This window comes from Arthrobacter sp. Y3221087, from assembly GCF_059089905.1.
The window spans coordinates 1,126,100-1,240,146 of the sequence record NZ_JBNHFE010000001.1; the positions used below are offsets into that span (position 1 = coordinate 1,126,100).

General features: G+C 66.3%; 103 protein-coding genes, 2 tRNA genes and 1 riboswitch (2 of these 106 running past the window's edge). Of the genes, 62 read left to right on the forward strand and 43 right to left on the reverse strand.

Features of this window, described 5'->3' with window-relative positions; genetic code table 11:
* Positions 1–643 carry the 5' portion of an adenine-specific methyltransferase EcoRI family protein gene (locus AC5RUO_RS05385; RefSeq protein WP_494102995.1) on the reverse strand. The gene continues 386 nt to the left of window position 1, outside the view, so only the first 643 of its 1,029 coding nucleotides appear in the window; the start codon lies at positions 641–643; the stop codon falls past the left edge of the window.
* A gap of 322 nt (positions 644–965) precedes the next feature.
* Here AC5RUO_RS05385 and AC5RUO_RS05390 point away from each other — a divergent pair, with 322 nt between their 5' ends.
* The 7 genes from AC5RUO_RS05390 to AC5RUO_RS05420 all read left to right on the forward strand — a co-directional run bounded on the left by AC5RUO_RS05390 (position 966) and on the right by AC5RUO_RS05420 (position 9,587).
* Complete coding sequence (locus AC5RUO_RS05390; protein ID WP_494102996.1) at positions 966–1,349, forward strand: Panacea domain-containing protein; 384 nt, start codon at positions 966–968, stop codon at positions 1,347–1,349.
* Between the two features lie 9 nt (positions 1,350–1,358).
* Positions 1,359–1,859: a hypothetical protein gene (locus AC5RUO_RS05395; protein ID WP_494102997.1), complete on the forward strand. Its 501-nt coding sequence runs from the start codon at positions 1,359–1,361 to the stop codon at positions 1,857–1,859.
* A gap of 287 nt (positions 1,860–2,146) precedes the next feature.
* Positions 2,147–3,913 carry an ABC transporter family substrate-binding protein gene (locus tag AC5RUO_RS05400; RefSeq protein ID WP_494008830.1) on the forward strand — a complete coding sequence of 589 codons (1,767 nt, stop codon included), beginning with the start codon at positions 2,147–2,149 and terminating at the stop codon, positions 3,911–3,913.
* A gap of 285 nt (positions 3,914–4,198) precedes the next feature.
* A complete protein-coding gene (locus AC5RUO_RS05405) occupies positions 4,199–5,884 on the forward strand; it encodes a peptide ABC transporter substrate-binding protein (RefSeq protein ID WP_494008829.1) in 1,686 nt (561 codons plus the stop codon).
* Between the two features lie 121 nt (positions 5,885–6,005).
* Positions 6,006–6,935, forward strand: a complete 930-nt coding sequence (locus AC5RUO_RS05410; RefSeq protein WP_354175254.1) for an ABC transporter permease — start codon at positions 6,006–6,008, stop codon at positions 6,933–6,935.
* On the forward strand, positions 6,925–7,869 hold the full coding sequence (locus tag AC5RUO_RS05415) for an ABC transporter permease (RefSeq protein ID WP_494008828.1): 945 nt from the start codon (positions 6,925–6,927) through the stop codon (positions 7,867–7,869). The genes AC5RUO_RS05410 and AC5RUO_RS05415 overlap by 11 nt, the downstream gene beginning before the upstream one ends.
* Before the next feature lie 11 nt (positions 7,870–7,880).
* Positions 7,881–9,587 carry a dipeptide ABC transporter ATP-binding protein gene (locus tag AC5RUO_RS05420; protein ID WP_494008827.1) on the forward strand — a complete coding sequence of 569 codons (1,707 nt, stop codon included), beginning with the start codon at positions 7,881–7,883 and terminating at the stop codon, positions 9,585–9,587.
* Positions 9,588–9,629: 42 nt separating this feature from the next.
* Here AC5RUO_RS05420 and AC5RUO_RS05425 read toward each other — a convergent pair whose 3' ends face one another.
* Complete coding sequence (locus AC5RUO_RS05425; protein WP_494102998.1) at positions 9,630–10,601, reverse strand: SGNH/GDSL hydrolase family protein; 972 nt, start codon at positions 10,599–10,601, stop codon at positions 9,630–9,632.
* A 242-nt stretch (positions 10,602–10,843) separates the two neighbouring features.
* Between AC5RUO_RS05425 and typA the strand changes: the two genes are divergently transcribed.
* On the forward strand, positions 10,844–12,772 hold the full coding sequence (gene typA, locus AC5RUO_RS05430) for a translational GTPase TypA (protein WP_494102999.1): 1,929 nt from the start codon (positions 10,844–10,846) through the stop codon (positions 12,770–12,772).
* Between the two features lie 179 nt (positions 12,773–12,951).
* On the opposite strand, the gene AC5RUO_RS05435 is transcribed toward typA, so the two are convergent.
* A complete protein-coding gene (locus AC5RUO_RS05435) occupies positions 12,952–13,188 on the reverse strand; it encodes a putative acetyltransferase (protein ID WP_494008824.1) in 237 nt (78 codons plus the stop codon).
* A gap of 137 nt (positions 13,189–13,325) precedes the next feature.
* On the opposite strand from AC5RUO_RS05435, the gene fdxA reads away from it, so the two are divergent.
* The 3 genes from fdxA (at position 13,326) to AC5RUO_RS05450 (ending at position 16,341) form a co-directional block, all read left to right on the forward strand.
* Positions 13,326–13,652 carry a ferredoxin gene (gene fdxA / locus AC5RUO_RS05440; RefSeq protein ID WP_009356972.1) on the forward strand — a complete coding sequence of 109 codons (327 nt, stop codon included), beginning with the start codon at positions 13,326–13,328 and terminating at the stop codon, positions 13,650–13,652.
* 13 nt (positions 13,653–13,665) lie between these two features.
* Positions 13,666–14,805 carry a succinyldiaminopimelate transaminase gene (dapC, locus tag AC5RUO_RS05445; RefSeq protein WP_494008823.1) on the forward strand — a complete coding sequence of 380 codons (1,140 nt, stop codon included), beginning with the start codon at positions 13,666–13,668 and terminating at the stop codon, positions 14,803–14,805.
* A 249-nt stretch (positions 14,806–15,054) separates the two neighbouring features.
* The gene (locus tag AC5RUO_RS05450; RefSeq protein ID WP_494008822.1) at positions 15,055–16,341 is read left to right on the forward strand and encodes a citrate synthase; all 1,287 of its coding nucleotides are present in this window, start codon (positions 15,055–15,057) and stop codon (positions 16,339–16,341) included.
* Between the two features lie 131 nt (positions 16,342–16,472).
* On the opposite strand, the gene galE is transcribed toward AC5RUO_RS05450, so the two are convergent.
* The gene (galE, locus tag AC5RUO_RS05455) at positions 16,473–17,486 is read right to left on the reverse strand and encodes a UDP-glucose 4-epimerase GalE (protein WP_494008821.1); all 1,014 of its coding nucleotides are present in this window, start codon (positions 17,484–17,486) and stop codon (positions 16,473–16,475) included.
* 108 nt (positions 17,487–17,594) lie between these two features.
* Here galE and AC5RUO_RS05460 point away from each other — a divergent pair, with 108 nt between their 5' ends.
* Both AC5RUO_RS05460 and AC5RUO_RS05465 read left to right on the forward strand, forming a co-directional pair.
* The gene (locus AC5RUO_RS05460) at positions 17,595–18,212 is read left to right on the forward strand and encodes a TetR/AcrR family transcriptional regulator (RefSeq protein WP_494008820.1); all 618 of its coding nucleotides are present in this window, start codon (positions 17,595–17,597) and stop codon (positions 18,210–18,212) included.
* Between the two features lie 94 nt (positions 18,213–18,306).
* A complete protein-coding gene (locus AC5RUO_RS05465; RefSeq protein WP_494008819.1) occupies positions 18,307–18,918 on the forward strand; it encodes a hypothetical protein in 612 nt (203 codons plus the stop codon).
* Between the two features lie 37 nt (positions 18,919–18,955).
* Here the strand turns inward: AC5RUO_RS05465 and AC5RUO_RS05470 are convergent, their stop codons facing one another.
* Complete coding sequence (locus AC5RUO_RS05470) at positions 18,956–19,807, reverse strand: transglycosylase SLT domain-containing protein (protein ID WP_494008818.1); 852 nt, start codon at positions 19,805–19,807, stop codon at positions 18,956–18,958.
* A gap of 7 nt (positions 19,808–19,814) precedes the next feature.
* Positions 19,815–20,843 carry a 2,3,4,5-tetrahydropyridine-2,6-dicarboxylate N-succinyltransferase gene (dapD, locus tag AC5RUO_RS05475; protein ID WP_494008817.1) on the reverse strand — a complete coding sequence of 343 codons (1,029 nt, stop codon included), beginning with the start codon at positions 20,841–20,843 and terminating at the stop codon, positions 19,815–19,817.
* Positions 20,844–20,894: 51 nt separating this feature from the next.
* Here dapD and dapE point away from each other — a divergent pair, with 51 nt between their 5' ends.
* A complete protein-coding gene (dapE, locus tag AC5RUO_RS05480) occupies positions 20,895–22,082 on the forward strand; it encodes a succinyl-diaminopimelate desuccinylase (RefSeq protein WP_494103000.1) in 1,188 nt (395 codons plus the stop codon).
* Positions 22,083–22,146: 64 nt separating this feature from the next.
* On the opposite strand, the gene AC5RUO_RS05485 is transcribed toward dapE, so the two are convergent.
* The 4 genes from AC5RUO_RS05485 to AC5RUO_RS05500 form a co-directional block, all read right to left on the reverse strand.
* Positions 22,147–22,986, reverse strand: coding sequence for an amino acid ABC transporter permease (locus AC5RUO_RS05485; RefSeq protein ID WP_494008815.1), 840 nt, complete (start codon positions 22,984–22,986; stop codon positions 22,147–22,149).
* Positions 22,983–23,633, reverse strand: coding sequence for an amino acid ABC transporter permease (locus tag AC5RUO_RS05490; protein ID WP_494008814.1), 651 nt, complete (start codon positions 23,631–23,633; stop codon positions 22,983–22,985). The genes AC5RUO_RS05485 and AC5RUO_RS05490 overlap by 4 nt, the downstream gene beginning before the upstream one ends.
* A gap of 86 nt (positions 23,634–23,719) precedes the next feature.
* Positions 23,720–24,607, reverse strand: a complete 888-nt coding sequence (locus AC5RUO_RS05495; RefSeq protein WP_494008813.1) for a glutamate ABC transporter substrate-binding protein — start codon at positions 24,605–24,607, stop codon at positions 23,720–23,722.
* An 86-nt stretch (positions 24,608–24,693) separates the two neighbouring features.
* Positions 24,694–25,449 carry an amino acid ABC transporter ATP-binding protein gene (locus AC5RUO_RS05500; RefSeq protein WP_494008812.1) on the reverse strand — a complete coding sequence of 252 codons (756 nt, stop codon included), beginning with the start codon at positions 25,447–25,449 and terminating at the stop codon, positions 24,694–24,696.
* 103 nt (positions 25,450–25,552) lie between these two features.
* Between AC5RUO_RS05500 and AC5RUO_RS05505 the strand changes: the two genes are divergently transcribed.
* The 4 genes from AC5RUO_RS05505 (at position 25,553) to AC5RUO_RS05520 (ending at position 28,475) form a co-directional block, all read left to right on the forward strand.
* Complete coding sequence (locus AC5RUO_RS05505; protein WP_494008811.1) at positions 25,553–26,335, forward strand: LOG family protein; 783 nt, start codon at positions 25,553–25,555, stop codon at positions 26,333–26,335.
* Between the two features lie 48 nt (positions 26,336–26,383).
* Complete coding sequence (locus AC5RUO_RS05510; RefSeq protein WP_494008810.1) at positions 26,384–26,800, forward strand: DivIVA domain-containing protein; 417 nt, start codon at positions 26,384–26,386, stop codon at positions 26,798–26,800.
* On the forward strand, positions 26,797–28,077 hold the full coding sequence (locus AC5RUO_RS05515) for a hypothetical protein (RefSeq protein ID WP_494008809.1): 1,281 nt from the start codon (positions 26,797–26,799) through the stop codon (positions 28,075–28,077). The genes AC5RUO_RS05510 and AC5RUO_RS05515 overlap by 4 nt, the downstream gene beginning before the upstream one ends.
* 230 nt (positions 28,078–28,307) lie before the next feature.
* Positions 28,308–28,475: a DUF3117 domain-containing protein gene (locus tag AC5RUO_RS05520; RefSeq protein ID WP_009357720.1), complete on the forward strand. Its 168-nt coding sequence runs from the start codon at positions 28,308–28,310 to the stop codon at positions 28,473–28,475.
* A gap of 68 nt (positions 28,476–28,543) precedes the next feature.
* Here the strand turns inward: AC5RUO_RS05520 and AC5RUO_RS05525 are convergent, their stop codons facing one another.
* Positions 28,544–29,176 carry an O-methyltransferase gene (locus AC5RUO_RS05525; RefSeq protein WP_494008808.1) on the reverse strand — a complete coding sequence of 211 codons (633 nt, stop codon included), beginning with the start codon at positions 29,174–29,176 and terminating at the stop codon, positions 28,544–28,546.
* 229 nt (positions 29,177–29,405) lie between these two features.
* On the opposite strand from AC5RUO_RS05525, the gene sigE reads away from it, so the two are divergent.
* From sigE to AC5RUO_RS05540, 3 genes are all read left to right on the forward strand, one after another.
* Complete coding sequence (gene sigE / locus AC5RUO_RS05530) at positions 29,406–30,020, forward strand: RNA polymerase sigma factor SigE (RefSeq protein ID WP_494008807.1); 615 nt, start codon at positions 29,406–29,408, stop codon at positions 30,018–30,020.
* Between the two features lie 88 nt (positions 30,021–30,108).
* Positions 30,109–30,891 carry an anti-sigma factor gene (locus AC5RUO_RS05535; protein ID WP_494103001.1) on the forward strand — a complete coding sequence of 261 codons (783 nt, stop codon included), beginning with the start codon at positions 30,109–30,111 and terminating at the stop codon, positions 30,889–30,891.
* Between the two features lie 69 nt (positions 30,892–30,960).
* Positions 30,961–31,371, forward strand: a complete 411-nt coding sequence (locus AC5RUO_RS05540; RefSeq protein WP_494008805.1) for a twin-arginine translocase TatA/TatE family subunit — start codon at positions 30,961–30,963, stop codon at positions 31,369–31,371.
* A gap of 49 nt (positions 31,372–31,420) precedes the next feature.
* On the opposite strand, the gene AC5RUO_RS05545 is transcribed toward AC5RUO_RS05540, so the two are convergent.
* Genes AC5RUO_RS05545 through AC5RUO_RS05555 form a run of 3 tightly spaced genes read right to left on the reverse strand, consistent with a single transcriptional unit; the run spans position 31,421 to position 34,519 of the window.
* Positions 31,421–32,563 carry an Mrp/NBP35 family ATP-binding protein gene (locus AC5RUO_RS05545; RefSeq protein WP_494008804.1) on the reverse strand — a complete coding sequence of 381 codons (1,143 nt, stop codon included), beginning with the start codon at positions 32,561–32,563 and terminating at the stop codon, positions 31,421–31,423.
* Positions 32,563–33,252 carry a DUF1003 domain-containing protein gene (locus AC5RUO_RS05550; protein ID WP_494103002.1) on the reverse strand — a complete coding sequence of 230 codons (690 nt, stop codon included), beginning with the start codon at positions 33,250–33,252 and terminating at the stop codon, positions 32,563–32,565. The genes AC5RUO_RS05545 and AC5RUO_RS05550 overlap by 1 nt, the downstream gene beginning before the upstream one ends.
* Positions 33,236–34,519: a magnesium transporter MgtE N-terminal domain-containing protein gene (locus AC5RUO_RS05555; protein WP_494008802.1), complete on the reverse strand. Its 1,284-nt coding sequence runs from the start codon at positions 34,517–34,519 to the stop codon at positions 33,236–33,238. The genes AC5RUO_RS05550 and AC5RUO_RS05555 overlap by 17 nt, the downstream gene beginning before the upstream one ends.
* Before the next feature lie 77 nt (positions 34,520–34,596).
* Between AC5RUO_RS05555 and AC5RUO_RS05560 the strand changes: the two genes are divergently transcribed.
* Complete coding sequence (locus AC5RUO_RS05560) at positions 34,597–35,535, forward strand: YflT domain-containing protein (protein ID WP_494103003.1); 939 nt, start codon at positions 34,597–34,599, stop codon at positions 35,533–35,535.
* Positions 35,536–35,623: 88 nt separating this feature from the next.
* Here AC5RUO_RS05560 and AC5RUO_RS05565 read toward each other — a convergent pair whose 3' ends face one another.
* Positions 35,624–37,204, reverse strand: coding sequence for an aminopeptidase P family protein (locus AC5RUO_RS05565; RefSeq protein ID WP_494103004.1), 1,581 nt, complete (start codon positions 37,202–37,204; stop codon positions 35,624–35,626).
* Positions 37,205–37,284: 80 nt separating this feature from the next.
* Between AC5RUO_RS05565 and AC5RUO_RS05570 the strand changes: the two genes are divergently transcribed.
* Entirely contained in the window at positions 37,285–38,133 is an 849-nt protein-coding gene (locus tag AC5RUO_RS05570) for a PHP domain-containing protein (protein WP_494008799.1), read from the forward strand.
* 3 nt (positions 38,134–38,136) lie between these two features.
* Here the strand turns inward: AC5RUO_RS05570 and AC5RUO_RS05575 are convergent, their stop codons facing one another.
* From AC5RUO_RS05575 to thiE, 4 genes are all read right to left on the reverse strand, one after another.
* Positions 38,137–39,009, reverse strand: coding sequence for a DNA-methyltransferase (locus tag AC5RUO_RS05575; protein ID WP_494008798.1), 873 nt, complete (start codon positions 39,007–39,009; stop codon positions 38,137–38,139).
* Positions 39,010–39,017: 8 nt separating this feature from the next.
* Positions 39,018–40,691: a DEAD/DEAH box helicase gene (locus tag AC5RUO_RS05580; protein WP_494008797.1), complete on the reverse strand. Its 1,674-nt coding sequence runs from the start codon at positions 40,689–40,691 to the stop codon at positions 39,018–39,020.
* 299 nt (positions 40,692–40,990) lie between these two features.
* On the reverse strand, positions 40,991–42,502 hold the full coding sequence (locus AC5RUO_RS05585) for an RNB domain-containing ribonuclease (protein ID WP_494103005.1): 1,512 nt from the start codon (positions 42,500–42,502) through the stop codon (positions 40,991–40,993).
* An 82-nt stretch (positions 42,503–42,584) separates the two neighbouring features.
* Complete coding sequence (thiE, locus tag AC5RUO_RS05590; protein WP_494103006.1) at positions 42,585–43,316, reverse strand: thiamine phosphate synthase; 732 nt, start codon at positions 43,314–43,316, stop codon at positions 42,585–42,587.
* Positions 43,317–43,343: 27 nt separating this feature from the next.
* Positions 43,344–43,462, forward strand: a riboswitch (TPP riboswitch).
* Between thiE and thiO the strand changes: the two genes are divergently transcribed.
* From thiO to AC5RUO_RS05610, 4 genes are all read left to right on the forward strand, one after another.
* On the forward strand, positions 43,455–44,777 hold the full coding sequence (thiO, locus tag AC5RUO_RS05595) for a glycine oxidase ThiO (protein ID WP_494103007.1): 1,323 nt from the start codon (positions 43,455–43,457) through the stop codon (positions 44,775–44,777). It overlaps the preceding riboswitch by 8 nt.
* Positions 44,774–45,010: a sulfur carrier protein ThiS gene (gene thiS / locus AC5RUO_RS05600; protein ID WP_494008793.1), complete on the forward strand. Its 237-nt coding sequence runs from the start codon at positions 44,774–44,776 to the stop codon at positions 45,008–45,010. The genes thiO and thiS overlap by 4 nt, the downstream gene beginning before the upstream one ends.
* A 4-nt stretch (positions 45,011–45,014) precedes the next feature.
* Positions 45,015–45,830: a thiazole synthase gene (locus AC5RUO_RS05605; RefSeq protein ID WP_494103008.1), complete on the forward strand. Its 816-nt coding sequence runs from the start codon at positions 45,015–45,017 to the stop codon at positions 45,828–45,830.
* Between the two features lie 43 nt (positions 45,831–45,873).
* Positions 45,874–46,209, forward strand: coding sequence for a 4a-hydroxytetrahydrobiopterin dehydratase (locus AC5RUO_RS05610; protein WP_494103009.1), 336 nt, complete (start codon positions 45,874–45,876; stop codon positions 46,207–46,209).
* A gap of 78 nt (positions 46,210–46,287) precedes the next feature.
* Here the strand turns inward: AC5RUO_RS05610 and AC5RUO_RS05615 are convergent, their stop codons facing one another.
* From AC5RUO_RS05615 to AC5RUO_RS05625, 3 genes are read right to left on the reverse strand one after another with little or no spacing between them, the layout of a single operon-like run.
* Positions 46,288–46,590, reverse strand: a complete 303-nt coding sequence (locus AC5RUO_RS05615) for a hypothetical protein (protein WP_494103010.1) — start codon at positions 46,588–46,590, stop codon at positions 46,288–46,290.
* A 29-nt stretch (positions 46,591–46,619) separates the two neighbouring features.
* Positions 46,620–46,844 carry a DUF3107 domain-containing protein gene (locus AC5RUO_RS05620; protein ID WP_009357701.1) on the reverse strand — a complete coding sequence of 75 codons (225 nt, stop codon included), beginning with the start codon at positions 46,842–46,844 and terminating at the stop codon, positions 46,620–46,622.
* 49 nt (positions 46,845–46,893) lie between these two features.
* On the reverse strand, positions 46,894–47,559 hold the full coding sequence (locus AC5RUO_RS05625) for a TetR/AcrR family transcriptional regulator (protein ID WP_494008789.1): 666 nt from the start codon (positions 47,557–47,559) through the stop codon (positions 46,894–46,896).
* 84 nt (positions 47,560–47,643) lie between these two features.
* Here AC5RUO_RS05625 and moeB point away from each other — a divergent pair, with 84 nt between their 5' ends.
* Entirely contained in the window at positions 47,644–48,843 is a 1,200-nt protein-coding gene (gene moeB, locus AC5RUO_RS05630; RefSeq protein ID WP_494103011.1) for a molybdopterin-synthase adenylyltransferase MoeB, read from the forward strand.
* 70 nt (positions 48,844–48,913) lie between these two features.
* On the opposite strand, the gene AC5RUO_RS05635 is transcribed toward moeB, so the two are convergent.
* On the reverse strand, positions 48,914–50,233 hold the full coding sequence (locus AC5RUO_RS05635) for a glutamyl-tRNA reductase (protein ID WP_494008787.1): 1,320 nt from the start codon (positions 50,231–50,233) through the stop codon (positions 48,914–48,916).
* 159 nt (positions 50,234–50,392) lie between these two features.
* Between AC5RUO_RS05635 and hemE the strand changes: the two genes are divergently transcribed.
* The 10 genes from hemE (at position 50,393) to hemL (ending at position 61,442) form a co-directional block, all read left to right on the forward strand.
* On the forward strand, positions 50,393–51,487 hold the full coding sequence (gene hemE, locus AC5RUO_RS05640) for a uroporphyrinogen decarboxylase (RefSeq protein WP_494008786.1): 1,095 nt from the start codon (positions 50,393–50,395) through the stop codon (positions 51,485–51,487).
* 3 nt (positions 51,488–51,490) lie between these two features.
* A complete protein-coding gene (hemG, locus tag AC5RUO_RS05645; RefSeq protein WP_494103012.1) occupies positions 51,491–52,936 on the forward strand; it encodes a protoporphyrinogen oxidase in 1,446 nt (481 codons plus the stop codon).
* 106 nt (positions 52,937–53,042) lie between these two features.
* A complete protein-coding gene (locus AC5RUO_RS05650) occupies positions 53,043–54,026 on the forward strand; it encodes a hypothetical protein (RefSeq protein WP_494008784.1) in 984 nt (327 codons plus the stop codon).
* 117 nt (positions 54,027–54,143) lie between these two features.
* A complete protein-coding gene (gene hemQ, locus AC5RUO_RS05655; protein ID WP_133346057.1) occupies positions 54,144–54,845 on the forward strand; it encodes a hydrogen peroxide-dependent heme synthase in 702 nt (233 codons plus the stop codon).
* Positions 54,842–56,104 carry a ferrochelatase gene (locus AC5RUO_RS05660; RefSeq protein WP_494008783.1) on the forward strand — a complete coding sequence of 421 codons (1,263 nt, stop codon included), beginning with the start codon at positions 54,842–54,844 and terminating at the stop codon, positions 56,102–56,104. The genes hemQ and AC5RUO_RS05660 overlap by 4 nt, the downstream gene beginning before the upstream one ends.
* Entirely contained in the window at positions 56,101–57,099 is a 999-nt protein-coding gene (hemC, locus tag AC5RUO_RS05665) for a hydroxymethylbilane synthase (protein WP_494008782.1), read from the forward strand. Before AC5RUO_RS05660 ends, hemC begins: the two co-directional genes overlap by 4 nt.
* 14 nt (positions 57,100–57,113) lie before the next feature.
* A complete protein-coding gene (locus tag AC5RUO_RS05670) occupies positions 57,114–58,016 on the forward strand; it encodes a uroporphyrinogen-III synthase (protein ID WP_494008781.1) in 903 nt (300 codons plus the stop codon).
* Positions 58,017–58,027: 11 nt separating this feature from the next.
* A complete protein-coding gene (gene hemB, locus AC5RUO_RS05675; RefSeq protein ID WP_494008780.1) occupies positions 58,028–59,008 on the forward strand; it encodes a porphobilinogen synthase in 981 nt (326 codons plus the stop codon).
* The gene (locus AC5RUO_RS05680) at positions 59,008–60,081 is read left to right on the forward strand and encodes an LLM class flavin-dependent oxidoreductase (protein ID WP_494008779.1); all 1,074 of its coding nucleotides are present in this window, start codon (positions 59,008–59,010) and stop codon (positions 60,079–60,081) included. The genes hemB and AC5RUO_RS05680 overlap by 1 nt, the downstream gene beginning before the upstream one ends.
* A 29-nt stretch (positions 60,082–60,110) precedes the next feature.
* Positions 60,111–61,442: a glutamate-1-semialdehyde 2,1-aminomutase gene (hemL, locus tag AC5RUO_RS05685; RefSeq protein WP_494008778.1), complete on the forward strand. Its 1,332-nt coding sequence runs from the start codon at positions 60,111–60,113 to the stop codon at positions 61,440–61,442.
* Positions 61,443–61,561: 119 nt separating this feature from the next.
* Here the strand turns inward: hemL and AC5RUO_RS05690 are convergent, their stop codons facing one another.
* The 4 genes from AC5RUO_RS05690 to AC5RUO_RS05705 all read right to left on the reverse strand — a co-directional run bounded on the left by AC5RUO_RS05690 (position 61,562) and on the right by AC5RUO_RS05705 (position 65,058).
* Positions 61,562–62,299, reverse strand: coding sequence for an amino acid ABC transporter ATP-binding protein (locus tag AC5RUO_RS05690; RefSeq protein ID WP_494103013.1), 738 nt, complete (start codon positions 62,297–62,299; stop codon positions 61,562–61,564).
* A complete protein-coding gene (locus AC5RUO_RS05695) occupies positions 62,296–63,060 on the reverse strand; it encodes an amino acid ABC transporter permease (RefSeq protein ID WP_494008776.1) in 765 nt (254 codons plus the stop codon). Before AC5RUO_RS05695 ends, AC5RUO_RS05690 begins: the two co-directional genes overlap by 4 nt.
* Positions 63,061–63,076: 16 nt before the next feature.
* On the reverse strand, positions 63,077–64,012 hold the full coding sequence (locus AC5RUO_RS05700) for a substrate-binding periplasmic protein (protein WP_494008775.1): 936 nt from the start codon (positions 64,010–64,012) through the stop codon (positions 63,077–63,079).
* A gap of 335 nt (positions 64,013–64,347) precedes the next feature.
* Positions 64,348–65,058 carry a 3'-5' exonuclease gene (locus tag AC5RUO_RS05705; protein WP_494103014.1) on the reverse strand — a complete coding sequence of 237 codons (711 nt, stop codon included), beginning with the start codon at positions 65,056–65,058 and terminating at the stop codon, positions 64,348–64,350.
* 63 nt (positions 65,059–65,121) lie between these two features.
* On the opposite strand from AC5RUO_RS05705, the gene AC5RUO_RS05710 reads away from it, so the two are divergent.
* From AC5RUO_RS05710 to AC5RUO_RS05720, 3 genes are all read left to right on the forward strand, one after another.
* Complete coding sequence (locus AC5RUO_RS05710) at positions 65,122–65,538, forward strand: MGMT family protein (protein WP_494103015.1); 417 nt, start codon at positions 65,122–65,124, stop codon at positions 65,536–65,538.
* Between the two features lie 134 nt (positions 65,539–65,672).
* Entirely contained in the window at positions 65,673–68,897 is a 3,225-nt protein-coding gene (locus tag AC5RUO_RS05715) for an ATP-dependent helicase (RefSeq protein WP_494103016.1), read from the forward strand.
* Positions 68,894–72,430: an ATP-dependent helicase gene (locus tag AC5RUO_RS05720; RefSeq protein WP_494103017.1), complete on the forward strand. Its 3,537-nt coding sequence runs from the start codon at positions 68,894–68,896 to the stop codon at positions 72,428–72,430. Before AC5RUO_RS05715 ends, AC5RUO_RS05720 begins: the two co-directional genes overlap by 4 nt.
* Positions 72,431–72,467: 37 nt before the next feature.
* On the opposite strand, the gene AC5RUO_RS05725 is transcribed toward AC5RUO_RS05720, so the two are convergent.
* A complete protein-coding gene (locus AC5RUO_RS05725) occupies positions 72,468–73,763 on the reverse strand; it encodes a macrolide 2'-phosphotransferase (protein WP_494103018.1) in 1,296 nt (431 codons plus the stop codon).
* Between the two features lie 144 nt (positions 73,764–73,907).
* On the opposite strand from AC5RUO_RS05725, the gene nudC reads away from it, so the two are divergent.
* Genes nudC through AC5RUO_RS05740 form a run of 3 tightly spaced genes read left to right on the forward strand, consistent with a single transcriptional unit; the run spans position 73,908 to position 77,827 of the window.
* Entirely contained in the window at positions 73,908–74,930 is a 1,023-nt protein-coding gene (gene nudC / locus AC5RUO_RS05730; RefSeq protein ID WP_494008769.1) for an NAD(+) diphosphatase, read from the forward strand.
* Positions 74,931–74,984: 54 nt separating this feature from the next.
* On the forward strand, positions 74,985–77,120 hold the full coding sequence (locus AC5RUO_RS05735; protein WP_494008768.1) for an ATP-dependent DNA helicase UvrD2: 2,136 nt from the start codon (positions 74,985–74,987) through the stop codon (positions 77,118–77,120).
* A 32-nt stretch (positions 77,121–77,152) separates the two neighbouring features.
* A complete protein-coding gene (locus AC5RUO_RS05740; protein WP_494103382.1) occupies positions 77,153–77,827 on the forward strand; it encodes a M48 metallopeptidase family protein in 675 nt (224 codons plus the stop codon).
* Between the two features lie 26 nt (positions 77,828–77,853).
* Here the strand turns inward: AC5RUO_RS05740 and AC5RUO_RS05745 are convergent, their stop codons facing one another.
* Positions 77,854–79,287: a zinc-dependent metalloprotease gene (locus AC5RUO_RS05745; protein ID WP_494103019.1), complete on the reverse strand. Its 1,434-nt coding sequence runs from the start codon at positions 79,285–79,287 to the stop codon at positions 77,854–77,856.
* Between the two features lie 223 nt (positions 79,288–79,510).
* On the opposite strand from AC5RUO_RS05745, the gene AC5RUO_RS05750 reads away from it, so the two are divergent.
* The 5 genes from AC5RUO_RS05750 to AC5RUO_RS05770 all read left to right on the forward strand — a co-directional run bounded on the left by AC5RUO_RS05750 (position 79,511) and on the right by AC5RUO_RS05770 (position 85,216).
* Positions 79,511–80,608 (forward strand): YlbL family protein, encoded by a 1,098-nt coding sequence (locus AC5RUO_RS05750; RefSeq protein WP_494103383.1) that lies wholly within the window; start codon positions 79,511–79,513, stop codon positions 80,606–80,608.
* A 167-nt stretch (positions 80,609–80,775) separates the two neighbouring features.
* Entirely contained in the window at positions 80,776–83,751 is a 2,976-nt protein-coding gene (locus AC5RUO_RS05755) for a UPF0182 family membrane protein (RefSeq protein ID WP_494103020.1), read from the forward strand.
* Positions 83,752–83,874: 123 nt separating this feature from the next.
* Positions 83,875–83,948, forward strand: a tRNA-Met gene (locus AC5RUO_RS05760).
* A 119-nt stretch (positions 83,949–84,067) separates the two neighbouring features.
* A tRNA-Met gene (locus AC5RUO_RS05765) sits at positions 84,068–84,144 on the forward strand.
* A 136-nt stretch (positions 84,145–84,280) separates the two neighbouring features.
* Positions 84,281–85,216 carry a cytochrome b/b6 domain-containing protein gene (locus AC5RUO_RS05770; protein WP_494103021.1) on the forward strand — a complete coding sequence of 312 codons (936 nt, stop codon included), beginning with the start codon at positions 84,281–84,283 and terminating at the stop codon, positions 85,214–85,216.
* Between the two features lie 6 nt (positions 85,217–85,222).
* On the opposite strand, the gene AC5RUO_RS05775 is transcribed toward AC5RUO_RS05770, so the two are convergent.
* From AC5RUO_RS05775 to AC5RUO_RS05785, 3 genes are all read right to left on the reverse strand, one after another.
* On the reverse strand, positions 85,223–86,650 hold the full coding sequence (locus AC5RUO_RS05775; protein WP_494008764.1) for a cryptochrome/photolyase family protein: 1,428 nt from the start codon (positions 86,648–86,650) through the stop codon (positions 85,223–85,225).
* Between the two features lie 96 nt (positions 86,651–86,746).
* The gene (locus AC5RUO_RS05780; protein ID WP_494008763.1) at positions 86,747–87,535 is read right to left on the reverse strand and encodes a PspA/IM30 family protein; all 789 of its coding nucleotides are present in this window, start codon (positions 87,533–87,535) and stop codon (positions 86,747–86,749) included.
* Positions 87,536–87,645: 110 nt separating this feature from the next.
* The gene (locus AC5RUO_RS05785; RefSeq protein ID WP_494008762.1) at positions 87,646–89,685 is read right to left on the reverse strand and encodes a TPM domain-containing protein; all 2,040 of its coding nucleotides are present in this window, start codon (positions 89,683–89,685) and stop codon (positions 87,646–87,648) included.
* 287 nt (positions 89,686–89,972) lie between these two features.
* Between AC5RUO_RS05785 and AC5RUO_RS05790 the strand changes: the two genes are divergently transcribed.
* The 4 genes from AC5RUO_RS05790 to AC5RUO_RS05805 all read left to right on the forward strand — a co-directional run bounded on the left by AC5RUO_RS05790 (position 89,973) and on the right by AC5RUO_RS05805 (position 94,378).
* Positions 89,973–91,601, forward strand: coding sequence for a S1C family serine protease (locus AC5RUO_RS05790; protein WP_494008761.1), 1,629 nt, complete (start codon positions 89,973–89,975; stop codon positions 91,599–91,601).
* A gap of 239 nt (positions 91,602–91,840) precedes the next feature.
* The gene (locus tag AC5RUO_RS05795) at positions 91,841–92,632 is read left to right on the forward strand and encodes an electron transfer flavoprotein subunit beta/FixA family protein (RefSeq protein ID WP_494008997.1); all 792 of its coding nucleotides are present in this window, start codon (positions 91,841–91,843) and stop codon (positions 92,630–92,632) included.
* Positions 92,633–92,646: 14 nt separating this feature from the next.
* Positions 92,647–93,594 (forward strand): electron transfer flavoprotein subunit alpha/FixB family protein, encoded by a 948-nt coding sequence (locus AC5RUO_RS05800; RefSeq protein WP_494008760.1) that lies wholly within the window; start codon positions 92,647–92,649, stop codon positions 93,592–93,594.
* A gap of 4 nt (positions 93,595–93,598) precedes the next feature.
* Complete coding sequence (locus tag AC5RUO_RS05805) at positions 93,599–94,378, forward strand: PIG-L deacetylase family protein (RefSeq protein WP_494103022.1); 780 nt, start codon at positions 93,599–93,601, stop codon at positions 94,376–94,378.
* A gap of 69 nt (positions 94,379–94,447) precedes the next feature.
* On the opposite strand, the gene AC5RUO_RS05810 is transcribed toward AC5RUO_RS05805, so the two are convergent.
* The 4 genes from AC5RUO_RS05810 to AC5RUO_RS05825 all read right to left on the reverse strand — a co-directional run bounded on the left by AC5RUO_RS05810 (position 94,448) and on the right by AC5RUO_RS05825 (position 97,572).
* Positions 94,448–95,314 carry an anti-sigma factor gene (locus AC5RUO_RS05810; protein ID WP_494008758.1) on the reverse strand — a complete coding sequence of 289 codons (867 nt, stop codon included), beginning with the start codon at positions 95,312–95,314 and terminating at the stop codon, positions 94,448–94,450.
* A gap of 1 nt (position 95,315) precedes the next feature.
* Positions 95,316–95,924: a sigma-70 family RNA polymerase sigma factor gene (locus AC5RUO_RS05815; protein ID WP_494103023.1), complete on the reverse strand. Its 609-nt coding sequence runs from the start codon at positions 95,922–95,924 to the stop codon at positions 95,316–95,318.
* A gap of 196 nt (positions 95,925–96,120) precedes the next feature.
* A complete protein-coding gene (locus AC5RUO_RS05820) occupies positions 96,121–96,588 on the reverse strand; it encodes a tRNA (cytidine(34)-2'-O)-methyltransferase (RefSeq protein WP_494008756.1) in 468 nt (155 codons plus the stop codon).
* Positions 96,589–96,624: 36 nt separating this feature from the next.
* Positions 96,625–97,572: a J domain-containing protein gene (locus AC5RUO_RS05825; protein ID WP_494103024.1), complete on the reverse strand. Its 948-nt coding sequence runs from the start codon at positions 97,570–97,572 to the stop codon at positions 96,625–96,627.
* A 183-nt stretch (positions 97,573–97,755) separates the two neighbouring features.
* Between AC5RUO_RS05825 and AC5RUO_RS05830 the strand changes: the two genes are divergently transcribed.
* On the forward strand, positions 97,756–98,445 hold the full coding sequence (locus AC5RUO_RS05830) for a hypothetical protein (protein ID WP_494103384.1): 690 nt from the start codon (positions 97,756–97,758) through the stop codon (positions 98,443–98,445).
* Here AC5RUO_RS05830 and AC5RUO_RS05835 read toward each other — a convergent pair.
* Positions 98,442–98,870 carry a hypothetical protein gene (locus tag AC5RUO_RS05835; protein ID WP_494103025.1) on the reverse strand — a complete coding sequence of 143 codons (429 nt, stop codon included), beginning with the start codon at positions 98,868–98,870 and terminating at the stop codon, positions 98,442–98,444. The two genes, AC5RUO_RS05830 and AC5RUO_RS05835, sit on opposite strands and share 4 nt — an antisense overlap.
* An 84-nt stretch (positions 98,871–98,954) precedes the next feature.
* On the opposite strand from AC5RUO_RS05835, the gene AC5RUO_RS05840 reads away from it, so the two are divergent.
* The 5 genes from AC5RUO_RS05840 to AC5RUO_RS05860 all read left to right on the forward strand — a co-directional run bounded on the left by AC5RUO_RS05840 (position 98,955) and on the right by AC5RUO_RS05860 (position 103,754).
* Complete coding sequence (locus tag AC5RUO_RS05840) at positions 98,955–99,620, forward strand: helix-turn-helix transcriptional regulator (protein ID WP_494103026.1); 666 nt, start codon at positions 98,955–98,957, stop codon at positions 99,618–99,620.
* Positions 99,621–99,683: 63 nt separating this feature from the next.
* Positions 99,684–100,913: a cysteine desulfurase family protein gene (locus tag AC5RUO_RS05845; protein ID WP_494103027.1), complete on the forward strand. Its 1,230-nt coding sequence runs from the start codon at positions 99,684–99,686 to the stop codon at positions 100,911–100,913.
* Between the two features lie 143 nt (positions 100,914–101,056).
* Complete coding sequence (gene mnmA / locus AC5RUO_RS05850) at positions 101,057–102,184, forward strand: tRNA 2-thiouridine(34) synthase MnmA (RefSeq protein ID WP_494103028.1); 1,128 nt, start codon at positions 101,057–101,059, stop codon at positions 102,182–102,184.
* Between the two features lie 101 nt (positions 102,185–102,285).
* Positions 102,286–102,693 (forward strand): chorismate mutase, encoded by a 408-nt coding sequence (locus tag AC5RUO_RS05855; RefSeq protein WP_494008749.1) that lies wholly within the window; start codon positions 102,286–102,288, stop codon positions 102,691–102,693.
* Complete coding sequence (locus AC5RUO_RS05860) at positions 102,690–103,754, forward strand: uroporphyrinogen decarboxylase/cobalamine-independent methonine synthase family protein (RefSeq protein ID WP_494103029.1); 1,065 nt, start codon at positions 102,690–102,692, stop codon at positions 103,752–103,754. Before AC5RUO_RS05855 ends, AC5RUO_RS05860 begins: the two co-directional genes overlap by 4 nt.
* Before the next feature lie 33 nt (positions 103,755–103,787).
* Here AC5RUO_RS05860 and AC5RUO_RS05865 read toward each other — a convergent pair whose 3' ends face one another.
* The 6 genes from AC5RUO_RS05865 to AC5RUO_RS05890 form a co-directional block, all read right to left on the reverse strand.
* Positions 103,788–104,501, reverse strand: a complete 714-nt coding sequence (locus AC5RUO_RS05865) for a DUF4166 domain-containing protein (protein ID WP_494008747.1) — start codon at positions 104,499–104,501, stop codon at positions 103,788–103,790.
* A gap of 33 nt (positions 104,502–104,534) precedes the next feature.
* A complete protein-coding gene (locus AC5RUO_RS05870; protein ID WP_494103030.1) occupies positions 104,535–105,827 on the reverse strand; it encodes a DUF58 domain-containing protein in 1,293 nt (430 codons plus the stop codon).
* A complete protein-coding gene (locus tag AC5RUO_RS05875) occupies positions 105,827–106,822 on the reverse strand; it encodes an AAA family ATPase (RefSeq protein WP_494103031.1) in 996 nt (331 codons plus the stop codon). Before AC5RUO_RS05875 ends, AC5RUO_RS05870 begins: the two co-directional genes overlap by 1 nt.
* Positions 106,819–107,934 (reverse strand): DUF4350 domain-containing protein, encoded by a 1,116-nt coding sequence (locus AC5RUO_RS05880; protein WP_494103032.1) that lies wholly within the window; start codon positions 107,932–107,934, stop codon positions 106,819–106,821. Before AC5RUO_RS05880 ends, AC5RUO_RS05875 begins: the two co-directional genes overlap by 4 nt.
* A gap of 71 nt (positions 107,935–108,005) precedes the next feature.
* The gene (locus AC5RUO_RS05885) at positions 108,006–108,647 is read right to left on the reverse strand and encodes a DUF4129 domain-containing protein (protein WP_494103033.1); all 642 of its coding nucleotides are present in this window, start codon (positions 108,645–108,647) and stop codon (positions 108,006–108,008) included.
* A complete protein-coding gene (locus tag AC5RUO_RS05890) occupies positions 108,637–109,677 on the reverse strand; it encodes a DUF7847 domain-containing protein (RefSeq protein WP_494008742.1) in 1,041 nt (346 codons plus the stop codon). The genes AC5RUO_RS05885 and AC5RUO_RS05890 overlap by 11 nt, the downstream gene beginning before the upstream one ends.
* A gap of 443 nt (positions 109,678–110,120) precedes the next feature.
* Here AC5RUO_RS05890 and mtrA point away from each other — a divergent pair, with 443 nt between their 5' ends.
* The 3 genes from mtrA to AC5RUO_RS05905 all read left to right on the forward strand — a co-directional run.
* A complete protein-coding gene (gene mtrA, locus AC5RUO_RS05895) occupies positions 110,121–110,795 on the forward strand; it encodes an MtrAB system response regulator MtrA (RefSeq protein WP_494008741.1) in 675 nt (224 codons plus the stop codon).
* A 124-nt stretch (positions 110,796–110,919) separates the two neighbouring features.
* Positions 110,920–112,713 carry an MtrAB system histidine kinase MtrB gene (mtrB, locus tag AC5RUO_RS05900; protein ID WP_494103385.1) on the forward strand — a complete coding sequence of 598 codons (1,794 nt, stop codon included), beginning with the start codon at positions 110,920–110,922 and terminating at the stop codon, positions 112,711–112,713.
* Positions 112,713–114,047: the 5' portion of an LpqB family beta-propeller domain-containing protein gene (locus AC5RUO_RS05905; protein ID WP_494008994.1), read on the forward strand. 378 nt of this gene lie beyond the right edge of the window; 1,335 of the gene's 1,713 nt are visible here — the first part of the coding sequence; its start codon is at positions 112,713–112,715; its stop codon lies off the right edge, out of view. The genes mtrB and AC5RUO_RS05905 overlap by 1 nt, the downstream gene beginning before the upstream one ends.

The following is a 114,047-nucleotide window of genomic DNA, read 5'->3' on the forward strand; positions in this document are numbered from 1 at the left end:
CGTTCTCGTCCTCCCAGTAGCGGGTGGCGCGGGGAGCATAGTGGTCCGGGACGCGGAAGGCCATATCCCCGCTTCTCGTGCCAAGCCAGATCTTGTTGGCTTTGAACAGTTCGAAAACTTCTTTGTAGGTGATGGCGTTCTGATTGCCTACAAGGAGGAACTTCTTGTCGTGCTCCACGAGTTGCATCACGTACTCGCGGAAAAGCGAGAAGGGCGGGTTCGTGACCACGATGTCGGCCTGTTTTAGAAGCTCGATACTTTCGTTACTGCGGAAGTCGCCGTCTCCCTTGAGCGGTTTGATGCCGATTTCTTTTGGATCGGGAACCATATTGCCGTTCTTGTCCCCCTCATATTCGAGGTAGACGGCCTCCTCTGCGTCGTTCTGGCTGAACAGGTCTGCCTGCTGGCTTTTGTAGCAGGTGGCGATGAGTTTCTTCAGCCCCAGCTTTTCGAAGTTGTGGGAGAAATAGTGGAAGAAATTGCTTACGCGGGGGTCGTCGCAGTTGCAATAGACGATCTTGCCCTTGAAGTGCCGCTTGTAGTGCTTGAGTTCACGTTCGATGTCGGAGAGTTGCGTATAGAACTCATCTTGCTTCGATTCCTTCGCGTCCTGAAAGCTCCGATTCAGAATCTTCGTCGCCATCTGTTCTCCTCCTGCAATATGCGTACTCCCCGCTTCGGTACGCGCCCTCCTAATCTAGTGGGTTGTACCGGACCAGGTCGCGTACTTCCCCCCCGCCGACACGACCACGCACCCCTACGCACGACCCTGTTGCTCGCCCATGTAAACTTGACCGCAGAACAGCATGTGGAAAACAGCTGAATAAGGCTTGGAATTCTGTGGATAACCTGTGGAATGCCACCTTTGAATCAAGTACCAGCAGCAGGCCAATAGTGGGGAAGCGGTGACATCGATGGCGAGCGTACATGACGTTGCGGCTTACATCCTGAAGAAAAAGGGCCCCATGTCTGCGATGAAACTCCAGAAACTTGCCTACTACTCGCAGGCTTGGAGCCTCGTTTGGGATGAGAAAGCCCTATTCGAGGACGACATCCAGGCCTGGGCCAATGGTCCTGTTATCTATGCTCTCTACGATAAGCACCGTGGTCATTTTCAAGTGTCCAACTGGCGTTGGGGCAATTCGGACGGGCTCTGTGAGGACGAGAAGGAAACCGTTGATGCCGTTCTCGACGCTTACGGTCGATACACGGCTCATGAGCTGAGCGAAATGACTCATCGAGAAGACCCGTGGCGGGATGCCCGCCGGGAACTCCCGGACGGGGCTCGAAGCGCCGCTCACATCACACAAGCTTCCTTGCACGAGTACTACCACGGTCTCTCCAACTGATTCAGCGCCGTGGCGAAAGACAAACCACGCAAGAACGTTCCTGTTCCTAAAGGCGGATGGCAGGTTGCGGCGGGAAAGCATGCGACTCCTCAAGCCCTTCCCGATTTGCAGCAGAAGCGCGCTGTCGTTCTCGATGTCGACCACCACCAGGTACTCAACCGCAAGCTGGTCTGGCGCTTTAACCAGATAGACCGAGACGGCAACTGGTCGCCCGTCAACATCGATCCCGCCCACATCTCCAACCTTTTCGAGAAGATGGCAAGTTTCGAAACCATGACCATCGGGGAGATTTTCGCTCCCGGTAGCGAGCACGGTAAGTCGTATGAGGTAGCGAGCATGCCTGCTCATTCTCAGAAGCGGCTCCAGGAACTTGAGCGTGACGACGAAACCGAGATTGTCCGGCTGCGGTGTGGTGGCGCACCAAGGCTCTACGGCTTCCTCCGCGAGCACGTCTTCCACATCCTGTGGTGGGATCCTCTCCATGAGGTATGGCCATCGTCCAAGAACTGAGTTTCGTGAAGCCTGGACTCCGAGCGGGACCCTTCACGTAGTCCGCAAAAAGTCCGCAGCAGGTCCGCAAAGCTGCATCAACCAACAGCAGCCGACAACAGCGGAAGCCCTAGATTTCAACGTTATCCACTATCCTCAACACAGTGCAGGTATATAAGGCACGTTCCGCTTCAACGTCTGAGCCGGTCCGGCGTCTGCCTGCGCGGACACCTTATCCTGACTATGTAGGGCGTGATCCTGGCAGCTCCAGGTCCACTTCCCCCAGAGGGAAAACACAAGGAGGCGGCATGCCGGTCGGGCGTCTGATGCGTTATGTCACTTCAGCCCTTGCGGCTGTGGTGGTGCTTTCGGGCTGCTCGGGCGGCGGCGGAACCGCCCCTGTGATCGTGGGGGAGGCGAAGCGGGGCGGCATTGCCACGGTGGCCGAAGTCAACGCGTTCTCTTCCTTCAACCCGTACAGCGCCGACGGCAACACGGATATCAATTCCAAGATCGGCTACATCACCCACTCGGGGTTCTACTATCTGGACGACAAGGCCGCGGTGGTGCGCAATGACAAGTTCGGCCGGTTCGAGAAGGTGTCGGACGAGCCCCTCAAGGTGAAGTACACCGTAAACGAGGGCGTCAAATGGTCTGACGGCGAGGCCATCGATGCCGGTGACCTCCTCCTCAGCTGGGCGGCAGGTTCGGGCTATTTCGACGACGCCGACCCCATATCGGGCACCGGCACCAGGTACTTTTCCACTGCATCGGACACCAGCGGGCTGGCCGGCACGGTCTTTCCCGAACTGGGGGGAGACGGGCGGTCGATCACCCTCGAGTACGCCATCCCCTACGCTGACTGGGAAGTAGCCTTCGACGTCGGCCTCCCGGCTCACGTCGTTGCCGCCAAGAGCGGGCTGAACGATGAGGAAGACCTTGTTGAACTGATTCGCGACTCACCGCGGGGGGATCCCGAAAAGCCCGCGGTCAACACGGAACTGAAGGCGGTCAGCGATTTCTGGAACTCGGGCTTCGACACCAAGGCCCTTCCCGAAGATCCCGCCCTGTACCTTTCCAGCGGCCCGTACATCGTGGTCGACATCGTTCCCGAAGTCTCCATGAGGCTTGTCCGCAACCGGGATTACGTCTGGGGATCAGAACCGTGGCTGGATGAGATCAATGTCCGGTTCACCGGTGCCCTCCCGGCGGCGGTCGACGCCCTGCGGAACGGGCAGGTGGACATTATCTCGCCCCAGCCCTCAGCCGGAAACGAGGATGTGTTCGCAGGCCTGGCGGAGCAGGGCAATACCCTCGAACGGTACGACCAGTCCGGCTATGACCACCTGGACCTCAACTTCTCCGGCCCGTTTGCCAGGCGGGACGTCCGTGAGGCGTTCCTCAAGACCGTCCCGCGCCAGGCCATCGTCGAAGCCGTCGTGGGGAACCTGCAGCCGGACGCAAAGCCGCTCGACTCCCATGTCTTCCTGCCGGTGCAGCCCAAGTATGAGGACACCGCCAGGAACAACGGCTCCTCGGAATTCGCCGAAGTGGACATCGAAGCCGCTAAGGAGCTCCTGGACGGGGAAACACCCACGGTTCGGATCCTCTACAACCGGGACAACCCCAACCGTGCCCGGGCATTCGCCTTGATTCGGGACTCGGCGGCGCTTGCAGGATTCCGGGTGGAGGACGGCGGGCAAAGCAGCGCCGACTGGGCCCGGTCCTTGGGCGAAGACGGCCACGACGCCGTACTGCTGGGCTGGATCGGCAGCAGCGCCGGTGTGAGCCGCGTGCCACAGATCTTCCGGACGGGCGCAGGGAGTAACTTCAATGGCTTCTCGGACGCGGACGCGGACAAGGCCATGGAAGAGCTCGCACGGACCACTGACCTCGGCAAGCAGGACGAACTGCTCGCAGAGATCGACAAGCAGATCTGGGAGAACGCCTACGGGCTCCCGCTCTACCAAACCATCGGCACCACCGCCTTCGGCCCCCGAATTACCGGCGTGAAATCAAGCTCCGGCCCGCTGGGCGTCTGGTGGAATGTGTGGGACTGGCGCCTGGCCGGATAGTGGCGGCGAGTGGGATAGGCCTTCCCTCGCCGCCTAATTGTGAGCGCTCACGGAAGCGATTAGCCGGAAGGGCTACTCGCGAGTAGCATGTGACTTGCACAACTTCCGTTTACCGGGCACGCACTGGAGCACCTTGGTCACGGTTTGGCAACGGAGTACCAGCATTTGGACTTCGTGCGGTTCGGCTACTCGAATGTAAGTTACGTCACAGTAATAAGAGCTGTGCGTGCTTACGGGGAAGCACAAGATTTCCCTCGACATCTCCCACAACTCATAGGAGGCGGAATGCGTTTCACGCGCACTTCCAAAGGACTGGGCATCATGGCAATCGCCGCTCTTGCCCTGACCGGGTGCGGCGCTGGAGGCGGCACCACTGAAGGTGGCGGCGACTCAACCGGCGATCCCAACAAGGTGATCACCGCCTACAGCAACGAACCACAGAACCCGTTGCTGCCGGCAAACACCAACGAAGTGTATGGCGGCCGCGTGGTCGAGCTGCTCTTCGAGGGCCTGCGGACCTACGACGCCGAAGGCAAGCCGGTCAACGCCCTGGCGGAATCCATCGAATCCGATGACGCCCAGAACTGGACCATCAAGGTCAAGCAGGGCCAGAAGTTCACCAACGGCGAGGAAATTACGGCCAAGACCTTCGTGGACTCCTGGAACTACGCCGCAAACTCGAAGAACCTGCAGAACAACGGCTTCTTCTTCGAGTCCATCGAGGGCTACGAGGAAGTCTCCGCCGTCACCCAGGAAACCAGTGCGGACGGCAAGACCACCACCACCCCGGCCCCCACCGCCGAGACCATGTCCGGGCTGGTGGCAAAGGACGACTCCACCATCACGGTGAAGCTGGCCCAGCCTGAGGCTGACTGGTCGCTGCGCCTTGGCTACTCGGCATTCTTCCCGCTCCCCTCTGCCGCCCTTGCCGACCCGAAGACTTTTGGTGAAAATCCGGTGGGCAACGGTCCGTACAAGATGGAAAAGGAAGGCGCCTGGGTTCACGACCAGTCCATCTCGCTCGTAAAGAACCCTGACTACAGCGGTCCCCGCGCAGCCAAGAACGGCGGCGTCACCTTCAAGTTCTACACGGATCCGGGCCCGGCCTACACCGACCTGCAGTCCGACAACCTGGATGTCACCGACGTTCTTCCGTCCAACGCGCTGAAGACCTACGTCACCGACTTTCCGGACCGCAACGCCACCAAGCCCGTGGCCACCAACTCCACGCTGAACATCCCGCCGTACAACCCGAACTTCCAGGGTGAAGCCGGCAAGCTCCGCCGCCAGGCACTGTCCTACGCCATCAACCGGGAGGAAATTGCCAAGGTAATCTTCAACGGCACCCGCACCCCGGCCAAGGCTTTTGTTCCGCCGGTGATCGAAGGTTTTGAAGAAGGAATCAAGGGCAGTGAAGTGCTGAAGTTCGACGCCGCCAAGGCCAAGGACCTGTGGGCACAGGCCGAGAAGATCCAGCCGTACGACGATTCCAAGCCGCTCCAGATTGCCTCCAACACCGACGGCGGCAACAAGGAATGGATCGACGCTGTAGCCAACGGCTTCAAGAACAACCTGGGCATCCAGGCTGAAATCCAGCCCTTCGCGAAGTTCGCAGAGGTGCTGAACCTGCGCAAGTCCCAGCAGCTTCCCGGCCTGACCCGCGCCGGCTGGCAGGGCGACTACCCGTCGCTGTACAACTTCCTGGGACCCGTGTGGGCCACGAACGCCTCCTCCAACTACGAGAAGTACTCGAACCCCGAGTTCGACAAGCTGCTCAAGGACGGCCTCGCCGCCAAGACCACGGAAGAAGCAAACGCCAAGTTCAACGAGGCACAGGAGATCCTCTTTGAAGATCTTCCGGGCCTGCCGCTCTGGGACCAGGCACGGCCGATCGTATGGAGCAACAACGTTGTGAAGGCCGAGACCGGCTGGAACGGCGGTATCCGCTACTTCGATATCACGGCTAAGTAGTTCCAGAACTCACTTGCCGCCAGGCAGATGGGGGTCCGGTCACGGCCGGGCCCCCATTGGCTTGCACGGCAGGAAGGCACCCATGAACCTGTTACTTCCCTTCCGGAAGGCTGGTGATCCCGTGGTCCGCTTTATCCTGCGCCGACTGCTCCAGGTGATCCCCGTCTTCCTCGGCACCACACTTCTCGTCTACTACATGGTGTTCGCACTGCCCGGCGACCCCATCGCGGCGCTCTTCGGCGACCGCCAGCCACCGCAGGCAGTCATTGATACGCTGCGCAGCCAGTACCACCTGGACGAACCCTTCTGGGTCCAGTACGGCCTCTTCCTGAAAAACCTCTTCACCTTTAACCTGGGCAACGACTTCACCGGCCAGCCCATTGCGGCAAGCCTCGCCAGGGTCTTTCCTGTCACGGCGATGCTCGCCATCGAGGCCCTTGCGATCCAGGCGATCTTCGGCGTCGCCTTTGGTGTTTTCGCAGGCCTCCGCCGCGGCGGCTGGTTCGATTCCACCGTCCTGGTGGCGTCCCTGGTTGTCATAGCAGTTCCCACCTTCGTGCTGGGCTTCGTCTTCCAGCTCGTTTTCGGTGTCCAGCTGGGCTGGGCCAAACCGACAGTCGGGGCGAATGCGGACTGGGGCAGCCTGCTGCTGCCCGCCGTCGTCCTGGGCCTCGTGTCCTTTGCCTACGTCCTCCGCCTGACCCGCGCCTCCGTCAGTGAAAACATGAACGCGGATTATGTCCGGACCGCGACGGCCAAGGGCCTTTCCCGGCCGCGGGTGGTCATGGCCCATATCCTGCGCAACTCGCTGATCCCTGTCGTCACCTACCTCGGCGCCAACCTGGGCGGCCTAATGGGCGGCGCCATCGTCACTGAAGGCATCTTCAACGTTCCGGGCGTCGGCAACAAGCTCTACCAGGCGGTCCTGCGCAGTGAAGGACCCACCATCGTCTCCATTGTCAGCGTGCTGGTGCTGGTGTTCGTGGTGGCCAACCTGCTCGTCGACCTCCTGTACGCCTGGCTTGACCCGAGGATCCGCTATGACCAGTAACAACAGCCACTTCGTGGCTCCCATCGATGAAACGCCGCTTTTGGCAACGGACGCCGTCAAGACTGACCAGGCGCCGCTCAGCCTGTGGGCGGATGCATGGCGCAAGCTCCGCCGTCGTCCGCTCTTCATCATCTCGGCGCTGCTCATCCTGGCACTGACCGTGGTGGCCCTTTTCCCCGGTCTCTTCACTTCAGTGCCGCCCAACGAGGGTTGTGAACTGGCCAACTCGGAGGGCGGGCCCACCGCCGGGCACCCGTTCGGCTTCACCTTCCAGGGCTGCGACGTCTATTCACGGGTCATCCACGGAACGCAGGCGTCCCTGTCCGTTGGCATCCTTTCAGTGCTGTGCGTGCTGGTCATCGGCGTCACCCTCGGTGCGCTTGCCGGGTACTACGGCGGCTGGCTGGATTCGGTCCTTGCCCGCCTGGGTGACATTTTCTTCGCGCTGCCGCTGATTCTGGGCGCGCTGGTGATCACACAGCTGCCCTTCTTCCGCGAGAACAAGAGCGTCTGGACGGTGGTGTTCGTCATCTCCCTCCTGGCGTGGCCGCAGATGGCCCGCATCACCCGCGGCGCCGTCATCGAAGTGCGCAACGCGGACTTCGTCACCGCCGCCCAGGCGCTGGGGGTCTCCAGGTTCGGAGCGCTGGTGCGGCACGTGCTGCCCAACGCGCTGGCCCCGATCATCGTGCTGGCAACGCTTGAACTGGGTGTCTTCATCGTGGCCGAGGCAACCCTGTCCTTCCTGGGCATCGGCCTGCCGCAGAGCATCATGTCCTGGGGTAATGACATTGCAGGGGCGCAGGCCTCTATCCGGACCAGTCCGGAGATCATGCTGTATCCGGCAGCGGCCTTGTCCATCACGGTGCTCAGCTTCATCATGCTCGGTGACGCCGTCCGTGACGCCCTCGATCCCAAGAGCCGCCAGCGATGAGAGATAAAGAGATGACTACTCCAGATGTCCGCATCGAAGAGGCCGCCACCACCGGCACCAAACCGTTGCTGGAAATCCGCGACCTCGCCATCACGTTCAAGACCAGCGGCGGCGACGTCCAGGCTGTCCGCGACGCGCACCTGACCATCATGCCGGGCGAGACGGTGGCGATCGTGGGGGAGTCCGGCTCCGGCAAGTCGACCACTGCACTGGCCGCCATCGGGCTGTTGCCCAACAACGGCCGGGTCTCCGGCGGCCAGGTCCTGCTCGACGGTGAGGACATTGCCCACGCCAGCGAGCAGCGCATGATCGAACTTCGCGGCAACACCATCGGCATGGTTCCGCAGGACCCCATGTCCAACCTGAACCCCGTGTGGAAGATCGGCTACCAGGTCCGCGAAACGCTCCGTGCCAACGGACGGCCCAGCGGACCGGAGGACATCGCCAAGGTGCTGTCCGAGGCCGGCCTGCCGGACGCCAAGCGGCGTGCGAACCAGTACCCGCACGAGTTCTCCGGCGGCATGCGGCAGCGCGCCCTGATTGCCATCGGTCTGTCGTGCCAGCCGCGCCTGCTGATCGCCGACGAGCCGACGTCCGCCCTGGACGTCACGGTGCAGCGCCAGATCCTGGACCACCTTGAAACCATGACCACCGAACTGGGCACGTCGGTGCTGCTCATCACCCACGACCTGGGTCTGGCGGCAGAACGGGCGGACAAGGTGGTGGTGATGTACCAGGGCCGCGTAGTGGAGGCAGGTCCGTCGCTGGAACTGCTCCGCAACCCGCGGCATCCCTATACCAAGAGACTGGTGGAGTCCGCTCCATCGTTGGCGAGCCGCCGCATCCAGGCGGCGAAGGAACAGGGCGTGGAGGCAGCGGACCTGCTGGCTCCTCCTGCAGAGCCGGCGGCAGCGGACAACGTCCTGCAGATCCAGGACCTGCGCAAGGTCTATAAACTCCGTCAGGGGCTGGGCAAGTCCACGGACTTCGCGGCCGTGGATGGGGTCAGCTTCGACGTCCAGCGTGGAACCACGACGGCGATCGTGGGGGAGTCCGGATCCGGCAAGTCCACGGTGGCCAAAATGGTGCTGCAGCTGGAAAAGCCCACGGATGGGCGGATCCTGTTCGACGGCGTGGACACCTCGAAGCTCAAGGCGGCAGAGCTGTTCAAGTTCCGGCGCCGGGTTCAGCCGATCTTCCAGGACCCCTACGGCTCCCTGGATCCGATGTACAACATCTTCCGTACCATCGAGGAGCCGCTGCGGGTCCACAAGATCGGCACAAGTGCGAGCCGGGAGAAGAAGGTCCGGGAGTTGCTGGACCAGGTGGCGCTGCCACAGTCAGCCATGCAGCGGTATCCGAACGAACTCTCGGGCGGGCAGCGGCAGCGTGTCGCCATTGCCCGCGCCCTGGCGCTGGACCCTGACGTCATCATCTGTGACGAAGCGGTGTCCGCCCTGGACGTGCTGGTCCAGGCGCAGGTCCTGAACCTGCTCGCGGACCTCCAGTCGAACCTCGGGCTGACCTATCTCTTTATCACCCACGACCTCGCCGTGGTCCGCCAGATCGCGGACCATGTGTGCGTCATGGAAAAGGGACGCCTGGTGGAGACCGGTTCCACCGACGAGGTCTTCGAATCGCCGCGGGAGGACTACACCAAGGCCCTCCTCAATGCCATCCCGGGCGCGAAGTTGATGCTGCCGCCTGAAGTGGCGTAGCGGTTGGATTGACTGGGCTGATGCCGCCGTTTCCAGGCGGCATCAGCCCATCGTTTCTTGGTCGCCCGAACGGGCGGACATGGTGCCCTTGGTTGCCGCAAGGTCCCGGATTTCCAGTTCCCTCAGCCGCTGCGCCAGGAGGACTCCAAGGGCGTTGTGTCCCTCGACGTTCATGTGCACTGCATCTGCCAGGCGACTGGTCAACTTGTACCTGCTCACCCAGTCGCCCACACTGACAAATGTGAGGCCGTGCTGGGCAGCAATGGTTCCCAGCAGCGCATCGACCTGGGTACGCCGCCCGCCGCCGTTGCCCGCTCCGCGCCCCAGCGTCCCTATTACGACGATTTGCGTGGCCGGATACCTGGACTTCAAGGCGTGAAGAAGCCTGTTGGCGTTGCCGGTAATCTGGGCGTCCGTTGCCCCGCTCCCGGCATCGTTCCCGCCGCCTTGGACAACCACCAGGGCCGGCGTGCCCACCGGGAGCAGCCAGTCACCACGCTCGAGGGCGTCGATATAGTTGCCGACGCCGCCATTTGCCTTGACGTAACCCGTCCCGCCTAATCCGGCAAAGTGGACCTGGTAGCCCAACGCCGCGAGTGCCTGCCTTGGCCATCCGTGCGCCGGCGCCGACTGGGAGTCGCCTATGAGCACAGCAGTCCTGCTGATGTTCGGCACAACCACCTCGTTGCGGCCACTGATGGGATTCCGGTAGATGGAGCCGGGCAGCGGGATCGACATTCCTTCGACGAACTTGGGCAAGTCCAGATGCGGCCGGTATGGAGCGGCGGCCGGCTGGCCGGGAACCGGCACGGCCCTAAGCAGTCGGGGCGGCGTGCCCTCGGGCATTGCACCGGTTTGCACTGCAACCCGCACACCGCCGGGGATTGCGGGGACGGGCATCGACGGCTGTCCCGGTGCAACGAGGACAATCGTGGCGGCCAGTCCGAGGACCACAGCGCGCCCCAGCGCCCGGCGCAGGACGGACCTGGCTCTCCCGGGACTCTCGTTGCTCATCAACAGTAATCATGCGGCATGTATGCGGGTTAATCCAATAACTTTTGATGCCGCGGCCGGTAAGGCATCCGGTACCTGTTTGGATACTGTTCCGGTTGGCCAGCTTCCCCTTTTAGGCCAATAAATGCTGGTGCCGGTAAGATAGGGGAAGGCGCCCTGTGCAAAGGGCCTGATCCGTCGTGCGTTCCGGTTAGGAATTGGCGCGATACAACAGCTGACTCCACTGAATCGAGCCATTACGCATGTCTGAAACCACCACCAACACCGCGGTAGCCACTGCATCGCGCAGTGACCTGCGCAACGTCGCGATTGTGGCCCACGTTGACCACGGCAAGACCACCTTGGTCGACGCCATGCTCAAGCAGACCAACTCCTTTGCCGAGCACAACCACCTTGAAGACCGCGTGATGGACTCCGGTGACCTGGAGCGCGAAAAGGGCATCACCATCCTGGCCAAGAACACCACCGTGGCCTACAACGGTCCGTCCTCCAACGGCGAGACCATCACCATCAACGTCATCGACACCCCGGGCCACGCCGACTTCGGCGGCGAAGTAGAGCGTGGGCTGTCCATGGTCGACGGCGTTGTGCTGCTCGTGGACTCCTCCGAGGGCCCGCTGCCGCAGACCCGCTTCGTGCTCCGCAAGGCCCTTGCCGCGCACCTGCCGGTCATCCTCCTGGTCAACAAGACCGACCGCCCCGACGCCCGCATCGACGAAGTGGTCCACGAATCCATGGACCTGCTCCTGGGCCTGGCATCGGATCTCGCCGATGAAGTTCCTGACCTGGACCTGGACAAGGTCCTTGAAGTTCCCGTGGTCTATGCCGCAGCCAAGGTGGGACGCGCCTCCCTGGAACAGCCGGCCAACGGCTCCGCCCCGGACAACGAAAACCTCGAGCCGCTGTTCAAGGCGATCATCGACCACATCCCCGCGCCGACGTACAACCCCGAAGGCGTCCTGCAGGCGCACGTCACCAACCTGGACGCCTCCCCGTTCCTGGGCCGCCTCGCCCTGCTTCGCATCTACAACGGCACCCTCCGCAAGGGCCAGCAGGTTGCCTGGGCCCGCCAGAACGGCGAGCTGAAGACCGTTAAGATCACCGAGCTCCTGGCCACCAAGGCGCTTGAGCGCGTCCCGGCTGAATCCGCAGGTCCCGGTGAGATCGTCGCCGTCGCAGGCATCGAGGACATCACCATCGGTGAAACCCTCACCGACGTCGAGAACCCTCAGCCGCTGCCGCTGATCACCGTGGATGATCCCGCGATCTCCATGACCATCGGTATCAACACCTCCCCGCTGGCCGGCAAGGTCAAGGGTGCCAAGGTCACCGCCCGCCAGGTGAAGGACCGCCTGGACAAGGAACTGATCGGTAACGTCTCCATCAAGGTGCTCCCCACCGAGCGCCCCGACGCGTGGGAAGTCCAGGGCCGTGGCGAGCTCGCCCTCGCCATCCTGGTTGAGCAGATGCGCCGCGAAGGCTTTGAGCTGACCGTCGGCAAGCCGCAGGTTGTCACCAAGACCATCGACGGCAAGATCCACGAGCCGATGGAGCACATGACCATCGACGTGCCCGAAGAGTACCTCGGCGCAGTCACCCAGCTCATGGCAGCACGCAAGGGCCGCATGACCAACATGGCCAACCACGGCACCGGCTGGTGCCGCATGGAGTTCATTGTTCCGGCCCGTGGCCTTATCGGCTTCCGCACCAAGTTCCTCACGGACACCCGCGGTGCCGGCATCGCGGCGTCCATCTCCGAGGGCTACGAGCCGTGGGCCGGCCCCATCGAGTACCGTACCAACGGCTCCATGGTTGCTGACCGCGCCGGTGTGGTCACCCCGTTCGCCATGATCAACCTGCAGGAGCGCGGCTCGTTCTTCGTCAAGCCCACCTCCGAGGTGTACGAGGGCATGATCGTGGGCGAGAACTCCCGCGCCGACGACATGGACGTCAACATCACCAAGGAAAAGAAGCTCACCAACATGCGTGCCGCTTCCTCCGACACCTTCGAGAACCTGACGCCGCCGCGTGACCTGACCCTCGAAGAGTCGCTGGAATTCGCCCGCGAGGACGAGTGCGTTGAGGTAACCCCGGAGGCCATCCGCATCCGCAAGGTCATCCTGGACACCAACGAGCGCGCCAAGGCCAACCGCGCCCGCGCCAAGGCCTAAGGAGTTTTTGTCCAGATACGGCGACTTCCAGGCGGTTTAGTCCGCCATATCTGGACAAAAACTCTGTTGGGACTGCCGGGACGGCAGGCGGTACTACGGTATTACCGCCGCACGTCCCGGCTTTTCCGTTTAATCGGGTCACCCCGCCATCCCAGTACGACGGCGGGGTGAGGGATGCCTTAGGCGCGTGGCCTGCGGCGTTCGGGCGCCGGTGGCACCTGCTTGGCAGCCACCACAAGGTCAAGGGGAATCACGACGTCGGCCTGCCGGGTACGGACGGTGCAGGCGGCGGCGTCGCAGGAGACCAGATGGCCCAGGGCGTCCGTCAGGCCGTCCTCGACCCGGTAGCGGACCACCACCCGTGTTCCCGGTTCGGTTGCGGCAAGGAACCCTGCAGGGGTAGGCGGCTGACTCACCAGTTCATACTAGGGGTCCCGGCTAGGTTCGCGGGAACGGGCTGAGGGATAATAGGCTCAGATGTCAAGAGTCCGGCCGCAGCTGCCGGATGCAAGAACCGGCGGGTTGCCGGAACCAACGTGGAGAGGCCAGGGACGTGACGTACGTAATCGCGCAGCCGTGTGTAGATGTCAAAGACAAGGCATGTATTGAAGAATGCCCCGTCGACTGCATCTATGAGGGTGAGCGTTCGCTGTACATCCATCCGGACGAATGCGTGGACTGCGGCGCCTGCGAACCCGTATGCCCGGTTGAGGCGATTTACTACGAGGACGACACTCCGGACGAGTGGGCCGACTACTACAAGGCCAACGTGGAGTTTTTCGACGACCTCGGTTCCCCGGGCGGTGCCGCCAAGATCGGCAACACCGGCAAGGACCACCCGATGATCGCCGCCCTGCCACCGCAGAACCAAGACCACTGACGCCCGCGGGAAGGTGACTGCAGCAGTGAATTCGTTCGGCCTCGACCTGCCCGATTACCCGTGGGAGGCCATGGCGCCGTACCTCGCGAAGGCCTCGGAGCACCCTGGCGGAGTGGTGAACCTGTCCATCGGGACGCCGGTGGACCCCACTCCGGCACTTATCCAGGATGCGTTGAAGGCTGCTGCTGACGCACCGGGATACCCCACCGTCCACGGCACGCCCGCGCTGCGGGAAGCCATCGCGGACTGGTTCGAGCGCCGCCGCGGCGTGGCCGGGTTGGACCCCCGCAACATCATGCCGACGGTCGGTTCCAAGGAACTCGTCGCGTGGCTGCCGCTGCTGCTTGGCCTGAAGCCGGGGGACGTCGTCGTGCGCCCCAAGGTGGCCTACCCGACGTACGATATCGGTGCAACGCTGGCAGGGGCGTCCTCTGTGGCATCGGACAACCTGGACGAGCTCGACGACGCAACCCGCTCGCGGGTACGCCTGATCTGGGTCAATTCCCCCGGTAACCCCACCGGCAGTGTTCGCGACGCCGACTCGCTGAAGGCGCTCGTGGCGCAGGCGCGCGAACTGGGCGCCGTGGTGGCGTCGGACGAATGCTACGCCGAACTCGGCTGGGGAACCTGGGACGTCCAGCACGGCGGCCAGCCGGTGCCCAGCATCCTGGACCCGCGCGTGGCAGGAGGCTCGCACCAGGGCCTCCTCGCCGTCTACTCGCTCAGCAAACAGTCCAACCTCGCAGGCTACCGCGCCGCCTTTGTGGCCGGCGATCCAGACCTGATGCCCAACCTCGTCAACAGCCGAAAGCACGCTGGCATGATCGTTCCCTATCCCGTGCAGGAAGCCATGCGGGTGGCGCTTGGCGACGACGCCCACGTCGAGGCCCAGAAAGACCTTTACCGCGGGCGCCGCGAACGGCTGGTGCCCGCACTCCTGGACTTCGGCCTGGAGATCAAGGATTCCGACGCCGGGCTGTACCTCTGGTCCACGGCGGGGGAAAACACGTGGGACACCGTGGCAAGGCTGGCTGAGCGCGGCATTGTGGTGGGGCCCGGGGTCTTCTACGGCGATGCCGGTAACGGCTATGTCCGGGTTGCACTAACCGGAACCGATGCACGGATCGACGCTGCGGTGGACCGCCTCCGCTAGGCGGGAGCGCATCCAATCCCCGTAACAATCATGTGACTCGCGCCACATCGCGGGCATTTTAGGGGAAATCGGGCTGTCTCGGATTAGTGACACCCGCCAAGGGGCGGTACTTTTTAACTGATCAATGGTGGCTTTCTACAAGAAGGCAGCCCGGGTGTTGGAACCTGTGTCCTCAGGGTCAGTGCGCGGCTCACCTGATATTGGATCAAGCTTTCGACAGAGGCCCAGAAGCCTCATGAAGGGGACTCCATGACTGAGACCAACAACGCTGCGACCCTGCTGCACGCAGGTGGCGAGCTCAAGCTCCCGCGCATCCCGGTTATTGAAGGAAACGAAGGATACGACGTTTCCAAGCTGCTGAAGCAGACGGGTGCAGTCACCTTTGACCCCGGCTTCATGAACACCGCGGCAACCACCTCGGCCATCACCTACATCGATGGCGATGCGGGCATCCTGCGCTACCGCGGATACCCCATCGAGCAGTTGGCGGAGCACTCCAGCTTCCTCGAGGTGTCCTACCTTCTGATCTACGGCAACCTGCCCACCCCCACGGAGCTGGAAGAGTTCGACCAGAAGATCCGCCGCCACACCCTGCTGCACGAGGAATTGAAGGGCTTCTTCGGCGGATTCCCGCGCGACGCCCACCCGATGCCCGTCCTGTCCTCCGCCGTGTCCGCGCTGTCCACGTTCTATCAGGACTCGCTGGACCCGTTCAACGCCGAGCAGGTGGAAGTATCCACCATCCGGCTCATGGCCAAGCTGCCGGTCATCGCCGCCTACGCGCACAAGAAGTCCATCGGCCAGCCCATGCTGTACCCGGACAACTCCCACAACCTGGTGGAGAACTTCCTGCGCCTGAGCTTTGGCCTGCCGGCCGAGCAGTACGAAGTTGATCCAATTGTGGCCAAGGCCCTGGACCTGCTCCTGATCCTGCATGCGGACCACGAGCAGAACTGCTCCACCTCCACCGTTCGCCTGGTGGGCTCGTCCAACGCCAACCTTTTCGCCTCCGTCTCCGCAGGCATCAACGCCCTCTTCGGTCCGGCCCACGGCGGTGCCAACGAAGCCGTGCTGAAGATGCTCCGCCAGATCCAGGCCGAGGGCCTCAAGCCCGAGGACTACATGGAGAAGGTCAAGAACAAGGAAGACGGCGTCCGCCTCATGGGCTTCGGGCACCGCGTCTACAAGAACTACGATCCGCGCGCCAAGATCGTCAAGGCCACCGCGCACGAGATCCTCAGCAAGCTCGGCGGCAACGACGAACTGCTCGACATCGCCCTTCGCCTGGAAGAGAAGGCGCTCAACGATGATTACTTCATCCAGCGCAAGCTCTACCCGAACGTGGACTTCTACACCGGCCTGATCTACAAGGCCATGGGCTTCCCGGAGAAGATGTTCACCGTTCTGTTCGCCATCGGACGCCTGCCCGGCTGGATCGCCCAGTGGCGGGAAATGATCAGCGATCCCAACACCAAGATCGGCCGTCCGCGCCAGCTCTACATCGGCGAACCGGCCCGGGACTACCCGGCACGCTAGTCCCCACCGGCTCCCAAACCTCGCAAGCTCGGTTCGGGTCCCTCGCCGGTGTGGGCCCATTAAGACGGCGGCCGCCCACCTCTCCAGGTGGGCGGCCGTTTCGTTGTGCTGCGGTAAGTGGGGCTGCGAAATCAGGACATGTAGCCGTTGGGGTTGTTCTTTTGCCAGCGCCAGTGGTCTTCGCACATTTCGTCGACCGTTTTGGTGGTGGACCAGCTGAGGTCGGCCAGTGCCGAGGTGGCGTCTGCCCAGAAGGCGGGCAGGTCCCCGGCGCGGCGGGCGGTGATTTCGTAGGGGATGGGCTTGCCGACTGCCTTCTCGAAGGAGCGCAGGACTTCCAGGACGGAGGAGCCCTTGCCGGAGCCCAGGTTCCAGCGGAAGACGCCGGTGCGGTCTGCGACGTGGTTCAGGGCTGCGACGTGGCCTTGGGCGAGGTCCACCACGTGGATGTAGTCGCGCAGGCAGGTGCCGTCCGGGGTGTCGTAGTCGCCGCCGAAGACCATCAGCTTCTCGCGCCGGCCGACGGCGACCTGGGCGATGAACGGGACGAGGTTGTTGGGGATGCCCTGCGGGTCTTCGCCGATCCGGCCGGAGGGATGGGCGCCGACGGGGTTGAAGTAGCGCAGCAGTGCTATGTGCCAGCGCGGGTCCGCGGCGCCGAGGTCGGAGAGGATGTCTTCGACCTGTTCTTTGGTGCGGCCGTAGGGGTTGTTGGCGCCGATTTCCATTTTCTCGACGTAGGGGATGGGGTTGTGTTCGCCGTAGACGGTCGCGGAGGAGCTGAACACGAAGGAGCGGACGTCGTGCCGGTCCATGACCCGGATCAGGTTCAGGGTGCCCACCAGGTTGTTGTAGTAGTACTTCAGCGGTTCCTGGACTGATTCCCCCACGGCTTTGAGGCCGGCGAAGTGGATGACGGCGTCGATGCCGCTGCCGGCGAAGACACGTTCCACGGCGGCTTCGTCCACCAGGTCAACGTGGTGGAATTCGGCGGCCTTGCCGCTGAGTTCGGCCACCCGGCGCAGGGACTCTTCGCTGGAGTTGACCAGGTTGTCGATGACCACCACGTCATGGCCGGCTTCCTGCAGGGAAAGAACAGTGTGGGAACCGATGTAACCGGTGCCCCCGGTAACCAGAATCTTCATGCCTCCACGCTATCCCACGGGACATGCTGCCGCCGTCGCGTTCCGGATGCCGGGCAGGCGAGGTCACGCCGGCCCATCTTGGAAGCACAACTGAGCTATATAAGAGGGATGCCTAAACTCGTGGACGCCCATGCCCGCCGCCAGGATGTTGTGGAAGCGGTCCTCCGGATCATCGCAGTGGACGGGCTGGAACGGGCATCGCTTCGAGAAGTTGCGGACGAGGCCGGCCTGGCCGTCGGCTCGGTGCGGCACTACTTCGCCAACAGTGACGAACTGCTCGCCTACTCCTTCGGCACAGTGGTGGACCGCATCGTGGGGCGGCTGCGAAACGGCGTGGCGCACCTCGCGGCTGCGGCCCATGGCAGCACCGGGCAGCGTGCGGCGGTACTGGCCCTGCTGGGCGGCGCCCTGCCCCTGGACGAGGCGCGGGCACTCGACGCCTGTGCCTGGCTGGCCTTCCGCAACGCCGCCAGGATCAGGCCTTTCCTCGCCCCGGTTGCGGACCGGAGCCACCGGGAAGTGGCCGCAATCATTGGCCAAGTGGTGGCCACTCTGGTGCCGGAGGGGGAAGCGGAGGACAGCCTGGTGCTGGAAGCCGAGCGCCTGCTGGCCACCCTTGACGGGCTGTGCCTGCACGCCCTGCTCCACCCCGGGTGGATGACCGCGCAGATAGTCGGCGGCGTTTTGGAGCGGCACCTTGACGGGTTGGAAGCCCAGGGGCGTTAACGTGGGCAGGGAGCGGGAATAGACTGATAGCCGGGAGAGGGCGCAGAACCGGATCACCAGACCCGGCAGAGGCGCGTCAGGGAAGGGATTTGGGATGCATCAGGCAACGGGTACAGGCTGGCGGATCACCACGGACACGTCCGGGCCCATGATGATCGCACTGTACGTCCGCGATACCGCTGGACTGAACGGCGCCGGCCACCCGGCACTGTCGCATGCCTCGCCCAAGATCCGTCCCGCCGACCATACACACCTGACGGCTGACGTGGGCGGCATCAGTGCCCTCAAGACGGAGTGGGAGGCGTGGTGGGAGCAGCTCCTCAAGGCCTACCCCCAGACTTCGCCCGAACTCACGCCGCCCGACTTCGCCGCGTTTGGCAACTCACCGGCACTCCAGCGCGTCCTGCAGGCACATTTTGGCGCAGCCCTCACCTGGGCCCGTGAACGGCGGAGCGAATACGCGGAGCTGGAGGCGGAACGGGTTGCCAGCGGAACCAACCAGCTGCTGGAGGACATGGTGGACGACCGGCTCCTGGAGGTGGGCCGGGATTCACGAGACTTCACGCTGAGCATCATTGAGCTGCCGCTCAACGAGGACCGCGCGTGGTACCTGGAACCGGACAAGATCATCATGAGCCGCAAGCTCATGAGCCAGCCGGAGCTCTTCCGGAGTTACGTGCAGCCCGTGGTCGAAATTCTCGTTTAGCCGGGGTGGCTGAACTTCAGCCGGAGCGGCTGGAGCTTCACGCGTCCTGCGCCGCCACGGTGATCCGAACCTCGCCCTCGGGGGCCGCAGATTCCTGCCAGCCGTTGCGTTCCGCGCGGTCCCAGCTGCGTCCTGCCACTTCCACCTGGGTTACCTCCAGGCCCTTGGCGTTTGCCACCGCCCAGTGCGCCACGGACCAGGCCTGGCTGCCGGTGGCTTCCACCACCACGGTTTGCCCCTCAACCGTGCTGCCCAGGAAACCATAGGCACGGTCCAGTTCGGCGGAGACAGCTGTGGCGTCACCGGCTGATTCGGTGGAACGCAGCGTGCAGTGCACAGCCTGCGGTGTCTGGCCGGACAGGCCCGAGGCGAAAAACCTGCCCATGTCCTCGTGCTGGGCGTAGGCGGTGGGGTACGCGGAACGCTGGACCTGCTGCGCGGCGTCGGTGATTTCCATGGTTTCGTAGCCCGGAATCCGGACCAGCGCGTCATAGAAGGCGTTGACGGCGTAGTAGGGGTCCATGACCTGTTCCTCAGTGCCCCAGCCCTGCGACGGCCGCTGCTGGAACAGCCCCCGTGAATCCGGACCGGCCTGGTCGCCGTGGCCGATGTTCCGCAGCTTGGACTCCTGCATGGCCGTGGCCAGGGCAATGCTTGCCGCCCGCGGCGGCAGCCCGCGCTGGACCGCGACGGCGGTGATCAGCGAGGCATAGACAGCCTGGTCGGGAGCCAGCTCAGCCCTCCGCTCGCCGACCACGGCAGTGCAGCGCTCCGAGACGAGGGTCTCGGAGCGCTGCACGAAGAACACAGCCGAGTAGATGCCGCCGGCCACCAGGGCGAGGACCAGCAGGAGTACCGCAAGGCGGTGCAGGCCGCGTCTGCGTGCCACCGGGAAGTCAGTTGGCGTGGAGTGCGTCGTTCAGTTCCACCGTCTGGCCCTTGCGGGGAAGGACCTCCACGGCTCCGGTGGTGGAGTTGCGGCGGAACAGCAGGTTTGGGACCCCGGAGAGTTCCGCGGCCTTCACGATCTTGGTGGTGTCCTCACCCACCTCGTCCTTGGGACCCGGTACCCGGACGCGGGTTCCTGCCGTCACGTACAGTCCGGCCTCCACCACGGAGTCGTCACCAATGCTGATTCCGACGCCGGAGTTGGCGCCCAGCAGCACCCGCTCGCCAATGGTGATCTTTTCCTTGCCGCCGCCTGAGAGCGTGCCCATGATGGAGGCGCCGCCGCCCACGTCGCTGCCGTCACCGGTGACAACGCCTGCGGAAATGCGGCCCTCCACCATGGAGGTGCCCAGTGTTCCGGCGTTGAAGTTCACGAAGCCCTCGTGCATGACCGTGGTGCCGGCGGCGAGGTGGGCGCCGAGGCGGACCCGGTCGGCGTCGGCGATGCGGACACCGGCGGGGACCACGTAGTCCACCATGCGCGGGAATTTGTCGATGCCGTAGACCGTGACGGGGCCGCGGCGGCGGAGCCGGGCGCGGGTCAGTTCGAAGCCTTCCACTGCGGCGGGGCCAAAGTTGGTCCAGACGACGTTGGGCAGCTTGCCGAAGATGCCGTCCAGGTTGATGGTGTTGGGCCGGACGAGGCGGTGCGAGAGCAGGTGGAGCCGGAGGTAGGCGTCGGCTGTGTCGGCAGGAGCCTCGTCGAGGTTGACCTGGACGAAGACCACTTTCTGCTCTGTGCCGCGGTCCTCGTCGGTGCCGTTTTCCGCGATCTGCGTCAGGGCCTCGTCGGCGTTCTCCACTGAACGCAGGTTTTCGGCGGCAACGCCGAGGGCCGGTGCGGGGAACCAGACGTCCAGCACCGTTGCCTCGCCGTTGGCGGTGGCGATGGTGGCCACGCCGAAGCCATAGGCGGAGCGTTCGTCGGTGGGGGAGTTCAGGGTTTCGGGCACGGCGGAAGAAGCGGTCTCAGTCATGTGCTCCAGTCTATCGAGGGCCGGGCTCCGGGTTCGAACTAGACTTGCTTCGTGACTGCCGAAACCGCTCCGGACCCCGCTTCCACCCTCTCCGCCAAGGAATCGAGCCGGCAAGTTGTGCCACCCCGGCTGGATCTGCGGCAGGACGTCGCGCTGCTGACCGCGGCCATCATGGACATAGACAGCGTCTCCGGGAACGAGAAAGAACTCGCGGACGCTGTCGAAGCGGCCCTCCTGCAGATCCCCCAGCTCACCGTTGTCCGTGACGGTGATGCCATCATCGCCCGCACCGAGCTGGGGCATTCCGAGCGGGTCATCCTGGCCGGGCACCTGGACACCGTCCCGCTGCCGCTTGCCGAGGGCGCGAAAGGCACGGTGCCTTCCACCTGGGAGTCCGGCATCGCGGGGGTGGGGGTCCTGTACGGCCGCGGTGCCACCGACATGAAGGGCGGCGTTGCGGTGCAGCTTGCACTGGCAGCAACCATGTTCGACGGCGGCGCTCAGCCTGGGCGGGACGTCACCTTCGTCTTCTACGACAACGAGGAAGTGGAAGCGGTGAAGAGCGGCCTGGGCCGCCTGGTCCGCAATCACGGACTGTTGTTGCACGGCGACTTTGCCATCCTGCTGGAACCCACGGACGGCACCGTGGAAGGCGGCTGCAACGGTACCAGCCGCTTCGAAGCAACAACCGTGGGGGAGGCGGCACACTCGGCCCGGGCGTGGATGGGCAGCAACGCCATCCATGCCGCGGCGCCCATCCTCGCCCGGCTGGCAGCCTACGAGCCGCAGACCATTACGGTTGACGGCCTTGATTACCGCGAAAGCCTCAACGCCGTGAGGATCAACGGGGGAACCGCCGGCAACGTCATCCCGGACCGCTGCGTGGTGGAGATCAACTACCGGTTTGCCCCGGACAAGACGCCCGACCAGGCGGAAGCGGTGGTGCGCGGCCTGCTGGAGGGCTTCAACGTCGTCCGTACCGACGCCGCGGCAGGCGCCCGGCCGGGACTCCAGCATCCGGCCGCGGCCTCCTTCATTGCCGCCGTGGGAGGCGAACCCAAACCCAAATACGGCTGGACCGACGTCGCACGCTTCAGTGAGCTGGGCATTCCGGCAGTGAACTTCGGCCCGGGGGATGCGCTGCTGGCGCACAAGGACAATGAGCACGTCCATGCCGACGCCATCCGCAAGTGCCTCGCGGCCTTGCAGGATTGGCTGGCGGGGCCAAGCGCGCGATAGAAGCCTTCCGGGTTAAACGGGAATGGCCCGGACCTGCTGGTCCGGGCCATTTCGTTTGGAACCGTTAGGGAATTGGGGCTTCGGCCTTTTCAGGTTCAGCCTTGGCGACACCTCCGGCTGCCTTCTTGGAGCCGCGGCGCTCGATCCAGACGGCAAGCCTGGACACGAGGATGTTGATGGCGATATAGATTGCCGCGGCAACAAAGAAGATGGGGAACAGGAACTGCGTGCCCAGGAAGTCCGCCATCACCTGCACGGCGCGCAGCAGCTCGCCGTATGCCACGATGTAGCCGAGCGAGGTGTCCTTCAGGAGCACCACCATCTGTGCCACCAGGGATGGCATCATCCGGCGGATGGCCTGCGGAAGCTCGATGAGCATGCGCGACTTGAAGCTGGTCAGGCCGATGGCCAAGCCCGCTTCGCGCTGCCCGCGGGGCAGAGACTGAATGCCTGCGCGGATAATTTCGGCAAACACCGCCGCGTTATATAGGACAAGGCCCGTCACGACGGCGATGAACGGGGAGGTGCCGAAGCCCAGGAGGACGAACAGCATCATCAGGACCACGGGCATGCCGCGGAGGAACTCCAGCACCACCCGCACCGGGACCCGGATAAAGGCCGAGTCTGATATGCGCAGCAGGCAGAGCACCAGTCCCAGGGGGAAGGCGATAACCGCTGCGAGGGCGGCAGCGCTGAGGGTCGCGCCGAGGCCATTGGCCAGGAGCGTCCAGACGTCCGCCCGGGTGAAAATCTGCCAGCGGCGGCCTTCAAAAATGCCCTGCTCGGCAAGGGTCATGATGATCCACGCCAGCAGGCCCAGGATCAGGAGGGAACCGGCTATGGAGCCGATCAGGGAGATCCGCCGGGCTTTCGGTCCGGGGACGTCGTAAAGGACTGAACTCATCGGGCAATCGCCACCTTTCGTTCCACCGTGCTGGCCAGGATGCCCAGCGGAACGGTGAGGAGCAGATAGAAGAATGCGGTGCCCAGCAGCACGGCGATCACGGCGTCGCCGTTGGCGTTGGCCAGCTGGCGGCCGTAGCCGAACAGTTCAAGGACAAAGAACGCACCCGCTACGGAGGAGTTCTTCACCAGGGCAATCAGGATATTGATGAGCGGCGGGATCACTGTCCTCAGTGCCTGGGGGAGGATGATGAGGTTCAGGACCTGCCCAAACTTCATGCCGATACTGCGGGCGGCTTCGGCCTGGCCGACCGGGACGCTGTTGACACCTGAGCGGACAGCTTCGGCGATGAACGCAGCGGTGTAGGTGCTGAGGGCAATGATGGCCGCGACTTCGAACTGTTCGAAGGTCACGCCAAGCCGCGGAAGGACGACGGCGGCAAAAAAGAACGCGATGGTGAGCGGCGTGTTCCGGAGAACCTCCACGTAAACGGTGCTGAAACCACGCAGCGCTGCTACCGGCGAAACCCTGGCGGCCGCAAGAAGGGTACCGAGTACCAAAGCGATGATCCCGGATACTGCTGAAAGGAAGAGGGTGCGGAGAAAGCCTTCCCAGTACAGGGGCAGGTTTTCAAGAATGACGTCCATAGGATCCTTCGGCTGTGGGCGTGGACGGGAGGGAAGGCGGAAAGTTGCCGGGGCCGGCGAACCGGCCCCGGCAACGCTTGTTTGCCTTAGTAGCGGTCAAGCGTGGGCAGATCGGGCGCGGTCTTGATGACTGAACCTGCAGTGGCCTCCCAGGCCTTCTCGTAGGACCCGTTCTCTTCGAATTTCTCCAGCTGGTCATTGATCCAGTTACGGAACTCCGTGTCGCCCTTCTTCAGGCCGATGCCGTAGGGCTCCTTGGTGAAGGTTTCGTCCGAGGCGAGCTTGAAGGCGTCCGGTTCCTTGTCCACGAAGCCGGCGAGGATCACGTTGTCGGTGGTGACGGCTTCAACCTGCTTGTTGCGCAGCGGCTCCAGGCACGCGGAGTAGGTGGCGGCGGGGACCAGCTCCGCACCGTACTGATCCACGATGGTGGCAGCGGGGGTGGAACCCGTCACGGAGCAAACCTTCTTGCCCTTGACGTCCTCGGGGGTCTTGATGGTGTCGTTGTCCTTGTTGACCATCAGGGCCTGGCCGGCTTCGTAGTAGGGGCCGGCGAAGTCAACAACCTGCTTGCGCTTGTCGTTGATGGTGTAGGTGGCGATGACCAGATCGACCCTGCCTTGCTCGATGAAGGGTTCGCGGTTGGCGGAGACGGTCTCGGACCATTCAATCTTGTCCGCGGCAATGCCCAGCTCTGCTGCAATTAGCTTTCCAATTTCGACGTCGAAGCCCACCGGTTTGCCGTCAAGGCCCACCTGGCCGAAGAGCGGCTGGTCGAACTTGGTGCCGATCTTGATGGTTCCGGCGGAAGAAAGCTTCTCCATGGTGGTGCCGGGGGCGAAGGTGGGCGTTTCGGCCACGGTCGGATCGCTGGTGGTTCCGGCGTCGCCGCCGCCACAGGCGCTCAGGGACAGGGCGACGGCAGCGGTAGCCGCCACGAAGAATGACTTCCGCCGGGTCATAAATGCCTTCATGACATTCCTTTCATTGGTGGCCGTGGGTCACGGCCTGGGTGCGAACTTGAGTGTGGTTGTTCGGGTTGTTGAGTGGCGAACGTGTTTCAGTGCGTTAGGAGCTTGGACAGGAAGTCCTTGGCCCGGTCGCTCTTCGGGTTCGTGAAGAACTCCTCCGGGGTGGCGTCCTCGACGATCTGGCCGTCCGCCATGAAGACAACGCGGTCCGCGGCCTTGCGGGCGAAGCCCATCTCGTGGGTGACCACGATCATGGTCATGCCTTCCTTGGCGAGCTGGATCATGACATCCAGGACTTCGTTGATCATCTCGGGGTCCAGTGCCGAGGTGGGCTCGTCGAAGAGCATCACCTTGGGCTTCATGGCCAGGGCACGGGCGATGGCGACGCGCTGCTGCTGGCCGCCGGAGAGCTGGGCCGGCAGCTTGGGCGCCTGGTGCCCGACTCCCACGCGTTCAAGCAGCGCCATGGCGTCCTTGTCCGCGGTGCCCTTGGGAACGCCCTTGACCTTGATGGGGCCGAGGGTGACGTTCTCCAGGATGGTCTTGTGTGCGAAAAGGTTGAACGACTGGAAAACCATTCCGACGTCCGCCCGGAGCTGGGCGAGTTCCTTGCCCTCCTCCGGAAGCACCTTCCCATCGATGCTGATGGTTCCGCTTTCGATGGTTTCGAGGCGGTTGATGGCGCGGCACAGGGTGGATTTACCGGAGCCGGACGGCCCGATGACCACAACAACCTCGCCCTTGCGGACCTGGAGATTAATGTCCTTCAAAACGTGCAGCTGGCCGTAATGCTTATTGACGGCCTGCAGGGAAACGAGGGTATCGCCGGGCACAAGAGTAGTCATAGGAAGAATCTAGCGAACTGCGGGTGGTTATGACGGGAATCACCCCAGGTTCGTGCGGATCGTGATTCAAGAGATACCTGCCACGGGAGGTTAGCCTAGGGGAATGAGTATCAATGCAGATCCGGCCAAGAATTCCCAGCCGCGCCGTAAGGGGCCCCTCGAACTGCGCCGCAAGCAGGCAGCGGTGGAAATGTCGGACCAGCATCTGCTTGATACCAAGGGGCCCGGGCAGTTCGTCCACACGGATCCGTGGCGGGTCCTGAGAATCCAAAGCGAGTTCGTCGAGGGGTTCGGTGCGCTGGCGGACATCGGCAAGGCGGTCAGCGTTTTCGGGTCCGCCCGCACCAAACCGGGCAGCGCCTACTACGAGATGGGCGTCGAGGTCGGCCGGAAGCTGGCGGAGGCCGGCGTCGCCGTCATCACGGGCGGGGGACCCGGGTCCATGGAGGCCGCCAACCGGGGCACGGTTGAAGGCAACGGCGTTTCCGTGGGGCTGGGGATTGAGCTTCCCTTCGAGCAGGGCCTGAACCAGTGGGTGGACCTGGGCATCAACTTCCGGTACTTCTTTGCCCGCAAGACCATGTTCGTCAAGTATGCCCAGGGGTTCATCGTGCTCCCCGGCGGCCTGGGAACCCTTGACGAACTGTTCGAGGCCATGGTGCTGGTGCAGACCCGGAAGGTGACGTCCTTCCCCATCGTGCTGCTCGGCGTCGAATTCTGGGGCCCCATGATCGACTGGATCCGCGGAACCCTGGTGGCCGAAGGAATGGTTTCCGAAAAGGACCTGGACCTGATCCAGCTCGTGGACGATCCCGCCGAAGCCGTGAACCGCGTCCTGCAGGCGGGCATTACGCCGTCCCTGAACGGCGAGCAGCGGCCGGAGTAGCTTTCCAAGCAGTCCAGTACGGCGGGCCCGGTCTGGCACGATGGAACAGTGAGCTTCTTTCTGGTTTTCCTTGCCATTGTGCTGGTGGGGGCTGTTGCCTGGGCCAGCCTGGGGCGCCGTGCCAGGGGTGCCGGCGGCCGGCCGTTGCCGGTGCTGCTGGACGGCGGGTTCGAGCAGCCGCCGGCCAACCTTCCCCCGGTGCTTTTGCCGGCCGGTGCCGCCCCCGAGGATGTGGACCGCGTCCGCTTCTCGCTGGGCCTCCGCGGCTACCGGATGGACCAGGTGGACCAGGTCCTCGACGAACTCCGCGACCAGCTGGCAGCCAGGCAGCAGGAGGTGGAGGAGCTGCGCGCCCGGTTGCAGGCGTATGAGCAGCCTCCCGTCGGCGACGGGGGACTGGACGACGGCGGGTCCGCCGGAGCGCCCGACGGCGGGAAGGCCACTTCCGGGGAGGGCAGCCTGTGAGTACCGTGGCGCGGCGCAGGACGGGCATCGCTTCTTCCGCCCACGCGCTCGCGGGCCGGGCCGGAGCAGCCATGCGCAGCTGGCCCTGGTGGGCCCAGGTGTCTGCCATCTACGTCAGTGCCAGGCTGGCCAGCGCCTGCATCTTCATGGCGGCCGCACTCCACCAGGGGCCCAACCCCTGGTTCGCGGCCAAGCCGGACTACTGGAACTTCATCAACATCTGGGACGCCCGGTGGTATGGCGAGGTGATCGCCAACGGCTATCCGTCGGTCCTTCCCACAGACACCACAGGCGATGTGCAGCAAAATGCCTGGGCTTTCTACCCCCTGTTTCCCGCACTCGCAGGAGGGTTGGGGCGCCTCACGGGACTGAGCCCGGCTGCCTCGCTCACCGTCATTGCCATGCTGGCCGGCTGGGGAGCGGCACTGCTGGTCTACACCCTGTTCCGCCACAGGGCCCCCCACGCGGCTGCGCTGTGGGGTGTTGCCTTCTTCGCCACGTTCCCGGTATCGGCAGTGCTGCAGGTGCCGTACGCGGAGTCGCTGTCCCTGCTGCTCCTGGCGGGCGCCTTGCTGCTGGTGGTGCGCCGGCAGTACCTGTGGGCGGTTCCGGTGGTGGTGCTGCTCTGCCTGTCGCGTCCCGTGGGCGTTCCCTTCGCGCTCATGCTTGGGCTGGTACTGTGCTTCCGGTTCCTGCAGCGGTTTCCCCTCCCCGGGCGTTTCCGCGGACCGAATTCGCCCGGAAGTGCAGGGGAAGCGCACTCCGCGGGGGACCTGGCGGCGCTGGCTGTCCTGACGGCCGTTGCAGGAGTGGCGGCCCTGGCCTGGCCGGCAACGGCGTGGGCCGCGACCGGCGACTTCGGGGCCTACACCAAGACCGAAACGGCCTGGCGGGGACACGACCTGGTGCCGTTCAAGCCGTGGTTCGATACCGGCGTCGACCTTTTCGGTCCTGTGCTGGGGCTCCTGGCGCCGTTTGTTTTCGTTGCCCTGTTCGGGCTGATGCTGTTCCTTCCGCCCGTGGTGCGCCTCGGCGTCGAACTCCGGCTGTGGTGCGCCTGCTACATGGGCTACCTTCTGGCATTCCTGCATCCCCAAACCAGTACCTTCCGCATGCTGCTTCCGCTGTTTCCGCTGGCGCTCGGGGCTGTGCTGCTGTCCAGGTCAAGGGCCTACCGGGGCACGGTGGTCACCATGTTCCTGCTGCTCCAGATCGTGTGGATCGTCTGGCTGTGGGCCTGGGCGCCATTGCCGGGCGGCGGCGACTACCCGCCCTAGTTCCGGAAACTCCCTGCAGGTCAGGACGGGAATATAGGCATGCCGAAAATGTCCATCGATTAGCTACGTGCGGGTAATTCCGCGATAATGATAAGTAAGCAAGGACAAAAAGCATTCAGAATACGCGCAGCCTTGGCGGTAAAAGCAACCCGCCATAGCGGCTTGATCGACATGCGGACACAGCCCGCCCGGGCTGATCAGTCCTGGGACAAATTGGAGGGGAATTCCTCATGGCGGCGATGAAACCACGCACCGGCGACGGCCCAATGGAAGTCACCAAGGAGGGCCGCAGCCTGATCATGCGCGTCCCGCTCGAAGGCGGCGGGCGCCTTGTGGTCGAACTGAACGCTGCCGAAGCGGCAAACCTCAAGGAATGCCTGGTAGGCGTTACCGAATAATCGTGCCGGACAGGGTCCGCAGCTCCGGGCTGCGGACCCTGTCCTTTCCTTTGGGTCTGCCCCGGACGCTATTTCTTGACGGCCACCAGCAGGCCGTCTCCGGTGGGAAGCATTGCCGAGGCCAGCCGTTCGTCATCGCGGATGGCCTTGCCCACCTGCCGGAGGACCACCGTGGTTGCCTCACGTCCGGCCGGATTCGCCACTTTGTCCTTGTCCAGCGCATCGTTGATGATCAGCAGTCCGGACCGCTTCAGGAGCCGGATGGCCTGCTCCACGTATCCGGGCAGGCCCGGCTTGTCCGCGTCAATGAACACCAGGTCGTAGGCCGCGTCCGTCAGCCGCGGCAGCACGTCACCGGCGCGGCCCGAAATGGTCCGGGTGCGGTTGGCGGGGCTGCCGGCCTCAGTGAAAGCCTCACGGGCAGCCTTGAGGTGTTCGACGTCGACGTCGATGGTGGTAAGGACTGCCTGCGGCCCCAGCCCGCGAAGGAGGCATACGCCGGACACCCCTGCGCCGGTGCCGATTTCGACGGCGGTCTGCGCCTTGGAGGCGGCAGCGAGGACGGTGAGGACAGCACCGACTCCCGGCCCGATGGCAGTGACCCCCAGTTCGAAGGAGCGCTCCCGTGCCCGAAGCATGACCTCATCCTCAGCGGGCAGATCTTCTGCATAGGACCAGCTGATGGACTTGTCGGCGCTCATGAATATTCGCTTTCTGGGCGGAAGGGGGGAATGTCTCCTACAGCCTACTGTGTCCCGGCGAAACGGCAGTGGAACCGGGCTGTTGCGCCCACGGCTGAAATGTCCGGCAGTCAGGAAATTCCCAGCCAAGTTTGAAATGATTATTATCCGCTCATCCAAAAGGTGATCGGCGCCGAATCAGTGATGTCAACAGTATCCGGGCGTTAGCATTCCACGAGGGGAGTGGACGATGTCATCTTCAGTTGTGGCACCTGTCCCTGCAACAAACAATCCCGACACCGAGTGGGTCCGTCCCACCTGGGAAGAGGTAGTCACCAACCACTCGGCCAAAGTGTACCGGCTTGCCTACCGCCTGACCGGCAACAAGTTCGACGCCGAAGACCTCACCCAGGAGGTGTTCGTCCGTGTGTTCCGGTCGCTGGACAACTTCAAGCCTGGAACACTCGACGGCTGGCTGCACCGCATCACCACCAACCTGTTCCTCGACCAGGCGCGGCGCAAGACCCGCATCCGGTTCGATGCGCTGGCCGAGGACGCGGAGTCGCGCCTGCCGGGGCGAGAGCCGGGACCGGAGCAGAGCTTTGAGCTGAACAACCTGGACCTGGACGTCCAGGCCGCGCTGGAAGAACTGCCGCCGGACTTCCGGGCCGCCGTGGTCCTGTGCGACCTGGAGGGGCTCTCTTACGACGAGGTGGCGGAGGCGCTCGGCGTGAAGCTCGGAACCGTCCGGTCCCGCATCCACCGCGGCCGCACCATGCTGCGGGAAAAGCTTGCCCACCGGGACCCGCGTCCGCAGCAGACGCGGCGCAAGCTTTCCATGCCGCGCATAGCGGGCATCCTCTGATCGGCGCATGAGGTCCCGTTTCCCCCTCGGCGGCAGGCACCAGAGAACCCCCGGCCATCTTTCGGAGTGCCAGGAGTGTGCCTCGGCCATGCGCCGCGAACGCCAGTACCTGGAGCGGCTGCGCCAGGCACCCATCCCCCCGGCCAGCGAGGACCTGACGGCGCGCCTGCTGGCCCGCACATCGGTGCTGGCTGCAGAGCCACTGCCTGCCGCCGCGCACGTTCCTCCGCCCCGGACGGCAGTCCGGATGCTGGCCGTGACGGCCGGAAGCACCGTCGCCGCCGCCGGCGTCCTCGCCGTGGGCGCCTTTGCTGCCGCCGGTGACCCTGAAACCGCAGCAGGGGCAGCTACCTCGGCGGCGCTTTCCCAGGTCTCCTCGCAGACCCCCGCGGATGGCCGTACGCTCACGGAGGAACAGCTCGGCAGGTTGCGCACCGAAGGCTGGGCCTGCCCGGAACTGGAGGCAATGGGTTTCCAGCTCGAATCGGCCAGGGCCGTGGTCGTCGACGGCCAGCCCGCTGTGTCACTTCGACTCACCGACGGATCGCACTACGCCACCGTCACCGAGCAGCACGCTACCGGCACGCAGGGCCAGGCTGTATCCGCCCAGCTGGACAGCCCGCTGCAGCTGGGCGGGACCTCCCCGTGGACGGCCACCTACAGGACACCCGCCCGCACCTTCACATACGAGTCCAACCTTCCGGCAGACCAGGCGGACGACGCCGTGCCGATCCTGCAGCGGTTGGCCAGCCAGTCCACTGCCGGGGTGGCCGCCGCGGCCCACGGCCCGGACGGGTCCGGGCCGGAGGAGCCCCTGGGCGCCCGGATGCAGCGCGGGATCAACAACATCGTGGCCCTCTTTACCCGGTGACACAGGCATGGCCCGTACCCGCGGGACGGAAATCGTCACCGGCAGCCCGGAGAGGGTAATCTTCCTAAAGTGTTTGGAATCAACGGCCCGGAGTTTTTTCTTCTGCTGCTCATCGGCATCCTGGTGATCGGCCCCCAAAGGCTGCCCGAATACACCCAGAAACTGGCGAACCTGGTAAAGGAAGTCCGCCGCATGGCGTCCGGCGCCCGCGAGCAGATCAAGGAAGAAGTGGGCATCGACATCGACGATGTCGACTGGAAGAAGTACGATCCCCGCCAGTACGATCCCCGGCGCATCATCAAGGAAGCGCTGCTCGAGGACGATTCCAAACCCGTCAGCCCAGGAGCACCCGCCGCAGTGGCCGCTGTCTCCGGGGCGGCCGCCGTTGCGGCCGTGGATGGGGCTCTGGCACGGCCGCAGCGAGTGGTGCAGTCCCTCCCCGCAGGCGAAGCTGCGCCGTACGATACCGAAGCCACCTAGGAATCCACCCGCGCGCTGCCCCTGCCAGGGCCAGGGACCGTCGAGCCGGTCAGCGCGGCTGAAGCCCCAGTTTCATGCCTGCCAGGCCTCGCGGCACCGATGCCAGCCGGCTCGCGATCCCTGACAGTGCAGCAGCCGCAGGAGTTCCGGGCTGGCCGATAACGATCGGAACACCGGTGTCGCCGCCTTCACGGAGCTGGATGTCCAGGGGAATCTGTCCGAGCAGCGGCACCTCCGCACCCACGGTGGCCGTCAGCCTTTCGGTGAGGACCGCGCCGCCGCCGCTTCCGAACAATTCCATCCGGCCGCCGTCGGGCATCTCCAGGTAGGACATGTTTTCGATGACGCCCGCCACCTTTTGGCCCGTCTGGGTGGCGATGGCGCCGGCGCGTTCCGCGACGTCCGCTGCAGCGGCCTGGGGAGTGGTGACCACCAGGATCTCGGCCTTGGGCAGCAGCTGGGCCACCGAAATGGCGATGTCCCCGGTGCCCGGCGGAAGGTCGAGGAACAGCGCATCCAGGTCGCCGAAGTAGACGTCCGTGAGGAACTGCTCCAGGGCGCGGTGCAGCATGGGCCCGCGCCAGGCCACGGGCTGGTTGCCGGTGACGAACATGCCGATGGAGATCACCTTCACGCCGTAGGCGACTGGCGGCAGGATCAGGTCGTCCACGCGCGTGGGCGCCTGGCTGATTCCCATCAGTGCAGGAACGGAAAAGCCGTAGACATCCGCGTCCACGATGCCCACCCGCAGGCCCTGCGCGGCCATGGCACAGGCAAGGTTCACAGTGACCGAGGACTTCCCCACACCGCCTTTTCCGCTTGCCACGGCGAAGACCTTGGTGAGGGACTCGGGCTGGTTGAAAGGGATGCCACGCTGACCGCCGGCGCCGCGGAGCTTTTCCTTCAGTGCGTCCCGCTGCGCCTGGTCCATGACTTTCAGGTCCACGTCGACGGCGGTGACACCCGCTACAGCACCCAGCGCCTTTTCGGAGTCGGCGGTGATGGTATCCCTGAGGGGGCAGCCGGCAATCGTGAGCAGGACGGTCAGGCTGACCCGGCCGTCGTCGGAGACCTTCACTGAGTCCACCATTCCCAGTTCCGTGATGGGACGCCTCAACTCGGGGTCGATGACGGTGGAAAGCGCAGCCGTGACTGCTTCGGCCAACCCGGGGCTGGCGGTACGTTCATTCATTAACGGTCCTGGTTGGAGTGGCCGGGTTTGATCCTGGGGATCTGCTGCGTCCTGGGATTGCGCTGCCGGTCGCGCTGCTCCCGCAGCTTGTCCTTCGGGGACTCGTGGCTGCCTGGGCCCGTCTGGTCGTGGCTGCGCAGTTCTTCCTGCGCGTCCAGGATGTCTTCGAGCAGCGACCGCAGCTCGGCCCGGACGTAGTCGCGGGTGGCCACCTCACGCAGTGCGATCCGCAGCGACGCCAGTTCCCGGGTGAGGTACTCGGTGTCGGACAGGTTGCGTTCGGCACGCTGGCGGTCCTGCTGCAGGGAGACCCGGTCCCGGTCGTCCTGCCGGTTCTGGGCCAGCAGCAGCAGCGGCGCCGCGTACGACGCCTGCAGCGACAGCATCAGGGTCAGCAGGGTGAACCCGAGGTCCTTGGAATCGAACTGCCACTCCAGGGGCGCCCACGTGTTCCAGGCAAGCCAGACGACGACGAACACCGTCATGTACACCAGGAACTGCGGCGTTCCCATGAAACGGGCGAAACCTTCGGTGGCATGACCGAAGGCGTCCGGATCCGGGGAGAACTTGGGCAGGATCCGCTGGCGCCCACTCAGCGGCGTATCCAGGCTGCCGCCCTTTGCCGCACCCCGGCCGGGGACCCTCTGGTTGGGGTTCTTTGGAGCGCTGTTGTCAGCCAATGCGTCCACCGAGCTTTCTTATCGGGGCTTCGCCATCATGGGCGCGCCAATCATCCGGCAACAGATGATCAAGGACGTCATCAACAGTCACCGCCCCCACAAGGCGGCCGGTGTGATTGACCACCGGGAGGGAGTTCAGGTTGTAGGTTGCGAGGGTCCGGGCCACCTCGCTGATATGTGCCTGGTCGGACAAAGGCTCCAGGTTCTTGTCCACCAGGTTTCCCAGGGGCTCGTACGGGGGAAAGCGAAGCAGCTGCTGGATATGCACCACGCCCAGGAAACGTCCGGTGGGGGTTTCCAGCGGCGGCCGGGAAATGAAGATGGAGGAGGCCAGGGCTGGAGACAATTCCTCCCGGCGGACGTGGGCCAGCGCCTCTGCCACGGTGGCCTCCGGTGGCAGGATGACGGGCACCGGCGTCATCAGGCCGCCTGCGGTGTCCTCGTCGTATTCCAGCAGGCGCCGGACGTCCTCGGCGCCCTCCGGCTCCATCAGCTGCAGGAGCTCCTCCGCCTGCGCGGAGGGAAGCTCGCCTAGAAGGTCGGCGGCGTCATCCGGGTCCATCTCTTCCAGCACATCGGCCGCGCGCTGGACGTCCAGGGCGGAGAGGATCTCCACCTGGTCGTCTTCCGGCAGTTCCTGCAGGACGTCGGCCAGGCGCTCGTCCTGGAGCTCGCTGGCCACCTCGAAGCGGCGTTTGTCGCTCATTTCCTGCAGGGCCTCGGCGAAGTCCGCGGGCTTGAGGTCCTCGTGGTTTGCCACGAACTGGGTGGCGGCCTGCGGCTCCGTGCGCGGGCCCTGCAGCGCGTCTGCCCAGTCAATGATCAGGGTCTCGTTGCGGCGCAGCCGGCTGAGGGGGGACAGCGAATGTCCACGCCGGACGAACAGTTTGCTGACGAACCAGTCACCGGAACGGCTCTGGTCCATGGCGATGTCTTCGATGGTGGCATCGCCGCTGCCGTCACGCAGGGTAACGCGGCGGTCGAACATCTCGGCCACCACCAGCGTTTCCGCGCCGCGCTGCTCAAAGCGCCGCAGGTTCACCAGGCCGGTGCAGATGATTTGGCTTTGGTCGATGGAGGTAATGCGCGTCATCGGAACGAACACACGCTTCTTTCCCGGAACCTCCACCACGATGCCCACCACGTGCGGGGCTCCCTGGGTTCCGCGGGACAGCACAACAACATCGCGCAGCCGGCCCAGCCGGTCACCCAGCGGGTCGAAGACGTCGAGTCCAAGCAGGCGCGCAACGAAGACTCGGGTAGGTGTTGTGCTCACTCCTACAGGCTACCGAGTCTGCTCTCTTTTAGCTGAATTCCCAGGCAGCATCCATGGTGATGGGCAAGAATGGGGGTATGGCAAACATTTTTGGTGCTCCCAAGGCAGGTGGCCCCAACGGCATGGACGAAGCCAGGGCCGTTCCCACCGGCGACACCGTCGGCTCCTACACCTCTTACCTGGATGCCCAGAAGGCGGTGGACTACCTCGCCGACCAGCAGTTCCCCGTTCAGATGGTATCCATCGTGGGCAATGAACTGAAGATGGTGGAACGGGTGACAGGGCGCCTGAGCTACCCCCGGGTGGCTCTCTCGGGGGCGCTGAGCGGCATGTGGTTCGGCCTGTTCGTCGGTGTGCTGCTGTCCTTCTTCGCGCCGTCGCCGGGGTACTTCTCCATCCTTACCTCCGTGCTCATGGGCGCCGCGTTCTTCATGCTGTTTGGCATCGTCACCTACGCCATGCAGCGCGGCAAACGGGACTTCACGTCCACCAGCCAGGTGGTTGCCACCAGTTACGACGTCATCGTTTCGCCGGAGGCCGCCCATGAGGCCCGCCGGCTCCTGCAGCAGCTCCCGATGACCCGTTCCGATGCGGCAGCGGGCAGCGGACCGTACACGCAGCGTGACTACTACAACCAGCAGGACCAGCACCACCAGCAGCCGGGGCAGGGGCCTGCGCGCCCGTCCGGCTGGCAGGACCCGTACGGCCAGTCCACGGGGTCTTCCGCGCAGAACGGCGGCTACCCCGGCGGCCAGCAGCAGGGCGGCCAGAATTACGACGGCGGCCCGCGCCAGGAGGAGACGCCCGCCCCTGCGCCTGCGCGTTCGGTCCGTTACCCGGACCTGCCGGATGGCCGGCCCCAGTACGGCGTGCGGCTGCCCCAGGCTCCCGCCGCCGAGCCCGGTACCGCTCCCGTGTCCGGACACCCTGACGAAACAGCCCAGGGTGAGAACCTGCCGGGCACCGAGGGCAGCCAGGGCGTCGAGGGCCCGCAGCGGCCGGCGGATCCGCGCTAGTAGGCCCGTCCCTTTAGCAAGAAGCGGGGCCACCCGGTGAAGGACTGATCCAGTCCCCGCCGGGTGGCCCCGCTTTTGTTGATCGGTACTACTGGCCGCTTTCCGCTTCGCGGTAGATCCCGGCCATCCAGTCCTCCACGTCCTCCGGCTTGCGGGGCAGGGCGGCGCTGAGGTTGACCGGGCCGTCGGCGGTCATCAGGATGTCGTCCTCGATCCGGACACCGATGCCGCGGTACTCCTCCGGGATCGCCAGGTCTTCGGCCTTGAAGTACAGGCCGGGTTCGATAGTGAACACCATGCCTTCGGTGAGGATGCCGTCCAGGTAGAGTTCCCGCTTGGCCTGGGCACAGTCGTGGACGTCCAGACCCAGGTGGTGGCTGGTGCCGTGCGGCATCCAGCGCCGGTGCTGCTGGCCTTCGGGGCTGATGGCCTCTTCCACGCTGACAGGCAGAAGGCCCCACTCGGACAGCCGTTCGGCCAGCACGGTGGTGGCGGCAGTGTGGATGTCGCGGAACTTGGTGCCGGGCCGGGCCGCAGCGAACCCTGCATCCGCGGCGTCCAGCACTGCCTGGTAGACCTTGCGCTGCACGTCGCTGAAAACCCCGCCGGCCGGCAGCGTGCGCGTGATATCCGCTGTGTACAGGGAATCCACCTCCACGCCCGCGTCCAGCAGCAGCAGTTCGCCGGCGTGGACCTTCCCGGTGTTGCGGGTCCAGTGCAGCACGGTGGCATTGTTGCCGGCTGCCGCGATGGTGTCGTAGCCCAGTTCGTTGCCCACCTCGCGTGCCCGGGCGAAGAAGGCTCCCTCCACCACCCGTTCACCCCGGGCATGGGTAAGGGCGCGGGGCAGTGACTTCACCACTTCCTCGAAACCTTCAACGGTGGCTGCCACCGCAGTCTTCATCTGTTCGATCTCCCACTCGTCCTTGAGCAGGCGCAGCTCGGAGAGGGCCTCACTGAGCTTTTCGTCCAGGGCGTCGAACACGCCCAGGTCCAGGTTTTCCGGATCCCTGGCGGTGTTGTACCGGGCGGTGTCCACAAGCGCGTCAATATCTTCATCCACTTTGCGAACCAGCCGGATGGAGATGCCGCCGATTTCCGGGGCGCCAACATCCTTGGTGACGGCCGTCTCCAGCTGGTCGATATGGGCCGTCGCCAGGCCCAGGCGTGCCTCAAACTCGGCCAGCGTGGGCCGGGCGCCGATCCAAAATTCCCCGGACCGCGCGTCGGCATAGAACTGCTCTGTGTCGCGGCCGGCCAACGGACGGAAGTAGAGCGTGGCACTGTGGTGCCCGCCGTCGTCGCCCTTTCCCTCCTCAACTGGCTCAAGGATCAGGACGGCGTCCGGCTCGTGGTCCAGGCCCAGGCCCGTCAGGTGGGCGAAACCGGAATACGGGCGGAACCGGTAGTCGCAGTCGTTAGAGCGGACCTTCAACGGGCCCGCGGGGATCACCAGGCGTTCGCCCTTGAACTTGGCGGAAATGGCCTTGCGGCGGGTCGCGGCATAAGCAGCAACAGCATCACGGTCCGGCAGCTCCTCGCTGGCCGGTGCCCAGTTGCTGGCCATGAAGGCCTTGAAGGCGTCGGAACTGGGCCGCTGCGAGCGGTTGTTGACACGCTCTTCCAGCGGCTGGGAAGCAGAGTTCAGGGTGTTATCGGCATCGTTCACGGGACCATCGTCTCACCAGCTCCGCGGCGATGCGAACGGGCTTCCGCCGGGGGCGGCGCCGGGTCTACTAGTCTGGACAGGTGAGGATTGACCTGCATGCCCACTCCAATGTTTCCGACGGCACGGAGAAACCCGCCGACGTGGTGGCCTCCGCCGCGCGCGCCGGGCTGGACGTGGTGGCACTGACTGACCACGACTCCACAGACGGATGGGAGGAAGCATCCGCGGCGGCTGTTGAGCATGGCGTGGCCCTGGTGCCCGGGATGGAAGTGTCCTGCCGGACCGCTGAAGGCATCAGCGTTCACCTCCTGAGCTACCTGCACGACCCCGCACACGCCGGCCTGCTGGAGGAAATCACCAAGGCCAAGGACGCCCGCCTCACGCGTGCCGAGCGGATGGTCACGCTCCTCGCCGAGGACTATCCGCTCACCTGGGACGACGTCATCCACCATGTGGCGCCTGGCGCCACCCTCGGCCGTCCCCACATCGCCGACGCCCTCGTGGCCGCCGGTGTGGTGGAGGACCGCTCCGAGGCCTTCGCCACCATCCTCACCTCGCGGTCGCGCTACTTCATCCAGCACTACGCGCCCGACCCCGCCACCGCCGTCGAACTCGTCCGCGCCGCCGGCGGCGTCCCGGTGTTTGCCCATCCGGTGGCGACCGCTCGCGGCAGGACCGTGGGGGAACGCACCTACCTGGAGATGATCGACGCCGGCCTGGCAGGCCTGGAGATCGACCACCGGGACAACGCGGAGGAAGGGCGGGCCTTCCTCCGGCGGCTGGCGGCGAAGCACGACCTGCTGGTGACCGGTTCCTCCGACTACCACGGCACCGGCAAACCCAACCTGTTGGGCGAGAACCTCACGTCCCCGGAAGCCCTGGCCAGGATCGAGGAACTGGGTACGGGGACCGCCGTCGTCCGTTCCTGACGCTTAGCGGGGCTGCCGGCTGACGAGCGTGGCGTGCGCGCCCAGCCGTTTGGCCATGATGTCCACCGCGGGCTGGTTCTGGTCCACGCAGACGAACTTGCGGCCCAGCTTGGCCGCCACCGCGCCCAGGGTTCCGGAGCCGGCGAAGAAGTCCAGGCACCAGTCGCCGGGACGGCTTGAAGCGGCGACGACGCGGCGGACCAGGCCCTCCGGCTTCTGCGTGGGGTATCCGGTTTTTTCCTTGCCAGTGGGGGAGACGATGGTGTGCCACCAGACGTCCGTGGGCAGCTTGCCCAGTTCCCGTTTGGCGGGGGTGACCAGGCCGGGAGCCATGTACGGTTCCCTGTCCACCTCGGCACTGTCGAAGTGGTACTTGGCGGGGTTCTTGACGTAGACAAGGATGTTGTCGTGCTTGGTGGGCCAGCGGTTTTTGGCGCGGGCGCCGTAGTCATAAGCCCAGATGATCTCGTTCAGGAAGCATTCCCGGCCGAAGATGGCATCCAGCATCACCTTGGCGTAGTGGACCTCGCGGTAGTCGAGGTGCAGGTACAGCGTTCCGTCCTCCGCCAACAGCCGCCACGCCTCCACGAGCCGCGGCTCCAGGAAGGACCAGTAGTCGCTGAACGCGTCGTCGTAACGGTGCAAAGCACCCTTGATGGTGTCGTAGGAGCGGCCCTTGAAGCCCACGCGGTCGCCGCCGCCCTCGGCGTTGGCCACCATCCTGGTTTCCTGCCGCCGTTGTGGCCTGCCGGTGTTGAAGGGCGGATCCACATAAATCAGTGTGAAGGCGCCGTCCGGCAGCGTGGGGAGGTACTCCGCGTTGTCCGCGTGCACCACCAGGCTGCCGCCGTCCGGCGCCCAAACAGTGTCAGTCATCGGGGCAGTTAGCCCTCGGTGCCAGGCTGTGCGCCCTTGTCAGTGCCGGCAACCACTTCGCCGTTGCGGCGGCGGGTGCGGGTACGGGTGCGGCGGGCACGCGTGGGCTGCTCGCCGTCGTTCTGTCCAGCTTCGCCGGCGGGCGCGGAGGCTGCCGCCGGGCCTGACGTACGACGCCGGCGCTCACCGGAGCGGCCGGCGGGCTCGCCGCCACGGCCATCTTCGCGGCTGCCGGAATCCTGGCGTCCGCGCCCGGCACGGTCACGGCCGTCCCCGCGGCCGCCGCCGCGGCTGTTCTTCTTCCCGGTTTCGCCCAGGTCCTCCAGGACCTCGGCGTCCACACCGGCAAGGGTGCGCTTGTCGCGCGGGAGCCGGCCCTTGGTGCCTTCGGGAATGTCCAGATCGGTGTAAAGGTGGGGCGAGGACGAGTACGTCTCCACCGGCTCGGGCACGCTCAGCCCCAGGGCCTTGTTGATCAGTCCCCAGCGCGGCATGTCGTCCCAGTCCACGAAGGTGACCGCGGTACCTTTGTTGCCGGCGCGGCCGGTGCGGCCCACCCGGTGCAGGTAGATCTTTTCGTCTTCGACGCACTGGTAATTGATGACGTGGGTGACGTCTTCGACGTCGATGCCGCGGGCCGCGACGTCGGTGGCCACCAGGACATCCACCTTGTTGTTGCGGAAGGCGCGCAGTGCCTGTTCGCGGGCGCCCTGGCCCAGGTCGCCGTGGATGGCGGCGGCGGCGAAGCCGCGGTCCACCAGTTCCTCTGCCACCTTGGCGGCGGTGCGCTTGGTCTTGGTGAAGATGATGGTGCGTCCGCGGCCTCTGGCCTGCAGAATGCGGGCCACCACTTCGGTCTTGTCCATGCTGTGAGCGCGGTAGATCAGCTGGCGGATATCGCGCTTGGTCAGCCCCTCGTCGTCGGGATCGGCGGCGCGGATGTGGGTGGGCTGTGTCATGTATCGCCGGGCCATGGCGATGACCGGGCCGGGCATGGTGGCGGAGAACAGCAGCGTCTGCCGGACGGCCGGGGTGGCGGCGATGAGGGTCTCGACATCGGGCAGGAACCCGAGGTCCAGCATCTCGTCGGCCTCGTCCAGGACCACGATCTTGACGTTCTTCAAGCTCAGGTGCTTCTGCTTGTACAGGTCGATCAGGCGCCCGGGGGTGCCCACCACAACCTCCACGCCCTGCTTCAGCGCTTCCACCTGCGGCTCGTAGGCACGGCCGCCGTAGATAGTGGCGATGCGGGCGTTGCGCTTGCGGGATGCGGTCTGCAGGTCGTTGGCCACCTGGACTGCCAGTTCGCGGGTGGGGACAATCACCAGTGCCTGCGGTGCACCCGGGACCGCCAGCTTGGCGTAGCCGGGGTCGTCCTGGCCGATGACGCGCTGCAGGGCGGGGATGCCGAAACCGAGGGTCTTGCCGGTGCCGGTCTTGGCTTGGCCAATGATGTCGTGCCCGGACAGTGCCACCGGCAGGGTCATGGCCTGGATGGGGAAGGGGTGGGTGATCCCGGCGTCGGCCAGCGATTCGACGATGTCCTCACGGACGTTGTAGTCGGAGAAGGACTTCTCCGCGATTTCGTGCGGCTTCTCGTCCGAGATGATGGTCTCTTCCGGCTCAATCACCTCGGTGCCGGTCTCGTCCGTCAGAAGCTGGTGGGTATGCAATTCACTCACAGGGAGTTTCCTTATTCATTTGGGCATTGGCGCTGCCTGCTCGACGGGCCGGCCGCAAGGCCGGTCCGGAGCACGCTCGGGCGCACAAGCATTTCCAGTGGAAGCCGATCGCGGGCTATCTAATGCTGGCACTGGTGACCAGCGGGCAAATCTCAAGATCGCGTAGGGGCGGGCTTGTTGGTTTCAAATCAAGGAAATCAACGACCGGGCATCCATTTCTACTTCTCCAGTCTAGCCGTACAGGGCCGCAATCCCGGCTTTTGCACCCTTCGGGGCGGGAAGCCGGCCCGCAACGGGCGTCAGCCGACCAGTTCGAAGTGGACCTCGCGGGTGGCAATATCGGAGGAAAGCAGGCGGACGCGGACCTTGGTGCCGGACTCCAGGTCGCCGGCGCAGCGGGCTGTTACAGCAGGTTCGGCGATCTGGATGATGCCGGAACCGCCGTTGCCGTTACCGTTCTTCCCGTTTCCGTTCTTCCCATTCCCATTGCGGGGGCTGCCGCCGTTGCCGTTGTCCTTTTGGGGCTTCGAGCCGGAGATGACGATGGCATCAAACTCCTGGCCGACATGGTTGACCAGCAGCGCGGCCTCCACGGTATCCAGCGCCATCCGCTCCATCCGGGACGCCAGCTGGTCCGAGCCGGCCATGATCTCGGGAAGCGACGGCAGGGCCTGCCGCGCCCAGCCAGGAACGTTGCCGCCGTTACTGAGAGCCTCGCAGATCACCAGCACAAAGCGGTCCACCAGCCGGCGCAGGGGAGCGGTGGTGTGCGCGTAGGCCGCACCGATGGCGGCCTGCACAGCAGCCTCCGGTACGATGCCGTCAAAAGCGGTGTATGAGGCTCCGCGGAACAGCATCCCCGCCGAGTGCATGATTGCCAGCTGCCGCGGTTCGGTGGGGTCCAGGCTGCGCAGGTACTCGCCGTAGCCGACCTCGCCGTCCCACGGTTTCCCCAGCACCTCCGTCTGGAGTTTGAAGTGGTTCAGGGAGCGTTCGTCCGGCGCGGGCATGGTCCGCAGGATGCCCACCTTGCCGTCCAGCATGAGCTGCGCGGCAGCCATGCCCGTCATGAGCGAAATCTGGGCGTTCCAGTCCTCCACGGGCAGCTGCGGCGCGGCGGCGATGCGGTAACCGCCGTCGGGGAGCTGGACGATCTCCTGCTCCGGCATGTTCAGGCTGGCGCCGTCACGGGCGCGTTCCAGCTCCACGCGCTTGAGGCCAACCTCTTTCAGCAGCTGCAGGACCGGGGATGCGGTGCCGGCGTCCAGTTGGGCCTGCGCGCCCTTGTAGCTCAGCTTGGCGCGGCTGCGCATCCGTGCCCGTCTGACTGTGGCAGAGGTGACTTCGGCATTGCCGTCCAGGCGGAAGTCCCAGACGAAGGCCGGACACTCCTGGCCAGGCAGCAGGCTCCCCGCCCCTTCGCTGATGACCTCCGGATGCAGCGGAATTCGGCCGTCGGGGGCGTAGAAGGTCTGCCCGCGGCGCCGCGTTTCCTGGTCCAGCGGTCCGCCCGGCTTCACGAAGGCCGGAACGTCGGCGATGGCGTACAGCACGTGGTAGCCGCCGCCGTCGGCCTCTATGAAGAGCGCCTGGTCCAGGTCCGTGGACGAGGCCGGATCGATGGTGATGAATTCGACCCCGGTCAGGTCGTGGGACGGAAGCTCCAGCGCGGCCACGGCCGCTTCGGCGTCCCGGACCGCGTGCTCCGGGTATGGCCCGGGCAGCTCCAGCTCGGTCCGCAGCGCGCCCAGGGCCTCTTCCAGCGCGTTGTTGTGCTCATGGACGTTGGGAGCCAGCCGATGGTGTGACACGAAAATCAGCCTAGCCCGAAGACCGCCGAATATGCAGGCCATTGGCGGGATAGAAGGCAGGGCCGTGTTGCCCGCCGGCAGGTCAGGACGCGGCAGCGTCCAAAACGGCCAGGAGTGAGGCCGCCGCCGCGGCGGGATCCGCCGCTTCGGTGATGGCCCGCACCACCACAATCCTCCGGGCCCCCGCTTCCACCACCTCGCTGATATTGGAGTGGTCGATGCCGCCGATGGCGAACCACGGCACCTCGTTGCCGGTTTTGGCCGCGGCTGCTGCAGCGTATTTCACCAGCTCCGGTCCCACGGCGGCCCGGCCCGGTTTGGTGGGGGTGGCCCAGACCGGCCCGACGCAGAAATAGTCCAACCCGGCAGGCCCTGCGGCGGCAACGAGTGCGGCATCCACCTGTTCCGGGGTGTGGCTGGAGAGTCCAATGGCGGCGTTGCCGTTCAGCAGGGTGCGTGCCGCGGGCAGGGGGAGGTCCTTTTGCCCGATGTGGAACACCGGCGCGCCGGACAACACCGCGACGTCGGCGCGGTCATTCACTGCCCACAGCCGGCCATGGCGCTGCGCAGCCTCCCTGAGGACGGCCAGCAGTTCCAGCTCCTCGGCAGCCTCGATGGTCTTGTCGCGGAGCTGGATAATGTCCACTCCGCCGGCGAAGGCGGCATCCACGAAATCCCTGAAGTCACCGCGGTCAGCGCGGGCGTCAGTACACAGATAGAGGCGGGCAGACTTGAGCCCTGCGGTTCCCTCGGCGGTGGTGAAGGCATCGGTTGCGGAGGCGCCGGCAGCGGCAGCGGAGTGGGACACATTCATGGCTGCAAGCCTAGTTCCTCTACACTTGCCTCGTACTGCGGGAGCCTGCGGCAGCTGTCATAAAGCGCCGGGCTGAGAGGGCGTCAGAGCCGACCGCTTGACCTGATCCGGGTAATTCCGGCGTAGGGAAGGAGACACATGGGCACCCCCAACACAGCACCCCCGCAGCCCCCCAACGGCACCATCAGGGCCGACGTCGCAGTCATCGGCGGCGGAGTGGTGGGCCACGCAATCGCCTGGGAAGCACAGCGCTCAGGCCGCAGCGTCGCGCTGATCGACGACGCCCCCGGCTCCGGCGCCAGCTGGGCGGCAGCCGGGATGCTCGCACCGGTGAGCGAGCTGCACTACCAGGAAGAGGATCTCCTGGACCTGATGCTGGCCTCTTCCGCCCGGTGGCCCGGCTTCATCGCGGACCTGTCCTGTGCATCCGGGGAGAAAACCGGGTACCTGACGACGCCCACCCTCGCCGTAGGTGCCGACGCCGCCGACCGCCGGGCTTTGATGGACCTGCGCGCGGTCCAGCAGGCCAATGGCCTGGCTGTTGAGCCGTTGACCGTCCGCGAGGCGCGGCGGCGGGAACCTTTGCTCAGCCCCGCCATCGCGTGTGCCCTCGACACCCCCGCGGACCACCAGGTGGATCCCCGGCTCCTGGTGTCCTGCCTTCGCAACGCCCTCGCCGGGGAAGCCGCCGGCCGCGGCCCCGCAGTTGCGGGCGCAGTGGAAGGCTACGCGGTGCCGGACAGGGCCTTGGGCCTGCTGTGGGCGGATGACACTGTTGCGGGAGCCCGGCTCGCCGGCGGCGGCACAGTGCTGGCCGGAGAAACCGTGGTGGCCAATGGACTGGATGCCGCTGCGCTGATGGACTTGCCCGCGGGCCTGCTCCTGCCGCTGCGGCCGGTCTACGGGGACATCCTCCGCCTCGCCGTACCGCAGCACCTCCGGCCGCTGGTGACGGCCACCGTCCGCGGCCTGGTCCGCGGCGTGCCGGTGTACATCGTCCCCCGGGAGGACGGAACGGTGGTGATCGGAGCCACCCAGCGTGAGGATGCCCTCGCCGGGGCCGGTGCCGTACCCCCGCAAGCCCTCCGGTCCGCTGCCGGAACGGTGTCCGCAGGCGGCGTCTATCAGCTACTCCGGGACGCGCAGGTCCTGGTCCCGGCCGTGGCCGAGCTGGAATTGCTTGAATGTACGGCGCGGGCCCGGCCGGCGACCCCGGACAACGCCCCGCTGCTGGGCAGGGTGCCCGCCGCTCCGGGCTCCAACCCGGGCGGGCACATCGCCGGCCTGATCATGGCCACCGGATTCTTCCGGCACGGCGTCCTCCTGTCACCCGCAGCCGGCGCCATCTGCCGGGACCTGATGGACGGCACCGCGGACCCCCGCTGGGAAACGTTCAACCCTGGCCGCTTCTCCGGCCGCCAAACCTCCGCTGCAAGCGTCAACATCAAGGAGACAGCATGAACATCACCCTGAACGGAAACCACCATACGGTGGCTGAGGGGGCCTCCATCACCACCCTCATCAGCGAGGTCACCGGCCGTACCGTGGGGGCTGACGGCCAGGCCAAGGACGGGAACAGGCTGGGTGTCGCCGTGGCGCACAACGCGCAGGTGGTTCCCCGGAGCCAATGGTTCGCCACGGCGCTCGCCGACGGTGACGACGTCGAGCTTGTCACGGCAGTGCAGGGAGGCTGACACCATGACCGAATCCGATACCCTGACCACCACGGTTGTGCCCAACCTGGACGATGCCCTGGTTATTGACGGGGTGCCCCTGGCGTCCCGGCTCATCATGGGGACCGGGGGCGCCCCGAGCCTCGACGGGCTTGGCGCAGCACTCCTGGCCTCCGGCACGTCCCTGACCACCGTGGCAATGCGGCGCTACTCCACCGCGGAGACGGGCTCGCTGTTCCAGCTCCTGGTGGACCACGGCATCCGGGTACTGCCGAACACCGCCGGCTGCTTCACCGCCCGGGACGCCGTCCTCACTGCCGAACTCGCCCGCGAGGCGCTGGAAACGGATTGGGTGAAGCTCGAGGTCATTGCCGACGAGCACACCCTCCTTCCCGACGCCGTCGAGCTGGTGGAGGCCACCGAACAGCTGGTGGACCGCGGCTTCAAGGTGTTTGCGTACACCAATGATGACCCGGTCCTGGCGCTGCGGCTGGAGAACCTCGGCGCCACCGCCGTGATGCCGCTGGGAGCGCCCATCGGCACGGGACTGGGAATCCTGAACCCGCACAACATCGAGCTGATCGTCTCCCGCGCCTCCGTCCCGGTGGTCTTGGACGCCGGGATCGGTACGGCCTCCGACGCCGCCCTGGCCATGGAGCTCGGTTGCGACGCCGTGCTGCTGGCTACGGCGGTCACGCGGGCGCAGAATCCGGCCCTGATGGGGGAGGCATTCAAACACGCCGTCATCGCCGGTAGGCTGGCGAAAGCGGCGGGCCGCATTCCCCGCCGCGAACACGCGCTGGCATCGTCGGCAATGGAAGGCCGGGCCGAGTTCCTCTAGGCCGGGACCGTGCCGGCTGATGCCCCTCAAGCAAGGAGCAGCAGTGGCCGGCAAAGATGCCCTTCCCCAGGAACAGATCCACCAGGCCCTCGCAGGGCTGCCCGACTGGCGATACCACGATGGCGGGCTGGTGACCGCCTTCAAGACGCCGACGGCGGCTGCCGCACTCGAGCTGATTGCCGCCGTCGGACGCATTGCTGAGGAACAGAACCACCACCCGGACCTGGACTGGCGCTACAACCGCGTCTTCATCCGCTACACCTCGCATGACGCAGGAGGGCAGGTGACCGGACGGGACCTCACCGCTGCGGCAGGAGCCAGCGAGGCGGCGGCCGCCGTGGGGGCGAAGGCGGAACCGTCGCGCTACCCCGGAAGCTAGTCGCCAAGCCGCTTAAGCGAGCGTGGCCGCCGCCCCGGAGGGCGGCGGCCACGCGTGTTTGCAGGATAGTTCCCGGTCCTAGCGGCGAAGGATGGCAGTGAGCCGCTGCGTGTCCTGACGGGCGCGGCTGCGGCCCAGGTAGAGGACCGCGGCCACGGCGGCGGCAACTCCAAGGACGACGGGCAGGACCCACGGGAGCCACGTCAGGCCCGGCCGGTAGCCAAAGCCTGCCATCATCAGGATGATCCAGGTCAAGACCCCGGCAACGACGGCAACGCCTGCGGGCAGGCCGGCGCCATACTTGGCGTGCCGCCTGTCATTCGCCCAGACGATGAAGCCTGCGGCAACCGCTGCCAGCACAACGATGGTCAGGGAAAGCATGGATCTCCTAGGGACGTCCGCGGTGCCGGCTAGAACTGGCCGAACCCTACGCGGCGGACCTCTTCGGCGCCGATTTCCACATAGCCGAGGGCATTGCCGGGAACAATGATCAGGCGTCCCTTGTCGTCGGTCAGCCGCAGTTCGCTGCCGGCATTGATGGCTTCGCCCACAACCTTGGCCACCGTCTCGGCGTCCTGGGTCGATTCGAGCACAATCTCGCGGCCAACGTTCTGAACGCCGATCTTAATTTCCACAGGGGCCTCCCAGCCAGTCAAAGTTCATGGATGATGTCTTATTTGTAGTCTAGGACTCTTTGGGGAAGCGAGAGATTCCGCGCCAAGCTAAACGGTAGATGAGGTCGCTGGCCACATCGAGGTCCAGGTTGCCGTCCGTTTCAAGCCAGTAGCGGGCGCTGACCTGGGCCATTCCTGCCAGCCCCCGGCCCAGGAGTTCGGCTTCGAGATGGGGGAGCTTGGTGTCCTCGGCAATGACGCGTGCGATCGCGTCCGCGAAGGTCCGGTTGAATGTTTCCAGCCTGGAACTGACATCCGGATCGTTGATCAGGTCCGATTCGAAGACCAGCCGGTGGGCCTGGTCGTCATTGGCGATGAAGCGGAAGTAGGCCCGCATCACGGCCTGCACGCGTTCCTTGTTGTCCGTGGTGGAGTTCAGGGCACCCAGCATGAGCTCGGTCAGGGAGGCCAAGTGGCTTTCCAGCAGTGCCAGGTACAGGTCCCGCTTTGAAGGAAAGTGCTGGTACAGGACGGGTTTGCTGACGTGGGCCGTCTCGGCGATCTCGTCCATGGCGGCTCCGTGGTAGCCGTTGGCCACGAAGACTTCCTGCGCTGCGGAAAGGAGTTGGGCGCGGCGCTCGTCGCGCGGCAGCCGGGCGGAGCGCTGGCCTGCCGGACGCGGGGTCGCCTGCGGTTCGGCGGCGGGCGGGCGGTCAGCCCGTGCTTCAGGGACCACGGTTGTCCTTCTTTCCATTGCGGTTAGCTCCACTTTACTGCGGGGTAATATGACCCGGCGGTATCCCGGGGCATACATTGAAGTATGGCTTCGACTTTCACCGCAAATGTTTCCTCTGTTTCCCTGGATCCCCTGGTGGAACCGGCTGGTGAACTGACCCCTGCCGAGGTGGAGCGCTATTCGCGGCACCTCATCATTCCCGAGATCGGGACCATTGGGCAGCGGCGGCTCAAGAACGCGAAAGTCCTGGTGATCGGTGCCGGCGGGCTGGGATCACCTGCGCTGCTTTACCTGGCGGCGGCCGGCGTGGGAACCATCGGGATCATTGACGACGACGCCGTTGACCTCAGCAACCTGCAACGCCAGGTCATCCATGGGGTGGCCGACGTCGGCAGGCCCAAGATCGAATCGGCCAGGGACGCCATCGCCGCGCTCAACCCGCTGGTGGACGTCCGCCTCCACGATGTCCGCCTGGACGCCTCCAACGCCCTGGAACTGTTCGCCGGCTACGACCTGATCCTTGACGGGGCGGATAACTTTGCCACCCGTTACCTTGTTAACGATGCCGCAGCCATCCTGGGCAAGCCCTACGTCTGGGGCTCCATCTTCCGGTTCGACGGCCAGGTCAGCGTGTTCTGGGAAAAGCACGGACCCACCTACCGCGATCTCTACCCCGAAGCGCCGCCCGCGGGCTCTGTTCCCTCCTGCGGCGAGGGTGGAGTCTTCGGCATGCTGTGCGCGGCCGTGGGGTCGCTGATGGTGACGGAGGCAGTCAAGCTGATCACCGGCGTCGGACGTTCCCTCCTGGGCCGTGTGGCGCTGTTCGACGCCCTGGGCGGCAGCTGGCGGGAAATCCGGGTATCGAAGGATCCCGCGGCGGAACCCATCACGGAGCTGACGGACTATGAGGCCTTCTGCGGCATCACCCCAGCGGCGCCGTCGGACACCGAACACACTGTGACCGCAACGCAGCTGGCCACCATGCTGGCGTCCCGGAAAGCCGGGCTCAAGGATTTTGAGCTGGTGGACGTCCGGGAGCCCGGTGAATTCGAGATTGTCCGGATCGACGGCGCAGTCCTGATCCCGCAGGGCCGGATCCTGGCCGGCGACGCGTGGGCGGAAATTCCGCAGGACCGGGACATCGTGTTTCTCTGCAAGGCAGGGACACGGTCGGCCAACGTCCTGGCGGCAGCGCAGAAGGCGGGCTACCAGCGCGTCAGCCATCTCGACGGCGGCATCCTCTCATGGGTGCGCGAGGTGGAACCGCACAAGCCCGTTTACTGACCCGCTGCTCTATCAGATATGGCTCCCAAAAAAGAATTTTGGGAGCCATATCTGATAGAACATGTGTGGTTCAGGCGCTTTCGAGGCCCCGATGGTCCACTGGGCAATCTGCCTGGGCGGACGGGCGGGCAGCGGGCTGCTCCACGGTGATGCCGTAGAGGGCCTCCAGGGCCGCCACGTACTCGTCCTGTTGGCCGTTGGCCGCCAGTTCCCGGGCGCGGACCGTAGGCACGTGCAGCAGCTGCTTGACCATGCGGCGGAGTGCGAACTCCACTTCCTCGGCAGCGGCGGTGCAGCCGTGCCGGGCCCGGACTTTTTCCATTTCGGCGTCCAGGACGTTCATGGTGTGGCGGCGGAGGGCAACAATGGCGGAATCCACGGACCGGGCCTCGCGTTCCTGTTCAAAAGCCGTGGCGGCACCCTTGACGATGCTGCTTGCCTGGGCCAGCGATTCGGCCTGTTCCTGCGGCGCGGCGAGGCGGACCGATTCCAGGGTGAGGAGTTCGACGCCGTCCAGATCGCCGACGGCGGGGTCGAAGTCGTGGGTGAGGGCCAGGTCGATGGCGATCAGCGGCTGCGGGGAGTTGGCGCGGACCTGGGCCAGTTCATCGGCCTCCACCCGGGCGTCCGAACCGCTGCAGCCGATCATGACGTCCGCCGCGGCAACGGCGGGATTGAGGGAATCGTCGTCGAGGGCGGTGCCGCCGCGCGTGGCGACGAACCCTTCGGCCCGGCCGGAGGAGGAGAACACGGAGATGTCCGTGCAGCCGCGTTCGCGGAGCAGTGCCATGGTGGCGCCGGCGTAGGCTCCTGTTCCGAAGACCACCACCTTCTTGGTGGACCAGTCCGGGTTTTCGGAAAGATCTGTTGCAAGGTCCAGGGCCACGGACACGATGGACAGTCCGCGCGAACCGAGCGCCGTCTGGGCGCCCACGTCCTTGGCGGTTTTGGAGGCGGCCTGGAACAGCCGGACCAGACCCGCACTGGCGGTGCCTTCATGCTGGGCGGTGATGAGTGCGCGGCGAACCTGGCCTGCGATTTCCCGTTCACCGACGACGGCGGAGTCCAGCCCGGCGCTGACGGCGAAGAGGTGCTGGGTTACTTCAGGGCCGGTGCGGGTGCTGAAGGAGCGGGATACCAGCGGTTCACTCAGGCCACTGGCTTCGCTGATCTGGGCGACTAGCGCTGCCCGGGCAGCCTCTACATCATCCGGATGGGGCGCCTCGCCATAAATCTCGTAGCGGTTGCAGGTGGCAAGGACAACCGCACCCGTCACGGCCGGCGATCCGGAGAGGGCGTTCGTGGCAATCCCGGAGGAACCGTTGCTCAACTGAGCAACGGTCTCAAGATCGATGTCGGCGTGTGTAGCCACCAATGAAAAAAGAACCACAGCAGACCAATCATAGCTTTTTCGTTCCTCGGTAGAACAACTCCCTGCCCGGTCCCGGGGGTACCCGGGCTTGTGATTCCTGCCACGACGGGAAATTTGGCCTGCGGGATGACAGGCTGTCGTTATCTTTTGGCGCTGATCTTCGGCAGAATCAATGGCATGACTTCTAGCCCTGCCGTCTCTGCTGCCGGCGCCCTTGCCGCTGACCATCCGCTGCTGGACGGCCGCACCGCGGACTCCCCGCTGATCACTGCCTACCGCGGCGGCAAACCCTCCCGCCGTCCCGTCTGGTTCATGCGGCAGGCGGGGCGCTCCCTGCCCGAGTACCTCAAGGTCCGTGAGGGCATTGCCATGCTGGACTCCTGCCTGCGTCCGGAGCTGGCGTCCGAGATCACACTCCAGCCTGTCCGCCGGCACGACGTTGACGCAGGCATTTTCTTCTCCGATATCGTCATCCCGCTGAAGCTCGCCGGCGTCGGCGTGGACATCGTTCCGGGAGTAGGTCCTGTCCTTGATAAGCCCGTCCGCACGGCAGCCGATGTGGCAGCGCTGCCGCAGCTGACCTGGGAGGCGCTGGAACCCATCCGGGAAGCCGTCCGGCTGACGGTGGCCGAGCTCGGCAAGACCCCCCTGATCGGTTTTGCCGGTGCCCCTTTCACTTTGGCTGCCTACATGGTGGAGGGCAAGCCCTCCCGCGACCACCTGGGGCCGCGCACCATGATGCACGCCGACCCGGAGACCTGGTCCGCCCTGGCCAACTGGGCTGCCGACGCCTCCGGGATGTTCCTCCAGGCACAGCTTGAGGCAGGAGCCTCGGCGGGCCAGCTGTTCGACTCCTGGGCCGGATCCCTGGGCCTGGCCGACTACACCCGGTACGTCGCGCCTGCCTCAGCCCGTGCGCTGGACCACGTGCGGCACCTCGGCGCCCCGCTGGTCCATTTCGGCACCGGCACTTCGGAGCTCCTGGTGGCCATGAAGGATGTGGGTGTCGACGTGGTGGGCGTGGACTACCGGCTGCCCCTTGACGAAGCCAACCGCCGCCTGGGCGGCACCGTACCGCTGCAGGGAAACATTGATCCCGCCCTGCTTCCGGCCCCATGGGAAATCCTTGAAGCCCACGTCCGCGAGGTCATTGCGGCAGGCTCGTCGGCACCCGGACACGTTGTGAACCTGGGCCACGGCGTGCCGCCCGAGACGGACCCCGATGTCCTGACCCGGGTGGTAAAGCTCATCCACTCCATTTCCCCGGAGTAGTCCGTGGGCAGCGCGCCGGCCACGGCACAGACCGCGCTGGTGGTGGGCGGCGGCATCTCCGGGCTGCTCTCCGCGCGGGAACTGGCTCTCGCGGGATACCGGGTCACCGTCCTTGAAGCCGGCAATGAGTGGGGCGGCTGCGTGGGCAGCCATGTGGTGGCCGGCCTCACCCTGGACAGCGGCGCCGAGTCCTTCGCCACAAGGTCCGACGCCGTCGCAAGCCTGGCCAGCGAGCTTGGGCTTGGCGGCAACATCGTTGGTCCCCGGCCGGGAGGTGCGTGGGTCCAGTTGCCGGAAGGTCCGCGGGAACTGCCTAAGACGGGCGTGCTGGGCATCCCCGCCAACCCCTGGGACCCGGAGGTCCGGCGTTCCCTTGGGCTGCTGGGTTCCCTCCGGGCGTCCCTGGACCGGATCCTGCCGGCCTCGGTGGGAAACCGGCAGGAGGTGACCAGCGTGTCAGCGCTGGTCCATGCCCGGATGGGCACCCGCGTCCTGGAGCGGTTGGTCGCCCCCGTGGTGGGAGGCGTCCACTCGGCCGATCCCGGGCTGCTGGACGTTGACATGGTGGCTCCCGGGCTGCGCGCCCGCCTCCGGCAGCACGGTTCCCTCGCAGCCGCCGTTGCCGCCCAGCGGCGCAGTGCGGCCCCGGCAGCTGCGTCCGCTGAAAGGCAACCCGCCAAAGCAGGCTCCGCCGTCGCCGGCCTGGAAGGCGGCATGTACACGCTGGTCACCGCCCTGATGGAAGCCGTTCGCGGGCAGGGAGTCGCCCTGCTATCCGGCACACCCGCCGTCGCTATAAACCGCACTCGGGACGGGTGGCACATACAGTCGACCGGCTTGGCCTTCGACGCGAACCTGCTGGTAGTGGCGGTGGACGGTCCAGCCGCCGTCGACCTCCTGGCCGGGCCGGTGCCCGCCGTCGCCGGCAAGAAACCGGCACACGGGCCCGACGTCAAGCTCGTGACCCTGGTGCTGGACAATCCCGCCCTCGACCGCCGCCCCCGCGGCACAGGCGTCCTGGTGGCACCGCAGACCCCGGGGATTGCGGCGAAGGCGCTGACGCACGCCACGGGCAAGTGGGACTGGCTCGCCGCAGCTGCGGGCCCCGGCCGGCACGTCCTGCGGCTGTCCTATGGCCGCGTGGACGGCGTTGGGGGGCAGCCGGCCGGTCCCGAAACGGACGATGAACTCCTGGCCGCCTCACTGTGCGACGCCTCAGCCCTGCTGGGCGTGGACATCAGCAGGGAAACCATCCTTGACTGGGACGTGGTCCGCTGGCGCGGGGCCCTGCCGTTCGCCGCCGTCGGCCACCGCGCGAGGGTGGCGGCCATCCGTGAAGCCTGCAACGCGGCGGGCGGCCTTGCCGTGGTGGGCGGCTGGGTTGCCGGCAACGGGCTCGCCGCCGTGGTGTCCGACACGCAACAACAGATCCGGAATCTCGCAAGCTGAACGTCTTCGCTGGTCAGCGCGGGGTTGAGTGCAAACGGCGCTTCCGGCGGTTGGTCCAACCCCGTTTCACCGGCTTTCAATTCTTTCTGCTCCATGGTTAGGGTCGATGACTATGGTTCACAACAGGTCCGAGCTTTCAATGTCCCGGACCGGTATCCATGGGGGAATCCGGCGCGGCAGTTATGCAGCGGCGATCGGAGCGGTACTGGTTCTAGCCACAGGCGCCACGGCGTCCCAAGCAGACGAAGGGCTGGCTGATCCCGGCAGCCCCACAATTCCGCTGGCGCAGGAAAAAGGCCCCCAGCCGCCGGAGGCATCCGGGCGGGCCAGCGCCGGTGAGGCCCTGCAGGCAGCGCCGGGCCAGGACAAGGACGGGAAGGACTCGAGCGGCAAGGGGTCAGGCAAGGACAAGTCCGCGCAGGAGACCGCTGTTCCGCGTCCGTCGGCATCGCCCTCCGCCATGGTGCTGTCTTTGCCCCCGGCACTCCTTCCGGCGGTAACGGCTACTCTTTCCCCGACCGCGACGGCGGTCCCCACCCCAACACCGTCGCCTTCCTATGCTCCGACGGGCAGTACCCCTCCTGCGGCTCCATCCACCGGCACCGCACCTGCAGCCGCTCCAACGCAAACGAAAGATGGCGCCGCGGCATCGCAGACCGGACCGGCTTCGTCACCGGCGGCGTCCGCGGCCGCAGCGACGACAGTCCCCACTGCCCCGGCCGTTCCGGGCACCACGGCCGCAGGGACCCCCACCGCTGCAGATGCCAGCCAAACGCCGGCTGGTTCCGTCGCCGCTGCGTCCAGTGAATCCGCAAAGGCTCCGGCGGCCCAGCAGTCGCATTCCACCGGCCCGGCCACAAACCCGGCGGCAGGTGCGGCGCCCGGCAGCCAAGCTGGCGGCGCGCCACTGTACAGCACACCCCAGGCGCACTCGGCGTGGACGCCGTACAGCACCGGCACCGGTGCGCGGAGCAGTGCCACGCTCAAGGCCCAGCCGGAGCCGCGCAGTGCCATGGTGTGGCTCGGGTCCGGACTGGTGGGTGTGGCAGGTGCGGCTGGCCTGGTGCTCTTCCGCCTGCGCAATCTCTAACGCCGGAGCGACTGGGACAGAGGGGAAACGGAGGCCCGGTGTGATCTTCGTCACTTCTACGGGTTGTAGAAGTTGTTGGTTTCGACTTGGCGGGTACTAAAGGGCAAACTTGTAACCATGAGCCACACTTCTGCCGAATCTGTCACTAAAACCGAAGAATCAGCCGAGCAGTTTTTTACCCTCTGGACTGTCTTCAAACGGTCGGAGGCAGTGGTCCGCAGCGCCGATGCCGCCGCCGATTTCGAGGCCCTGTTGCAGCGCCTGGCTGAGGGGCACGTGACCCACCGCGGCAGCTACGACGTCTCCGCCATGCGCGCCGATGCCGACGTCATGGTGTGGCTCCACGGCCCCAAGCCGGAGGCCCTCCAGCAGGCCATCCGCGATATCCGCCGCAGCTCGCTCTTCGCCGGAACCGAGATCGTCTGGTCGGCGATGGGCGTGCACCGCGAGGCGGAGTTCGCCAAGAACCACACGCCTGCTTTCTCCCGCGGCGTCACCCCGGCGGAGTGGCTGTGCGTCTACCCGTTCGTCCGCTCCTACGAGTGGTACATCCTCCCCGAGGAGGAGCGCGGCGCAATGCTCCGCGAGCATGGGCTGCTCGGCCGCGAATTCCCGCAGGTCATCTCCAACACCGTGTCCTCCTTCGCGCTCGGCGACTGGGAATGGATCCTCGGCCTGGAGGCCCCCGAACTCGTTGACCTGGTGGACCTCATGCGGCACCTGCGCGCCACCGAGGCGCGCAACCACGTCCGCGAGGAAGTCCCGTTCTACACCGGCCGCCGGATCTCCGCCGACGAGGTAGCCGAGGTGCTGGCATGAGCCCCCTCGATGCCCAGGGTGGCACCGCCGTCAATCCGGTGACGGAGGCGGGCCGGATGGCCCCCAAGAACTACGACGCCGTACTCCTCGCCTCCTTCGGCGGTCCCGAGGGCCAGGAGGATGTGATTCCCTTCCTCCGCAACGTCACCCGCGGCCGCGGGATCCCGGACGAGCGGCTGGAGGAGGTCTCGCACCACTACCGCGCAAACGGCGGCATCAGCCCCATCAACCAGCAGAACCGTGAGCTCAAGGCAGCACTCGAGGCCGAGCTGGCCGCCCGCGGCATCAGCCTCCCCGTGCTGTGGGGCAACCGCAACTGGGCCCCGTACATTCCGGAGACACTGCAGGACGCGTACGACGCCGGCCACCGCCGCCTGCTGATGATCACCACGAGTGCCTACTCCTGCTACTCCAGCTGCCGCCAGTACCGTGAGGACATCGGCATGGCGCTGACGGAGACCGGACTGGACGGCCGGCTGGAAGTGGACAAGGTCCGCCAGTACTTCGACCACCCCGGATTCGTGGAGCCTTTCGTGGAAGGCACCGCCGCCGGCCTCGCCGAGGTCCGTGCCAAGCTGGCTGAAGCCGGAACCCCGGATGCTCCCGTCCGGATCCTCTTCGCCACCCACTCAATCCCCACCCGGGATGCCGAAGCTGCCGGTAAATCCGACGGCGAGCCCCGCGAATTCGAGGAAGGCTCAGCTTACGTGGCACAGCACCTCGCCACCGCCGCGGCCGTGATGCAGCGGGTGGAGGAGGAATCCGGCCTCACGGCTCCGTGGTCGCTGGTCTACCAGTCACGCTCGGGCGCCCCGCACGTGCCGTGGCTTGAACCCGACATCAACGACGCCATCGAGGAACTCGCCGGCAAGGGGACCAAGGGCATCGTCATCGTGCCGCTCGGTTTCGTCAGCGACCACATGGAGGTTGTTTGGGACCTGGACACCGAAGCGCTGGAGACCTGCGCCAATCTGGGCCTGGCCGCCACCCGCGTTCCCACCCCGGGCACCCACCGCAAGTTCGTCAACGGCATGGTGGACCTCATCTGCGAACGCACCGAGGCCAACCACATCAGCGACCGTCCGGCGGTAACGGACCTCGGCCCCTGGTACGACGTCTGCCGTCCGGGCTGCTGCGCGAACTTCCGCGGCGAAAAACCCACCATCGCCGGTGCCGACACCACAGTGGGGACAGGCCACGACCCTTACCCCGCCGTGCCGGCGCAGCCGGAAGCATCGCAAGGAGCAGCACAGCAGTGACTGTCCGGATCGGAACCCGCGCCAGCAAACTGGCCCTGACGCAGACGCAGCAGACCGCGGACCAGCTGGCCGCCGTCGGAGGTTTTCCCGTGGAGCTCGTCCACATCAGGAGCGACGGCGACGTCCTCACCGGCTCGCTGTCGCAGATGGGCGGCACCGGGGTCTTCGTCGCAGCGCTGCGGGACGCGCTGCTCCGGAACGAATGCGACGTGGCCGTCCACTCCCTGAAGGACCTTCCTACGGGGGCAGCGGTGGGGCTCAGCCTGGCGGCCACCCCGCGCCGCGTTGACGTCCGCGACGTCCTCTGCGCCCGGGACGGGCTGAAACTGGCCGATCTGCCCGCCGGCGCCACGGTGGGAACCGGTTCGCCCCGCCGGGCAGCACAGCTCCGCGCGGCCCGACCGGACCTGGAGATCCTGGATATCCGCGGCAACGTGGACACCCGCCTGGGCCGGGTTCCCGGGCTTCCGGGCAACACCACGGACCAGGTGGTGCCCGGCAAGTCCTGCGACCTCGACGCCGTGGTGCTTGCTGCCGCAGGCCTGGAGCGCATCAACAGGCTGGATGCCGTCAGCGAATTCCTGGAGACCGACGTCATGCTCCCGGCCGCCGGGCAGGGGTCCCTGGCCATCGAGTGCCGCACTGCCGACGCCCCGCGGAAGCCCGGCTCAACCGAAGGGTCCCAGGCCGTGCTGGCCCAGGCCCTCGCCGCGCTGGACGACCCGGACACCCGGCTCGCCGTCACGGCGGAGCGGGCCATGCTGGCCCGGCTGGAAGCCGGCTGCGCGGCTCCGGTGGGCGCGTACGCCTACCGCAAGGGCAGCATGCTGCACCTTGAAGGCGTCGTCTGCGCCGTGGACGGCACCGCGTCCGTCCGCGACAAGCGGGCAACCGACGGGCTGACCGAGGTGGGCGCCACCCTTCTGGGCATCGAACTGGCCGAGGTCCTCCTTGCTGCCGGTGCCGCCGACATCGCAGACCTCCAGGCATCCTGACCTTGCCCAGGGGAGTGCCTGCAGGAACATCAGGGGCGGGCAAGCCGCTGGCCGGCGCCCGGGTCCTGATCACCCGGAGCCCGGAGCGGTCACTGGAACTCGTGTCTGCGCTGCAAAAAGCCGGGGCCACCGCCATGCTCCTGCCGCTCATCGACTTCGAACGGGCACCGGACCAGCATTCCCTGGACGTAGCCTGTGACGCATTGGGAGCCGGCGCGTTCGATTGGCTGGTGCTCACCAGCGCAACCACTGTCCATGTGCTCCTCGGCAAAGCCCGGGACCGCGGCCTTTCCCTGCGCCAGTGGGTCCCCACCGGTACCCGGATCGCCGCCGTGGGACCAGCCACGCGGAGGCTGCTGGAGTCCAACGGCCTGGCGGTGGACCTGACCCCGCGCAGCGAGCAGTCCGCCGCCGGACTGCTCGAGGTCTGGCCCGGCGACGGGAGGGTCCTGCTGCCGCAGGCCGACATCGCGGCGCCCGCGCTTGCTGAGGGGCTCAACGCCGCAGGCAGCAAAGTCACGGTCGTGGCCGCCTACCGGACGGTCGACTACCCCGCGGCAGCCGAGCGAAGGCTCGCCGTTCCGATGGAGGACGGGGACGGGGGCCGCGTGCCGCCGTCGTACTCCCTGCTTTCGCCGGCAGCTGCCCGGGCGGGGATCGCGGACGGAAGTATCGACGCCGTGCTCGCAGCCTCACCCAGCGCCGTGCGCCGGATCGCAGACCTGGCGCCGTTGCGCGGCTGCCGGCTTGTGGTCATCGGGCGTTCGACGGCGGAACAGGCCGCCGCGCTTGGCCTGCAGGTGGCTGCGGTGGCGGCTGAGCCGACGCCGGAGGGACTCGTAGCTGCCGTCGCGGCCGCCCTGGGAACCGCCGGTTCCGGCGTGGCACCGAACTCGAATCCACCCGGAACAACGTGAAGGACAGGACCATGACATTCCCCAGCCAACGCCCCCGCCGCCTTCGGACCACGCCCGCCATGCGCCGGCTGACCGCCGAAACCCGCTTGGCGCCGGCCGAGCTCATCCTTCCCGCCTTCATCCGGGAAGGGCTCGCCGAACCGAACCCCATCACTTCAATGCCGGGTGTGGTGCAGCACACCACGGACACCCTGAAGCGCGCGGCCACCGAGGCCGCCGAGCTGGGGCTGGGCGGCATCATGCTGTTCGGCATCCCGGAAAACCGCGACGCCGAGGGCTCGGCCTCGCTCGACCCCGACGGAGTGCTGAACAAGGCCATCCGCGACGTTCGCGCCGAGGTGGGGGACAGCCTGGTGATCATGAGCGACGTGTGCCTGGACGAGTTCACCGACCACGGCCACTGCGGGGTGCTCGACGACGACGGCTACGTCGACAACGACCGCACCGTGGAAATCTACGCGCGCATGGCCGTGGCACAGGCGGACGCCGGTGCCCACATGCTGGGACCCTCCGGCATGATGGACGGACAGATCGCCGCCATCCGGACCGCCTTGGATGGAGCCGGCCACACCAGCACGTCGGTCATCGCCTACTCGGCCAAGTACGCCTCCGCCTTCTACGGGCCGTTCCGCGAAGCGGTCGACTCCCAGCTCAAGGGCGACCGGCGGACCTACCAGATGGATGCAGGAAACCGCACCGAGGCGCTGCGCGAAGTGGAACTGGACCTGGCCGAGGGCGCCGACATCGTGATGGTCAAACCGGCCATGAGCTACTTGGACATCGTGGCCGACGTCGCCGCCATGAGCCCGGTGCCGGTGGCGGCCTACCAGATCTCCGGCGAGTACGCCATGATCGAGGCAGCCGCCGCCAACGGCTGGATCGACAGGCGGGCTGCCATCACCGAATCCGTGCTGGGCATCCGCCGGGCCGGCGCGGGCATGGTGCTGACCTACTGGGCCGCGGAGCTGGCCGGCTGGCTGAAGGAATCCTGATGACCGGGCTGCCCGCGGGACCCACCGAACCTGTAGGGGAGGACCGCATCCTGCTGGGCCTCAACACGTTCGGTGACGTCGGGGTGAAAAAGGACGGCACCCCGCAGGCGCATGCCGAAGTCCTGCGGCAGCTGCTGGAACAGGCCGAACTTGCGGACGCCGTCGGACTTCACGCCTTCGGTGTGGGGGAACACCACCGGAAGGACTACGCGGTATCCGCGCCGGAAGTCTTCCTGGCTGCTGCGGCGGCCCGCACCACCAGGATCCGCCTGGGTTCGGCCGTCACCGTCCTCAGCTCGGACGATCCCATTCGCGTCTTCCAGCGCTTCTCAACGGTGGACGCCATCTCCAACGGCCGCGCCGAGGTCATGCTGGGCCGCGGCTCGTTCGTGGAATCGTTTCCCCTCTTCGGGTTCGACCTCGCAGATTACGAGGTCCTCTTCGAGGAGAAGCTGGAACTGTTCAGCAAGGTGCGTTTGCAGCAGCCGGTCCACTGGGAAGGGCGGACCCGGCCGGCCCTGGCCGGGCTCAGCGTCTACCCACCCCTGGAACACCACCTGCTGCCCACTTGGATCGGCGTCGGTGGCACCCCTGAATCGGTGCTCCGGTGCGCCCACTACGGCTACCCGATCATCTTCGCCATCATCGGCGGCCAGCCGCGTGCTTTCCGTCCGCTGGCAGACCTGTACCGCGAGGCCATGGCTAAATACGGGCACCCGATGCAGCAGATGGCCACGCATTCGCCGGGGCACGTCGCCCCCACGGACGAGCAGGCGCGCGAGGAGTACTATCCGCACTGGCTCACGTTGCGGAACCGGCTGGGCGCCGAACGCGGCTGGGGCCCTGCCGGCCGTCCCGAGTTCGACGCCATGTGCGCACCGGAGGGCGCCCTGTACGTCGGCTCCCCGGAGACGGTGGCCCGGAAGATTGCCCTGCTTAAGCAGAACCTGGGGGTGGACCGCTTCGACCTGAAGTACAGCAGCGGGCCCCTGCCGCATTCGGCAATGATGCGCTCGATTGAGCTGACGGGAACGGCGGTGGCGCCCAAGGTGGCGGAACTGCTCGGCAGCTGACATGCCGGCTAACTGAGAGAATAGGAACCATGACTTCCAGCAATCCTCGCAACGAGGCATTATTCGACCGCGCCCGCCAGCTGATGCCGGGCGGCGTCAACTCGCCCGTCCGCGCCTTCGGCTCCGTGGGCGGAACGCCCCGCTTCATGGTGGCCGCCAAGGGCGCCTACCTGACGGACGCGGACGGCAAGGAATACGTTGACCTGGTCTGCTCCTGGGGCCCTGCGCTGCTGGGCCACGCACACCCGGCGGTGCTGGACGCGGTCCATGCCGCGGTTGACCGGGGACTGTCCTTCGGTGCCTCCACTCCGGACGAGGCCAACCTGGCCGAAATCGTCAAGGAACGCGTGCCCGCCGTCGAACGCCTCCGGATGGTGTCCACCGGCACCGAAGCCACAATGACCGCCGTCCGGTTGGCCCGCGGCTTCACGGGGCGCAACCTGATCATCAAGTTCGCGGGTTGCTACCACGGCCACCTTGACGGGCTGCTGGCATCCGCCGGGTCCGGCGTCGCAACCCTCGCCCTGCCAGGTTCCGCAGGCGTCACCGAGGCGACTGCCGCGGAAACCCTGGTCCTGCCGTACAACGACCTCACCGCCGTCAAGGAAGCATTCGCTGCGCACGGCCCCAACATCGCAGCCGTGATTACCGAGGCCGCCCCGGCCAACATGGGCGTGGTGACCCCGGAAGAGGGCTTCAACCTGGGGCTGTCCAGGATCACCCGGGAACACGGGGCCCTGCTCATCGTGGACGAGGTGCTCACGGGCTTCCGCACCGGCTACTCCGGCTACTGGGGACTGACCGGCGGAGCGCCCGACGCCGCCGATCCCTGGACCCCGGATCTGCTCACATTCGGCAAGGTCATTGGCGGCGGCATGCCGACGGCGGCACTTGGCGGACGCGCCGACGTCATGGACCACCTGGCTCCCACCGGGCCTGTGTACCAGGCTGGAACGCTGTCCGGAAACCCGGTGGCCATGGCCGCCGGCGTTGCCACACTGACCAACGCCACCCGCGACGTCTACTCCTACATCGACACCCGCTCGCTGGAACTGTCCTCGGCTCTTTCCAGCGCCTTGGATGCCGCCGGGGTGGACCACTCCATCCAGTTCGCCGGAAACCTGTTCTCGGTGGCCTTCGGAACTTCCAGGCTGGGCGTCCACAACTACGCCGACGCCCAAGCCCAGGAGGCTTTCCGGTACGCGCCGTTCTTCCACTCCATGCTGGAGTCCGGCGTCTACCTGCCGCCGTCGGTGTTCGAGGCCTGGTTCCTCTCCGCAGCCCACGACGACGCCGCCATGAACCGGATTTTCGACGCCCTGCCCGCCGCGGCAGCGGCAGCCGCTGCAGCCCGGCCGTAATTCCGGCCGCCGGGCGGGTTCCGCCGTCGCCGGCTTAACGGCAAATCCCCGCGTCCCGGACCAATCCACCCACCATGTGTGGGGGAAAGGCCCGGGACGCGGGGATTTCTTGTCTTCGGCTAGAGGACGTCCGAAAGGAAGCCCTTAAGCCGGTCGGTGCGCGGTGCGGTGAAAATCTGCTCCGGCGGACCGGATTCCACCACGACACCCGCGTCCATGAACGTGACGTTATCCGAGACGTTGCGGGAGAAGCCCATTTCGTGGGTCACCACCACCATGGTCATGCCGCCCTTCGCCAGGTCCGCCATGAGGGCGAGGACACCCTTGACCAGTTCGGGGTCAAGGGCCGACGTGGCCTCATCGAAGAACATGACCTCCGGCTTCATGGCCAGAGCCCGGGCAATCGCCACGCGCTGCTGCTGGCCGCCGGACAGGTTGGCTGGACGGGAATCGGCCTTGTGCTTCAGGCCCACCAGGTCCAGCTGCTCCAGGGCTTCGGCACGGGCCTGGTCCTTGGGCAGCTTCCGGAGCTTACGGAGGGCCAGCGACACGTTGTCCACCACGGTCTTGTGCGGGAACAGGTTGAACTGCTGGAACACCATGCCGATCCGCTGCCGGAGTTCGTCCGGGTTGTCCTTGAGGACGGATCGCCCATCCAGCAGGATGTCACCCTGGTCGGGCTCGATCAAGCGGTTCATGACGCGCAGCAGCGTGGACTTGCCGGACCCGGACGGGCCGATGACCGAGGCCGTGGTGCCCTTTTCCACATGCAGGTCGATCCCGCGCAGAACGCGGTTGTGGCCAAACGAGAGGTGCAGGTTCTTGCCGGTCAGGGTTCCGGAAGCGAATTCAGTCATGCGTGTGCCCCCTTGCCGATAGGTGCTGCCAGCTCGTCCGGCTCCTTCTTCTCCGGCTTGCCGGTACGCAGCCGGTGGTCGATGAAGTTCACGAAGTGGGTGAGCGGGACGGTCAGGATCAGGTACAGGACACCGGCGGCGACCAGCGGTGACAGGTTGCCGGTGTTGGCCATGGCATCGTTGCCGATCCGGAAGATCTCCCGGTCGGAGGCTGCCAGGCCCAGCATGAACACCAGCGAGGAGTCCTTCAGCAGCGAGATGAACTGGTTCACCAGGGCGGGAAGGACCCGCCGGATGCCCTGGGGCACCACTACCAGGCGCATGGAGCTGCCGTAGCTGAACCCGAGTGCGCGCGAGGCCTCCAGCTGGCCCTTCTCAACGCTCTGGATACCAGACCGGAAGATCTCGCCGATGTAGGCGGCGGCGATCAGGGTCAGGGCCAGGATCCCCAGGGGATACGGGTTCCGCGAACCCGTGATTTCCCTGGCGATCGGACTGAGGCCGATGCCGATCACCAGGATCACCAGGATGGCCGGCAGGCCGCGGAAGATGTCGGTGTAAATGCGTGCCGCCCACCGGGCCCCCGCGTTACGGGAAATGCCCATCATGGCCAGCAGCAGCCCCAGCAGGGATCCAAAGATGCCTGAGGCAATGGCCAGCATCAGGGTGTTGGGCAGGCCCACCATGAACAGGGCGGGAATGACTTTGGCCATTTCCTCCCAGTTGAAGAATGTGTCGGCAAGCTGGTCCAGGAGATCCATAAAGGTCCCGGCTCAATCAGCTCTGGGGAACCGTGGCGGCCTTGCTGCCCGGCTTCCAGTCAGTCGGCATTTCGCGGTCCGGGTACCACTCCTTGGTCAGCTTGGACCAGGTCCCGTCCTCGATTACGGCGTCCAGGCCCGAGTTCAGCGCGTCGATCAACGGCTGGTTGTCCTTGGCCACCGCGTAGGCGGTGAAGTTCTCGGTGTTGATCTTCGATTCGACGATGGCGGTGCCGTCGCCTTCCTTGACCTGGCCTTCAGCCTGCTGCGACGGAGCCACCCAGGCATCCACCTGTCCGTTGCGGACGTTGGCGTAGACGGTGGCGTAATCCGGGAAGCGGATCGGTTCCATCTTCAGGGTGTTGGTGACGTAGTCGTCCTGGACGGTGCCCTGGACGACGCCGACGCGCAGATCGGAGGTGAGGTCATCGAAGCTCTTGACGTCGCCGTCGGTCTTGGCGACGACGGCCATGTAGCCGAAGTCGTAGCCGTTGGTGAAGCCGACATTCTGGCGGCGGGCTTCGGTGGTGGAGATGGAGGAGGACCCGACGTCGAACTGCTTGGTCTGCACCTGGGAAAGGAGCGCCGAGAAGTCCGTGGCAACAAATTCCACCTCGAGGCCGAGCTTGGCGGCGATGGCGCGCAGGAGCTCGTTGTCGTAGCCGGTGAACTTGCCGGAGGGGTCGATGAAGATGTTCGGCGGCGCGTCCGAGAGGGTGCCCACTTCGAGCTTGCCTTCGGTGTTGAGGCCGAGCTTGGTCTTGTCGATCTGGTCGATCGGGGTGACATCCGCAGTGGTGTACTTGTCCAGTGTCTGCTGGTCGCTGCCGGCGAGGGCATCGGTGGGGGTGCCGGCGGGCTCCGGGGACCCTGAACCGCAGGCGGCCAGGGAAACCGCCAGGGCCAGAGCAACGGGGGCGGTAGTCAGCCACTTCATCGCTTTGATTTTCATCAGGTTGTCACTTTCATTGAGTCATAAGTCAACCGGGCCGCAAGGCTGCGCTGATGGCGCCTGGCACCTGCCCTGTGCTGGTCAAGCATGGCCAGGGCAGGGGTGACCGCAAAACTTTATTGTCTCACTTCATCGAAAATGCGCTGCTAAGGAAATCGAAGGACTAGCAGGGCAGCCTGAAGCCGCATTTAATTCGGGGACTTCCCCTTCCCGCACGCGCAACAGGGAGGCCGCTTAGTGATTCGGCGAATTTGCGGGGCCCCTTCAAGGGTGAAATGCGCAGTCGTTGCACTGTGACTTGTCTCGCATTACGGCAGGGCAGGCCCTGTTGAAGCCTAAAATCCGCCGACGCTGGCATCCTGTGGAGGCAGGACCGGCCAATCACCTTCGACCACGGCGGTGGGCTTGGTCTTGCGGAGGTAGCCCTGGAAGTCCGCAGCCTGGCTGACAGCCCAATCGACTTGGAGCTGGTGGAGCTGGCTGGCCGGCATCATCAGTTTGGGGAACTTGCCGGCCATTGCATCCAGCACCTTCAGAGTGGCCAGGGCGTCAGCGGCAGACGTGTGGGCGTTGTCCAGGACCACGCCGTACTCCTCACACAGGGCCGTGAGGGTGCGCTTGCCCTTTCGGTAGCGGTCCACCTGCTTATTCATAATGTAGGGATCAAGTACCGGGAACCGCGTCAGCTGTGGGACCCCGTACCGGGCCGACTCGGCCGCCAGCACGGTGAAGTCGTAGCTTGCGTTGAAGGCAATGACGGGAACACCGGCGTCGAACAACTCTTGCAGGACCCCTGCAAGTTCCCTGGTGACTTCATGGGCGGGGCGCCCGTCACGCCGGGCCTGCTCCGTGGTGATTCCGTGCACATCGCTGGCTTCAACGGGAATTTCCACCCCCGGATCCGCCAGCCACTCATGTTCCTTGATGACCTCGCCGTGGTGGTCCACGACGGTCACCGACGCTGTGACAATCCGGGCCGCACGGGAGTTCCGCCCGGTGGTTTCGAGATCGAAGGCTGCTCGGGGAAGGGTGTTCCAGGTGCTCATGCTTCAACGCTAAGGGGGACCCCGGACAATTCCGGGGAGCGCCACTGCCGATAGATTGGATGAGTGCGGATCGAGTATGTGGAGGCGGTGCTGGCCGTTGTTGGGCTGGTACCAGCCGGGTCCGTTGTGTCCTACGGCGACGTTTCCGAACTGCTCGGGGCCGGGGGCCCGCGGCAGGTGGGGGCGGTGCTGAGCCATTACGGCAGTGGCGTTTCCTGGTGGCGTGTGCTGAAGGCGAGCGGACATGCTCCCGAGGGGCATGAAGCCGCGGCCCTCCGCCGCTACCTGGATGAGGGAACACCGCTCCGAGGCGGCTTCGGGTCCTTCCTCCGGACCGGGGAGGGCCGGTGGCGCGTCGATCTGTCCGCCGCTCGCTGGCAGCCGACCGACGGGGATCTGGACAGGGTGGACGGCATCGCCGCGGCGCTGGAGCGTCGGCTCCAGGGATTGTCGGTGGCTGATGATGGAATGTCGGTGTGACAGTAACTCTTCCCTTCACGGGACCACGTGACGAATACCGGCCCGACCCCCAGCCGGGGCAGGAGTCCGCTTTCGGGCCCGGTGCTGGCAAAGCAGGAAGCAGCCCAGACGCTACCGCAGGAAGGCCAGGTTCCTTGCGGCTGCTCGCGCCGCGCCAGATCCATGCAGCCGCGCCGTCACTCATTCCTGACCAGCAGGCCGCCGTCGATGTTCCCTTTGGAGCCGGGCCCGTGCTGGTCCCCGGGGCCCCCGGGACCGGTAAGACCACTGTGCTCATCGAGGCTGCCGTGGAGCGCGCCCTGCGGGACGGTATCGATCCCGAGCGCATGCTGATCCTTGCCCCGAGCCGTCTGGCCGCTGATTTCCTGCGGGACCGCTTTACCGCCCGGCTGGACCGAAGCCTCAGCACCACCCCCGCACGCACGTGGGCTTCCTACGCCTTTGACCTGATCAGGCGCGCCAAGGCTGAGGGCGTCATCCCGCTGGCCCGGGCGCCGCGCCTCCTGTCCGGCCCCGAACAGGACCTCATCATCAAGGAACTCCTTGACGGGCACCGCCTTCCGGGCCTGGAACTGCCGTGGCCTGAGGACCTCAACGGCGCGCTCGAAACCCGCGGGTTCCGCCAGGAGGTCCGGCAGCTCTTCGACCGGATCATCGAGTCCGGCCGTACTGCGGAGGATCTTGAAGTGCTTGGCCGTGAGTGCGGCAGGCCCGACTGGACCGCCGCGGCTGGCCTCTACAACGAGTACCGGGATGTCCTGGACCTCAGGATGCCGGAGGCCTTCGACCCCGCCGGAATCATCACAGCGGCACGCCACATCTTCCAGGACGCGCCGGAATTCCTCGCCGCCGAACGGGACAGGCTGCAACTGGTGGTGGTGGACGACATCCAGGAAGCGAACCCCGCAGTATTCGAGCTCCTGGCGGACATCGCGGCAGGCAAGGACTGCTATGTGGCGTACTCGCCCGATACCGTGGTCCAGGGCTTCCGGGGGGCCCGGCCCGACCTCGTGGCGGAGCTGCCGCGGCTGCTGTCGCCGGGAGCGCCCCTCGTGGAGCGTCCGCTGTCCCATTCCCACCGCCTGGTTCCGGCGCTCGCGGACGCCTGGCTCGGCGTAGCCGGCCGGATCTCGCAGCGCGCGGGTGGGCAGCTGGCCAGGCGGCTGGAGCATCCGCAGAAGGACCGGCCGGAGGGGAACCTGCAGGAAGGGACCGTCGAGGCGCACCTGGTCCCGTCAGCAGTGCACGAGCTCCGGTATGTCGCCCAGCGGATCCTGGACCAGCACATCAACCATGGCCGGGACCTCACGGAGATCGCTGTCATTGTGCGCAACGGCGGACAGGTCAGCGAGCTGCAGCGTTACCTCTCGGGGCAGGGGATCCCTGTCCGGGTGCCGGTTGCCGAGTCGGCCGTGCGGGACGAAGTAGCGGTACGCCCCCTGCTGGATGCCTTTGCCATTGCACTGGACCCCACATTGCTGACCCCGGAAGCCGCGGTGTCCCTCCTGACGTCCCGGATTGGCGGAGCCAGTTCCATCGAACTGCGGCGGCTCCGGCAGTCGCTTCGCCGTGAGGAACTGCTGGGTGGCGGCGGACGGACCAGCGATGCACTCCTGGTCGAGGCCCTGCTGGAGCCCGGAGCGCTGTCCGCCCTGGGTATCGAAGGCAGGGCGGCCAGGCGTGCCGCCAGGATGATCCAGGCCGGCCGCGAAGCTGCCTTCCAGCCGGGCGCCAACGCCGAATCGGTGCTTTGGGCGTTGTGGAGCTCCACCGGGCTGGCAGCATCCTGGACGGAAACTGCACTGGCAGGCGGCCCCCACGGCGCCCGGGCCGACCGGGACCTGGATGCGATGATGGCGTTGTTCCATACGGCCGAACGGTACGTGGACCAGATGCCCGGAGCCGGGCCCGAACAGTTCCTGGAGTACCTCCTCAACCAGGAACTCCCCATGGACACCCTTGCAGCCAGGGCACAGGTGGATGATGCCGTGGAGCTGATGACGCCCGCCAGCGCAGCAGGACGGGAATGGCCGGTCGTGATTGTCGCCGGCCTGCAGGAGGGCGTGTGGCCCAATACCCGGCTCCGGGGGGAACTCCTGGGCAGCACTCTCTACGCGGACGCCGTTGAACACGGCCCCGCCTATGCGTTGCAACGGGACCCGCTGAGCCGGTTGCGCGAAATCCGTTACGACGAACTGCGTAGCTTTTCCACAGCTGTTTCACGCTCCCGGGAGCTGCTCATATGCACGGCGGTCGCCTCGGAGGACGACCAGCCGTCGTCATTCCTCGATTACGTCGCGCCGCTGGAGCGTGGCCAGGAGCGGAGGGGCTTCACCGCGGTGGAGCGCCCCATGACCCTGCGGGCCCTCGTTGCCGAACTGCGGCAGCATGCCCAGCTGGACGGGAACCATGCAGCGGAGGCCCGGGAGGCGGCAAGGGTGCTGGCCCGGCTGGCGGCGGCCGTGCCGCCTGTCCCCGGTGCCCATCCCTCCACCTGGTGGGGACTCGCGCCGCTGACGTCCGAGGCAGCCGTGGTTCCGCCCGGCGGTACCGTGTCCGTGTCGCCGTCGAAGGTAGAAACGGTCCAGAAGTCGCCGCTTGACTGGTTCGTGCAGGCGGCCGGGGGCGAGGCGGCCACAGACTTTGCCCGCAGCCTGGGAACATTGGTGCACGCCATTGCGCAGGAACTGCCGGACGCCTCGGGCGGGGAGTACCTCGCGGAGCTGGTCCGCCGTTGGCCCACCCTGGGCATGAAGGACAACTGGGAGGGCCGGCTTGATTTCCAACGGGCGGAGTCAATGGTGCGTAAGCTCGCCCAGTACATCATGGTGATGAGGAGCGAGGGCCGCAGCCTCGTGGGCGTGGAGCAGGATTTTGAGGTGCCCCTTGGCGAGGTGGCAGTGGACGGTCTGGCCCCACGTCAGGCCATACTTCGCGGCCAGGTGGACAGGCTGGAGATCGACGGCGAAGGCAGGTTGGTCATCGTGGACCTCAAGACGGGAAAGCGGCAGCCCGGAAAGGCTGAACTGTCCCGGCACCCCCAGCTCGGTGCCTACCAGGCAGCAGTCCTCGCGGGAGGATTTGCCGAGGCAACAGGCAGGGAGGGCGGTACCCTGCCCGGCGGGGCTGTTCTAGCCCAGCTCGGAACAAGCGCCAAGAACCCTGCGGTCCAGCAGCAGGATGCACTCGACCCGCAGGAGAATTGGGCCCTCGACATGGTAAAGGATGCAGCGAAAGTGATGGGCGGCAAGGTATTCGAAGCCCGGCATGATCCGGCAAAGGGGAGCCACGGAGGCCATGGCTGCAAGCTGCCCGAGGTATGCCCGCTCTGCGTGCGTGGAAGGCAAGTGACGGAATGAGCCATAACCTCGACGTGCTGCCCGGCCGGCAGGGTGCTGAGCCGGATGCCGGGCCATCAGCGGCGGCCGCAGCAGCTCCCCAGCCACCGGGGGCACGGTTCAGCCCCGAGGAGTTGTCGGTGCTCCTGGGTGAAAAGAACATGCCCACAGCCGAACAATCCGCCATCATCTCCTCGCCGCTCACGCCCCGGCTGGTCATCGCCGGTGCCGGCTCCGGCAAGACGGCCACCATGGCGGACCGGGTGGTGTGGCTCGTGGCCAACGGCTGGGTGCGGCCGGAGGAAGTCCTCGGCGTGACGTTCACCAGGAAGGCCGCGGGGGAACTGGCATCGAGGATCCGCGCCAAACTGGTGGCCCTCCAGCGGCTGGTTGCAGGCGATACGGCGCACCAGGTCTTTCCGGAAGGCCTGCTCAGCAGTGATGCCCTGGAACCCAAAGTGTCCACTTACCACTCCTTCGCCAGCGGGATCGTTTCCGACTACGGGCTGCGGTTGGGCGTGGAACGGGATGTGGTTCTGCTGGGCGGGGCGCAGGCGTGGCAGCTGGCCAGCGAAGTGGTGGAAGCCTACGACGGCGAGTACGCCCACTTCCGTGCCGCCAAGTCCACCCTGGTGAAGGCGGTCATCCAACTCGCCGGAGAATGTGCCGAACACCTTCAGGAACCGGAAGACGTTGAGGCCTGGCTCATGGCCCGGCTCTCAGACTTCGAATCGCTTCCTTACCTGGCCGACAAAAAGAAGAACGCTCCGCAGGCCGTTGCAGAGCTGGCCGCCATGCTTCGCACCCGCGCCAGCGTTGCCGACATGGTGGGCAGGTATGCCGAGGCAAAGCGGGCACGCGGCGCCCTCGATTTCGGCGACCTGGTGGCGCTCGCAGCCAAGGTGGCCCGGGACGTTCCGATGGCCGCCCAGATGGAACGCCAACGGTACAAAGTTGTCCTGCTCGATGAGTTCCAGGACACCTCGCATGCCCAACTCGTCCTGTTCTCGCGGCTCTTCGGCGGCGGGCACGCCGTCTCGGCCGTCGGAGACCCGAACCAGTCCATCTACGGTTTCCGCGGGGCCTCGGCCGGCCAGCTGTTCCATTTCGTCCGGGAATTTCCTGTCCGCCAGGAATCTGTGGACGGGCAGGCAGGCTGGGCGCCTGCACCCACGTCCTACCTGACCACCGCCTGGCGGAACGGACGATCCATCCTGGCGGCGGCGAACGTGACGTCGGAAGCGCTGGTCAAAGCCGAAGCGCAGCGTGGACCGGCAGGCGGCAAGGGAGCGCAGACCGCGCATGTGCCTCCGTTGCAGCCCAGCCCCTATGCTGCCCAGGGCTCCGTGGTGCTTGGCCGTTTCGGCAGTGACGTGGAGGAAGCTGCGGCACTTGCCGAAGATGTCCTGAAATACCGGGTGACAGACTTCGAACTGAAGCCCGATGGAACGCCCGTACCGCCAGCGATCGCCGTCCTGTGCCGGCGGCGGGCGCAGATGGAAGTTATCCGCCGCCAGCTTGAAGCCAGGAGCATCCCCTACGAGATCGTGGGCCTTGGCGGGCTCCTGGACACACCCGAGGTGGTGGACCTCGTGGCCACCCTCCGGGTACTGGCCGATCCGGGCCGGTCGGACGCGCTCATGCGGCTGCTCGCCGGAGCGAGGTGGCGGATAGGACCGGCAGACCTGATGGCCCTGCGGGACTGGTCCAGCCACCTGGCCCGCCGCCGCGGGCAGGCCGCGGAGCGGTCCGACGACGATTCGCCCGACGAGGATTCCCCCGTTCTCGAGGGTGACCTGACAGATGGTGCCAGCCTCGTGGAAGCCCTTGACTGGCTGCCACGCGAGGGATGGACTTCCTCCAGCGGCAGGTGCCTGAGCACCGGGGCCCGCGGCCGCCTCCTGCAGCTTTCGGCCGAGCTGCGGCAGCTCCGCGGCTACCTCGGGGACGACCTCACCACACTCCTGGGGGAAGTGGAACGGGGCATGCTACTGGATATCGAAGTTGCGGCACGCCCAGGGGTCAGCATCCACCAGGCGCGCCGCAACCTGGACGCCTTCCAGGACGCCGCTGCAGGATTTCTTCGGACCTCCCAGCGGGTGGACATCCTTGCCTTCCTTGCCTGGCTCGAAGCTGCAGCCGCGGAGGAGAACGGGCTCGAAGCTCCGCCCGGCGATGTTAACAGGGAAGCTGTCCAGCTTCTGACCGTCCACGCGTCCAAAGGCCTGGAGTGGGACGTCGTCTTTGTGCCCGGGTTGAACGCCGGGGCTTTTCCCAGCGACAAGGACTCCCGCTGGAGCAGCGGGAGTGCGGCCCTGCCGTGGCCCCTGCGGGGTGACCGTGCAGATCTGCCGCAGTGGGACCTGGACCAGCCGGACCAGAAGGGCTGGCTGGATGCGGAGAAGGACTTCAAGGCGGCCGTGCAGGCGCACGGGGAATCGGAGGAGCGACGCCTGGCTTACGTTGCCTACACCCGGGCGAAGCACGTCCTGTGGGTCTCCAGTGCAGCATGGGTGGGATCGCGCGCCGCCAGGGCGGAAATGTCACCGTTCCTGGCCGAACTGGATGTCCTCGTGAAGTCCGATGGGCAGCCGGTCCGGGCCTCGGTCCATCCGCTGTCCCTGGCGGAAGACGCCCTGCCCGAAAGCAGCCCCTTGTCCAGCGAAACCGAAGTGGCACGTTGGCCCTACGATCCCCTTGAAGGCCCGGTGGATCCCCGGACAGGGGAGCGGCTCCGGCTGGCCGGGGGCCGCAGGGAGGCCATGGACAGGGCTGCTGCCCTTGTTCTGGCCGAACTCGAGGCCGCCGGGAACCACCAGCATGAGTCCGGACCATTGGATGCTGAAGGCGGCCCGGCAGGCATCACCGGCCTGGCTGGACCAGCGGCCGGGTGGGCACGGGAAGCCGCGCTGCTGCTGGAGCGCCGCGCCAAACGGTCCTACGGTCAGGATGTTCACCTGCCAAGCCATATCTCCGCATCCATGCTGGTGGACCTGGGGAACGACCCGTCGGACGTGCTCGCCAGGCTCCGCCGGCCGGTTCCGCGTGAACCCGGAATGTCGGCACGCAAAGGAACGGCATTCCACGCCTGGGTGGAGGAATACTTTGGGGCTGCCGGAATGCTCGATCTGGGTGAGGCTCCCGGTTCGGACGACCATATCGACGCCGCCTACGACCTCGACTCCATGGTGGCGACGTTCCGCGCCTCACCCTGGGCCGAGCGTTCGCCGGCCTTCGTGGAGGTCCCCGTTGAAACCCGGGTGGGCGAGGTGGTTGTGCGTGGCCGGATCGACGCTGTATTCCGGGACGCGGACGGGTCCTGGGACCTCGTGGACTGGAAGACCGGCCGGCGTCCGTCCGGTGCCCAGTTGCGGGCACGGTCGGTGCAGCTGGCCGTATACCGGCTGGCGTGGGCACGCCTGAAGAACGTTCCGCTGGAGGAAGTGCGGGCAGCGTTCTTCTATGTGGCCGACAACGAGGTGGTACGGCCCCACGACCTCGGAACGGCCGAGGAGCTGGAGGCCATCGTCAGCGCAGCCCTGGATTCCCGGTGACCGCACGGGTCGGGCGGATCCGGGGTAGCGCTTCCCGTTAGGACTGCCGGGCGTTGATGATCGGCAGGGCGGCGGTGGACGTATCGTCGGGCCCGTCCTGGGAGTGCTGTTTCCCCCCAGCCGCCTGCTCCGGCTCGGCGGGGATGGGTGTCACATGAACCGCCGGCTTAACCGGGACGGGAACAACCTCCACCGCCGGCTGTGCCGGGACGGGAACAACTCCTACCGCCGGGTGTGCCGGGACGGGAACGGCTCCTACCGCCGGGTGTGCCGGGACGGGAACGGCTCCTACCGCCGGCTGTGCCGGGACGGGAATGACCGTAACGGCCGACCCACCCGGTCCGGACCCGCCGTCGGACGTTGCTGCGCCGGGCACGGTGACGGCGGCGGGCTGCGGCTCAACACTGATGGGTTGGCCGCCGTGCTCAGCGATGTCGTTGGCAAGTGTCTCCAGCATGCCCTCCGCCTCCGCCACCATTGCCGGATCGCCCGCAGCAATTCCCTTGACCAGGTACTGGGCCAGGGCGAATTCGGCCGAAAGGGCGGCCCTGCGCAGCAGGTGATTGTCCGGGGTGTCGCGCCGGCTGGCCGTGTAGCGGGCCAGGACAGCATCCACGAAGTCCTGCTCGTTGGATGCCACCAGCCAGGCGAAGTCGTCAGCCGGGTCGCCGATCCGGAGGTCGGTCCATCCGGTCACGGCCGTGACGCGCTGGCCTTCGACCAGGATGTTGTCCTCGTGCAGGTCGCCGTGCACCACACAGGGATTGAAGCGCCACAGCGATACATCCTCCATGGCGTGCTCCCACCGCAGCAGGAGCGCCGGCGGAATCTTCCCGGTGGTGGCTGCCTGGTCCAGTTCATTCAGCCTGCGCTGGCGGAACTCGTTGGGAGTGTAGCTGGGCAGGTCGGCGTTGCTGACCAGGGCCCGGGGCAGATCGTGGATGGCTGCCAGCGCCGCGCCGATTTCGCGGGCCAGGGCCTCAGGGCCCGCGGTCAGCTCCTCAACGCTGCGGGTACTTCCGGCCAGGTGTGAGTAAACAAATGTGCTCAGGGTGCCCAACCGGACGCTGCCGGCCACCGTGGGCATCAGGAACGGAAGTTCGGCCCGGATTCCCGGCGCGAAGGCCCGGAGCACCAGGAACTCGGTCTCCAGCCGGGTGCTGGCCTCCGCGTGCCGGGGAGACCTGACCCGCCAGCGTTTGCCCTCCGAATCCAGGAGCAGGGCCGAATCGAAGTCTGCGGGATCATCCGGGGCAGAGCTAACGGCCGTTGGGGTCAGTCCGGGGACTGCCGCGGTTGCAACGGCTGCCAGTTCAATCGGTTTTCTTCTCACCGTTCCACGGTAGATTGCCCGCCGTCCAAGTCACCGGTCTGCGGGCGGCGAGTCTTCAGATCGGTGCAAATGGGGGGGGTACCCGCGGGGCGGAGGGCCACGCCGGAAATGCGGATTGTCGGTCCATGTCAGTACGGTGGATGCATGAGCCACGCGGAGTCTGTCACACCGGTCCATCAGGGAGCGCCGGCGCTGCTGCCGGCCAACCACCTCCGGGACACCCTGCTTCCCGTCCGGCCGGCGTTGGTGGACAGGGGATCGGCCGTTCGGACCAGGCCGGGGATGGTGGACGAACTCCTCGCCGCGCCAGGCACGCTGGCAGCCGTCCTGTCCGGGCGGCAGGGACTGGTGCAGGACGGAAACCTGTTTATGACCGGCGCTAAAGGCCTGCTGGAGGGCCTGTCAGCGGTTTCCGCCACGCCGGAACTGGTGATCTACCTCGGAGCTGCCCTGCCGGGCTCCGGCCTTCCCGCCGGCACCGAGCTGCTGCTTTTCGTTCTGTCCGAGCCGCTGGAGCCGGGCACTGCGGGCATTCCGGGCGATGCCGCCTGGGCAGGATTCCGGGACGTGGCTGCAGGCCTGACGGAAACCGGCACTGCCTTGTTCGTTGAGGCAAGCGCCATCGCCAACTGGCATGCAGGCCACACGCACTGTCCGCGGTGCGGAACGCCCACCCTGGTGGAGGCCGGCGGCTGGATGCGCCGCTGCCCGGCAGATTCGTCCGAGCACTATCCGCGGACTGACCCCGCCATCATCGTCACCGTTGTGGGGCCCGACGGGCGGGTGCTTCTGGGCGGCGGGGGCCCGGTGGACGCGAAGAACTTCTCCACCCTCGCGGGGTTCGTTGAACCCGGTGAATCACTGGAACAGGCAGTGGTGCGGGAGGTGCTTGAGGAAGTGGGAGTGCGCGTCACTGCTTGCCAGTATCTCGGTTCGCAGTCGTGGCCTTTCCCGGCCTCCCTTATGCTTGGATTTACCGCCGTCACCGAAGATGCCGAGGCAACGCCCGACGGCGTGGAGGTCACCAGGGCGCGCTGGTTCAGCAGGGAGGATCTGCAGGAAGCCGTTCTCAGGGGTGATATCACCATTTCCAGCAGGCTCTCCATTGCACGGGCGCTCATTGAGCATTGGTACGGCGGGCGGATCGAGGACCGCGCCGGCGCCTGATCCCTTATCCACCAGACTCCAAGCACGCGGTAGTCGAGACATAAAGCAGCAGAAGTGACTACAGAAATTTTTGACGGGGCGGCATCGCTTGAGGACCGGATCCTTGGCGGGCTGGACGCTGAACAGCGCGAGGTTGCGAGCACCCTCAACGGACCCCTGTGCGTGCTCGCCGGCGCCGGGACGGGAAAGACCCGGGCCATCACCCACCGCATCGCCTACGGCGTCCACTCCGGCGTGTACACTCCACAGCGGCTGCTGGCCGTCACCTTCACTGCCCGGGCAGCTGCCGAGATGCGCAGCAGGCTCCGGGACCTTGGCGCAGGCAATGTCCAGGCCCGCACGTTCCACGCCGCGGCCCTGCGCCAGCTCCAGTTTTTCTGGCCGCAGGCCGTGGGCGGCTCGCTTCCCAACCTTCTGGACCACAAGGCGCAAATGCTGGCAGAGGCGGCCCGGCGATTAAGGCTGAGCACGGACCGGGCCTCCATCCGCGACCTGGCATCGGAGATCGAATGGGCCAAAGTGTCCATGCTGACTCCCGCCAACTACCTCGAGAACGCCCAAGGGAGGGGCACGCCGGGCGGCTTCGACCTGACGGCTGTCGCCCGGGTGTTCCAGGCCTACGAGGACGTCAAGACCGACCGCAACGTCATTGATTTTGAGGACGTCCTGCTGATCACGGTCGGGATCCTGCAGGAAGACGAACGGGTTGCCGCCACCGTCCGGGAGCAGTACCGGCATTTCGTGGTGGACGAGTACCAGGACGTGTCGCCGCTGCAGCAGCGGCTCCTGGACCTGTGGCTGGGCGGGCGCGACGAATTGTGCGTCGTGGGCGACGCCAGCCAGACCATCTACTCCTTCACGGGCGCATCGCCCCGGCACCTCCTGGACTTCAAGGCCCGCTATCCCCAGGCCAACGTGGTCAAACTGATCAGGGACTACCGCTCCACGCCGCAGGTGGTGAAACTCGCCAACGACCTCCTGGCTGCCCGGCGCAGCGGAGGACCCGCAGCGGATGCCGCGTGGGCTGCGCCCCTGCAGCTTGTGGCGCAACGGCCGGCAGGCCCCGTACCCACGTTCACGGAATGTGCCGACGACGAAGCCGAAGCCGCCACGGTCTCCCAGAAGATCAAGGCCCTCCTCGACGCCGGCACACCGGCAAGCGAGGTGGCCATCCTGTTCCGGACCAACGGGCAGTCCGAGGCCTACGAGCAGGCGTTGGCCGCCGCTGGCATCGGCTACCAGCTCCGCGGCGGCGAGCGGTTCTTCGCGCGCAAGGAAGTCCGTGACGCCATCCTCCAGCTTCGGGCCGCAACCAGGGCCGCCAGCGAGGCCGATGCGCCGGAGCCGTTGGGGCAGCTGGTCCGGGACATCGTTGCCTCCCTCGGCTACACAGACTCCGCACCACACAGCGGCGGCGCGCTGCGGGAGCGCTGGGAATCGCTGGCGGCGCTCGTGGCGCTGGCCGACGAACTCGTCCAGAACCGGGGTCCGCAGTTTGGCCTGGTTGACTTCGTCAACGAACTTCAGGAACGCTCACTGGCCCAGCACGCGCCCACAGTCCAGGGGGTGACGCTGGCATCCCTGCACGCCGCCAAAGGCCTGGAATGGGATGCCGTGTTCCTCGTTGGGCTCAGCGAAGGCCTGATGCCCATCTCCTTCGCCGACTCGCCGGAATCCGTGGATGAGGAACGCCGGCTCCTTTATGTCGGAATCACCCGAGCCCGTGAACACCTCGCGCTGTCCTGGAGCACCGCACGGACGCCCGGTGGCCGCGCCAACCGCAAGCCGTCCCGGTTCCTCGACGGGCTCCGGCCCGCATCAGTGGCGAGCTCAAATGCCCGCGGCAAGGGTGTGGCCCCGCGCCGGAAGGCAGCGGCCCCCGCAGTCTGCAGGGTGTGCGGGAGCATGCTCGCCACCGGCGCCGAGCGCAAGGTGGGACGCTGCAACGCCTGCCCGCCGGGTTACGAGGAACAGACCTTTGACGCACTCCGGAACTGGCGCCGGGAAGTGGCAGTGTCCACGGACGTCCCGGCCTTCGTGGTCTTCACCGACGCAACACTGACAGCCATCGCCGAGGCCCGGCCGGCCTCGCTTGAAGAACTCGCCGGCCTTGCCGGGGTGGGCCCTTCGAAGCTGGAGAAGTACGGGGAAGCCGTGCTCCGGGTCCTGGCCGAAAGTACGGCACTGTGAGTCCCGGAGCAGCGGTGGGCCCCGGAGCAGCGGTGGGCCCCGGAGTCGCTGCGGGGAGCCGGCGGACAGTTGCTCCGCTGACCACCGCGGACGGTGCACCGGTGGAAGTGCGCCGTTCTGCCCGCCGTACCCGGACAGTGGCGGCTTTCTGGGAGAACGGGACAGCCGTCGTCGCCATTCCGGCCCGTTTCACCGCAGCCCAGGAGTCCGAGTGGGTCCGGCGCATGCTGGCCAAGCTGCAGCGGCAGGGGGAGCGCCGCGCGAGCTCCGCCCGGAAGCGTCCCGCCTCGGACGCCGCCCTTGCCGCCCACGCCACCCACCTCTCGGGACGGTACCTGGGCGGGCGCGCCATCCCAACGTCCGTGCGCTGGGTCAGCAACCAGAACTCGCGCTGGGGATCAGCCACACCCGCTGACGGAACCATCCGGCTCTCGGACAAACTCCGACCGATGCCGCAGTGGGTCATCGACTATGTCCTGCTCCACGAACTTGCCCATCTGCTGGTGGCCGGGCACAACGCAGCTTTCTGGAAGCTGCTCGAGGCGTACCCGGAAACCCAACGCGCCAAGGCATTCCTGGAAGGTGTTTCCTTTGCCACCGCGCGCGGACTGGCTGCGGCAACGGACGGTGGGGCACTTGGCGGCAGCGGCAGCCAGGAGCTCGAAGGCTGGCCGGAGCTGGATGGCTGGCCGGGGGACGCCGACTAGCAGCGGCCCCCCGGCCACGGGAGAACTCAGCCTTTCGGCTGGGCGTCTCCTCCGTCGTCGTCCTTTTCTTCTCCCTCGCCGGCTGCTTCTCCCTTGCCGGCGTCCGCCGCCGGGGTGTCGAAACCACCATTGAGCAGTTTCTGCAGGGCATCGTCCACTTCACTGTCGGTGGCTTCGGCAAGCTTGCGCCGGCTGCTGAAGCCCTTGGGATCGTCCAGGTCCTCGGCGGTGGGGAGCAGGTCCGGGTGGTGCCAGATGGCGTCGCGCCCTTCGATGCCGCGCTCTTCCTTCAAGGTGGCCCACAGGGTGGCGGCGTCACGCAGCCGCCGGGGGCGCAGTTCCAGTCCCACCAGCGAGGCGAAGGCGTGCTCTGCCGGACCGCCGGTGGCGCGGCGGCGGCGGACGGTTTCCCGCAGTGCCGACGCCGAAGGCAGCATCTTCTCGGTCGCCGCGGCGGTCAGTTCGTCCACCCACCCCTCCACGAGGGCGAGAGCCGTTTCCAGCTTCTCGAGGGCCTGCTCCTGAGCGGGCGTGCGCTGGGGCATGAAGACGCCCTGGGACAGGGCCTCCTGGATGCCCTCCGGGTTGCTGGGATCGAGGTCGCGTGCCAGTTCCTCAATGCGTGACGTGTCGATGTGGATGCCCCGGGCGTACGCCTCGATGGCGCCCAGCAGGTGTCCCCGCAGCCAGGGAACCTGGACGAAGAGGCGTGCATGGGCGGCCTCGCGCACTGCTAGGAAGAGCCGGATGTCATTCTCGGGCAGGGAAAGGCCCTCACCGAAGGCGGCAACATTCGCGGGCAGGAGCGCCATTTCAAGGTCAGCCAAGGGAACGCCGATATCGGTGGAGCTGACCACGTCCGCGGAGAGGGCGCCGATTGCCTGGCCCAGCTGCATGCCGAAGATGGCGCCGCCCATGTTCTGCAGCATGGACGAGGCGCCGCCCATCATGGACTTCATTTCCTCGGGCATCTGTTCGGTCATTGCGGTGGAGAGCGCGTTGGCGATGCTGTTGGCCACCGGCTCCGTCAGCCTCTTCCAAGTGCCAAGCGTCGCCTCGACCCACTCCGCCCGGGACCATGCGCGGCCGATCAGGCCGGTGGCGGGCAGGTCCGTGACGGGATCCAGCCACAGCTCCGCCAGGCGCAGGGCCTCGTCAACGTCGCGGGACTGCTGGGACGTCACAGACGGGTCAGAGCTGCTTGCCGCCACCCGGCGGGCGTTGTCGTGCGCCAGCGTCCAGTTCACGGGCCCCTCGGACGGGGCACTCATCATCGCCTGGACTTGGGAGAACATCTGGGCCAGCAGGTTGGGGTCGTTGGGAAGCCCGGCAGCCTTGGCCAGTTCGGCGGGGTCGAAGTTCTCCATCCCCTTGCCGCCCATGAGGTTCTGCAGCATTTCGGTCAACGGGTCCTTGGGGGTGTCGTCGCCGTTGGACGGATTGAGTGGATTGGAGGTCATGATCCCGCCGATCGTCGGTGTGACTGTTAATCAACCTTCACGGTACCGCGGCTGCCCCCGGCTGTCTGCCGCGCTCCGGTACCGTTCGCTGTAGGCAAAGACCTGTACGCGGCCGCCACCACGTAGTGTTGGGTGGGTGACGACAACCCGTGGCAGCCACCCCTCCGAGGACCACGCCCCAGAGCTTCCGCAGGCCGCCTTCCCGTGGACGAAGGACGGCGGTGTGGTGGACGACGGCGGCCCCGGACCTTTCGAGGCAGGCGCGGCATCACGGGACCCAAGGGTGTCCTCCATGATGCTGGCGGGGATGGCCGCGCTTGGCCTGGGCATCGGCGTCGCCACACTTCCGGTGCCCTACGTGATCGAGACGCCGGGGCCAACATACAACACCCTTGGGCAGAGCCAGGGCACGCCGGTCATCAAGGTCACCGGCCGGGAGTCGTATCCCGCGGCAGGCAACCTCGACCTGACCACCGTGTATGTTGACGGCGGCCCCAACGGCCCGGTCAGCATCCTCCGTGCGTTTTCCGCGTGGCTCAACCCCACCCACGCCGTCCAGCCGGTGGAGCTGATCTACCCGACCGGCACCACCAGGCAGGAAGCCGAGGAGCAAAGCGCCGTGGCCATGGCCACGTCGCAGGAAAACGCGGTAGCTTCGGCACTTAATGAGCTGGACATCCCGTATGGCCAGCAGCTCCAGGCAGCCGGCCTTTCCGAGGGCTCCGCCTCGGCCGGGAAGATCCAGCCCGGGGACATCCTGAAGACCATCAATGGCAAGGACATCAGCGCGCTGTCGGTCGTCCAGGAGGAACTGGCGGCCGGCAACGGCGTCCCCGCCACCGTCGTCGTGGAACGTGACGGGCAGCAGGTCACCGAAACCATCACACCCAAGAGCAACGCTGAGGGCAGGTTCATCCTCGGCGTCATGCTGAAATATCTGTTCGACTTTCCGTTCGACGTCGAGATTTCCTTGGAGAAGGTGGGCGGGCCCTCGGCAGGGCTGATGTTCTCGCTGGGCATCATCGATACAGTGACCCCGGGGGACCTGACCGGCGGCAAGCACATCGCCGGGACCGGCACCATCTCCCCGGACGGCACCGTCGGACCGATCGGCGGCATCGCACAGAAGATGCACGGCGCCCGGGCCGGGGGAGCCACCCTGTTCCTTGCACCTGCCGCCAACTGCGCGAATGTGGCCGGACACATCCCGGACGGGCTGCAGGTGGTGCGGGTGGAGACCCTCGCGGAGGCGAGGGCCGCCGTCGAACGTGCCGCCAGCGGCCAGGACACATCCGGCCTGCCCACCTGCACAAACAACTAGACTGGGCGCAACTAGACTCAAGAGGAACTAAGCTTTACCGCCACTCGTGGCAAATATATGGCGGACAAAACCAGCCGTTGGCTGGCGGAGTCCACCGCCAGCTCGCACGCTCCAAATATCTGACGACCAGCTATGAGGTACCCAGTTTGTCCCGTCCCGCCAGCACCATGTCCACAGGCAGACCCCCTTCCCGGCGCGGCGCACTGACGCCCACCCTGATCGTTGTTGCCCTCGTGGTTGTGGGCTTCATCTTCTTCGCGAACGTCTGGACCGACGTCCTCTGGTACCGGCAGCTGGGCTTCCTTGAAGTCTTCGTCACCGAGAACCTCGTCCGGATCGCCATCTTCGCGGCCGGCTTCGCCATCATGTTCGCGGCAGTGTTCTTCGCCATCCGCATCGCCTACCACGCCAGGCCGGTCTACGCTCCGGACTCCGACATCCGGGACAACCTCAACCGTTACCAGGCCCAGCTGGAACCTGTCCGCCGGGTGGTCATGGTGGGCCTGCCCGTCCTCTTCGGCCTCTTCGCCGGCAGCGCCGCCGCGAGCCAGTGGCAGAAGGTGCTGCTGTTCTTCAATCAGGAGGGCTTCGGCCAGTCCGATCCGCAATTCAACCTGGACATCAGTTTCTACCTGATGGTCCTGCCCTTCCTTGGGTTCGTCACCGGCTTCCTGATCAGTGTCGTGGTCATCGCCGGCATCGCTGGCATCCTGACGCACTACCTTTACGGCAGCATCCGCCTCATGGAACGCGGAGTGTTCACCAGCCGGGCCGCCCAGATCCACATCGCCGTCACCGGCGCCGCGTTCCTGGTGCTGCTGGGCGTGAACTTCTGGTTGGACCGTTACTCGGCGGTGCAGAGCAATAACGGGCGGTGGGCCGGTGCCCTGTACACCGACGTCAACGCCGTCATTCCCACCAAGGCCATCCTGGCCGTCGCTGCGGTGCTGGTGGCCATCCTCTTCGTCGTTGCCGCCGTCATCGGACGCTGGCGCCTGCCCGTCATCGGAACGGCGATGCTGGTCATCACCTCCATCCTGGCGGGGGGCGTCTACCCCTGGGTCATTCAGCAGTTCCAGGTGCGGCCTTCCGAGGAAACGCTGGAAAAGGAATTCATCCAGCGCAACATCGACAACACGCGCAGGGCGTACGGCCTCGATGCCATCCAGGAAAGCCGCTACGACGCCACGAACACGGCAAGCACGGGAGCCCTCGCCCCCGATGCCCAGACCACTGCAAACATCAGGCTCCTTGATCCGAACCTGATTTCCGACGCCTTCGCACAGCTGGAGCAGTACCGTCCGTACTATCGCTTCCCCGAAACCCTGAACGTTGACCGTTACGAAATTGACGGTCAAATCCAGGACACGGTCATTGCTGTACGGGAACTGAACCCTGCCAACGTTGCCACCAACCAGCAGGGCTGGCTCAACCAGCACGTGGTCTACACCCACGGCTACGGTGTGGTTGCGGCCAAGGGCAACAAGTTCACGGTGGACGGAAAGCCGGAGTTCCTGCAGTCGGGCATTCCCTCTACCGGCGTCCTGGGTGACGATTCTTCCTACGAGCCGCGGATCTACTTTGGGGAGTACTCGCCCGACTACTCGATCGTGGGCGCCCCGGAAGGAGCCCCACCGCGGGAGCAGGACAGGCCCTCCGGTGAGGGGGAGACCCAGTACACGTTCAAAGGCAACGGCGGACCCAATGTCGGCACGTTCTTCAACAGGGTGCTGTATTCCATCAAGTTCCAGTCTTCCGACCTGCTGCTGTCGGACGGTGTGAATCCAGAGTCGCAGATCCTTTATGACCGCAATCCGCGGGACCGGGTCAAAAAGGTTGCGCCGTACCTGACGGTTGACGGCAATGCCTACCCCGCGGTGGTGGACGGCCGCGTGAAGTGGATCGTGGACGGGTATACCACCAGTCAGTACTACCCGTATTCCCAGCAGGAGCAGCTCTCGGATGCGACTGCAGACTCGTTAACCACGTCCGGCCGTACAGTGGCCCTGCCGAACAGTACGGTCAACTACATCCGGAACTCCGTGAAGGCCACGGTGGATGCGTACGACGGCTCCGTCACGCTATACGCCTGGGACGACCAGGACCCGCTGCTGAAAGCCTGGCAGAAGGTGTTCCCCACATCGCTCAAGCCCTACTCCGAGATGTCGGGCGATGTCATGTCCCACGTCCGGTACCCGGAGGACCTCTTCAAGGTCCAGCGTCAGCTGCTGGGTGAATACCACGTGACCAACCCGTCCACCTTCTACCAGACGAAGGACGCCTGGAGCGTTCCGAACGACCCCACGGTGGATTCCACTACAGGAGTGAAGCAGCCGCCGTTCTACATGTCCCTGCAGATGCCGGACCAGGACGAGCCCGCGTTCCAGCTCACCTCCTCGTTCATTCCACAGATCGTCAACGGCAACGCCCGCAACGTCCTATATGGCTTCCTGGCGGCAGATTCTGACGCGGGCAATGAGGCAGGGGTCAAGGCGGAAAGCTACGGCAAGCTGAGGCTGCTGCAGATTCCGCCGGAGACGCAGGTCCCCGGTCCCGGCCAGGCGCAGAACAAGTTCAACTCCGACCCCACCGTGTCGCAGGCCCTGAACCTGCTGCGTCAGGGCGCCTCGGACGTGCTGAACGGCAACCTGCTGACCCTGCCTGTCGGCGGCGGCATCCTGTACGTGCAGCCGGTCTACCTCAAGTCCACGGGCGAGACGTCCTACCCCACGCTTCAGCGCGTGCTGGTGGCGTTCGGTGACAAGGTTGGCTTCGCACCCACACTGGATGAGGCGCTGAAGCAGCTCTTCGGCGGTGATTCCGGTGCTGCTGCCGGGGACTCGGACAACAACGGCCAGGCGCCTGCCGAGCCGGCAACCCCTGCGGCGCCTGGGGGAGTGGACGCGAAGGCCGAGCTGAAGGCGGCGCTGGATGAGGCAAACGCCGCTATCCAGGCCGGCCAGGCCGCACTGGCGGCGGGTGACTTCGCGGCCTACGGCGAGGCGCAGAAGCGGATTGCGGCAGCGCTCCAGAAGGCTGTGGATGCCGAGGCAAAAATCCCGGTCGCGGCCCCCGAGGCCACCCCAGCGCCGGCCTCCACGGCAACGCCTGAAGCGTCGCCTTCGCCTTCGCCCAGCAACTAGCCAGACGTGACGCCGGCCCGGCCTTCCTGCCCCTTACGGGCGGAGGTGCCGGGCCGGCGTAACGGAGATCACGCCGTCCCGATTTGGCCGCGTGTTCACCTCCCGGTAAAGTAGTTCTTGCGACGCGGGGTGGAGCAGTTCGGTAGCTCGCTGGGCTCATAACCCAGAGGTCACAGGTTCAAATCCTGTCCCCGCAACTGACGGAAGGCCGGGACACTGGAAACAGTGTCCGGGCCTTCTTGCTTTAACCCGTCCGCCAGGTGCCAAACGGGCTGGTAAATGCCGGTGCGAAAATAGGGTAGTGTTGTTTCAGCGACGCGGGGTGGAGCAGTTCGGTAGCTCGCTGGGCTCATAACCCAGAGGTCACAGGTTCAAATCCTGTCCCCGCAACCACGAAAGACCCCGACCGGCAGGACAGCCGGCCGGGGTCTTCTTTTTCCTTCATCACGGGTAGTTCCTAGTATTCTCTTTCGCAGAGCCTCACAGCAGTGAGCAGTTGGCCAGTCATTCTCGAGAGGAATGTTGCTCGATGTCCACACCCACGAAGAAGCCCGGCACCGCCGCGGGCAAGCGGTCCCGCCTCTACTGGGGCGTGCCGGCTGTCCTCGCCGCGCTTGTCCTGGTGGTCCTGGCCGCCAAGGGGCTGATGGGGCTTCCTGCCGTCGCCTCCTTCGTGGCGGACTATCCGGGCCATTCGGAACTTCCGGAGAATGCCCCGGTGGGCTTTCCCGCCTGGCTGGCGTGGCAGCATTTCCTCAACGCTTTCTTCCTGCTGCTGATCATCCGCACCGGCTGGCAGGTGCGCACCACCACCCGTCCCAGCGGGTACTGGACCCGCAACAACAAGGGCCTGATCAAGACCCGGAACGCCCCCACCAAGATCAGCCTTGAGCTGTGGTTCCACCTGACGCTGGATGCCCTGTGGATCCTCAACGGGGTGGTGTTTGCGGTGCTGCTGTTCGCCACCGGACAGTGGATGCGGATCGTCCCCACCAGCTGGGACGTGTTCCCGAACGCCCTCTCGGCGGCACTGCAGTACGCGTCACTGGACTGGCCCACGGAAAACGGCTGGGTCAACTACAACGCCCTCCAGCTCCTGACCTACTTCATCACCGTGTTCATCGCGGCGCCGCTGGCCTTCATCACCGGCCTGCGGATGTCCTCCGCCTGGCACAAGAAGGCGGCAGGGCTCAACAAGGCCTACCCCATCGAATGGGCACGCGCGGTCCACTTCCCGGTGATGATCTACTTCGTCGCCTTCATCGTGGTCCACGTCTTCCTGGTGCTGGCCACCGGCGCACTGCGGAACCTGAACCACATGTACGGCGCAAGGGACGACGATGGCTGGTTCGGTTTCTGGGTGTTCGTCGCCTCGGTGGCCGTCATGGTCGCCGCCTGGTTCCTGGCACGCCCGCTTTTCCTGCGGCCCATTGCTTCGCTGATGGGCAAAGTCAGCAGCCGCTGACCAAAGCTATTCGTCCTTGAGCTTCCGGTAGGCATCCAGGGCCCGTTCCCGGGACTCCGCCAGATCCACCAGCGGCCCAGGGTAGCCGTCCGCCTCCGCCGTCCACGGCTCGTGGATTTCCTTACCCTTCAGGCCCTGGAGCTCGGGGATGAAGGTGCGCAGGTAGCGGCCGTCGGTGTCGAACTTCTTGCTCTGCGTCACTGGGTTGAAGATCCGATAATAGGGAGAGGCATCCGCGCCTGACCCGGCCACCCACTGCCAGTTTGTTGGGTTGTTGGCGGCGTCCGCGTCCACCAGGGTGTCCCAGAACCATTCCTCCCCGATGCGCCAGTCGATGAGGAGGTTCTTCACCAGGAAGGACGCAGCCGCCATCCGTACACGGTTGTGCATCCAGCCGGTCTTCCAGAGCTGCCGCATCCCGGCGTCCACGAGCGGATATCCGCTGTTCCCCTGCTGCCAGGCGGCAAGTTCCTTCCGGCTCACCTGGCCCCACTGGAAGTTATCGAATGCGGGCCGGAAGTTCCGGGTGGCAAGGTCCGGGTTGTGGTAGAGCAGGTGCCAGTTGAACTCGCGCCAGCCGAGTTCTGCACGGAAGGTCCCGACGTCGGCAGGAATCTTTCCGGAATGGCGGCGGCGGATTTCGCGCCACACGCGGAACGGGCTGACCTCACCAAAGCGCAGGTGCGGCGAGAGCCGGCTGGTTCCCTCCGTGCCGGGAATGTTCCGGCCGGTGCCATAATCCTCGATCGGTCCGTCCAGGAAGTCCGCCAGGCGGTCCGCCGCCCCCTTCTCGCCGGGCTCCCAGCTTTCAGCCAGCCCCGTGCTCCAGTCGGGGGAGGTGGGCAGCAGCTTCCAGCTGCCCAGAGCATCGCTTGCGGGAACGCCCGGACCGGAGGCCGCAGGTCCCGGCAGTGATGAAGGAGCGTCCAGCGGGTCCCGGATGTCGGCGGACGCCATACAGGCCCGCCAGAACGGGGAGTAGACCTTGTACGGAGCGCCGGCCCCGGTGCGGATGGTCCAGGGCTCGAACAGGAGGTTGGCCTGGAAGCTTGAGGCCTGGATGCCGTTTTCGCCTGCCCAGTCCTTGAGCCCCGCGTCGATGGTGCGCTCAGGCTGGGCGTACCTGCGGTTCCAGAAGATATGGCTGGCATTCGTCTGCAGGGCAAGATTCCGGATGATGGATTCTGACTGACCGCGGCGCAGCACTAAACGCGATCCTTTGGCCTCAAGGTCCGCGGCAAGCGCGGCGAGGGAATGGTGCAGCCACCAGCGGGTGGCGCCACCCAGGGGACGTACGCCCTCGGACTCCTCGTCCAGGATGTACACCACTGTCATCGGCTTGCCCAGGCCGGCGGCTTCGGCCAGGGCAGGGTTGTCGTCCAGCCTCAGATCGTCGCGAAGCCAGACCAGCGATGTCGCATCGGAAGAAGCCATGCCACCACGCTACACACCGGGGCACGGATAAGGGCCAGGACTGTCGGGTCCTGGCCCTTGTTCCGCGCTAGGGGAACAGCGTTCTATTCGTGCCTGTCAGAGCTTGTCGAAGTCCGCTTCTTCCACGGTTGACTCAGAGGACGTGGAATTGCTTGAGGCAATTGCAGGCTTCGCGCCGCCGGACTTCAGCGCGGCCAGGCGGGCCTCGATTTCCACCTGTTCCCCGAGGTCCTCAAGCTGGTTGAACTGGGCGTCCAGGCTGGAGGCAGCCAGTTCTTGCTGGCCGCGGACCTTGGCTTCCTCACGGCGGATCTTTTCCTCAAACCGGCCCACTTCGCTGGTGGGGTCCATGATGTCGATGCTCTTGATGGCGTCATGGACCTGCGACTGGGCAGCGGCAGTCTTGGACCGGGCCACCAGTTCGTTGCGCTTGCTGGTGAGCTGGTTGAGCTTGCCCTTCATTTGGTCCAGGCCGGTCTTCAGCTTGTCCACCACCTCGCGCTGCGACATGATGGCCGGCTCCGCACCCTTGGCCTCGTTCTCGGCCGCCATCTGGCGCTGCAGGGCAACCTTGGCCAGGTTGTCGAACTTCTCGGCGTCAACAACGTCGCCGCTGGCCCGGAACTCATCGGCCTTGCGTGAGGCGGCCAGGGCCTTGTTGCCCCAGTCACGGGCGTTCTTGATGTCCTCGTTGTAGTCATCTTCGAGCATCCGGAGGTTGCCGATGGTCTGTGCGACGGCGGATTCGGCCTCGGCAATGTTGTTGGTGTAGTCCCGGACCATCTGGTCCAGCATCTTCTGCGGATCCTCAGCGTTGTCCAGCAAAGAGTTGATGTTCGCCTTTGCCAGCTGCGCGATACGGCCGAAAATGGACTGCTTAACCATGGTGTTACCTTTCGTCCTGCTCTGTGATGGCCACTGAATCCGTGAACAGTGGTGTACTGCTTCCGGGCGCCTGCCGGAGTATCCGGCAGGCGCCAAGGTCCGTGCCGGTACTAGAAGTCGCCTCCGCCGCCGGAGTCGCCGCCCCAGCCGCCCATGTCACCGCCCCCGAAGTCGCCGCCGCCCCAGCCGCCGCCGTCGCTGTGGCCGCCGCCCCAGCCGCCTCCGCCTCCACCGTTGAGGATGGAGTTGATGAGGATGCCGCCCAGGATGGCACCGCCCAGGCCGCCGCCACCGCCGCCGCCAAACATGCCGCCCCGGCCGTAGCCCTGGTTGGCGTAGCCGCCGAAGTGGTCTACGTCGGCCTGTGCCAGCTGGGCTGCCTGCGCCGCCAGGGCGTGTGCCTGCTGGGCATAGGTCAGGGCCGTGACCGGATCGGTCCGCGAGATGGAGAGGGCGTAGTCCAAGTTGCGCTGCGACTCCGCCAGCCGGGTCCGGGCCTCGGTTCCCACGCCGCCGCGGCGGGCCGTGATGTAGTCCGAGGTGGCGCTGATCTGGGCCTGGGCGGACATGATGGTCTGCTGGAGCGAGGCCTGCGCACGGCGGGACTGTTCCTGCTGGTCCCGGATGCCTGTCAGGGCCTGGTCGAGCGACTGATGGGCCGTTTCCACGCGCTGGAGTGTTGCGATCGGATCGATCTTGCCGCCATGGATCTCCGACTTCACCTGCGCCAGCGCAGCCTCCACGCCGGCCACCGGCCCTGCCAGTTCGGGGTGCGCCCCGGACTGGATCATGGCGCGTGCCTGGGCGAGGTCCTGTGACGTGTCCACCACCGCGGCCTCGAGCCTGTTCCGTGCTTCGTCGAGGTTGGACGAGACCTTGGAGATCGCGTCCAAAAGGACGTTTGTCTGATGCAGGCTCTCTTCGGCTGCACGGACGGCAACGGCCGCGAGGCTGCCTTCCCCTTCACTGAGCTTCTGCTCAGCGGTGGCGGTGGCGTTCTGGACGAAGGCCAGGCGTTCCTTGGCCTGCAGGATGTTGTCGGACACCTGCGTCAGGGCGCTTTCAGCGTACTTCTCACGGAGGGTGATCAAAGACTGCTCGGCGCTGGCAATCTTTGCATCGGCCTCGCGCGCGCCGGCGTGAACAGTAGCGAGGGCCTGCGGAGCGTTCTTTTCAAGCTCGCGCAGGGAATCGAAGTCCGCCTTCTGCTCCTGGAGCGAGGCCAGGGCAGCTTCGGAACGGCGGATGATCTCGCCGTACCACGTGCGCTGCTGCTCCTCGGTGTCCGGGATGTGGTCGTCCAGTTGCTGCTGGAGCTTAAAGGACTCGCTCATGTGGCCCTTGGCTTCGTCCAGCGCCTTGGTGAAGTTTCCGACGGCGGCGTCCCCGTACTGCGCCTGCGCGAACATGAGCTCCTGCTCACTGGACTTGATGGCGTCGTCGGCTTCGATCAGCAGCGAACCGCTCTTGCGCCGCAGCTCCTCAACGCTCAGCGAAGCGAGCGGGTCTACGTGCTCTCCCTGGGGCCCGTAGCTGGCGCTTGAGGCCTGCCCGGCGGTCTTCTTGCGCTTGTTGCGGAAGTACAGGTAGGCACCTGCTCCGCCTGCGGCGACTACGCCCGCACCAACGAGGACAGCCGCCCCGGCGCCGTCACCGGGGACGTTCCCGCTGCCACCGCCTGCTGCATCACCAATTGCGGCGGCAGCGTTAATTGCTGCTTGTGCGTAATTGTCATTGGCAAGTTGCGGGCCGATGGCCTTGCTCTTGATATTTTCGAGCTGGGCATTGGTAATCTTGCTGCCGCCCTTATTGAGGGTGTACTGGCGGGTGTCCGTAGCAATCGCAAAAATCAGGGCATTGGACCCAAGCCCGGCCTTTTCCGCTACCGCATCCGTCCAGGCCTCCCGGTCGCTGGGGTTCTCAAACCTCTTGACCGTCACGACGTGGAGCACGGTGGAATGCTCGGCCCCAAGCTTTTTAATGGCGTCCTGGACTTCACCCTTTTGAGACCCCAGGACGCCAGCGGAGTCCACAATCTTGGTCGCGGGATCCAGAGTGACCGGGTCCTCGGCCCAGGCCGCGCCGGCCGGCACCGTAAACAGGCCCGCAAGGCCGATCACGGCGAGTGTACGTATGAACTTTGACCGCATGTGCAACCCTTCAGCACGCCTGACACCGATTCGGGACGAATCAGTCGTCTCAGAATCCAACAGCGCCCCCACGCTTGGTGTGAAGCCGCAGGTCGCTGTGGCAATTCATCTTGATTCTATGGTGCACCCCACACACCGTCCATTGGGGTGAATATGCCAGCAGCGAAACGCTGCATGGGCGGACCGAGAGAGCCGAATCGGCCCTTCAGGAAGCTCTCAGCAAACATCCGAGCTTGATCCAGCCAAGGGGGCCATAGTTAATGCAGAAGAGGATGAAAGGAAGTCCCATGACTGAGAACCAAACTCCCGGACCGGCTCCGGACGGCCGCGCCGGCCGCCAGAACCCTTGGGAGCAGCACTCCGCCCGCCAAGGGGAACGGACCCCGGAGGCTCGGCATGCGGACGACGCGGCGGAAGCGAACGGGACAGCCCCGGCTGGCAGCGGACAGGGTACTCCGCCGTTGCAGCACCCCACCGAAGACCTGGGTCAATACGGCACGAATCCCACCCAGGAACTGCCCGGTGGCCCCCGCCCGGATTACCCGCAGCGCCAGCCGTTCTACGGGCAGGCCGGCTATGGCCAAGGCCAGCAGTCCGCCCAGCAGTACCCGCAGCACAGCTACCAGCAGCCCGGACACCACGACCAGGGCGGCCAGGCCGCCTATGGGGGAGCGGCGGGCTATACCCCGAACCCCAAGGATGCGCCGCGCCGGAAGGCCAGTTTCGGCGTCGGTACCCTTGTGGCCAGCATCCTCGCTGCCGGCCTGGTGGGCGGCGGCGTGGCGACGGTCGGTTCGGCGGAGTTCTTCGGTAACACCGGATCCTCAACAGCCGTGAGCGGCAACAGCCAGCCCGGCACAGTCATCGTCAACAACCAGGACTCCGTCAACGAGATCACGGCAGCGGCGGTGAAGGCATCGCCTAGCGTCGTAACCATCAGTGCATCCAGCGGCAGCGCGGGCGGCACCGGGTCCGGCATCGTGCTGGACGATGAAGGCCATATCCTGACCAACACGCACGTGGTCACCCTCGACGGCCAGACGGCGAATGCTGCCCTTGAGGTCCGCGCCAGTGACGGCCGGGTCATCCCCGCCAAGCTGGTGGGTACCGATCCGCTCTCAGACCTCGCAGTTATCAAGGTGGACGCCAGCTCGGGCCTGACGCCCGCCACGCTGGGAGATTCCGGGAAGCTCAACGTGGGCGACACAGCCATCGCCATTGGTTCCCCCCTCGGCCTCACCGGAACGGTCACCGACGGCATCGTCTCCACCCTCAACAGGACCATCAGCGTGGCTTCGGCAGCAGCCCCCAAAGAGGGCGACAACGCAGAGGGCGACGACGAGGGCGGCTTCCAGTTCGCGCCTCCGGGCGGCGGACAGAGCCAGCAGGCGGCGGGCCAGGGTGAGATCTCCATCAACGTGATCCAGACGGACGCCGCCATCAACCCTGGCAACTCCGGCGGCGCCCTGGTCAACACCAGCGGTGAGGTCATCGGCGTCAACGTGGCCATCGCCTCCGCGGGTTCCAGCGCATCGGCCACCAGCGGAAACATCGGCGTAGGCTTCAGCATCCCGATCAACCACGCCAAGCGCGTTGCCCAGGAAATCATCGACACCGGCAAGGCTTCCCACGGCCAGTTGGGTGTCAGTGTCAAACCGAAGGCCGCCTCCAGCACGTCGTCCGAGTTCTCGGTGGGCGCGGAGGTCGCCACCGTTGAGCCGGACTCGGCAGCAGCCAAGGCCGGGATCAAGGTGGGCGACGTGATCACCAGGTTCAACGACCTCGCAGTCGGTGAACCCGAGCAGCTGACCGCTGCGGTCCGCGAACAGCCCGCCGGGTCCAAGGTAAAGATCACTGTCCTGCGCAATGGCCAGGAACAAGCCGTAGACGTCACGCTTGGCGCCGCGGCCAGCTAGGCGTCATAGGCCAGGACCAGCAGACAGTACGACGGCGGTGCCCCCACCTTTGGGCGGGGACGCCGCCGTCGTGACGTCCGCAAGGGGTACTGACACAGGCGTTAACGGAAGAGGGCACAGGGGCGCGGCTTTGTGGTTAGCTAGGAGCTACCCGTATGCCGGGCATCCCGCGGCCATGACCTCACCCGGCTGGCTGTCCACAAGCATGGAAGGCTGCTGTCAATACAGTGGAAGATACATTGAAGATCATCGTCCTGGTCAAGCATGTACCGGACGCCCAGTTCGACCGTCACCTCAACGGGGAGGGCTTCACGACGGACCGCGATGAGAGCATCCTGTCCGAACTTGACGAATACGCGCTGGAGGCGGCACTGCAGCTGGCCGAGGCGCGCGGCGGAAGCAAGGCCGGCAACCAGGTCATCGCACTCACCATGGGCCCGGCAGGCGCGGTAAACGCCGTCAAGAAGACCCTGCAGATGGGCGCCACCGAGGGCATCCACCTTTCCGACGATGCGTTGGCGGGTTCTGATGCCGCTGCGACCTCCCTGGCGCTGGCGGCGGCTATCCGCCACGTGGGCCAGGCGGACCTGATCATCACCGGGATGGCCTCCACGGACGGCGAAACCTCGCTGGTGCCGGCGCAGCTGGCGGAACGCCTCGGGCTGCCGCAGGTCACGTTCGCCTCGACGCTTGAGGTGTCCGGCGGACGGCTGACCGCCCGGCGGGATGCGGACACTTCCTCGGAGACCGTGGAGGCGCCGCTGCCCGCTGTCGTGTCCGTCACCGACCAGATCAACGAGCCCCGGTACCCCAACTTCAAGGGCATCATCGCTGCCAAGCGCAAGAGCATCACCACCCTGACCCTGTCGGATATCGGGGTGGACCCCTCCCAGGTGGGCCTCAGCGGCTCCTGGACCAGCGTGGTCAGCGCCGAGGAACGGCCGCCGCGTACCGCAGGCACCATCATCACTGACGAAGGCGACGCCGGCATCAAGCTGGTCGACTTCCTGGCCGCACAGAAGCTGCTCTAAGAGGGATCACAGACATGGCAAAAGTTCTCGTATTTCTTGACAACCCCGGTGCTGAACTGAAGAAGAGCAGCCTGGAGCTGCTGACGCTTGCCCGTACCCTGGGAGAAAGTGTTGTTGCCGTCAATGGAGAGGTCTCGGACGGCGCCGCGGCCACGTTCGCCGAATACGGCGTCAGCACGGTGGTCCGGCCTTCCGCCCAGGACCTGGATGACTACCTGGTGGCTCCCAAGGCGGCCTACGTCGCGGCCGCAGCCGACGCAACGGGTGCCGGCATTGTCCTGCTGGACAACTCGCCCGAGGGCAAGGAGATTGCCGCCCGAGTGGGGATCCGCCTGAACGCCGGCGTCATCACCGACGCCGTGGGGGTGGACGCCGACGGAACGGCGCACAAGTCTGTCCTGGCCGGCTCCTACAACACGTCCTGCAAGGCCAAGACCGCCGTGTCCGTTGTGACCCTGAAGGCCAACAACGTTACCCCCGAGCCCGCCGCCGCTCCGTCGGCACCTGAAACCCTGACCGTGGAAGTGCCCGCAACGGCAGCGGCCGCCCGCATCACCGCCCGCGAGCAGAAAGTGGCAAGCGGCCGGCCCGACCTCACCGATGCCCGTATCGTCGTCGCCGGCGGGCGCGGCCTGGACGGCGACTTCGGACCCGTGGAGGAGCTCGCCGACGCCTTGGGTGCAGCGGTGGGGGCGTCTCGCGCCGCCACCGACGCCGGCTGGATCAGCCACGACGCCCAGGTGGGCCAGACCGGCAAGACTGTCTCGCCGCAGCTGTACATCTCAGCGGGCATCTCGGGTGCCATCCAGCAGAAGGCCGGCATGCAGACCTCCAAGGTTATCGTCGCCGTCAACAAGGACGCAGAGTCGCCGGTGTTCGAAATCGCCGACTTCGGCATCATCGGGGACGTCTTCGACGTGCTGCCGCAGGCTACCGCGGAGATCAAGAAGCGTAAGGGCTGAATCTTTGACTGCATTGAACCTGCAGGCACAGAGCCCGTTCAACCCGGCCACGGACCGGGTTGGGCGGGTCCTCTGTTTTGCGGCGCACCCTGACGACATCGACTTCGGCGCCGCCGGCACCATCGCGGCCTGGACGGCCGCTGGGGTTGAGGTGAGCTACTGCATCATGACCGACGGCGATGCCGGCGGCTTCGACCCCGCCCACCGCGCGGACATCATCGCCCTGCGCGACGCCGAGCAGCGCCGCGCCGCCAAACTGGTGGGCGTCACCGACATCCATTACCTGCACCAGCGTGACGGCTACCTGGAACCCTCTCATGAGGTGATGAAGGAAGTGGTGCGGCTGATCCGGAAGATCCGGCCCGACGTCGTGCTTTCCATGCACCCCGAGCGGAACTGGCGGCGCATCCAGAAGAGCCACCCGGACCATCTGGCCGTGGGCGAAGCAGTGACCCGCGCCGTCTACCCGGCTCTGGAGAACCCGTTCGCCTACCCGGAACTGGCGGAGTCCGGGCTGGAAGCCTTCAAACTGCCCTGGCTCTGGCTGTATGCCGGTCCGGAAGAGCGGGAAAACCATTTCGTGGACGTCACCGGCCAGGTGGAGGCCAAGCTGGCCGCCATCCACGTCCACGTCAGCCAGCACCCGGACGTGGAGGCCATGGAAGCCTCCGTCCGCCAGGGCATGCGCGCGAACGCGGCGCGCGCGGGATTCCCCGAGGGCAGCAGCGCGGAAGCCTTCCACGTGGTGGCAATCAACGGACCTGGCACTATCGCCGGGTTCTAGCCGCAACAGGAAACGCCCCGTTCCCTTCCAGCGAAGGGAACGGGGCGTTCTGCTGTCTCCGGTGCGCTGCTAGGCGCCCAGGGGTGCTGCAGCCACTGTGGGAAGGGTGGGGGACTGGGACCCGCCCACCGGTTCCACCGTGATGCCCAGGGCGGACGCGGACGAGATGCCCTGGACCACGGCCGGCTTGGACAGCGCGTCCTCGTCCATCAGGCCCTGCGAGACGGGGGCCGAGCCGTCCTTGGGGATCAGCCACATCTGGTAGACCTTGCCCTCCGGCGGGGCGGGAACGTCGTTCATCTTCACCACCGCCGCGTCTTCGGATGCCGAGATGAGCAGCGTGGCGGTGCCGCCTGCGGACACATCCACGGACGCCTCGCGAAGGTCGCCGGCCCGGGTCACCTGGTTTACGGGATCGTTCTGGTCGGCAAGGTAGGAACCCACTCCGACTCCGCCCAGCGCAATTGCTGCGGCGGCGGCAACCCCGGCAAGCCAGCGGCGCGCTCCACCGGGCCTGCGCCGTTCCTCCCGCCGCTGCCGTGCTGCGGCCAGTTCGTCCACGCTGGCCGTTCCTGCAACCGTGGCCGGCGGCGCAGGGGCAGCCCCGGCGCCGGGCTGTCCGTCCTGCCGCATGTTGGAGGTGTCCGGCAGTTGGGCGACGATGCGGTTGAAAAGGTCAGCCGGGGGCTCCTCCTCGTACCGGAAGGTTGTGGCGAGGGTCTCGCGTGCCTGGCGGACACGCTCCAGGAAGGCAAGCCGCTCCGCGTCCGGGGCGGACGAGATGTAGTCCTCAATCGCCTGGCGTTCGTGGTCCGTGACGGCGTCCAGGGCATAGAGTTCCGCCAGGTCCACGGCACGGCCGGAGGCAAGGTCCGTAGATACGGTGTCGCCGAAAGCCCCGGAGCGGCCGTTAGGCCCTTGGTTCATCTCTGTCATCTCAACTCACCCCCAAACAGGTCTTCAGTCGGATCAGTCCGTCGCGGATGCGGGACTTGATGGTCGGTACTGCTGCGTTCAGCCGCTCTGCCACCTCCCGGTAGGTGAGGCCGCCGTAGTATGCCAGGCGTACGGACTCCTGCTGGGTTTCGGTCAGGGTTCCCAGGCAGCGGACAACCTCTTCGGCTTCGAGCCTGCTGCCCACTTCATCGGAAACAGTGTCATGGTCAATGTCCTGGGTGCTGGCCCCGTACTTCGCCTCGCGGTCCGTTGAGGACTGGGAGGACCTGACCTTGTCCACCGCACGCCGGTGCGAAATGGTCATCAGCCAGGACAGTGGGCTGCCGGCGGCGGGATCGAACTTTGCCGCGCTCTGCCACACCTGCAGGAAGACTTCCTGTGCGGTGTCCTCGCTGAGTTCGGGGTCGATCAGCACCCTGCGCGCCATACCGAACACCCTGCGGGACGTCAGCTGGTAGAACTCCGCGAAGGCCGCCTGGTCGCCCTGGGCAATGCCGGCCAGGAGGACCGCAAGACGGCGGCTTAGGTCAGCCGGCGGATCTGTCAGCGCGGCAGAAGCCTCGGCATTTGGCGCATTGGGAGTTTCCATTACTACCAAGCATAAGTCTCCCGGCGGTGAATCCTTAGCGGTTCCGCTGCGGCCGGCCCGGGAGCCTGCTTCCAGTAATGTCACCTGCCGCTCCTTGATCAGTCCTGGAAATGCTTCCAGGAGTCATTCGGGGCAAAAGGGGATATGGATGGGTGGCGCGGAGGAATCTTTTGGGCCGGAAGCACGCCCCGCGGGTTCAAATGCGGGCGCCGGAAAATCCCTGCTGCCGCCATGCCTCGTAGACGGCGATGGAGGCGGCGTTGGCAAGGTTGAGCGACCGCAGGGCCGGCAGCATGGGCAGCCGCACGGTGGCAGTAACGTGGGGGTCTTTCTTCAGCTCTTCCGGAAGTCCCACGGATTCCCTGCCGAACATCAGGACGTCGCCCGGCTGGTAGGAGATGTCCGTGTAGCTTGCCGTTCCGTCCGACGTGAAGGCGTAGACGCGTTCCGGCTGCAGGTGCTGCCAGGCGTCCTCGATGGACTTGTGGACGGTGACGACGGCGAGGTCGTGGTAGTCAAGGCCGGCGCGGCGCAGTTTGGCGTCGGAGAAGTCGAAGCCGAGCGGTTCCACAAGGTGCAGCTCAGCCCCCGTAATGGCGGCAAGCCGAATGGCGTTGCCGGTATTGCCGGGGATTTCAGGGGCGTGGAAGAGAATGCGGAACACGGTTCCATCCTAGCGACAGCCCGCCGGCCACGCCGTTTAGTGCATGCCGCGCAGCAGCCTGGCCAGGACGGGGATATTGACGGTGTTGGGTGCCGGTCCGGAGGCAAGGAATTCCTTAATGCCCCGGACCATACCGGCCGCGTTGACGATCTGGACGGTTTCCAGGGCTCCGGACGGGCGCCGGTGGTGGTCGATGACGGGCTCGTGCAGGTTGCCGGTGGGGCTGAGGACCACGGTCCAGCCGGTGACGTTCAGTTCCGGAAAGATGTCCTGCATCGCCCGGACCAGGTGGGCCAGCTGCGGCGGGGCGATGGTGCGCGCGCCGTGGTTCAGGGTCCTGCCGTCCCAGGCGTACGCGCCCTTGGGAAGGAGCATGGAATTGACCAGGGCCAACCGGTAGCCGGAGAGGACCGCATGGTCGATGTGGCTGTTGTCCGCCGGTGACTGGAGGCCGTTGACAAGCCGGGCGGCGGGAATCGCCGGCAGGACCTGGCGGGTCAGGAGCTGCACCGTGCGCATTTCCCGCTGGATCCGGGCCTCGGCCCCGAAGATGCCGCGCTTGCGTGGCATGCCGTGTACCTGCTGGCTGGCCTGTGCCAGGGGGATGAGCGGAACACTGCCCGGCGTCCCGCCGTCGTAGGCAGGTACGTAAACGGGCGGGTCCCCGGCCGTGTTCCGGGCGCTGCCCGGCCGGTGGACGGTGGCTGACGCACGGCTGCCCGCGGGAGGGGCGTCGAAGTGGGCCTCATTCTCGGCAGCCTCTCGGACCGTGCCTGACGCGTAGGACCGGTCGTATGCCTTGCGGCGCTGCGGGTCGATGAGGGTCTCGTAGGCGGCGGTCACCCGGCGGAAGGCCGCAGCGTCACCGCCATGGTCCGGATGGGCGGTGCGGGCGGCACGGCGGTAGGCCACCTTGATCTCCTTGTCGGTGGCCGTGACCGCCACCTGGAGGACCTGGTAGTGGGAGCTGTTGAGCTCGCTCAAGCACACATCCTTTTCCTTGTGGTCCGGCCCGTGAATGGAGCCGGGCCAGCCCAGTTTAGCCAGCATTGCGGCCGGCCCTGATGTGACAACGACCGTCCTGGCTCCGCAGGTTCCCGCCCTTCCGGCAGTCTAGACTCGTGGGGGCACGGCCGGACGGTCGATGGGGAAGGTACTGGGGTGGAGATGGAAACGCCGACGGCGGGACGGCCTGCCATCGACGGCGGGTGGAGGGCGGTGCTGGCAGCCGCGCTGGTCCCCGTCCTCCTCAGCGGGTGCAGCCTGGACGTGCCGGATCCCGCCGCCCCGGAAGCGGCGGAAAGTCCAACCCTGCCGGCCACCCCCACCATTACACCGGGACATGATGCGGCAGCCGTGGCTGCACAGGACCTGCCCTTCAGCGCCGGTGGCATCCTGGCCCGCGGGGTGCCCGTCGGGATTTCCGACGGGCTGAAGGACGCGCCGGGCTGGCAGGCAGTCAAGGAAAACGTGGCGGGGGAAAGCCAGTATCTGAAGGCGGATGGTTGCCTGGTTTCAGCCAGGGTCCGCGGCGGCCAGGAGGCCCTCGCCCGTGCGGACGACCGGGAATCGACTGTTGCGCTCTTCGAGTACCTGGACCCCACCATCCTGCCGGGCTACCTGAAGACGGACTCCTTGCGCTGGGGTGAAGATCCGGAAGCGCCGGAGCGGCGGGTGGAGGTCCTGCTCCTCGAGCAGGCTGCACCCGGCGCCAGGGCAACAGTTGTAATGGCGCGGCTCTTCGCGACGGCGGGCTCATCTGTCTACGTCTCGGTGTCCTGTCCCGATGCCGCCTCCCTCACCGGAGCCCGCGCCGACGTCGGCACCCGGCTCCAGGTCCTGCCGCCGTCGAACTAGGCTGACTGGGCAGTCGGCCGGACAAGCTTGCGGGATAGCCGATTGAGTGCCAGCGCGCCCACCAGCAGGCCGAAATCGCGAAGGGCGACGTCGTAGAACGCGCCCATCAGCAGGAGGTTGATGATGATGCCGGCCAGCCATGCCGCCACCACGAGCGAGCCGAGCCGCGGGTTGACCGCGACGAGGATTCCGGCAGCAACCTCCACGGCCCCCACTACGTACATGAACGCCTGGGCGGAGACGGGGACCAGGGCCGTGGCCTGCGGGGCGAGGTAGACGGTCCAGTCAGCCAGGATATTGGTGAACTTATCCAGGCCGAAGATGATCGGTGCAACGGTGAAGACGGTGCGCAGCAGCAGGAACGCCTGGCGGGCAGGATCAGCAGCTAAAAGATGGTGGGCCTGTACCGCTGATGCGATTCTCATGACAACTCCTTCTAAAAGTAGGTATCACAATTTTAGAAACCGCAAGGTCTATAATCAAGGGATCTTGTCTTTGGATTGGACGTTATGAACAGGCTTCCCTGGCCGCAGCGGCTTGCTGCGCTCGCCTCCCTGACAGACGAGAAGCGCCTGCAGCTCTTTGAGTTCGTTGCGCAATCCCCGCATGCAGTTGGACGGGATGAGGTCGCCCAGGCTGCAGGGATCCCCCGGAGCACGGTGTCCTTCCACCTGGACCGGCTGGTCCAGGACGGCCTGCTTGCTGTTGAATTCCACAAACCCCCGGGCAGGACCGGGCCCGGCTCCGGTCGTCCGGCAAAGATGTACCGTACCCTCACTGGAGAAGTGACTGCCTCGGTCCCTGACCGGAATTACGACCTTGCCGGGGACCTCCTGGCCGAGGCAATCAAAAGGTCGCAGTCATTGGGTGAGCCTGCCGCAGACTCACTGCGCGAAGTCGCGTTCCATAAAGGCGGCCAGTTGGCAGAGGGGGCCGGGTCCCTGGAAGGGTTCCTGTCCGCGGCCGGGTACCGCCCGGATCCGGATCTCGGGGGAGGCTTCCTCCTGCCGAACTGCCCGTTCCACCGGCTGTCCCAGGCCCACGCCGAGGTGGTCTGTTCCATGAACGGTGCATTCCTGCGCGGCGCTGCGGCGGCCTGCGGAATCCCAACCGGCCGGGTAGTTGAATCGGACAAGCCTGGACACTGCTGCGCGCGGATCGCTCCCGCCGGTTAGTCCGGAGGCCTTGACGCTGCCTCGGCGGGGAGCCGCCGGGCCCGAAACGGCTAGAATTACAGGGTGCCCGCCTACCTCGATCATGCTGCAACCACCCCGCTCTCAGCTGAGGCTCTGGCTGCCCTGACCCGCGAACTTGCCCGCACGGGCAACCCGTCGTCACTGCACGGCTCCGGCCGGAGGGCACGCCGGACGGTTGAGGACGCCCGGGAAACAATAGCTGCCGCCGCCGGGGCGCACCCGTCCGAAGTGATCTTCACGTCCGGCGGAACCGAATCGGACAACCTTGCCGTCAAGGGCCTGTACTGGGCCCGCCGGGCGGAGGGCGCTGAGCGGCGGCGTATCCTGTGTTCCGCCGTCGAACACCATGCAGTGCTGGACACCGTGGAGTGGCTGGAGCGCCATGAAGGCGCGGAGGTGACGTGGCTGCCCGTGGACGGCGAGGGCGTGCTGGACCTGGCGTTCCTTGAGGCCGAACTCGCCCGTGATCCCGCCGGCATTGCCCTTGTGACCGTGATGTGGGCCAACAATGAGGTGGGTACCATCCAGCCGATCCACCGCGTAGTGGAACTGGCCCATGCCGCGGACGTTCCCGTGCATTCGGACGCCGTGCAGGCGTTTGGGTCGCTTCCCGTGCATTTCAAGGAGTCCGGCCTGGACGCCATGTCCATCAGCGGCCACAAGATCGGCGGCCCGGTGGGCGTGGGAGCCCTCCTGCTGGGCCGCGCGGTCACGCTGACGCCGGTCCAGCACGGCGGCGGCCAGGAGCGGGACGTCCGCTCCGGCACCCTGGACACGGCCTCTATTGCCGCCTTCGCTGCGGCCGCCGCGGCTGCCACCTTCCATCTGGGCCATGAAGCGGCGCGCATCGCAGCCCTGCGGGACCGCCTGATCGAGGGCGTCCTCGAACGGATTCCGGAAGCCGTCCTCCGAGGCGCCCCCGGTACCGGCCGGCTCCCGGGCAACGCACACTTCACCTTCCAGGGCTGCGAAGGGGACTCACTGCTCTTCCTGCTGGACCTCGCCGGAGTGGAATCATCCACGGGCTCCGCCTGCACCGCCGGAGTGCCGCGGCCCTCCCACGTCCTGCTGGCCATGGGGCTTGACGAGGAGACAGCACGCGGGGCACAGCGCTTCACGCTGGGCCATGCTTCCACGGATGCCGACGTCGACGCCCTCCTGGGTGCCCTGCCCGATGCCTACGTGCGTGCCCGGCAGGCAGGCATGGCCGGTCAGGAATCCTCGATCCAGACGGCCGGGACCATTGCCCGACAGGGGCCAGGCAACCGCTGACTTGGCATCTGCGGCGGGACACTTTACATGAGGCCGTAGAATAGATAGGCGAGGATCGTTTCCGGGAGCCTGCCCGCTCGATCCGCACAGCCGGTCCCCAGCCACGTGGCGCCGGCCAAAACCTTCCCCGACAGAAAGCCAGCATGCGAGTTCTAGCAGCCATGAGCGGCGGAGTTGACTCCGCCGTTGCCGCCGCCCGCGCCGTCGAGGCCGGGCACGACGTCGTCGGCGTCCACCTGGCGCTGTCGCGGATGCCTGGCACCCTGCGGACGGGCAGCCGCGGCTGCTGCACCATCGAGGACTCCCGCGATGCATGGCGGGCCTGTGACGTACTGGGCATTCCCTACTACGTGTGGGACTTCTCGGAGCGCTTCAAGGAAGACGTGGTCCAGGACTTCATCGATGAGTACGCTGCCGGCCGCACGCCCAACCCCTGCATGCGCTGCAACGAGCGCATCAAGTTCGCGGCGCTGCTGGAGAAGGCGATCGCGCTGGGTTTTGACGCCGTCTGCACCGGCCACTATGCCAAGGTCATCGAGGACGCCGACGGAAACCGCGAACTGCACCGCGCCGCGGACTGGGCAAAGGACCAAAGCTATGTCCTGGGTGTCCTGACCCACGAACAACTCAAGCACTCCATGTTTCCGCTCGCGGACACGCCCTCCAAGGCCGAAGTCCGGGCAGAGGCCGAGCGCCGCGGGCTGTCGGTGGCCAACAAGCCGGACAGCCATGACATCTGCTTCATTCCCGACGGCGACACGGCGGGCTGGCTCGCTGAGAAGATCGAGATGACCCGCGGCGACATCGTGGACGAGACCGGAGCCAAGGTGGGCGAGCATCCCGGCGCCAACGCGTTTACGGTCGGACAGCGCCGTGGCCTGAAGCTGGGAACCCCCGCCGCTGACGGGAAGCCCCGCTTCGTGCTCGAGATCAGGCCCAAGGAAAACAAGGTGGTCGTGGGTCCGCAGGCGTTGCTGGCCATCGATGAAATCCGCGGCATCAAGGTGTCCTGGGCGGGCCTGCCCATCCGGGAAGTGGAAACCGGGGAGGAGTTTGACTGCTACGCCCAGGTGCGCGCCCACGGCGACCCGGTGCCCGCCACCGCCCGCATGGAGGCGGACGGGGAGTCAGCCGGCCAGTTGGTGGTCCGGCTGGCAGACCCCCTCCGCGGCGTGGCGCCCGGGCAGACAGTTGTCCTCTACCAGGGCAGCCGCGTCCTGGGCCAGGCGACCATCGACGCCGCCCGGTCCCTGCAGCGCGCCGCGCTGTAAACCACGGGCGGGCATCTGAGCTGTGCCGCCGGCCCCGGGGCGGCCCCGGCACCCGCGCTTAACACCCGGCCCATCAGTCCCCCTGCCCATAGACTGGGATCATGACGCAGCACAACCTCCCCTCACCAGACTCCGACGAATACGATCCCTCCGCCAGCTCCCTGGCCGGCCAGGTGGACAGTTCGGTGATGGCTGAACTGCTGTCCATCCGCTCCAGTATCGACAACATCGATGCCACGCTGGTGTACCTCCTGGCGGAGCGTTTCAAGGCCACGCAGAAGGTGGGTTTTCTGAAAGCCGCCCACCGGCTTCCCGCGGGGGACCCGGGGCGCGAGACCGCCCAGATCGCACGGCTCCGGAGGCTCGCCGAGGATGCCCACCTGGACCCGGCCTTTGCCGAAAAGTTCCTGAACTTCATCATCGGCGAGGTCATCCGGCACCACGAGGCGATCGCCGAGGACCACCAGGCAGCCTCCGGCCAGCACCCCCAGGCATCAGCCCTCGCATGACCGTGGTTGAACGGCACGAACCCGCCGCCGCGCCCAAGAAGGCCCCGCCGGCGGAAGTAACGGCGACCGGGCTGGGGCCATGGCCGGGCGAGGACCCCCTGGAAGCTGCCCGGATCATCCGTGGAGAACTCGGCAGCCCGCACCTGCCGTTCCTGGCTGAACTGCCGGCCCGGGGCGTCGGCTCCGATGCCTTGGGCCGCACCGCGTCCCTGCTCGAGGAGCTGGCCGTGGATGTCCAGCCCTATGGGTGGCGGCTCGTGGACCGTCCGGGCAAGGATGTGCGCCGTGCAGCCTCGGCGCTGGCCACCGACATCAACGTCCTGGCCGACGTCGCGGGGACCGAGGAGGCGTCCGCGGAGGAAATCAAGGTCCAGCTGGTCGGCCCCCTTAGCCTGGCCGCCGGCCTGCACCTGCACAACGGCGAACGCGCGCTGGTCGACTACGGTGCACGGCGGGACCTGGCTGAGTCGCTCGCTGCGGGTGTAGGAGGGTACCTGGCCCGTGTAGCCGCAGCCGTGCCCGGTGCGCGGCTGGTGGTCCAGCTGGATGAACCGGATATCGCCGCCGTGCTCGCCGGCACCATCCCTACTGCCAGTGGCTACCGTACGCTGCGGGCCGTTGCCTCCGCGGAGGCCCGTGAAGCATGGCGCCTGGTGGTTGAAGCCCTTCGTGCCGCGGGAGCCGGCGAGGTGGTGGTGTCCGTGCCCGCCATCGAAGCACCTTTCGAGCCGATCCTGGCGTCCGGCGCGGACGGCGTCGCTGTGCCCCTGAAGGCCCTGACCACCCGGCAGTGGGAGCACCTGGCCGGGACGGTGGAGGCAGGCAAGCGGCTGTGGGCCGGGGCGCTGGACGTGGATGGGGAAACCCTTCCCAAGGTTGCGGACTGCGTGGAATCCGTGTGGCGGCCGTGGCGGCAGCTTGGCTTGCCGGCGTCGTCCCTGCAGACCCTCCGCGTCACGCCGTCGGCGGGCCTGGCCGGCCGCACCCCTGCACAGGCCACCGCGGTGCTGGGCAGGCTGACGCAGTTGGCGGACGGGCTGAACCAGCTCGCCCTGGGCTAACCGGCAGGGCCGGCCAGCCAGGGCGGGCCCGCCCTAAACCCTGTTCTCCCAGCGGTCCGGCTGTGCGTAACGGGGAAGGAAGCTTTGGGCCGCGCTGCCTCCGGTGTAGGGGCGCAACCGGTAGTCGAAGCTTCCGGCGTAAACCAGGACCAAGCCAATCTGCGGCTGGATGACCTTGACCTGGATGCGGTGCTTGCCATTGGTACCGCCTGCGGGATCCCACCATTGCTCGGCGTACGCCTTGGCGTCGACCGGCGCCGGCAAGGGCACCCGGAGCGGGCCAAGGAACAGCCGGGAGGCTTCCGAGACGCCGCGCAGCCGTCCCTCCGCGGTGACACTCAGATTCAGGTCGGTCACCATGCGGCGGTAGCGGCCCACGTAGTCCACCAGCTGCGGAGACCCGTTGCGGATGGTGGCGCTGGTGGTGTCCTGGAAGATCCGGGTCCGTCCGGGAAACCGGATCTCCCTGCGGGCGGTAAGGCTGGAACGGCCAAATGGGTCCTGGTGGGCGTGGTTCTCGATCCGGAACGGAATGTTCTCGCCATATTCGGGGAAGAAGGCCTCCTCCCCGCTGGTCAGCCGCAGCAGCGGGCGCAGCCACTCCTGCCGGCAGCCCACCACATCGAATGTCCCTTCACCGATGCCGTAGCGGCCCGAGCCGGGCACCAGGGAGAAGTACTCCTGCAGTTCCGGCTGCAGCCTGGCGAAGTCCGTTCCAAGGACCTGCTGGTAAATGGGCACGTTCACAAAGCTCCTCCTGGGCGCAACACACTACTGGTCTCACAATTTACCGGCAGCTTTGAGCCGGATGTACATGTCCGCGACGCGCGGCGGCAGCTGGTGCGGTTCGGCGTCCACCACTTCCACACCGTACCGGCGGAGCTCGGCGCTGACGGCGGCTCGCTGCAGGAGGGCACGTTCCGCCGCGGCGGCCCGGAACACCCCGGCAGCATCGCCGCGCTCCCGCACCATTGCACCCAGTTGCGGGTCCCGGACAGCTGCCACCACCACCACATGGTCCTGGGCCAGCCGGGCGGCGGCAGGCAGGAGACCTTCCTCCGGCGCGCCGCCGTCGAGGGAAGTCAGCAGCACTACCAGGGAGCGGTGGGCCGTGACGGCGCGGACCTGGGCAGGGACGGCCGGCCAGTCCATTTCGATGAGCTCCGGATCCAGCGGTGCCATGGCCTGGACCAGCTGTCCCAACACGTTGCCCTGAACGGCGGAACCTGCCCGGGCCCGTGCCCTGCGGTCAAAGGCCAGGAAGTCCACCCGGTCGCCACCCCGCTCGGCGAGGACACCGAGCAGGAGCGCCGCCTCCATCCCGGTATCGAGGCGGGTTTCGTCGCCGATCCTCGCTGCCGCGGTCCGCGACGTATCGAGGACCATCACCACCCGGCGGTCGCGTTCGGGCCGCCAGGTGCGGACCACGACGGCGGACCGGCGGGCGGTTGCGCGCCAGTCGATGGACCGGACGTCGTCGCCCCGGACGTAGTCCCGCAGCGAATCGAATTCGGTGCCGGCCCCGCGGATCTGGACGGCCGCTTTCCCGTCCAGCTCCCGCAGCTTCCGCAGTTTGGAGGGCAGGTGCCGCCGCGAATGGAACGGCGGCAGGACACGCAGCGCGCCTGGGCAATCAATGGTGCGCTGGCGGGCTGCCAGGCGCAGGGGGCCAAAGGAGCGCAGCGTGACGTGCGGGGCTTTGAGGTCGCCACGGCGTACCGGCCGGAGCCGCACAGTGATGCGCCGGCTTTCATGCGCGGGAACATTGATGCCCTGGACCGGGTCCTGGGCTCCGGCTGACGGCTGCCAGCCGTCCCGCAGCGTGCCGTGCAGGCGTCTGCTCCCGTCATTGCGGACAATGAGCCGGGCCTCCATCGTCCCGTTCAGCGTGACGTTGCCGGGATCGGATCGCAGAACCTGGACCGGTTTCAGTGCGCCGGCGAATAACAGGTCGGTGCCGCATAAGGCGGCGAGGACGGCCAGCACGGCAAATACCGTTCCCCATCCGGGCAGCAGCATGACCGGAACCAGGCCCAGCAGCACCAACAGGACAAAGCGCCCGGAAATGGCCATCAGCGCGGAACGGGAAGGGATGCCAGGATGCTGCCCAGCACGTCATCCACCCGGACCCCGTCCATCTGGGCCTCGGGCTGCAGCGCAACCCGGTGCCGGAGGCAGGGCAGGGCCAGCGCCTTGACGTCGTCGGGGGTGACGAAGCTCCTGCCGGACAGCCAGGCCCAGGACCGGGAGGTGTTGAGAAGGGCCGTGGCTCCACGCGGCGAAACGCCCAGCAGGAAGGATGGCGCCGTGCGGGTGGCCCGCACCAGGTCCACGATGTAGCCGATGATTTCCTGCTCGACGGCGACTCCCGTCACGGCGTGCCGGGCCCGCTCCAGGTCTGTGGCGCCCGCCACCGCCCTAACCCCGGCCGCTGCCAGGTCACGCGGGTCAAAACCGGCTGCATGGCGGCGGATGACTTCCATCTCCGCAGAACGCTCGGGCAGGGGCATGGTGAGCTTGAGCAGGAAGCGGTCCAGCTGGGCTTCCGGAAGGGGATAGGTGCCCTCGTACTCCACTGGGTTCTGCGTGGCGGCCACCAGGAACGGGGCGGGCAGCGGGCGGGACACGCCGTCCACCGAGACCTGCCGTTCCTCCATCGCCTCCAGCAGCGAGGCCTGGGTCTTGGGCGGTGTCCGGTTGATTTCGTCCGCCAGGAGGAGGTTGGTGAAAACCGGCCCCTCCCGGAACGTGAATTCCGAGGTGTGCGAGTCGTAAACCAGGGACCCGGTGACATCGCCGGGCATCAGGTCCGGGGTGAACTGCACCCGCTTGGTGTCCAGGTCCAGTGCCGCGGACAGGGCCCGCACCAGCAGGGTCTTTGCCACGCCCGGCACACCCTCCAGCAGCACATGCCCCTGGGACAGCAGGGCGATCAGCATGCCGGTGACCGTAGCGTCCTGCCCCACCACCGCCTTCGATACTTCGTGGCGCACATCCAGCAGGGCCTGCCGGGCGGAATCGTGCTCCATCGGGTCCAGGACCCGCTGGCCGCTGCCGTGTTCACTCATCGGCTGTTGACCTCTTTCTCTAGGTTGTCCAGTTCCTGTGCCCAGGCGACCAGCCGGGACTCGCTGTTGGGATGCTGGTTGACGAGGTCCCGGATATCGGCTGCCGGCCGGCCCAGCAACCGCGCCGCCGTCTCGGTGATGGTGTCAGCAGAGGCGCCGGGTCCCAGCCGCAGCTTTGCGGCCAGCCGTACCAGGATCCCGGCGCGGAGGTTGTCCCGCGCCTGGTCCACCGCGTGTGCATCGTGGTACATCCGGGCGCGGCCCTCTGCGGTTTCCACTGCCTTTACCACCACTGGCAGCGGCTCGAACACCAGCGGGCCGAGCCTCCGGCCGCGCCAGGCGATGGCGGCCAGGGCAACCACCAGCAGCCAGGGACCCAGGAAACGGACCCACTCCGGCGCGAGCTCGTCCAAAGTCTGTCCGGACCCGGATGCCGCCAAATCCTCCAGTGACGGCAGGTACCAGACCAGGTCTGGAGACTTGCCCAGGGTCCGGAGCGCAAGGGCAGCATGTCCCAGCTCATCCAGCTGCCCATTGCCCAGGACCACCGTGCTGCCCAGCACTGTCAGCTGTCCGTCGCCGCTGACGGCCAGCAGCCCGGCGGCAGTTCCGGAAGGCCGGTAACAGGACACCCCGCCGTCGTACACGAAACCCTGGCTGCCCGAGATGTCCCCTGCCACCTGGGCGTCGGGGAGCGGACAGCCAGGGGCCAGCGGGGGAGCATCGTCGGGCACCACTCCTGCCTGCCTGATACCGCTGTCCAGAGCAGTGAGTGTTTCCAGCCGCGGCGTGACCACCACAACCTCACCGGCTGCAGCCGCCAGCTCACTGAGCCGCGGTTCGTCGAGGATCCCGTTGCGGTCATACAGCAGGAGGGTGGCGGCGGAACTTTCCCCCAGCGCCGACATCGCATCCTCGAACGTTCCGGCGGTGTGCACGTCCACTCCGTGGCGCCCCAGGATCTGGGTGACGGCCCGTCCGCCGTCCGGACCCGCGTTGCCGGGGGACAGCGGAACTGCGTCACCCCGGGGAGCCAGTTGGCCCCAGACAACCAGGCCCAGGGCGATGGCGACCACCGCGCATAGGGCCGTGAACTCACGGTGCTTGCGCACCCAGGGCAGAGGTGTCCACCCGGGGGCGGGCGCCGGCGCCGTCCCGGGGACACCGGCAGGAAGGGTATCCGTCATCCCAGGGCCGCCGGTGGCTGCAGTGCGGACTCTGGCTTCGATGCCTCGAGGTCGGCGTCCAGGCCGGCCAGGTCCTGGTAATCGCCTGGGCTTGCCGGCCGGTTTCCGTAGCGCACAGCGTCGAAAACGCCTGCCGCGCGCTCCAGGCGCCCTGCTTCCTTGGGGAACGGCACAGCCAGCTCACGGGCCACTTCGTCTGCCGTGCGTCCGGGCTGCGGTTCCAGGATGGTCCGGTCTTCAGCGGCGCGTACCAGTGCACGAAAGCGTTCGACGACGGCGTCCCCCCATTTTCCTGACGCGGCCGACGCCTCGGCGCGTTGCCTGTACTCAGCGGCGGAAAGGACGCTGTCCGGTTCGAAGACTTCCCTGGACCGGCGTAACGCGGCGTTCAGGCGTGGTCTGGCGAGGATCACGGCGGCCGCGATGATCAGGGCAATCACGATCCCGATCACAGGACTCGGCAGGGGCCCCGCGGAGTCCGTGGATCCGTCCAGGGACGAAAACCAGTCAAGGAAGTTCTCCCAGACGGTTTCAATCCATGACGGTGCGGCCTCGCGGTACTCCGTTTTGGCGAGTTCTTCCTCAGCCCACCGCCGGGCTTCCCCTGCGCCGGGGAGTACGGGGGGTTCAGCGGACATGCCAGGGACCGGAGGGAGGTCCGTTTTCCGGTCCCCGGACGTCGTCTGCCTCGCGGCCCGGAACGCCGTCGGGATCGGCGCCCGATTCTGCAAGGCGCAGGAGGGTGATGTCCAGGCCGTCTTTCCGCATCCGCAGATCCATGTAGAGCAGCGCCATGACGGACGTCTGGAACGCGTATCCGAGGGCACCTACCAGGGCGCCGAGGACAGCAGTGACCACGCCAAGTGCCACGGCGGTGGCTGCCGCCTCACCACCGCCGCCCAGCGGATCGGTGAACGTGGTGAGGAATCCTGCCAGCAGGCTGAACGGGATCATCACCACCTGGCTGATGATCCCCACCATAATGCCCACTACCAGCGTGATGCCGAGGATCCGCCACCAATTGGCGCGGGTCAGGTCCCAGGACCGCCGCAGCCCCGCCAGGGCTCCCAGTTCCTCAATCACGACGGCGGCGGGAGCCACCATGAGTTTGACGGCGATCCAGATGATCAGCGCGATAAACGCCAGCACAAGCGGGATGAGCAGGAGCGCTCCGGTTCCTTCCATGCTGGACACCAGGGCTACCGCAACCGCCACGAGGAGCCCGAACGCGAGCAGGCCGGCGCCCGCCAGCAGCAGCGCCAGGCGGATCAGGGCCCCGGCGCGTGACCGGGAGAGAGCCCACATCTGGCGGAAACCCGTCCGCCGATTCAGGATTGCGCGCGCCACCGGGACCACCATCGCGCCCTGCAGGACCGCCGAAATCAGCAGTGTCAGCAGGCCGACCACAAGGAAGGCGGAAAAGAAGCCAAGGCCCAGCGATGCCGCCTCGGCCGGGCTGGCGCTCTCCGCCCAGGCTTCGACGGATCCTATGGAGGTCGCGGTGAAGGCCGTGATGACGGCCGCAAGGATGGCCGACAGAGACTGGGCCAGCACGGCGGCGCCCAGCATGGCCTTCGGGTTCCGCCGAATGGCTTGGAAGGAGCCGTCCATGATCTCGCCGAACATCAGGGGGCGCAGCGGGACGATGCCAGGCTTGGGCGGTGCCACGTAGCGGGGCTGGCCGTACGGGCCGCCGTTCTGCGCTCCGTTGTAAGGAGCCCCGGCGTAGGGCGAGCCGGGTGCGGGCGGTGGGCCCGCCGGCGGCTGCTGGCCGGCGGGCTGCTGCCAGCCGGGCGGTCCCCAGGGCTGTTGCCCGGGAGGCTGCTGTTGACCTGGCCACTGCGAACCTGGCTGCTGCCCGGGCCAAGGTTGCCGCCCCGGCCACGGCGAATCAGAGGGCCACTGCGGGCCTGAATCTTGTGGTGCCACCCTATTCCTTCCCCCGTACCAGGCCGTCAGCTGCCCGCAGCGCCCGGCGCACTGCGCGGAAGGGCGCCGGGAAGGTCCGGCATGCCCCCAGCCTATAGTTCCGGCGTCGGCCGTCCTAGCGTTCCGCCATGCCGGAGGCTGCTGAACAGGACAAAGGCTGCCTGATAAGGGAATATATAACTATGAAGGCACGCATTCTGGTGGTTGATGATGATGAAGCGCTGGCCGAAATGATTGGAATTGTACTTCGCAATGACGGCTTTGAGCCGGTCTTCTGCGCCGACGGCGCCCAGGCGCTGGACGTTTTCCGGTCATCCAGGCCGGACCTTGTACTGCTGGACCTCATGCTTCCCGGCGTGGACGGCATCGAGGTGTGCCGGCAGATCCGTGCCGAATCGGACGTGCCCATCGTCATGCTGACCGCCAAGTCGGACACCTCTGACGTCGTCCGCGGCCTGGAATCAGGAGCCGACGACTACGTGCCCAAGCCGTTCAAGCCCGCCGAGCTGGTGGCGCGTGTCAGGGCACGCCTCCGCCCGGGCGACCAGAAAGCACCGGAAACCCTGCGGATTGCCGATATCACCATCGACGTCGCAGGGCACACCGTCAGCCGGGGCAGCGAACGGATCTCGCTCACGCCGCTCGAATTTGACCTCCTGGTGGCACTGGCACGCAAACCGTGGCAGGTGTTCACCCGCGAACTGCTGCTCGAGCAGGTCTGGGGCTACCGCCACGCTGCGGACACGCGCCTGGTGAACGTCCATGTCCAGCGCCTGCGGTCCAAGATTGAGCGGGATCCGGAGGCTCCGGAAGTTGTAATGACGGTGCGTGGTGTCGGCTATAAAGCAGGGGCCTGACCCCGCTGCTTCCGGGGAGGGACGCAAAGCCGGAGTACCGCCGCCCGAACCCCCCTCAACCGGAGGCCCCCCAACTGTTCAGGGGGCAGGCGGGCTGCAGCCGGCCCCCGAACATTCGGACTCCCTGACCCCCGGATTCCGGGAACTGGCCTTTCGGGGGCGCATCTGGCAGCGCCGGGCCCTGATTGTCAGTCTTCGCGTTGCACGCCTCGTCGGTACAGGCTTCCGACGCTTGCTTCCGGCACTGCGCCACCTCGGTCGCGCCCTACAGCGGCGGTGGCGCCGCTCCCTGCAGTTCCGCACGGTCCTTACTACTCTGCTCCTGGCGGTCACGTCCTTCGCAGCGGTCGGGGCATACCTCTCCCACCAGATCGCCAACAACCTGTTCCAGGAGCGCCTGACGCAGGCGGAGTCGGAGACCCGTTACAACGTCAAGCAGGTCCAGGACACGTTCGACGGCGCCCAGGTCACCGACCAGTCCAGCGTCATAACCCTGGTGTACGACACCCTGAACGCCGTGGAAGGCAGGGGCTCCGTCATCCAGCGCCGCTACGTGTTCGAAGCGATGCCTGAGCAGACCAAGCCCAGGAACCGGTGGGTTGAGTCCCGCGCTTCGGACCAGTTGACGGTGAGTGTTATCCCCCCTGAACTGCGGAAGGCGGTCCAGGAATCCGGGAAGGACCAGTATTGGGCATCCACTGTCATTCCCGTGGGCACCGAGGACAGGCCGGGCATCGCCGTTGGCAACAAGGTGACGTTCAACGGGACGGTATACGAGCTGTACCTTATTTACGACCTGAATACCGCACAGCAGACCCTGGATGAAATCCAGCGCGTGCTCTGGGCGGGCGGCGCAGTGCTGGTGCTGCTGATCGGCGCCGTGGCCTGGTACGTGACCCGCAACGTGGTCAGCCCGGTCAGCCACGCCGCCATGGTTTCCGAGAAACTTGCCGCCGGGCAGTTGCAGGAACGTATGGTGGTCCGCGGCGAGGACGAGGTGGCGCGCCTTGGTGCGTCCTTTAACCACATGGCTGCCAGCCTCCAGGAACAGATCACACAGCTGGCCACCCTGTCCCAGATGCAGCAGCGTTTCGTGTCCGACGTCTCGCACGAGCTCCGGACTCCGCTGACCACCGTGCGCATGGCAGCTGAGGTCTTGTATGACGCCCGCGATGATTTCGACCCCATCAACAAGCGGTCGGCGGAACTGCTCTACAACCAGGTGGAACGCTTCCAGTCACTGCTGTCCGACCTGCTGGAGATTTCCCGCTTCGACGCCGGGGTGGCCGTCCTGGATGCTGAGCCGGAGGACATCCTGCAGGTTGTTGCGCACGTCATCGAAGGCGCGGCGCCGGTGGCGGCTGAATACGGTTCAGAGATCGTCCTCAGTGCCCCCGCCGAGCCCATCGTCGTGGACATGGACGCCCGGCGCATCGACAGGATCCTGCGGAACCTGATCCTCAATGCCGTTGAACACGGTGAGGGGAAACCCGTCACCGTCACCGTGGCAGCCAACCAGGCCGCCGTCGGAATTGCTGTCCGTGACCGCGGCATAGGCATGGAGCCTTCGGAGGCCGCCCGGGTCTTTGACCGGTTCTGGCGTGCGGACCCTGCCCGGGCCCGCACCACGGGCGGCAGCGGACTGGGCCTGTCCATCGCCATGGAGGACACCAAACTGCACAACGGCTGGCTGCAAGCCTGGGGCAGGAAAGGTTCCGGCGCCAACTTCCGGCTCACCCTGCCGCTCCACCAGGGGGAAGACATCGATACGTCGCCTGTCCAGCTCGAACCCGACGACGTCATGGCTCCCGGTGAACCGCGCAATATTCCCAGGGAAATGGACAACCGCAACATGCTGGTCCTTGAAACCGGCACTGCGCGCCTGGCCCCGGTGCCGACGTCGAAAGAAACTCCATGATGCCCCGCCGCCTGCTCCTGGTGAAGGTGGCCGCCTTCCTGCTTGCCCTTGCGTTCGTGCTGGCCGGCTGCGCGCGCATCCCCACCTCCGGACCAGTGGGAAAGAGCAGCGAAGGCAGCGCGGGCAACCTCAGCGCACCCGTGTTCCTTCCGGCAGCACCGCAGCCGGGCGCCTCGCCCGAGACCATCATTGACTACTTCTACCGGGCCGGAAGCGGGTATGAGGACGACTACGCCGTCGCCCGCCAATACCTGACCCAAGCTTCCTCCGTGTCCTGGAAGCCGGACCAGCGTGCCCTCGTCTACAGGGACGCCCGGGTGGTGGCAACAGACACCGAAAACGTCTACAACTACGAGCTCGACGTCGCCTACACGATCGATGCGGACGGGATCGCCACGCAATCACCGGAAGGAACAGTGGAGAAGATCCCCGTGACCGTCACCCAGGTGGACGGTGAGTGGCGCATCTCCGCCATTCCCGACGGTACAGCCATCGCCGAAGAGACCTTCAAGGTGATCTACGGCGCCTATCCCATCTACTTCTACGATCCCACCTTCACCTTTGCGGTTCCGGACGTGCGGTGGTTCATCAGGAATAAGACCGTGAAGGCGATGACCAGCGCCCTGCTTGCCGGGCCTGCACCGTACCTGCGGGGCGTGGTGGCCAGCGCTTTCCCGTCCGGCATCAAGCTGGCCCGTGAATCCGTCCCGGTGGTGTCCGGGGCAGCGCAGGTTGACCTGACGGCGAAGGAACTGATGGAGACCTCCCCGGAGGACCGCCTGCGCATGCAGATGCAGCTGACACTGACGTTCCGCAGCCAGCCCGATGTGGTCAATGTGGAGCTGCGGGCGAACCAGGACCTGGTGCGGGTGGAGGACGACGGCTCCGTGCTGCCGCCGGTGCAGGACAAGAGCGTGCCGTCCCGGCAGATCGCCATCAGCGGCAACGAACTGGTGAGGTACGAGAACAACAGGGTTTCTCCACTGCCGGACATGCAGCCGGTCTCGGCACTGAATCCCCGGTTCCCGGCGGAATCCCCGGTATCGCAGACGGCAGCGTTCCTCAACGACGGCAGGACCACCCTCTACGGCATCAACCCTGGACAGCCCGCACGGTCCCTTACCACCCGGAGCACGCTGAGCCGCCCCTCCTTTGACCTCAACGACTGGGTGTGGACTGCAGGGCCGGGAGCGAACGGCGCCACGGAAGTAGTTGCCTACCGCCCGGGCGGGGTGGCCGAAGGGGCGTCCGTCCCTTCGGTCACGCTGGCCCCCGCATGGCTCGCCGGCCGGACCGTCAAGGAACTCCGAATCTCGCGGGAGGGGGTACGGGCC

Coding starts and splice junctions, on each gene's coding strand:
- AC5RUO_RS05390 (WP_494102996.1), top strand. CDS start 966: ATGTCTGCGATGAAACTCCAGAAACTTGCCTACTACTCGCAGGCTTGG.
- AC5RUO_RS05400 (WP_494008830.1), top strand. CDS start 2,147: ATGCCGGTCGGGCGTCTGATGCGTTATGTCACTTCAGCCCTTGCGGCT.
- AC5RUO_RS05405 (WP_494008829.1), top strand. CDS start 4,199: ATGCGTTTCACGCGCACTTCCAAAGGACTGGGCATCATGGCAATCGCC.
- AC5RUO_RS05415 (WP_494008828.1), top strand. CDS start 6,925: ATGACCAGTAACAACAGCCACTTCGTGGCTCCCATCGATGAAACGCCG.
- AC5RUO_RS05420 (WP_494008827.1), top strand. CDS start 7,881: ATGACTACTCCAGATGTCCGCATCGAAGAGGCCGCCACCACCGGCACC.
- AC5RUO_RS05425 (WP_494102998.1), bottom strand. CDS start 10,601: ATGAGCAACGAGAGTCCCGGGAGAGCCAGGTCCGTCCTGCGCCGGGCG.
- typA (WP_494102999.1), top strand. CDS start 10,844: ATGTCTGAAACCACCACCAACACCGCGGTAGCCACTGCATCGCGCAGT.
- AC5RUO_RS05450 (WP_494008822.1), top strand. CDS start 15,055: ATGACTGAGACCAACAACGCTGCGACCCTGCTGCACGCAGGTGGCGAG.
- galE (WP_494008821.1), bottom strand. CDS start 17,486: ATGAAGATTCTGGTTACCGGGGGCACCGGTTACATCGGTTCCCACACT.
- AC5RUO_RS05460 (WP_494008820.1), top strand. CDS start 17,595: ATGCCTAAACTCGTGGACGCCCATGCCCGCCGCCAGGATGTTGTGGAA.
- AC5RUO_RS05465 (WP_494008819.1), top strand. CDS start 18,307: ATGCATCAGGCAACGGGTACAGGCTGGCGGATCACCACGGACACGTCC.
- dapD (WP_494008817.1), bottom strand. CDS start 20,843: ATGACTGAGACCGCTTCTTCCGCCGTGCCCGAAACCCTGAACTCCCCC.
- AC5RUO_RS05485 (WP_494008815.1), bottom strand. CDS start 22,986: ATGAGTTCAGTCCTTTACGACGTCCCCGGACCGAAAGCCCGGCGGATC.
- AC5RUO_RS05490 (WP_494008814.1), bottom strand. CDS start 23,633: ATGGACGTCATTCTTGAAAACCTGCCCCTGTACTGGGAAGGCTTTCTC.
- AC5RUO_RS05495 (WP_494008813.1), bottom strand. CDS start 24,607: ATGAAGGCATTTATGACCCGGCGGAAGTCATTCTTCGTGGCGGCTACC.
- AC5RUO_RS05500 (WP_494008812.1), bottom strand. CDS start 25,449: ATGACTACTCTTGTGCCCGGCGATACCCTCGTTTCCCTGCAGGCCGTC.
- AC5RUO_RS05505 (WP_494008811.1), top strand. CDS start 25,553: ATGAGTATCAATGCAGATCCGGCCAAGAATTCCCAGCCGCGCCGTAAG.
- AC5RUO_RS05520 (WP_009357720.1), top strand. CDS start 28,308: ATGGCGGCGATGAAACCACGCACCGGCGACGGCCCAATGGAAGTCACC.
- AC5RUO_RS05525 (WP_494008808.1), bottom strand. CDS start 29,176: ATGAGCGCCGACAAGTCCATCAGCTGGTCCTATGCAGAAGATCTGCCC.
- sigE (WP_494008807.1), top strand. CDS start 29,406: ATGTCATCTTCAGTTGTGGCACCTGTCCCTGCAACAAACAATCCCGAC.
- AC5RUO_RS05535 (WP_494103001.1), top strand. CDS start 30,109: ATGCGCCGCGAACGCCAGTACCTGGAGCGGCTGCGCCAGGCACCCATC.
- AC5RUO_RS05545 (WP_494008804.1), bottom strand. CDS start 32,563: ATGAATGAACGTACCGCCAGCCCCGGGTTGGCCGAAGCAGTCACGGCT.
- AC5RUO_RS05560 (WP_494103003.1), top strand. CDS start 34,597: ATGGCAAACATTTTTGGTGCTCCCAAGGCAGGTGGCCCCAACGGCATG.
- AC5RUO_RS05575 (WP_494008798.1), bottom strand. CDS start 39,009: ATGACTGACACTGTTTGGGCGCCGGACGGCGGCAGCCTGGTGGTGCAC.
- thiE (WP_494103006.1), bottom strand. CDS start 43,316: ATGAATGTGTCCCACTCCGCTGCCGCTGCCGGCGCCTCCGCAACCGAT.
- thiO (WP_494103007.1), top strand. CDS start 43,455: ATGGGCACCCCCAACACAGCACCCCCGCAGCCCCCCAACGGCACCATC.
- thiS (WP_494008793.1), top strand. CDS start 44,774: ATGAACATCACCCTGAACGGAAACCACCATACGGTGGCTGAGGGGGCC.
- AC5RUO_RS05605 (WP_494103008.1), top strand. CDS start 45,015: ATGACCGAATCCGATACCCTGACCACCACGGTTGTGCCCAACCTGGAC.
- AC5RUO_RS05615 (WP_494103010.1), bottom strand. CDS start 46,590: ATGCTTTCCCTGACCATCGTTGTGCTGGCAGCGGTTGCCGCAGGCTTC.
- moeB (WP_494103011.1), top strand. CDS start 47,644: ATGGCTTCGACTTTCACCGCAAATGTTTCCTCTGTTTCCCTGGATCCC.
- hemE (WP_494008786.1), top strand. CDS start 50,393: ATGACTTCTAGCCCTGCCGTCTCTGCTGCCGGCGCCCTTGCCGCTGAC.
- AC5RUO_RS05650 (WP_494008784.1), top strand. CDS start 53,043: ATGACTATGGTTCACAACAGGTCCGAGCTTTCAATGTCCCGGACCGGT.
- hemQ (WP_133346057.1), top strand. CDS start 54,144: ATGAGCCACACTTCTGCCGAATCTGTCACTAAAACCGAAGAATCAGCC.
- AC5RUO_RS05660 (WP_494008783.1), top strand. CDS start 54,842: ATGAGCCCCCTCGATGCCCAGGGTGGCACCGCCGTCAATCCGGTGACG.
- hemB (WP_494008780.1), top strand. CDS start 58,028: ATGACATTCCCCAGCCAACGCCCCCGCCGCCTTCGGACCACGCCCGCC.
- AC5RUO_RS05680 (WP_494008779.1), top strand. CDS start 59,008: ATGACCGGGCTGCCCGCGGGACCCACCGAACCTGTAGGGGAGGACCGC.
- hemL (WP_494008778.1), top strand. CDS start 60,111: ATGACTTCCAGCAATCCTCGCAACGAGGCATTATTCGACCGCGCCCGC.
- AC5RUO_RS05690 (WP_494103013.1), bottom strand. CDS start 62,299: ATGACTGAATTCGCTTCCGGAACCCTGACCGGCAAGAACCTGCACCTC.
- AC5RUO_RS05695 (WP_494008776.1), bottom strand. CDS start 63,060: ATGGATCTCCTGGACCAGCTTGCCGACACATTCTTCAACTGGGAGGAA.
- AC5RUO_RS05700 (WP_494008775.1), bottom strand. CDS start 64,012: ATGAAAATCAAAGCGATGAAGTGGCTGACTACCGCCCCCGTTGCTCTG.
- AC5RUO_RS05705 (WP_494103014.1), bottom strand. CDS start 65,058: ATGAGCACCTGGAACACCCTTCCCCGAGCAGCCTTCGATCTCGAAACC.
- AC5RUO_RS05720 (WP_494103017.1), top strand. CDS start 68,894: ATGAGCCATAACCTCGACGTGCTGCCCGGCCGGCAGGGTGCTGAGCCG.
- nudC (WP_494008769.1), top strand. CDS start 73,908: ATGAGCCACGCGGAGTCTGTCACACCGGTCCATCAGGGAGCGCCGGCG.
- AC5RUO_RS05745 (WP_494103019.1), bottom strand. CDS start 79,287: ATGACCTCCAATCCACTCAATCCGTCCAACGGCGACGACACCCCCAAG.
- AC5RUO_RS05755 (WP_494103020.1), top strand. CDS start 80,776: ATGTCCACAGGCAGACCCCCTTCCCGGCGCGGCGCACTGACGCCCACC.
- AC5RUO_RS05770 (WP_494103021.1), top strand. CDS start 84,281: ATGTCCACACCCACGAAGAAGCCCGGCACCGCCGCGGGCAAGCGGTCC.
- AC5RUO_RS05775 (WP_494008764.1), bottom strand. CDS start 86,650: ATGGCTTCTTCCGATGCGACATCGCTGGTCTGGCTTCGCGACGATCTG.
- AC5RUO_RS05780 (WP_494008763.1), bottom strand. CDS start 87,535: ATGGTTAAGCAGTCCATTTTCGGCCGTATCGCGCAGCTGGCAAAGGCG.
- AC5RUO_RS05785 (WP_494008762.1), bottom strand. CDS start 89,685: ATGCGGTCAAAGTTCATACGTACACTCGCCGTGATCGGCCTTGCGGGC.
- AC5RUO_RS05790 (WP_494008761.1), top strand. CDS start 89,973: ATGACTGAGAACCAAACTCCCGGACCGGCTCCGGACGGCCGCGCCGGC.
- AC5RUO_RS05800 (WP_494008760.1), top strand. CDS start 92,647: ATGGCAAAAGTTCTCGTATTTCTTGACAACCCCGGTGCTGAACTGAAG.
- AC5RUO_RS05810 (WP_494008758.1), bottom strand. CDS start 95,314: ATGACAGAGATGAACCAAGGGCCTAACGGCCGCTCCGGGGCTTTCGGC.
- AC5RUO_RS05815 (WP_494103023.1), bottom strand. CDS start 95,924: ATGGAAACTCCCAATGCGCCAAATGCCGAGGCTTCTGCCGCGCTGACA.
- AC5RUO_RS05830 (WP_494103384.1), top strand. CDS start 97,756: ATGGAAACGCCGACGGCGGGACGGCCTGCCATCGACGGCGGGTGGAGG.
- AC5RUO_RS05835 (WP_494103025.1), bottom strand. CDS start 98,870: ATGAGAATCGCATCAGCGGTACAGGCCCACCATCTTTTAGCTGCTGAT.
- AC5RUO_RS05840 (WP_494103026.1), top strand. CDS start 98,955: ATGAACAGGCTTCCCTGGCCGCAGCGGCTTGCTGCGCTCGCCTCCCTG.
- mnmA (WP_494103028.1), top strand. CDS start 101,057: ATGCGAGTTCTAGCAGCCATGAGCGGCGGAGTTGACTCCGCCGTTGCC.
- AC5RUO_RS05855 (WP_494008749.1), top strand. CDS start 102,286: ATGACGCAGCACAACCTCCCCTCACCAGACTCCGACGAATACGATCCC.
- AC5RUO_RS05860 (WP_494103029.1), top strand. CDS start 102,690: ATGACCGTGGTTGAACGGCACGAACCCGCCGCCGCGCCCAAGAAGGCC.
- AC5RUO_RS05870 (WP_494103030.1), bottom strand. CDS start 105,827: ATGGCCATTTCCGGGCGCTTTGTCCTGTTGGTGCTGCTGGGCCTGGTT.
- AC5RUO_RS05875 (WP_494103031.1), bottom strand. CDS start 106,822: ATGAGTGAACACGGCAGCGGCCAGCGGGTCCTGGACCCGATGGAGCAC.
- AC5RUO_RS05885 (WP_494103033.1), bottom strand. CDS start 108,647: ATGTCCGCTGAACCCCCCGTACTCCCCGGCGCAGGGGAAGCCCGGCGG.
- mtrA (WP_494008741.1), top strand. CDS start 110,121: ATGAAGGCACGCATTCTGGTGGTTGATGATGATGAAGCGCTGGCCGAA.